At 73.9% G+C, this 113,792-nt stretch carries 100 protein-coding genes, 4 tRNA genes, 1 pseudogene and 1 riboswitch; of the genes and pseudogenes, 63 read left to right on the top strand and 42 right to left on the bottom strand.

From position 1 onward, the window contains the following. Positions 1-45: 45 nt before the first annotated feature. The 7 genes from C5N14_RS11680 (at position 46) to C5N14_RS11655 (ending at position 4,266) form a co-directional block, all read left to right on the top strand. A tRNA-Ile gene (locus tag C5N14_RS11680) sits at positions 46-119 on the top strand. A gap of 43 nt (positions 120-162) precedes the next feature. Next, positions 163-291 carry a DLW-39 family protein gene (locus C5N14_RS33030; protein WP_243639459.1) on the top strand — a complete coding sequence of 43 codons (129 nt, stop codon included), beginning with the start codon at positions 163-165 and terminating at the stop codon, positions 289-291. 43 nt (positions 292-334) lie between these two features. Further along, positions 335-410: transfer RNA gene (locus tag C5N14_RS11675), tRNA-Ala, on the top strand. A 199-nt stretch (positions 411-609) separates the two neighbouring features. Continuing rightward, positions 610-1,251: a DNA-binding response regulator gene (locus C5N14_RS11670; protein WP_117668123.1), complete on the top strand. Its 642-nt coding sequence runs from the start codon at positions 610-612 to the stop codon at positions 1,249-1,251. A gap of 98 nt (positions 1,252-1,349) precedes the next feature. Beyond that, positions 1,350-2,300, top strand: a complete 951-nt coding sequence (locus C5N14_RS11665) for an ABC transporter ATP-binding protein (RefSeq protein ID WP_165878080.1) — start codon at positions 1,350-1,352, stop codon at positions 2,298-2,300. Next, complete coding sequence (locus C5N14_RS11660; RefSeq protein ID WP_117668105.1) at positions 2,300-3,046, top strand: ABC transporter permease; 747 nt, start codon at positions 2,300-2,302, stop codon at positions 3,044-3,046. The genes C5N14_RS11665 and C5N14_RS11660 overlap by 1 nt, the downstream gene beginning before the upstream one ends. A 71-nt stretch (positions 3,047-3,117) precedes the next feature. Then, positions 3,118-4,266, top strand: a complete 1,149-nt coding sequence (locus tag C5N14_RS11655; RefSeq protein ID WP_117668104.1) for a sensor histidine kinase — start codon at positions 3,118-3,120, stop codon at positions 4,264-4,266. A 167-nt stretch (positions 4,267-4,433) separates the two neighbouring features. Here C5N14_RS11655 and C5N14_RS11650 read toward each other — a convergent pair whose 3' ends face one another. Further along, positions 4,434-5,192: a class I SAM-dependent methyltransferase gene (locus C5N14_RS11650; RefSeq protein WP_117668103.1), complete on the bottom strand. Its 759-nt coding sequence runs from the start codon at positions 5,190-5,192 to the stop codon at positions 4,434-4,436. 340 nt (positions 5,193-5,532) lie between these two features. Between C5N14_RS11650 and C5N14_RS11645 the strand changes: the two genes are divergently transcribed. After that, positions 5,533-6,498, top strand: coding sequence for an L-threonylcarbamoyladenylate synthase (locus tag C5N14_RS11645; RefSeq protein ID WP_117668121.1), 966 nt, complete (start codon positions 5,533-5,535; stop codon positions 6,496-6,498). Here C5N14_RS11645 and C5N14_RS11640 read toward each other — a convergent pair. Beyond that, positions 6,449-11,041, bottom strand: coding sequence for a cation-translocating P-type ATPase (locus tag C5N14_RS11640; RefSeq protein WP_117668102.1), 4,593 nt, complete (start codon positions 11,039-11,041; stop codon positions 6,449-6,451). The two genes, C5N14_RS11645 and C5N14_RS11640, sit on opposite strands and share 50 nt — an antisense overlap. A gap of 418 nt (positions 11,042-11,459) precedes the next feature. Between C5N14_RS11640 and C5N14_RS11635 the strand changes: the two genes are divergently transcribed. The 4 genes from C5N14_RS11635 to C5N14_RS11620 all read left to right on the top strand — a co-directional run bounded on the left by C5N14_RS11635 (position 11,460) and on the right by C5N14_RS11620 (position 14,711). Further along, complete coding sequence (locus tag C5N14_RS11635) at positions 11,460-12,884, top strand: MFS transporter (protein WP_117668101.1); 1,425 nt, start codon at positions 11,460-11,462, stop codon at positions 12,882-12,884. Between the two features lie 137 nt (positions 12,885-13,021). Next, positions 13,022-13,807, top strand: coding sequence for an SDR family oxidoreductase (locus C5N14_RS11630; protein WP_117668100.1), 786 nt, complete (start codon positions 13,022-13,024; stop codon positions 13,805-13,807). 37 nt (positions 13,808-13,844) lie between these two features. Continuing rightward, complete coding sequence (locus C5N14_RS11625) at positions 13,845-14,039, top strand: hypothetical protein (RefSeq protein WP_117668099.1); 195 nt, start codon at positions 13,845-13,847, stop codon at positions 14,037-14,039. Between the two features lie 123 nt (positions 14,040-14,162). Then, the gene (locus tag C5N14_RS11620) at positions 14,163-14,711 is read left to right on the top strand and encodes a YbaK/EbsC family protein (protein WP_117668098.1); all 549 of its coding nucleotides are present in this window, start codon (positions 14,163-14,165) and stop codon (positions 14,709-14,711) included. 51 nt (positions 14,712-14,762) lie between these two features. Here the strand turns inward: C5N14_RS11620 and C5N14_RS11615 are convergent, their stop codons facing one another. The 4 genes from C5N14_RS11615 to C5N14_RS11600 form a co-directional block, all read right to left on the bottom strand. Then, positions 14,763-15,398 (bottom strand): DsbA family protein, encoded by a 636-nt coding sequence (locus C5N14_RS11615; RefSeq protein WP_117668097.1) that lies wholly within the window; start codon positions 15,396-15,398, stop codon positions 14,763-14,765. Between the two features lie 164 nt (positions 15,399-15,562). Next, complete coding sequence (locus tag C5N14_RS11610; RefSeq protein WP_117668096.1) at positions 15,563-15,994, bottom strand: SufE family protein; 432 nt, start codon at positions 15,992-15,994, stop codon at positions 15,563-15,565. A 67-nt stretch (positions 15,995-16,061) separates the two neighbouring features. Continuing rightward, the gene (locus tag C5N14_RS11605) at positions 16,062-16,487 is read right to left on the bottom strand and encodes a CBS domain-containing protein (protein ID WP_117668095.1); all 426 of its coding nucleotides are present in this window, start codon (positions 16,485-16,487) and stop codon (positions 16,062-16,064) included. Between the two features lie 59 nt (positions 16,488-16,546). Next, complete coding sequence (locus C5N14_RS11600; protein ID WP_117668094.1) at positions 16,547-18,316, bottom strand: proline--tRNA ligase; 1,770 nt, start codon at positions 18,314-18,316, stop codon at positions 16,547-16,549. Positions 18,317-18,661: 345 nt separating this feature from the next. On the opposite strand from C5N14_RS11600, the gene C5N14_RS11595 reads away from it, so the two are divergent. From C5N14_RS11595 to C5N14_RS11585, 3 genes are read left to right on the top strand one after another with little or no spacing between them, the layout of a single operon-like run. Then, on the top strand, positions 18,662-19,429 hold the full coding sequence (locus C5N14_RS11595; protein WP_117668093.1) for an SGNH/GDSL hydrolase family protein: 768 nt from the start codon (positions 18,662-18,664) through the stop codon (positions 19,427-19,429). Position 19,430: 1 nt separating this feature from the next. Beyond that, positions 19,431-19,907 carry a hypothetical protein gene (locus tag C5N14_RS11590; protein WP_117668092.1) on the top strand — a complete coding sequence of 159 codons (477 nt, stop codon included), beginning with the start codon at positions 19,431-19,433 and terminating at the stop codon, positions 19,905-19,907. A gap of 10 nt (positions 19,908-19,917) precedes the next feature. Then, positions 19,918-20,820 carry a sulfurtransferase gene (locus tag C5N14_RS11585; protein WP_117668120.1) on the top strand — a complete coding sequence of 301 codons (903 nt, stop codon included), beginning with the start codon at positions 19,918-19,920 and terminating at the stop codon, positions 20,818-20,820. Between the two features lie 54 nt (positions 20,821-20,874). Here the strand turns inward: C5N14_RS11585 and C5N14_RS11580 are convergent, their stop codons facing one another. Together C5N14_RS11580 and C5N14_RS11575 are read right to left on the bottom strand one after the other, a co-directional pair. Further along, entirely contained in the window at positions 20,875-22,044 is a 1,170-nt protein-coding gene (locus C5N14_RS11580; protein WP_117668091.1) for a hypothetical protein, read from the bottom strand. Then, entirely contained in the window at positions 22,041-22,571 is a 531-nt protein-coding gene (locus C5N14_RS11575; RefSeq protein WP_117668090.1) for a SigE family RNA polymerase sigma factor, read from the bottom strand. The genes C5N14_RS11580 and C5N14_RS11575 overlap by 4 nt, the downstream gene beginning before the upstream one ends. A 267-nt stretch (positions 22,572-22,838) precedes the next feature. Between C5N14_RS11575 and C5N14_RS11570 the strand changes: the two genes are divergently transcribed. Beyond that, complete coding sequence (locus tag C5N14_RS11570; RefSeq protein WP_243639457.1) at positions 22,839-24,476, top strand: triacylglycerol lipase; 1,638 nt, start codon at positions 22,839-22,841, stop codon at positions 24,474-24,476. A gap of 29 nt (positions 24,477-24,505) precedes the next feature. Here the strand turns inward: C5N14_RS11570 and C5N14_RS11565 are convergent, their stop codons facing one another. After that, entirely contained in the window at positions 24,506-24,892 is a 387-nt protein-coding gene (locus tag C5N14_RS11565; RefSeq protein ID WP_117668089.1) for a hypothetical protein, read from the bottom strand. A gap of 255 nt (positions 24,893-25,147) precedes the next feature. On the opposite strand from C5N14_RS11565, the gene C5N14_RS11560 reads away from it, so the two are divergent. From C5N14_RS11560 to C5N14_RS11545, 5 genes and pseudogenes are all read left to right on the top strand, one after another. Next, positions 25,148-26,935: an HSP90 family protein gene (locus tag C5N14_RS11560; protein ID WP_117668088.1), complete on the top strand. Its 1,788-nt coding sequence runs from the start codon at positions 25,148-25,150 to the stop codon at positions 26,933-26,935. A 7-nt stretch (positions 26,936-26,942) separates the two neighbouring features. Continuing rightward, positions 26,943-29,792 carry a hypothetical protein gene (locus C5N14_RS33950; protein ID WP_117668087.1) on the top strand — a complete coding sequence of 950 codons (2,850 nt, stop codon included), beginning with the start codon at positions 26,943-26,945 and terminating at the stop codon, positions 29,790-29,792. Positions 29,793-29,884: 92 nt separating this feature from the next. Next, positions 29,885-30,508 carry a TetR/AcrR family transcriptional regulator gene (locus tag C5N14_RS11550; protein WP_117668086.1) on the top strand — a complete coding sequence of 208 codons (624 nt, stop codon included), beginning with the start codon at positions 29,885-29,887 and terminating at the stop codon, positions 30,506-30,508. Positions 30,509-30,612: 104 nt separating this feature from the next. After that, positions 30,613-30,927: pseudogene (locus C5N14_RS34145) on the top strand (biotin carboxylase N-terminal domain-containing protein); the annotation flags it as partial. Between the two features lie 66 nt (positions 30,928-30,993). Continuing rightward, positions 30,994-32,055 carry a biotin carboxylase gene (locus tag C5N14_RS11545; RefSeq protein ID WP_371685835.1) on the top strand — a complete coding sequence of 354 codons (1,062 nt, stop codon included), beginning with the start codon at positions 30,994-30,996 and terminating at the stop codon, positions 32,053-32,055. A 24-nt stretch (positions 32,056-32,079) separates the two neighbouring features. Here C5N14_RS11545 and C5N14_RS11540 read toward each other — a convergent pair whose 3' ends face one another. Further along, positions 32,080-32,994, bottom strand: coding sequence for a hypothetical protein (locus C5N14_RS11540; protein ID WP_117668084.1), 915 nt, complete (start codon positions 32,992-32,994; stop codon positions 32,080-32,082). A gap of 1,048 nt (positions 32,995-34,042) precedes the next feature. On the opposite strand from C5N14_RS11540, the gene C5N14_RS11535 reads away from it, so the two are divergent. The 4 genes from C5N14_RS11535 to C5N14_RS33020 all read left to right on the top strand — a co-directional run bounded on the left by C5N14_RS11535 (position 34,043) and on the right by C5N14_RS33020 (position 40,977). Beyond that, positions 34,043-34,954 carry a hydroxymethylglutaryl-CoA lyase gene (locus tag C5N14_RS11535; RefSeq protein WP_207892701.1) on the top strand — a complete coding sequence of 304 codons (912 nt, stop codon included), beginning with the start codon at positions 34,043-34,045 and terminating at the stop codon, positions 34,952-34,954. 215 nt (positions 34,955-35,169) lie between these two features. After that, positions 35,170-36,702, top strand: coding sequence for an acyl-CoA carboxylase subunit beta (locus tag C5N14_RS11530; RefSeq protein WP_117668082.1), 1,533 nt, complete (start codon positions 35,170-35,172; stop codon positions 36,700-36,702). A gap of 103 nt (positions 36,703-36,805) precedes the next feature. Next, positions 36,806-37,954, top strand: coding sequence for an acyl-CoA dehydrogenase family protein (locus C5N14_RS11525; protein WP_117668081.1), 1,149 nt, complete (start codon positions 36,806-36,808; stop codon positions 37,952-37,954). Positions 37,955-38,103: 149 nt separating this feature from the next. Beyond that, positions 38,104-40,977: a helix-turn-helix domain-containing protein gene (locus tag C5N14_RS33020; protein WP_243639456.1), complete on the top strand. Its 2,874-nt coding sequence runs from the start codon at positions 38,104-38,106 to the stop codon at positions 40,975-40,977. A 310-nt stretch (positions 40,978-41,287) separates the two neighbouring features. Here C5N14_RS33020 and C5N14_RS11510 read toward each other — a convergent pair whose 3' ends face one another. After that, positions 41,288-41,797 carry a MarR family winged helix-turn-helix transcriptional regulator gene (locus C5N14_RS11510; RefSeq protein ID WP_117668080.1) on the bottom strand — a complete coding sequence of 170 codons (510 nt, stop codon included), beginning with the start codon at positions 41,795-41,797 and terminating at the stop codon, positions 41,288-41,290. Positions 41,798-41,898: 101 nt separating this feature from the next. On the opposite strand from C5N14_RS11510, the gene C5N14_RS11505 reads away from it, so the two are divergent. Both C5N14_RS11505 and C5N14_RS11500 read left to right on the top strand, forming a co-directional pair. After that, complete coding sequence (locus C5N14_RS11505) at positions 41,899-42,480, top strand: YceI family protein (RefSeq protein WP_117668079.1); 582 nt, start codon at positions 41,899-41,901, stop codon at positions 42,478-42,480. Positions 42,481-42,846: 366 nt separating this feature from the next. Continuing rightward, positions 42,847-44,325, top strand: coding sequence for a glutamate--cysteine ligase (locus C5N14_RS11500; RefSeq protein ID WP_117668078.1), 1,479 nt, complete (start codon positions 42,847-42,849; stop codon positions 44,323-44,325). Positions 44,326-44,332: 7 nt separating this feature from the next. Here C5N14_RS11500 and C5N14_RS11495 read toward each other — a convergent pair whose 3' ends face one another. Then, complete coding sequence (locus C5N14_RS11495) at positions 44,333-45,787, bottom strand: hypothetical protein (RefSeq protein ID WP_243639454.1); 1,455 nt, start codon at positions 45,785-45,787, stop codon at positions 44,333-44,335. Between the two features lie 111 nt (positions 45,788-45,898). Between C5N14_RS11495 and C5N14_RS11490 the strand changes: the two genes are divergently transcribed. Then, entirely contained in the window at positions 45,899-46,582 is a 684-nt protein-coding gene (locus C5N14_RS11490) for a PASTA domain-containing protein (protein WP_117668118.1), read from the top strand. 93 nt (positions 46,583-46,675) lie between these two features. Further along, a complete protein-coding gene (locus C5N14_RS11485; protein WP_117668077.1) occupies positions 46,676-47,452 on the top strand; it encodes a PASTA domain-containing protein in 777 nt (258 codons plus the stop codon). A gap of 66 nt (positions 47,453-47,518) precedes the next feature. On the opposite strand, the gene C5N14_RS11480 is transcribed toward C5N14_RS11485, so the two are convergent. After that, entirely contained in the window at positions 47,519-47,968 is a 450-nt protein-coding gene (locus C5N14_RS11480; protein WP_117668076.1) for a hypothetical protein, read from the bottom strand. A gap of 100 nt (positions 47,969-48,068) precedes the next feature. Then, entirely contained in the window at positions 48,069-48,356 is a 288-nt protein-coding gene (locus C5N14_RS11475) for a hypothetical protein (RefSeq protein ID WP_117668075.1), read from the bottom strand. Positions 48,357-48,979: 623 nt separating this feature from the next. On the opposite strand from C5N14_RS11475, the gene C5N14_RS11470 reads away from it, so the two are divergent. The 3 genes from C5N14_RS11470 to C5N14_RS11460 all read left to right on the top strand — a co-directional run bounded on the left by C5N14_RS11470 (position 48,980) and on the right by C5N14_RS11460 (position 50,693). After that, positions 48,980-49,861 (top strand): helix-turn-helix transcriptional regulator, encoded by an 882-nt coding sequence (locus C5N14_RS11470; protein ID WP_117668074.1) that lies wholly within the window; start codon positions 48,980-48,982, stop codon positions 49,859-49,861. Next, the gene (locus C5N14_RS11465; protein WP_117668073.1) at positions 49,831-50,052 is read left to right on the top strand and encodes a DUF397 domain-containing protein; all 222 of its coding nucleotides are present in this window, start codon (positions 49,831-49,833) and stop codon (positions 50,050-50,052) included. The genes C5N14_RS11470 and C5N14_RS11465 overlap by 31 nt, the downstream gene beginning before the upstream one ends. 233 nt (positions 50,053-50,285) lie before the next feature. Continuing rightward, complete coding sequence (locus tag C5N14_RS11460) at positions 50,286-50,693, top strand: hypothetical protein (RefSeq protein WP_117668072.1); 408 nt, start codon at positions 50,286-50,288, stop codon at positions 50,691-50,693. Here the strand turns inward: C5N14_RS11460 and C5N14_RS11455 are convergent. From C5N14_RS11455 to C5N14_RS11440, 4 genes are all read right to left on the bottom strand, one after another. Further along, positions 50,661-51,263: a hypothetical protein gene (locus C5N14_RS11455; protein ID WP_117668071.1), complete on the bottom strand. Its 603-nt coding sequence runs from the start codon at positions 51,261-51,263 to the stop codon at positions 50,661-50,663. The genes C5N14_RS11460 and C5N14_RS11455 overlap by 33 nt on opposite strands. A gap of 121 nt (positions 51,264-51,384) precedes the next feature. Further along, the gene (locus tag C5N14_RS11450) at positions 51,385-52,191 is read right to left on the bottom strand and encodes a WecB/TagA/CpsF family glycosyltransferase (RefSeq protein WP_117668117.1); all 807 of its coding nucleotides are present in this window, start codon (positions 52,189-52,191) and stop codon (positions 51,385-51,387) included. Further along, the gene (locus C5N14_RS11445) at positions 52,188-53,261 is read right to left on the bottom strand and encodes an NAD-dependent epimerase/dehydratase family protein (protein WP_117668070.1); all 1,074 of its coding nucleotides are present in this window, start codon (positions 53,259-53,261) and stop codon (positions 52,188-52,190) included. The genes C5N14_RS11450 and C5N14_RS11445 overlap by 4 nt, the downstream gene beginning before the upstream one ends. Before the next feature lie 128 nt (positions 53,262-53,389). Then, positions 53,390-53,475 (bottom strand) — tRNA-Leu (locus C5N14_RS11440). A 232-nt stretch (positions 53,476-53,707) separates the two neighbouring features. Between C5N14_RS11440 and C5N14_RS11435 the strand changes: the two genes are divergently transcribed. Genes C5N14_RS11435 through pknB form a run of 7 tightly spaced genes read left to right on the top strand, consistent with a single transcriptional unit; the run spans position 53,708 to position 62,699 of the window. Further along, positions 53,708-54,484: a DUF3662 and FHA domain-containing protein gene (locus C5N14_RS11435; RefSeq protein ID WP_117668069.1), complete on the top strand. Its 777-nt coding sequence runs from the start codon at positions 53,708-53,710 to the stop codon at positions 54,482-54,484. 6 nt (positions 54,485-54,490) lie between these two features. Continuing rightward, complete coding sequence (locus tag C5N14_RS11430) at positions 54,491-54,979, top strand: FHA domain-containing protein (RefSeq protein WP_007073875.1); 489 nt, start codon at positions 54,491-54,493, stop codon at positions 54,977-54,979. Then, a complete protein-coding gene (locus C5N14_RS11425; protein WP_117668068.1) occupies positions 54,976-56,409 on the top strand; it encodes a PP2C family serine/threonine-protein phosphatase in 1,434 nt (477 codons plus the stop codon). The genes C5N14_RS11430 and C5N14_RS11425 overlap by 4 nt, the downstream gene beginning before the upstream one ends. Before the next feature lie 30 nt (positions 56,410-56,439). Next, positions 56,440-57,930 carry an FtsW/RodA/SpoVE family cell cycle protein gene (locus C5N14_RS11420; protein ID WP_117668067.1) on the top strand — a complete coding sequence of 497 codons (1,491 nt, stop codon included), beginning with the start codon at positions 56,440-56,442 and terminating at the stop codon, positions 57,928-57,930. Beyond that, the gene (locus C5N14_RS11415; protein ID WP_117668066.1) at positions 57,927-59,432 is read left to right on the top strand and encodes a penicillin-binding protein 2; all 1,506 of its coding nucleotides are present in this window, start codon (positions 57,927-57,929) and stop codon (positions 59,430-59,432) included. The genes C5N14_RS11420 and C5N14_RS11415 overlap by 4 nt, the downstream gene beginning before the upstream one ends. A 1-nt stretch (position 59,433) precedes the next feature. Continuing rightward, positions 59,434-60,891 carry a serine/threonine-protein kinase gene (locus C5N14_RS11410; RefSeq protein ID WP_117668065.1) on the top strand — a complete coding sequence of 486 codons (1,458 nt, stop codon included), beginning with the start codon at positions 59,434-59,436 and terminating at the stop codon, positions 60,889-60,891. After that, entirely contained in the window at positions 60,888-62,699 is a 1,812-nt protein-coding gene (gene pknB / locus C5N14_RS11405) for a Stk1 family PASTA domain-containing Ser/Thr kinase (protein WP_117668064.1), read from the top strand. Before C5N14_RS11410 ends, pknB begins: the two co-directional genes overlap by 4 nt. Before the next feature lie 161 nt (positions 62,700-62,860). Here the strand turns inward: pknB and C5N14_RS11400 are convergent, their stop codons facing one another. From C5N14_RS11400 to C5N14_RS11385, 4 genes are all read right to left on the bottom strand, one after another. Further along, on the bottom strand, positions 62,861-63,511 hold the full coding sequence (locus tag C5N14_RS11400; protein ID WP_117668063.1) for an aminodeoxychorismate/anthranilate synthase component II: 651 nt from the start codon (positions 63,509-63,511) through the stop codon (positions 62,861-62,863). A 4-nt stretch (positions 63,512-63,515) separates the two neighbouring features. Continuing rightward, positions 63,516-63,791 (bottom strand): hypothetical protein, encoded by a 276-nt coding sequence (locus tag C5N14_RS11395; RefSeq protein WP_117668062.1) that lies wholly within the window; start codon positions 63,789-63,791, stop codon positions 63,516-63,518. A gap of 2 nt (positions 63,792-63,793) precedes the next feature. After that, on the bottom strand, positions 63,794-64,939 hold the full coding sequence (locus tag C5N14_RS33015; RefSeq protein ID WP_243639452.1) for a class E sortase: 1,146 nt from the start codon (positions 64,937-64,939) through the stop codon (positions 63,794-63,796). An 884-nt stretch (positions 64,940-65,823) separates the two neighbouring features. Next, positions 65,824-66,630: a DUF881 domain-containing protein gene (locus C5N14_RS11385; RefSeq protein WP_117668060.1), complete on the bottom strand. Its 807-nt coding sequence runs from the start codon at positions 66,628-66,630 to the stop codon at positions 65,824-65,826. Positions 66,631-66,860: 230 nt separating this feature from the next. On the opposite strand from C5N14_RS11385, the gene C5N14_RS11380 reads away from it, so the two are divergent. From C5N14_RS11380 to C5N14_RS11355, 5 genes are all read left to right on the top strand, one after another. Continuing rightward, a complete protein-coding gene (locus C5N14_RS11380; protein ID WP_117668059.1) occupies positions 66,861-67,124 on the top strand; it encodes a cell division protein CrgA in 264 nt (87 codons plus the stop codon). A gap of 306 nt (positions 67,125-67,430) precedes the next feature. Beyond that, positions 67,431-69,626 carry a (Fe-S)-binding protein gene (locus C5N14_RS11370; RefSeq protein WP_117668058.1) on the top strand — a complete coding sequence of 732 codons (2,196 nt, stop codon included), beginning with the start codon at positions 67,431-67,433 and terminating at the stop codon, positions 69,624-69,626. A 335-nt stretch (positions 69,627-69,961) separates the two neighbouring features. Continuing rightward, complete coding sequence (locus C5N14_RS11365; protein ID WP_117668116.1) at positions 69,962-71,272, top strand: hemolysin family protein; 1,311 nt, start codon at positions 69,962-69,964, stop codon at positions 71,270-71,272. Next, complete coding sequence (locus tag C5N14_RS11360; protein WP_117668057.1) at positions 71,265-72,266, top strand: hemolysin family protein; 1,002 nt, start codon at positions 71,265-71,267, stop codon at positions 72,264-72,266. The genes C5N14_RS11365 and C5N14_RS11360 overlap by 8 nt, the downstream gene beginning before the upstream one ends. A 222-nt stretch (positions 72,267-72,488) precedes the next feature. Further along, positions 72,489-73,508, top strand: coding sequence for a C40 family peptidase (locus C5N14_RS11355; RefSeq protein ID WP_243639450.1), 1,020 nt, complete (start codon positions 72,489-72,491; stop codon positions 73,506-73,508). 162 nt (positions 73,509-73,670) lie between these two features. Here the strand turns inward: C5N14_RS11355 and C5N14_RS11350 are convergent, their stop codons facing one another. Then, on the bottom strand, positions 73,671-75,662 hold the full coding sequence (locus C5N14_RS11350; protein WP_117668055.1) for an N-acetylmuramoyl-L-alanine amidase: 1,992 nt from the start codon (positions 75,660-75,662) through the stop codon (positions 73,671-73,673). Between the two features lie 212 nt (positions 75,663-75,874). Continuing rightward, positions 75,875-76,015: riboswitch (cyclic di-AMP (ydaO/yuaA leader) on the top strand. Between the two features lie 66 nt (positions 76,016-76,081). On the opposite strand from C5N14_RS11350, the gene C5N14_RS11345 reads away from it, so the two are divergent. Further along, positions 76,082-77,068 carry an NlpC/P60 family protein gene (locus C5N14_RS11345; protein WP_243639448.1) on the top strand — a complete coding sequence of 329 codons (987 nt, stop codon included), beginning with the start codon at positions 76,082-76,084 and terminating at the stop codon, positions 77,066-77,068. 55 nt (positions 77,069-77,123) lie between these two features. Here C5N14_RS11345 and dcd read toward each other — a convergent pair whose 3' ends face one another. Next, positions 77,124-77,702, bottom strand: a complete 579-nt coding sequence (gene dcd, locus C5N14_RS11340; RefSeq protein WP_117668115.1) for a dCTP deaminase — start codon at positions 77,700-77,702, stop codon at positions 77,124-77,126. 99 nt (positions 77,703-77,801) lie between these two features. Here dcd and C5N14_RS11335 point away from each other — a divergent pair, with 99 nt between their 5' ends. Beyond that, positions 77,802-78,359, top strand: coding sequence for a pyridoxamine 5'-phosphate oxidase family protein (locus tag C5N14_RS11335; protein WP_117668053.1), 558 nt, complete (start codon positions 77,802-77,804; stop codon positions 78,357-78,359). Positions 78,360-78,429: 70 nt separating this feature from the next. On the opposite strand, the gene C5N14_RS11330 is transcribed toward C5N14_RS11335, so the two are convergent. Further along, positions 78,430-79,413, bottom strand: a complete 984-nt coding sequence (locus C5N14_RS11330) for a zinc metalloprotease (protein ID WP_117668052.1) — start codon at positions 79,411-79,413, stop codon at positions 78,430-78,432. A 287-nt stretch (positions 79,414-79,700) separates the two neighbouring features. On the opposite strand from C5N14_RS11330, the gene C5N14_RS11325 reads away from it, so the two are divergent. The 3 genes from C5N14_RS11325 to C5N14_RS11315 all read left to right on the top strand — a co-directional run bounded on the left by C5N14_RS11325 (position 79,701) and on the right by C5N14_RS11315 (position 81,185). Beyond that, a tRNA-Gly gene (locus C5N14_RS11325) sits at positions 79,701-79,774 on the top strand. 348 nt (positions 79,775-80,122) lie between these two features. After that, complete coding sequence (locus C5N14_RS11320; RefSeq protein ID WP_243639446.1) at positions 80,123-80,443, top strand: hypothetical protein; 321 nt, start codon at positions 80,123-80,125, stop codon at positions 80,441-80,443. Positions 80,444-80,930: 487 nt separating this feature from the next. Next, the gene (locus C5N14_RS11315) at positions 80,931-81,185 is read left to right on the top strand and encodes an e9imm peptide (protein ID WP_243639445.1); all 255 of its coding nucleotides are present in this window, start codon (positions 80,931-80,933) and stop codon (positions 81,183-81,185) included. Here C5N14_RS11315 and C5N14_RS11310 read toward each other — a convergent pair. Further along, positions 81,137-82,048, bottom strand: a complete 912-nt coding sequence (locus C5N14_RS11310) for an inositol monophosphatase family protein (protein ID WP_117668050.1) — start codon at positions 82,046-82,048, stop codon at positions 81,137-81,139. The two genes, C5N14_RS11315 and C5N14_RS11310, sit on opposite strands and share 49 nt — an antisense overlap. Positions 82,049-82,333: 285 nt before the next feature. Here C5N14_RS11310 and C5N14_RS11305 point away from each other — a divergent pair, with 285 nt between their 5' ends. Then, on the top strand, positions 82,334-83,200 hold the full coding sequence (locus C5N14_RS11305) for an SDR family oxidoreductase (RefSeq protein ID WP_117668049.1): 867 nt from the start codon (positions 82,334-82,336) through the stop codon (positions 83,198-83,200). 132 nt (positions 83,201-83,332) lie between these two features. On the opposite strand, the gene C5N14_RS11300 is transcribed toward C5N14_RS11305, so the two are convergent. Together C5N14_RS11300 and C5N14_RS11295 are read right to left on the bottom strand one after the other, a co-directional pair. Next, positions 83,333-83,890: a class I SAM-dependent methyltransferase family protein gene (locus tag C5N14_RS11300; RefSeq protein WP_243639442.1), complete on the bottom strand. Its 558-nt coding sequence runs from the start codon at positions 83,888-83,890 to the stop codon at positions 83,333-83,335. Positions 83,891-83,967: 77 nt separating this feature from the next. After that, complete coding sequence (locus C5N14_RS11295; RefSeq protein WP_117668047.1) at positions 83,968-84,444, bottom strand: GNAT family N-acetyltransferase; 477 nt, start codon at positions 84,442-84,444, stop codon at positions 83,968-83,970. Between the two features lie 247 nt (positions 84,445-84,691). Here C5N14_RS11295 and C5N14_RS11290 point away from each other — a divergent pair, with 247 nt between their 5' ends. Continuing rightward, positions 84,692-85,582, top strand: coding sequence for an LLM class flavin-dependent oxidoreductase (locus C5N14_RS11290; RefSeq protein WP_117668046.1), 891 nt, complete (start codon positions 84,692-84,694; stop codon positions 85,580-85,582). Between the two features lie 103 nt (positions 85,583-85,685). On the opposite strand, the gene C5N14_RS11285 is transcribed toward C5N14_RS11290, so the two are convergent. The 3 genes from C5N14_RS11285 to C5N14_RS11275 all read right to left on the bottom strand — a co-directional run bounded on the left by C5N14_RS11285 (position 85,686) and on the right by C5N14_RS11275 (position 87,175). After that, positions 85,686-86,099 carry an ASCH domain-containing protein gene (locus C5N14_RS11285; protein WP_117668045.1) on the bottom strand — a complete coding sequence of 138 codons (414 nt, stop codon included), beginning with the start codon at positions 86,097-86,099 and terminating at the stop codon, positions 85,686-85,688. A 66-nt stretch (positions 86,100-86,165) separates the two neighbouring features. Continuing rightward, positions 86,166-86,477, bottom strand: coding sequence for a hypothetical protein (locus C5N14_RS11280; protein WP_207892699.1), 312 nt, complete (start codon positions 86,475-86,477; stop codon positions 86,166-86,168). Positions 86,478-86,626: 149 nt separating this feature from the next. Further along, positions 86,627-87,175, bottom strand: coding sequence for a phosphoribosyltransferase family protein (locus C5N14_RS11275; protein WP_117668113.1), 549 nt, complete (start codon positions 87,173-87,175; stop codon positions 86,627-86,629). Positions 87,176-87,384: 209 nt separating this feature from the next. Here C5N14_RS11275 and C5N14_RS11270 point away from each other — a divergent pair, with 209 nt between their 5' ends. The 4 genes from C5N14_RS11270 to C5N14_RS11255 all read left to right on the top strand — a co-directional run bounded on the left by C5N14_RS11270 (position 87,385) and on the right by C5N14_RS11255 (position 91,861). Then, complete coding sequence (locus tag C5N14_RS11270) at positions 87,385-88,038, top strand: septal ring lytic transglycosylase RlpA family protein (RefSeq protein ID WP_117668044.1); 654 nt, start codon at positions 87,385-87,387, stop codon at positions 88,036-88,038. A 121-nt stretch (positions 88,039-88,159) separates the two neighbouring features. Then, entirely contained in the window at positions 88,160-89,287 is a 1,128-nt protein-coding gene (locus C5N14_RS11265) for a PP2C family protein-serine/threonine phosphatase (protein WP_117668043.1), read from the top strand. Between the two features lie 244 nt (positions 89,288-89,531). After that, the gene (locus tag C5N14_RS11260) at positions 89,532-91,388 is read left to right on the top strand and encodes an acyl-CoA dehydrogenase (RefSeq protein WP_117668042.1); all 1,857 of its coding nucleotides are present in this window, start codon (positions 89,532-89,534) and stop codon (positions 91,386-91,388) included. A gap of 203 nt (positions 91,389-91,591) precedes the next feature. Continuing rightward, positions 91,592-91,861 (top strand): DUF6458 family protein, encoded by a 270-nt coding sequence (locus C5N14_RS11255; RefSeq protein ID WP_043961115.1) that lies wholly within the window; start codon positions 91,592-91,594, stop codon positions 91,859-91,861. A gap of 80 nt (positions 91,862-91,941) precedes the next feature. On the opposite strand, the gene C5N14_RS11250 is transcribed toward C5N14_RS11255, so the two are convergent. Continuing rightward, positions 91,942-92,472, bottom strand: coding sequence for a histidine phosphatase family protein (locus C5N14_RS11250; RefSeq protein WP_117668041.1), 531 nt, complete (start codon positions 92,470-92,472; stop codon positions 91,942-91,944). Between the two features lie 115 nt (positions 92,473-92,587). Between C5N14_RS11250 and C5N14_RS11245 the strand changes: the two genes are divergently transcribed. After that, the gene (locus tag C5N14_RS11245; RefSeq protein WP_117668040.1) at positions 92,588-92,875 is read left to right on the top strand and encodes a DUF6458 family protein; all 288 of its coding nucleotides are present in this window, start codon (positions 92,588-92,590) and stop codon (positions 92,873-92,875) included. A gap of 94 nt (positions 92,876-92,969) precedes the next feature. On the opposite strand, the gene C5N14_RS11240 is transcribed toward C5N14_RS11245, so the two are convergent. Continuing rightward, positions 92,970-93,647 carry a hemolysin III family protein gene (locus C5N14_RS11240; RefSeq protein ID WP_117668039.1) on the bottom strand — a complete coding sequence of 226 codons (678 nt, stop codon included), beginning with the start codon at positions 93,645-93,647 and terminating at the stop codon, positions 92,970-92,972. 106 nt (positions 93,648-93,753) lie between these two features. Here C5N14_RS11240 and C5N14_RS11235 point away from each other — a divergent pair, with 106 nt between their 5' ends. The 3 genes from C5N14_RS11235 to C5N14_RS11225 are packed head-to-tail and all read left to right on the top strand — an operon-like array spanning position 93,754 to position 95,973. After that, positions 93,754-94,365, top strand: coding sequence for an allophanate hydrolase subunit 1 (locus C5N14_RS11235; protein WP_117668038.1), 612 nt, complete (start codon positions 93,754-93,756; stop codon positions 94,363-94,365). Further along, positions 94,362-95,240, top strand: a complete 879-nt coding sequence (locus C5N14_RS11230) for a biotin-dependent carboxyltransferase family protein (protein WP_117668037.1) — start codon at positions 94,362-94,364, stop codon at positions 95,238-95,240. The genes C5N14_RS11235 and C5N14_RS11230 overlap by 4 nt, the downstream gene beginning before the upstream one ends. Beyond that, positions 95,224-95,973 carry a LamB/YcsF family protein gene (locus C5N14_RS11225; RefSeq protein ID WP_117668036.1) on the top strand — a complete coding sequence of 250 codons (750 nt, stop codon included), beginning with the start codon at positions 95,224-95,226 and terminating at the stop codon, positions 95,971-95,973. Before C5N14_RS11230 ends, C5N14_RS11225 begins: the two co-directional genes overlap by 17 nt. 87 nt (positions 95,974-96,060) lie before the next feature. Here the strand turns inward: C5N14_RS11225 and C5N14_RS11220 are convergent, their stop codons facing one another. The 6 genes from C5N14_RS11220 to pdhA all read right to left on the bottom strand — a co-directional run bounded on the left by C5N14_RS11220 (position 96,061) and on the right by pdhA (position 105,740). Beyond that, positions 96,061-97,899, bottom strand: coding sequence for an NHL domain-containing thioredoxin family protein (locus C5N14_RS11220; protein WP_117668035.1), 1,839 nt, complete (start codon positions 97,897-97,899; stop codon positions 96,061-96,063). A 548-nt stretch (positions 97,900-98,447) separates the two neighbouring features. Continuing rightward, on the bottom strand, positions 98,448-101,411 hold the full coding sequence (locus C5N14_RS11215) for a hypothetical protein (RefSeq protein WP_117668034.1): 2,964 nt from the start codon (positions 101,409-101,411) through the stop codon (positions 98,448-98,450). 342 nt (positions 101,412-101,753) lie between these two features. After that, on the bottom strand, positions 101,754-101,891 hold the full coding sequence (locus C5N14_RS32080) for a hypothetical protein (protein WP_165878079.1): 138 nt from the start codon (positions 101,889-101,891) through the stop codon (positions 101,754-101,756). 221 nt (positions 101,892-102,112) lie between these two features. After that, positions 102,113-103,564 (bottom strand): dihydrolipoamide acetyltransferase family protein, encoded by a 1,452-nt coding sequence (locus C5N14_RS11210; protein ID WP_117668033.1) that lies wholly within the window; start codon positions 103,562-103,564, stop codon positions 102,113-102,115. 5 nt (positions 103,565-103,569) lie between these two features. Next, entirely contained in the window at positions 103,570-104,559 is a 990-nt protein-coding gene (locus C5N14_RS11205; protein WP_117668032.1) for an alpha-ketoacid dehydrogenase subunit beta, read from the bottom strand. Next, positions 104,559-105,740, bottom strand: coding sequence for a pyruvate dehydrogenase (acetyl-transferring) E1 component subunit alpha (gene pdhA, locus C5N14_RS11200; RefSeq protein ID WP_117668031.1), 1,182 nt, complete (start codon positions 105,738-105,740; stop codon positions 104,559-104,561). The genes C5N14_RS11205 and pdhA overlap by 1 nt, the downstream gene beginning before the upstream one ends. A 502-nt stretch (positions 105,741-106,242) precedes the next feature. Between pdhA and C5N14_RS31730 the strand changes: the two genes are divergently transcribed. Further along, on the top strand, positions 106,243-106,959 hold the full coding sequence (locus C5N14_RS31730; protein WP_128763558.1) for a hypothetical protein: 717 nt from the start codon (positions 106,243-106,245) through the stop codon (positions 106,957-106,959). 70 nt (positions 106,960-107,029) lie between these two features. After that, a complete protein-coding gene (locus C5N14_RS11190) occupies positions 107,030-107,662 on the top strand; it encodes a phosphatase PAP2 family protein (protein WP_117668112.1) in 633 nt (210 codons plus the stop codon). Between the two features lie 132 nt (positions 107,663-107,794). Here C5N14_RS11190 and C5N14_RS11185 read toward each other — a convergent pair whose 3' ends face one another. Further along, on the bottom strand, positions 107,795-108,478 hold the full coding sequence (locus C5N14_RS11185; RefSeq protein WP_117668029.1) for an NUDIX domain-containing protein: 684 nt from the start codon (positions 108,476-108,478) through the stop codon (positions 107,795-107,797). Between the two features lie 74 nt (positions 108,479-108,552). Between C5N14_RS11185 and C5N14_RS11180 the strand changes: the two genes are divergently transcribed. Together C5N14_RS11180 and C5N14_RS11175 are read left to right on the top strand one after the other, a co-directional pair. Then, positions 108,553-109,650 carry an SPFH domain-containing protein gene (locus tag C5N14_RS11180; RefSeq protein ID WP_117668028.1) on the top strand — a complete coding sequence of 366 codons (1,098 nt, stop codon included), beginning with the start codon at positions 108,553-108,555 and terminating at the stop codon, positions 109,648-109,650. Then, positions 109,647-110,558 carry a hypothetical protein gene (locus C5N14_RS11175; protein ID WP_117668027.1) on the top strand — a complete coding sequence of 304 codons (912 nt, stop codon included), beginning with the start codon at positions 109,647-109,649 and terminating at the stop codon, positions 110,556-110,558. The genes C5N14_RS11180 and C5N14_RS11175 overlap by 4 nt, the downstream gene beginning before the upstream one ends. A 211-nt stretch (positions 110,559-110,769) precedes the next feature. On the opposite strand, the gene C5N14_RS11170 is transcribed toward C5N14_RS11175, so the two are convergent. Then, complete coding sequence (locus C5N14_RS11170; RefSeq protein ID WP_117668026.1) at positions 110,770-111,987, bottom strand: hypothetical protein; 1,218 nt, start codon at positions 111,985-111,987, stop codon at positions 110,770-110,772. 52 nt (positions 111,988-112,039) lie between these two features. Further along, the gene (locus C5N14_RS11165; protein WP_117668025.1) at positions 112,040-113,731 is read right to left on the bottom strand and encodes a GTPase; all 1,692 of its coding nucleotides are present in this window, start codon (positions 113,729-113,731) and stop codon (positions 112,040-112,042) included. Positions 113,732-113,792 lie beyond the last annotated feature (61 nt).

The following is a 113,792-nucleotide window of genomic DNA, read 5'->3' as shown; positions in this document are numbered from 1 at the left end:
TTGGGGCGCGGCGGGCGGATGCGTTAACCTTGGCCGTCGCCACGCGGGGCTATAGCTCAGTCGGTTAGAGCGCAGAGCTGATAACTCTGAGGTCGCTGGTTCGATTCCAGCTAGCCCCACCGCACATCGTTCCGACGGCTGTCGAGCGCGAGGGGTCGCCCCATGTTCAAGAAGCTTCTGATTCTGGCCGGCGTCGTCGGCGTGGCCGCCGTGGTCGCTAGGAAGATCATGGCTTCGAACGACGAGCGCGCACTGTGGCACGAGGCGACCACCGCCCCCGACCTGCGCTGATCGTTCCTCCGATTGCCAGCGCCCGGCGGCTCCGCCCGCCTTCGGGGCCCTAGCTCAACTGGCAGAGCACTGCCTTTGCAAGGCAGGGGTTAGGGGTTCAAGTCCCCTGGGCTCCACCAGCACGGATACCCGAACGGAGGGGTGCGCGAGCCGCACAGCCGCAGTTCGGGTCCGAGATCCTGGGCAGTACCAGGGCGCCAGGGGTGGAGCAGTCGGGTCTGGACGTACCGCAGCCGGCTCGTTTGTGGACCATCGCCCCGCTGCGCCGAGAGTGCTCGGCATGTAGCTCCTGACGGCCGCCCCCGTACTGTGGTCGCCATGACAGCTGCCCTGGTCGGAGCCGGTTCTGCGGCACCCATCAAGATCCTTCTGGCCGAGGACCAGGGGATGATGCGCGGGGCGCTCGCTCTACTGCTGGGCCTCGAAGAGGACATGGAGGTCGTGGCCCAGGTGGCCGAGGGCGACAAGATCGTGCCGGTCGCACTGAAGATCCGGCCCGACGTCGCGGTGCTGGATATCGAGCTGCCCCGGCATAGTGGGCTGGACGCCGCCGCCGAGCTGCGGGCCCAACTGCCCGACTGCAAGGTGCTCATCGTCACCACGTTCAGCCGTCCGGGCTATCTGCGCCGGGCGATGGAGGCCGGGGCGATGGGGTTCCTGTCCAAGGACGGCCCGGTCGACCAGTTGGCCGCGTCGATCCGGCGGGTGCTCAACGGCGAGTCGGTGATCGACCCCTCGCTGGCGGCTGCCGCGCTCAGTGCGGGGCCGAGCCCCCTGACGGCCCGGGAGCGGGAGGTGCTGGCGGCAGGGCTGGGCGGCGCGACGGTGGCGGACATCGCGGCGAAGCTGTGGCTGTCGGAGAGCACCGTCCGCAACTACCTGTCGTCGGCCATCGGCAAGACCGGCGCCCGCAACCGTACGGAAGCCGCTCGGATCGCCGACGAACGGGGCTGGCTCTGACCGGCTGACGGCGGGCCGTCGGCAGTGACATTTGTCCTGCCGGAGTCCGGATATCTTCTTCTACAAGGGGTCCGACCTGCATTCGTAGTGTTCTCGGCATGACGAAGACACACGAGGCGGCCCCGGTGGTGGCCTTTGCCGGCGCGGTCCGGACATTCGGGGAAGTGCGAGCTGTCGCCGGTCTCGACCTCACGATCGGGCGGGGCGAGCGGGTCGCGCTGCTCGGCCGCAACGGCGCGGGCAAGTCGACCTCGATCAGCCTGCTACTGGGCCTGGACGAGCCGACTGCCGGCGAGGTACGGCTGTTCGGGGAGCCCCCGCAGCACGCGGTACGTGCCGGTCGGGTTGGTGCGATGCTCCAGGGCACCAAGCCTGTACCCCGCGTCACGGTGCGGGAGCTGGTGAACTTCGTGGCCAGCAGCTATCCGAATCCCATGCCGGTCGACGAGGCCCTGGAACTGGCCGGGCTCGGTGAACTCGCCGGCCGGCGGGCGGACCGCCTCTCCGGCGGCCAGGCGCAGCGGGTCAACTTCGCCGTCGCCCTCGTCGGTGACCCGGGCCTGCTGGTCCTCGACGAGCCGACCGCCGCGCTCGACGTGGCGGCCCGTCGCTCGTTCTGGCAGTCGATGCACGCGTTCACTCAGCGGGGCAAGACCGTGCTCTTCTCCACGCACTACCTGGAGGAGGCGGACCAGAACGCCGACCGGGTCGTCGTCATCGACCGGGGACGGGTCATCGCCGACGGCAGCAACACCGATATCAAGCAGGCGGTCGGAGCCAGCCTCGTCGCCTTCGACCTCCAGGGCCGTTCGGCGCCTGCCGGCCTGGCGTCGCTGCCCGGCGTGCTCTCCGTGGCAACGCGCGACGGCCGGGTGCAGCTACGGACCGCCGACTCCGACGCGACCGTCTACGCCCTCGCCCAGCTCGGTCCGGTACGGGGACTCGAAGTGACCTCCGCCGGACTGGAGGACGCCTTCCTGGCCCTCACCTCGCCCGCCACCACCTCCGCGTCCGTCTTCTCCGCGCCGACCCAGAAGGCAGGTTCGTGATGTTCGGCCAGATCGCCCCGGTCAACCAGTACGTCAAGCTGGAGCTTCGTCGGACATTCAGGGACACCGGGTTCGTCATCTTCGGCATTGGCACCCCCGTGCTCATGTATCTGATGTTCACCAACGTCGGTGGGAAGGCCGATGGCTCCTCCGGCTGGGCGGTCACCGCGATGGTGGGACTGGCCGCGTACGGTGCGCTGAGCGCCGGCCTGACCGTCGGGACGGCGGTCGCCGAGGACAAGGCCGCGGGCTGGCTCCGGCAGTTGCGGATCACCCCGCTGACCCCGGCCCAGGCGGTCGTCGGGCGGGCCGTGACCGGTTCGCTGATGGTCCTACCGGCGATCATGGTGGTGCTGCTCACCGGCGCGATCGTCAACGGCGTACGGCTCGGGCTCGGGCAGTGGGTCGCGCTGATCCTCCTGCTGTGGATCGGTTCCCTGCCCTTCACCATGCTTGGTCTCGCCAACGGCTACGCCCTCTCCGCCCAGACCACCAACGTGACCAACGTGGTGACCAACCTGTTCCTCGCGTTCCTCGGTGGTCTGTGGTTCCCGGTGTCGGAGTTCCCCGGCTGGCTGGCCGCCGTTGCCCGGTGGACTCCGGCGCACCGCCTCGGGCAGCTGGGCTGGGACACCGTGCAGGGTGCCGCGCCGGGTCTGGACACGGTCCTGGTGCTGGTCAGCTGGCTGGTGGTGTTCGGCGCGTACGCCGGCTACGCGTACCGTCGGGCCGGCCGCCGCGCCTAGCGGTGACCAGGGCTGGTGACCACTTCTGCCGCCGGGGTGGGGCATGCAAACCTGAGTCAGGAGAGACAGGCATGAAGAGGCGCTGGTGGTCGACCTCGAACGTAGACGTCGGCAAACTGCCGGAACTGACCAGCGGGACCGCCTTCCTTCCAGGGCTGATGCTGACCGCCGGTGCCGTCGCCGACCTTGTCCGGGGTGAGATGTCCCTTCCCTGGCTGGGCGGTGCCGGCCTGCTGGCCTTCGTCGCCCTCTACGTCACGGTGGCGTATCGGGCGTTCGATCCCAGTCGCCGCGCGAACCGGATCAAGCTGGGGCTGCTCGCCGCCCATGCCGCTGTCACCTACCCGCTCGCCCTGGGGTACGGCGGAAACTGGATCCAGTTGTTCATACCGTTGGCGCTGGTCTGCGGTGCCGTACTCCGTGGTCAGCACCTCGTCGTGGCGCTGACCGTCCTGGGCGGGTCGGCCGGCTTGATCTCCGGGGAGCGGGACCACGACCCGTTGGCCGCGATGATCAACGGCTATGGCACCTTCATCTCCGGCCTGGTGACGGCCGCCATCCTCGGTCTGGCCGCGACGGCGGCGGAACTCCGCCGGACCCGGGAGGAGCTGGCCCGGTCTGCGGTGGATCGGGAACGTCTGCGCTTCGCCCGCGACCTGCATGACCTGCTCGGACACAGCATGTCGGTCATTGTGGTGAAGGCCGAGGCGGTGCGACGGCTGATGGAGCGTAACCCGGCGCAGGCAGCCGTCCAGGCGTCCGACATCGAGACCGTCGGCCGACAGGCCCTGACCGAGATCCGGGAAGCCGTCTCGGGCTATCGAGAGAGCAACCTGGCCACCGAACTGGACCGGGCCCGGTCGGCCTTGAGCACGGCGGGGGTAACGCAGGACGTCCAGCTCTCCGGTCCACCACTCGATCCGGAGACCGAGGCGGTGCTCGGTTGGGTGCTACGGGAAGCGGCCACGAACATCATTCGGCACAGCAACGCCACCCATGTCGAGATCGTCATGGTGCACAGCCAGCAACAGGTCCGACTGGAGATCACGGACAACGGCACCAACCAGCCCTCGTCCCGTCCGGCGGGCACGCCCGATGCGCCCGGCAACGGGTTGAAAGGCTTGGCGGAACGCCTCGCCGAGGCGGGCGGATCGTTGGTGGCCCAGGTCGGACCACAGGGCGGTTTCCAGGTGATCGCCGAGCTGCCGAAACCGATGTGACCGGTGCTGGTCACGCCGGCCGCGACCGGGCCGGGACTTCCGCAACGCGTGAAACCCGCCGTGCTTCTTGGGCCAACCGGCAGCATGAGTGCATGCAGCTCCCCAACGCCGACCGCGACAGCTACCGCGCGGGTGGCCGATCGGACAAGCCCTCGGCCACCCCGGCGCTAGCGCCGTTCGAGCGTGAGTAGCGGCTCGGACAGCGCGGGCGATGGCGCGCCGGGATCGCCGGATACGGCCTCCTCGATGCTGCGGAGGCCGGCCTCCACCTCGTCGGGGCTGAGCCGGGCGAAGAACGAGAGAGTGCGCAAGTGCAGCCGTTCGAGCATGTCGGCGCGAGTGCCGTCGGACGGAGGGGTGACCATGCCGAATCCGGCAACGCGCCAACCGGCCGCCGTGAACATCGCGATGACCTCGTGCAGCGGCTGGAACAGCGCGGTGTCCACCTCAAGGCCGCGAGGGAAGTGGTCCAGCCACCACGGCTCGGGATGATGGTCGCTGAAGTTTCCGCGCAGTAGCAGTCGCCCGGCCGGCCTGAGTACCCTGGCCAGCTCCCGGGCCGCTCGGGGCTTGTCCTGGACGTGGTGCCAGGACAAGAACATGAGCGCGTAGTCGGCGCTGCCGGACGGCACTGGCATGTCCTCGGCGGAGCCTGCCAGGTACCGCACGCCGGGACGCTGGGACTGCGCCTGCGCCACCTCGCGCATGCGGACCGACGGCTCGACTCCGGTCACCGGCCCGAACGCTCGCGCCAGCGCAGGGGTGAACCTGCCGGTCCCTGACCCGACGTCCAGCCCCACCAGCGGGCGCCGCTCGGGTAGCGCGGCTGCGAAGGCGGTTATCCATGCCCCCAACTGCTGCTCGGTGAGCGCGCGGCCGCGCGGGTAGTTCTGGTACTGCTCCGTGTCGTAATCGACCCGCCTCATTCGCCGCTCCCTCGTCAGTCGGGTCTGAGACTGCGATGTATCGAACCGATACATCGGGACGATACGCGGCTTCGCGCTGGAAAGCTAAGGCGGCGAGTGCCCGTGACACGCTCGCCCAGTAATTTGGCGTCACCTGTGGCGAACCGTTCGCGGGCCTGCGGCGCTGTCAGAAACGGACCGCCGCCGGAGCCTGGCTCCGAGAAAGGACGCGCAGGGGGGAGCCGGCCGGCCCGTCACCTGGCGTCGCCCCGGTGCTGGTTGCCTGGCCACGCCCCCACCGGCCGCGCCCTCGGAACGGGCAGGTTAGCGTCGGGGCGTGAGCACCGGAACCCCGCGACTCCTGTCCGCCGAGGGTGGCATCGCCGAAGCCGCCTCCGTCCTGCGCGCCGGGGGGCTGGTGGCGTTCCCCACCGAGACCGTCTACGGGCTGGGTGCCAACGCCCTCGACGCCCGCGCGGCGGCCCGGATATTCGAAGCGAAGCAGCGGCCGAGCTTCGACCCGCTGATCACCCACCTGGCCGACGCGGCCGACCTGACCGGGCTGGTGCGGCGGGTGCCGGCGGCGGTGGCGGCGCTGGCCGAGCGGTTCTGGCCGGGTCCGCTGACGTTGATCGTGGACCGGCCCGCCGCGATCCCGCCGATCGTCACGTCAGGGCTGGAGACGATGGCCGTCCGGGTGCCGGACGAGCCGTCCGCCCGGGCGTTGATCGCCGCGGCCGGGGTGCCGGTGGCCGCGCCCAGCGCCAACCGGTTCGGCCAGCTCAGCCCCACCCGGGCCGAGCACGTGGTGGCCGGGCTGGGCGCGGCGGTGGACGTGGTGCTCGACGGCGGGCCGACCCGGTGCGGCATCGAGTCCACCATCGTGGACGCCCGGGGCGAACGCCCGGTGGTGCTCCGGCTCGGCGCGCTGCCGGTGGAGGCCCTGGTCGAGGCGGTCGGTCCGGTGACCGTACGGCCGGGCAGTTCCGGTCAGCCGGTGGCGCCCGGTACGTTGGCCGCGCACTACGCCCCGCGTACCCCGTTGCGGGTGGTCGGGGCGGCGGAGTCGGCGGCCGGCGACGGCGGCCGGCGAGGGCTGCTCGCCTTCCGGGAGTTCCCGGCGGGCGGCGACTGGGCGGCGGTAGAGGTGCTGTCCCCGGCGGGGGACCTGACGGTGGCGGCGGCCCGGCTCTTCGACGCGTTGCACCGGCTCGACGCGACCGGGGTGACCGAGATCGTCGCCGAGCGGGTCCCGGACACCGGCGTGGGCCGGGCGATCAACGACCGGCTGGGTCGGGCGGCTGCGACCTGGCACCAGGGCGGCTGACGCGCGCAGCATCCTCCCCGGTGTCTTCCGGGGCATCCTCCCCGGTGCCGGCCGGGGCGTCGTTCCCGGCCTCGGCCGGGGTGTCCGCCCCGGGGTTGGCCGGGGTGTCCGCCCCGGCGTTGAGCAGGCGGGTGAGGGCGCCGTTGGCGAGGGTGGCACCGAGCGCCGAGCCGGTGGCGATGCCCCAGCCGACCGGCCCGAGCGGGGTACAGCCGAAGAACTGGCTGACCCCGGGGGTCTGTACCACGAGGACCAGCACCCCGATCGACGCGGCGGTCGAGGCGAGCACCGCTGGGCTGGTCCCGCCGGCGAGCACGGTCTGCCCGAGCTGGGTGCCGATCAGCGAGGCCAGCGCGACCGTACCGGCCCGGCGCTGCCGTCCGGTGTACCGGGCGAGCGTCCAGCCCACCGTTGCGCCCAGCGTCGTGGACGCCGCGCGTAGCGCGATCTCCCGGTTGAGGGTCTCGCCGAGCGAGCTGTCCGGGCCCTCCCGCAGCAGGTGGTCGGCGTGGTCGGAGGCGGGCGGCCGAACCGCGATGGCCATCGCGGGCGCGAGGTCGGTGAGCAGGTTGACCAGGAGCAGTTGCCGCCCGGTGAGCGCCGAACGGCCGGTGCTGGCCGCGCTCAGCACGCTGAACGCGATCTCGCCGAGGTTGCCGCCGACCAGGATGCTCAGCGCGTGCCGGACCGACGACCACATGGCCCGCCCCTCGACCAGGGTGGCGATGATCGTCTCCAGCCGGTCGTCGGTCACCACCAGGTCGGCGGCGGCCCGGGCGGCGGGGGTGCCGCGCTGGCCGAGGGCGATGCCGACGTCGGCCAGCCGGATCGCCGGGGCGTCGTTGGCCCCGTCCCCGGTCATCGCCACGGTCCGGCCGCACTTCTGCAACGCCTGGATGATTCGGACCTTGTGGGCGGGAGTGCAGCGGGCCACCACGTCGGTGCGGGTGAGCCGCTCGGCGAGCGCGTCGTCGTCGAGCCGGTCCAGCTCCGTGCCGGTGGCCACCCGCTGCTCGCCGTGGTCGGGGCTGATGGTCGACGCGATCGCCGAGGCCGTCGCCGGATGGTCCCCGGTGATCATGATGGTGTGCACCCCGGCCTGCCGGATCCGGCGGACGGCGGGCGCGGCCGACTTGCGTACCCCGTCGGCGAGCGCCAGGAAGCCGACGAAGACCAGGTCGTCGACCTCCTCGTCGGTGATCGACTCCCCGGCTACCCGCCGCTCGGCGACGGCCAGGATGCGGTGCCCGGCGCCGGCCCGGTCGGCGAGCATCCGGTGCAGCTCGTCCCGGCCGGCGTCGTCCAGCGGTCGGTCGCCACCGTCGGCGGTGCGCCGGTCGGCGCACCGCGGCACCACGGTCTCCGGCGCGCCCTTGACGCTGAGCAGCAGGCCGTCACCGGTTCTGCCGACCGTGGCGTGGTAGCCGCGGGACGGCTCGAACGGCAGGCCCCCGGCCGCCTGCCAGCCGTCCGCGCCGGCGCGCTCGTCGACCCCTGCCGCCCCGGCCCCCCGGCGGACCGCCCGGTCGGTCTGCTGCGGCAGCTCGTCCGGATCGCCGGCCGGGGTGGCCCGCAGCGCGGCGGCCAGGGTCAGCCGCAGCGGATCGTCCAGCCGCTCCGGCGGGGCGTACCGGGTGCCGCTGCCGTCGCCCACCCCGGCGAGCAGCAACTGGCCCTCGGTGAGGGTGCCGGTCTTGTCGAAGCAGAGCACGTCGACGCGGCCCAGCGCCTCGATCGTGCGCGGATTGCGGACCAGCGCGCCGTGCTCGGCCAGCCGTCTGGCCGCGGCGAGCTGGGCAGCGCTGACCAGGAACGGCAGCCCCTCCGGCACCGACGCCACGGCCAGGTTCGCGGCGGTCGCCGCCGTCTCCGCCAGGGGTACGCCGCGCAGCAGTCCCGCCCCGGCCACCGCCACCGCCGATCCGGCGGCCAGCGGGATCGCCGTGCTCGTCAGCCGGCCGAGGCGGGCCTCCACCCCGCTGGCCGGCGGCGACTGCTGGGCCAGCGCCAGGCTCCGCCCGGCCTCGGTGCCCACGCCGGTGGCCACCACCACGGCGGTCCCGTGCCCGGTGGCGATCGTGGTGCCCTCGTACAGCATGGAGCGCCGGTCGGCGACGGCGGCGGCGACCACCGGGTCGGCGGTCTTCCCCACCGGCAGCGACTCGCCGGTCAGCGACGACTCGTCGGCTTCCAGGCCGTCCGTCGCCAGCACCCGGCAGTCCGCCGGTACGGCGTCGCCGGGCCCGAGCACGATCACGTCGCCCGGGACCAGTACGTCGGCGGGCACCAGCCGTTCCTCGCCGTCCCGGCGGATCCGGGCGGTGACCGCCGAGCGGGACAGCAGCTCCGCCAGCGACCGTTCGGTGTTGCGCTGGTGCACCGCCCCGACCAGGGCCGATCCGCCCACCACCCCACCGACCAGGGCCGCGTCGACCAGTGAGCCGAAGCTCGCGGAGAGGACCGCGCCGGCGGCCAGCACCGGCGTGAGCGGGTTGGCCAGCTCGTCGACGAAGGTGCGGAGCAGCCCGGACGGGCCGGGCCCCTCTCCGGTCTCGCCGCCGGAGCGGCGCTCCGCCTCGGCGGAGTCCAGGCCGTCGCCGTCGGTGTCGAGCTGGCGGAGCACGGCGTCGGCCGGCATGAGGTGCCAGGCGGTCACGGCCGGGACCGGGGAATCGGCGCGGTCGGACAGCCGGCCCGCCCGCCACACCCCGTGCAGGAAGGCCAGGGCGGCGGCCCCGTTGACGGCATCCAGCGACCGTCTCGGCAGCCGTCGGGGGTCGGCTGTGAACGCCCCCAGCGCGCCCAGGCCGGTGCCGGCCAGCGACAGCCGGATGTTCTGTTCGGTCATCCGGCGGGCCACCCCGGCAGCCTCGATGATCAGCGCGGCGATCCGCAGGTCGGCGCCGACCAGCAGGTGCGCGCCCCAGGGCGGCAGGTCATCCGGGCCGGCCAGCCCCAGCCCGCAGTCGGACGCGCCCAGCGCCGCCCGGTCGGCGGAGAGCAGCATCACCACCGCGCCGTCGCGCTGCAACCGGCGGACGGTCTCGGCGATCCGGGCACCGCCGGGCAGCACGGCGTCGGCGAAGGTGTACCGGCCGTCGTCGTCGCCGGCCACCACCAGGCGCAGGCCGGCGAGCCGGGCGGCGGTCGGCAACGCGTCCACGGCCGGGGCGGGTTCGGGCTCCACCTGGAGCAGGGCGGCCAGGCGATCCCCCTCCGCGAGGCCGAGCAGGGTGCCTCCGTCCGCCCGCATCCGCCGGCTGTCGTCGGTGTCGCCCGGGTCGGTGGCGTCGAGCTCGTCCAGCGGGCCGAGCCGCCACCCGTCCGCCTCCCGCACCCGGTCGGGCGCGGCCGGGTCGAAGAGGGCGAAGGCGCGGGCCGCCACCTGTCCGGTGTCCGCCCCGGACAGCGGGGCCAGGTCGGCCAGCACCCCCCGGTCCGAGCCGAGCACCGCCGCGTCCAGCACCACCGTGTCGATCCGGTCCAGCTCGCGCAGCACACTGCCGTCCATGGCGATCACTCCGCGCCGGGCGAGCATCCGGCCGAGCTGGGCCGCGTACCCCTCGCGCCCGCTGCCCGGGGCCTTGGGCAGGCTGGACAGCGCCACCGCGGCGGCTCGCTTGCGGCCGACCACCGGCACCGCCGCCGCGCCGGCCGCCGCGCCCGCAGCCAGCATCCGGTTGATGAACCGCTCGACGGGGCCGTCCGGCTTCGGGTTCGGCCGCCCGGCCGTGGGCACCCGGGCGACGGCCCGGTCCGGGTCGCCGGTGAGCCGGGGTTCGGCCTTCGTCCAGGCCGCGAGCTGGGCGTGCGCCTCGCCCCACTGCACGATCCGCTGGGCGCCGTCCAGCACGATCCCGGCCCAGCCGCCGGTCAGTCCCTGCACGACCGCCTCGGCGAGCGGGAAGAGCACGTCGGCGCGGGGGTCGGCGCGTAGCCCCCGACCGGCCAGGGCGTGCAGCTTCGGGTGCAGGTCGACGGCGGTGAGCACCCCGGCCACCTCGCCGGGGACCGGGGCGAACGGCAGGATCCGGGTGGCCGCCGAAAGGGTCAGGCCGAGCGCGTCCGAGGCGAGCGCGCCGAGGGTGCGTGGGGTGCGTGGCCCCTCCTCCGGCGGGTGCGGTGGGGGGATCTCCGGGTCCGGCTCGTGCTCGCAGGTGCGTTCGCACCGGGCGACCGTGGCGATCAGGTCGCGTAGTCTCGGCTCCGGCTCCCGGACCGCAACCACCACCCGGCCGGAGGGGGCGTTGACCCTGGCCCAGCACACGCCGGGTTGCCGCTCCAGCTCCCGCTCCACCTGGCGGGCGAGCCGGTCGCCGCCGTCCTGGCAGACGCCGTGCACCTCGATGTGGTGCCGCCCGGGCCGGGACCAGACCCGGCGCCGGGTCAGGCCCGTCAGCCGGGCCAGTCGGGCCGCGGCGGTGCTGGCGGTACGCGATGCGTCGCCGACCAGGTGCGGGACGGCCCGGGACGCGTCGCCGAGGAGGTGGGGCACGGCCACCGACGGCAGGAGGCGGCCGGCGACCCGGCCCAGCGACATCATCGAGCGGTACGGCCGGATAGTGGCCGGCCCGGTCTTCCGGTGCCGCCGTTGTCCCCGCCGTGCCCCATTTCGCCTCCCACGCTCGGTCCCGGCGCGCTGCCTTCCCGCCCGTACGCCGGTCATGCCCTGGCCGTCCGGGAAGTTTCCGCCGGCGCGGGGCATGGACCGGAGCGCGGATGAACCCGGTCGAGGTCGCCGCGTGGCGCGGCCGAGACAGCGCGGCCGAGAACCGGGTCGACCCGCCGGGGCCGGCACCTCCGCCTTGACCTCAATCCGGGTTCAAGTCGGAGGCTGGGCGCATGTCGTGGGAACTGTTCAGGTCGGCGGCGGGCCGGGACCGGCCAGCCGGTGGCCGTCGCCGCACTCGGGACGCCTCGGCGCGGGGCCCGGTCCGGGTGCCCGGATCGGCCGGTCGCCGATGACCGCCGCGGTCGCGGGCCCGGTCGCGCCGGACCGCCTGTTCGCCCCGCGCCTGCGGGCCATGACGGTGGGCGTGGTGGCCCTGGTCTCGCTGATCGCGTTCGAGGCGCTCGCCGTCGGCACCGCGATGCCCACAGTGGCCCGCAGCCTCGACGGGCTGTCCTGGTACGGGCTGGCGTTCGGCGGTCCCTTCGCCTCCGGCGTGGTGGCCATGGTGGTCTCCGGCATCTGGTGCGACGCGCGGGGTCCCCGGGCACCGGTGTGGCACGGGGTGGCGTGGTTCGTCGTCGGGCTCCTGCTCGCCGGCACCGCGTCGGCGATGGGCGTGCTGGTGGTGGGCCGGCTGGTGCAGGGTTTCGGCTCCGGCCTGCTCTCGGTGGCGCTGTACGTGGTGGTCGGGCGGGCGTACCCGGAGGTGCTGCACCGGCGGATCTTCGCCGCGTTCGCGGCGGCCTGGGTCGTACCGTCGTTGGTCGGGCCGGCGCTGGCCGGTCTGGTGGTCGAGCACCTCGGCTGGCGCTGGGTCTTCCTGGCGGTGCCGGCGGTGGCGGTGCCGGCGGTGCTGCTGGTCCAGCCGGGCCTGCGGACCGTCGTCTCGCCCGCCGTCCGGCTGGCCTCCGGCGCGGCGGCCCGGGTCGGCTGGGCCTGCGGGGCGGGGGTGAGCGCCGCGTTGCTGCACTACGGGGGGCAGCAGCGCGGCGCCGCGGCGGTCGGACTGGTGGCAGCGGCGCTCGCCGGACTGCTGTGTTGCGCCCCGCGTCTGCTGCCGGCCGGTTTCCTGCGCGCCGGCCGGGGCCTGCCGACGGTGATCGGGCTGCGCGGGCTGGCCTCCGCCGCGTTCGCCAGCGCGGAGGTGGTGATCCCGCTGATGCTCTCCCGGGAGCGCGGGCTGTCGCCGACCGAGGCGGGCCTGATGCTCACCGTCGGGGCGCTCTCCTGGTCGGCCGGGTCCTGGTTGCAGGGCCGGCTGCCCGCGCCGGGCAGCGCCCCGGTGAGCGGGGGCCGGGTGCGGCTGCCCGTGCCCCGTTCGCCGGCCACCCTCGTGCGGGCCGGACTGGTCTGCATCGCCGTCGGGACGGCCACGGTGGCGCTCGCGGTGTGGCCGGCGGTGCCGCTGCCGGTCGGCGTGCTCGGCTGGGCCGTCGCCGGGCTCGGGATGGGGCTGCTGTACCCGTCGCTGTCGGTGCTCACCCTGGAGCTGTCGGCCCCCGGCGAGCAGGGGCGCAACAGCTCCTCCCTGCAACTTGGCGACTCGCTGTTCGCGGCGGCGGTGCTGGCGCTGACCGGCGCGGTGCTCGCGGTCGGGGCGGTGCCGGGCCCGGGCAGCTACACCGCCGTCCTCGTGGTCGCCGCCGCCCTGGCCGCGGTGGGCGTCCTGCTCGCCGGCCGGGTGGTTCCGGCCCCGGCCCGGCCGGCCGGCTGACGGAACCGCTCCCGCCGCCGCTCCCCGACCACCCGCGCGGTCCTCGGGCCGCCGGCGCGGACCGACATCGTCACGATTCGGCCGGCCGGCTCGTCGGGAGGGTGGACGCCCCGCGAGGGCTCCGCGAGGGAGGTGCCATGAAGGTGCTGGTGACCGGGGCGTCGGGTGCGCTCGGGCGGGCGGTGCTACCGCGGCTGCGAGAAGACGGTTTCGTCGTGCGGGCGATGAGCCGCCGGCCGCACGGCGACCAGGCCGCGGAGTGGGTGACGGGGGACCTGGCCACCGGCGAGGGGCTGCCCGACGCGGTGGCCGGGGTGGCAGCCGTCCTGCACCTGGCCTCCACGCCGGGCGGCGGGCGACGCACCCACCAGGTCGACGTGCTCGGCACCCGTCGGCTGGCTGTCGCGGCCGGCCGGGCCGGGGTCGGCCACCTGCTCTACGTCTCGATCGTCGGGGTGGACCGGGTGCCGTTCCCGTACTACCGGCACAAGCTGGCCGCCGAGCGGGTGGTCGCCGCCGGGCCGGTGCCCTGGTCGGTGCTGCGGGCCACCCAGTTCCACCCCTTCCTCGACGACCTGCTGGCCCTGGCGGGCCGGCTCGGCCCGGTGATCGGCGACCGGGCGGTGCTCGCCCAGCCGGTCGACGCGGGCGAGGTGGCCGCCCGGCTCTCCGGGCGGCTCGCCGCCGGTCCGCTGGAGGGCATCGAGGAGTACGGCGGCCCGCAGGCGCTGCGCTTCGACGCGGCGGTGGAGGCGTGGCGTACCGCTCGGGGATCGCGCCGCCCGCTGTTGCCCGTGCGCGTTCCGGGGCGGCTCGGGCGGGCCCTGCGCTCCGGTGCGCTCACCACCCGGGCGGCCCCGACGGGCACCCGGAGCTGGGCCGACCACCTGGCCGACACGTACGGGGGAACCGGCCGGAGGTGAGCGGTCCACTCGTTCGCCGGCTGCCTACGGTGACCTCATGCTGGTTCTCGTCACCACCGTGATTCTCTACGTCTGCGGATTCGTGTTCCTCTACGGGGTGATCCGGATCGCCGTCCGGCACGCCTTCGAGGATCTGGAGGCCCGCCGGCCCGGCCTGCTCCGTGCCGAGGAGGTCGCCGCCGCCGGGGACCGGACGTTCGTCCGAGACAACCCGTTCGTCGCCAACGGCTGACGGGTCGCCCGTTCCGATCGGGGCGGAGCGGGTCCCGTGGGTCGGCCCGGGCACGGGGCCGGGCCGACCCACGACGGGCCGCCGCGAGCGCGTGGGATGGCGGGGTGCGAGGATCCACCCGTGATGGGGACGCTGAAGACCGAGCCCGCCCGTACCCGCCTGGACCTGCTGGCGCCTCCGGTGGCCGCCGCGATCGGGCGGTGGTCCGCTGACGCGCCGGTGGACGTCGACGACGTGCTGGTCGCGCCGATCGACGCCGACCTCGCCGACACCGCCGCGTTCTGCGCCGCGTACGAGGTGGGGCTGGACGTGTCGGCGAACTGCGTGGTGGTCGCGGGCCGGCGCGAGGGCGAGGTGCGGTACGCCGCCTGCGTCGTGCTCGCCACGACGCGTGTCGACGTGAACGGGGTGGCCCGCCGGACGCTCGACGTGCGTAAGGCGAGCTTCGCCCCGATGGCCGACGCGGTCGCGGCGACCGGGATGCAGTACGGCGGGATCACCCCGATCGGGCTGCCCGAGGACTGGCCGATCCTGGTGGACGCGCGGGTGATCGCCGCCCCGCACGTCATCATCGGCTCGGGCGTGCGGCACAGCAAGATCGCCCTGCCGGGGCCGGCCCTCGGCGCGCTGCCCGGCGCGCGGGTGGTGGAGGGCCTGGCCAGACCGGCGTGAGCTTCAACTATGTCGATGTTGTTGCACGTGAAACATCGTGATCTTCGATGGTCAGCGGGCGCTCGCCTCGCGCTGCTCCACCTCGGCCAGGGCGGCCAGCAGGGTCTGCGGCTCCTGCGCCCCGGTGACCGCGTACTTCCCGGCCAGCACGAACGTCGGGACACTGGTGACGCCCAACTCCCGGGCGGCGGCCAGCTCGGCGGCGACCTCCGCCGACCCCTCCCCGGAGTCGAGGTGGGCCCGCACCTCGGCCTCGTCGAGCCCGACTCCGGCGGCGAGCCGGGCCAGCTCCGCCCGCGACCCGACGTCCACGCCGTCGGTGAAGTGGGCCCGGTACAGGGCGTCCACGGTCTCGGCGGCGAGGCCCTGTCCGGTGGCGTACCGGACGAGCCGGTGGGCGTCGAACGTGTTGGCGGTGACCGCCCGGTCGAAGTCCAGCCGCAGCCCCGCGTCCGCCGCGACGCCGGTCACGTGGCTGAACATCTGCTCGACCCGTTCCCGGCTGCCGAACTTCGCGGCCAGCCCCGTCACGAGCGGCTGCGGGGCCGGCACCGGCGACGGGTCGAGCTGGAACGGCCGGTACCGGATCGTCACCGCACCGTCGTACGACTCCAGGGCCTGCTCCAGCCGGCGCTTGCCGATGTAGCACCAGGGGCAGGCCACGTCGGCGTAGATCTCGATCTCCATGACCGGGGACAACCCGCCGACCGGCGCGGCTGTTCCCGGATGTGACGGGAAACGGGCCGGCCGGGTCGCCCCGGCGCCACCACCGACTTGGCCGACCAGGCCCGTCGACGACCCGCGCCGGGTCGGTCGAGCCCGCGCCGGGCTCGGGGTCGGGTTTCGCGGCGTCAGGCGGCGACCTGCTCCCGGACCTGGCGCTTGAGTCGGGCCAGGATCGCCGTGCCGCCCCGGACCCGCAGTGGGCTGATCGCCTGGGCCAGCCCCATCCGCTGGTAGAGGTCGTCCGGCACGGCGAGCACCTCCGCGGCGCTCGCCCCGGCCAACCCCTCGCCGAGGATGCCCGCGAAGGCGCGGGTGGTCGGCGCCTCCGGCGGGCAGTCGAACCAGGTGGTCACCGTGCCGTCCGGCGCGACCTCGGCGCGCAGGAAGAACGCCGTCTGGCACTCGGGGACCTGTTCCATGCCCTCCCGGCCGGCCAGCTCCTCGGGCAGCGGCGGGATGACGTCGGCGTACTCCAGCAGCATCTCCAGCACCACGTCGCGGGGCGCGGCGGCGAACTCGTCGACGATCTCGGCCAGCTTGGTCGGCATCTCGGGCATCCCGTCAGGTTACCGGCGTGGTCAGGTGGCCCCTCCGCTCGCGGAGGCGTCGGGAGGGGCGCGCCCGTCAACTGGCCGGGGCCTGCTCGCTGATGTCGCTGAGGGCGGAGCTGGGGTCGAGCTGCATGGCGAGGTCGCCGAGGGAGACGATGCCGACGAGCTTGCGCTCGTTGTCGCAGACGAGGATGCGGCGGACGCCGCGCTCGCGCATCAGCGAGGCCGCCTCCCCGGCGGTCGAGTGCTGCTCGATCATCACCACCTCCCGGGTGATGATCGAGCCGATGGTGGTGCTGGCCGGGTCGCTGCGCTCGGCCACCGCCCGGACCACGATGTCGCGGTCGGTCAGCATGCCGGCGAGGCTGGCGCCGTCGGTGACCACCACGTCGCCGATGTCCGACTCCTTCATCACCCTGGCCGCCTCGTCCAGGGTGGTCTCCGCGGACAGGTAGACCACCTGCTTGGTCATCACGTCGCTGACCCGGTAACCGGTCATGAAAGCCTCCGAATGCGCACCTGTGCCGATTCGGAAACCGGTACCCAGTTCGGCCGTCGTCACACCTTGTCGCCCCGAATGCGTGGCACCTCGTCCCGCAGCCGGTCGACGAGTCCGTCCACCGGCAGCTCGGTCCGCGCGCCGGTGGCCCGGTCGCGCAGCTCGACGTACCCGTCGGCGAGGCGGCGGCCGACCACGACGGCGCGCGGGATGCCGATCAGCTCGGCGTCGGTGAACTTCACCCCGGCCGAGACGTGGGTGCGGTCGTCGACCAGCACCCGCAGGCCCGCGGCGGCCAGCCGCTCGCCGAGGTCGAGCGCCGCGTCGAGCTGCGGCCCCTTCCCCGCCGCCACCAGGTGTACGTCGCACGGTGCGACCGCCGCCGGCCAGACCAGCCCCCGCTCGTCGTGGTGCTGTTCGGCGATCGCGGCGACCGCCCGGGACACCCCGATCCCGTAGCAGCCCATGGTGGGGCGGACCGGCTTGCCGGCCGGGCCGAGCACGTCGACGGCGAACGCGTCGGTGTACCGCCGGCCGAGCTGGAAGATGTGCCCGACCTCGATCCCGCGCCGCATCGTCAGGGTGCCGGCGTCGCAGGCCGGGCACGGGTCGCCCGGGAGCACCTCGGCCGCCTCGATCGTGCCGTCCGGGATGAAGTCCCGCCCGCACACCACGTCGGTGGCGTGCCGGTTCGGCTCGTTCGCGCCGGTCAGCCAGGCGGTGCCGGCGACCACCCGGGGGTCGACCAGGTACCGGATCCCCAGCTTGCCGAGCAGTTGCGGGCCGATGTACCCGCGCACCAGCTCCGGGTGGTCGGCCCAGCCGTCGAAGACCGCCACGGTGGCCGGGGCGAGCGCCGCCCCGACCCGCCTCAGGTCCACCTCGCGGTCGCCGGGCAGCCCGACCACCAGCAGCTCGGCCTCGTCCGCGCCCGGCCGGTGGACGGTCAGCACGACGTTCTTCAGGGTGTCTGCGGCCGTCCAGTCGGTGCGACCGGCGAGGCGGCGGGCGTTGGCCAGCTCGACCAGCGCGGCGATCGTCGGGGTCTCCGGGGTGTCGTGCACGGCCGCCGCCGGCTGCGCGTCGGGGTCGCCGCCGGCCGGGGCCCGGGTGACGACCGCCTCGGTGTTGGCGGCGTGGTCGCAGGCGGTGCAGCCGACGAAGGTGTCCTCGCCCACCGGCGTGGCGGCCAGGAACTCCTCCGACGCCGACCCGCCCATCGCCCCCGACGTCGCGTGCACCACCGTGTGGTCGAGCCCCAGCCGGTCGAAGATCCGCCGGTACGCCGCGCGGTGCCGCTCGTACGCCGCCCGGAGACCCACGTCGTCCAGGTCGAACGAGTACGCGTCCTTCATCAGGAACTCGCGCCCGCGCAACAGCCCGGCCCGGGGGCGCGCCTCGTCGCGGAACTTCGTCTGAATCTGGAACAGCGTCACCGGGAAGTCCCGGTACGAGGTGAACAGGTCCTTCACCAGCAGCGCGGCCAGTTCCTCGTGGGTCGGGGCGAGCAGGTGCTCGGCGCCTCTCCGGTCGGCCAGGGTGAAGATGTCGTCGCCGTACTCCGTCCACCGTCCGCTGGTGCGGTAGGGCTCGGCCGGCAGCAGCGCCGGGAAGTGCACCTCCTGGTCGCCGATCGCGGTCATCTCCCGCCGGACCACCTCGGTCACCCGGTCGAGCACCAGCTTGCCCAGCGGCAGCCAGGTGTAGCCGCCCGGGGCGGCGCGGCGGACGTAGCCGGCGCGCAGCAGGAGCCGGTGGCTCGGCACCTCCGCGTCCGCCGGATCCTCGCGCAGGGTCCGGAGCAGCAGGGTCGACGTGCGCAGCAGCATCAGCGCAGCGTACGACCGGCGCGGGAGAGAAGGCGATCCAATTCAGGCGGTGGGCGATTCATCGGTCACGCCGGCCACGCTCGCTCGGAAGAGACACGCGACCGTCAACCTGGTGGTGCCTGTTCCGGTTGAACCCGCACGACGGCCCGACGCCACGGGAGCTGTTCGAGCGCTTCGTCGCTTGGGGGCCGTACCGGAGAGGGGCGGTCGACCCTCCGACGAGCCATCGGTGATCCAGCCCTGGGAGATGGGACACGTCGGCCCCGGGTCCGGTGTGTCGGGCCCCGCCGGCGGTGCCAGACTGATCGGCGCAGGGCGATCCGAGGACACACGTGGGAGGGTGCGGTGCGCTGGCGCAGCTTCGTGGCGGTGGGGGACAGCTTCACCGAGGGCATGGACGACGCGTACCCGGACGGCACCTACCGCGGCTGGGCGGACCTGGTGGCCACCCGGCTCGCCGCCGGGGCCGGCCCCGACTTCCGGTACGCGAACCTGGCGATCCGGGGTCGGCTCTTCCCCAACGTCGTGGCCGAGCAGGTGCCCGCCGCGCTGGCGATGAAGCCCGACCTGATCAGCTTCGCCGCTGGCGGCAACGACGTGTTGCGCCGTACCTTCGACCCGAACGCCCTGGTGGAGCGCTTCGACGACGTGGTGGGGCGGCTGCGCTCCGGCGGCGCGGACGTGGTGCTGTTCCGGTTCGCCGACGTGATGGCCCGGCTGCCCGGGCAGCGGCTGGTCGCCCCCCGGGTCGATCTGCTCAACCGTGCCGTCGGCGAGACCGCGCAGCGGCACGGCGCGATCCTGGTCGACCTGTACGCCGACGACACCTTCCTCAATCCGATGCTGTGGAGCACCGACCGGCTGCACCTGTCCCCGGCCGGGCACCGGCGGGTCGCCGGGCAGGTGCTCACCGCGCTCGGTGTCGGCTGCGACGAGGACTGGCTGCTGGTCCCGCCGCACCCGGCGCCGACGCCCTGGCTGGCCGCCCGCGCCGCCGACCTGCGCTGGGCCGGGCAGCACCTGGCCCCGTGGATCAAGCGTCGGCTGACCGGCCGGTCGTCCGGCGACACGGTCACCGCGAAGCGCCCCCAACTCGGGCCCGTCACCGACTGACATGTCCACCCTGCACGCCGCGCCGCTGCTGCGCCGTACCCTCGACGACCGACCGCTGCCCGGCCACGCCGTGCTGGTGACCGGGCACCGGATCGGGGCGGTCGCACCGCTGGCCGAGCTGCTGGCGGCGTACCCGGGGGTGCGGGTGCGGCGGTGGGCCGGGACCCTCGGGCCGGCGCTGGTGCACGACGCGCCGCTGCCGGCCGCCCCCACCCCGCGCGAGCGGGTGCACGCCCTGTTCCGGGCCGGGGCGGCGGCGGTGCCGGCCGCACACCTCACGGACCCGGAGCTGCGGACGGCGGCGATCCGTGGCGACGTCGCGGTCCTCGACCGGGTACGGACGCCGGCGCTGGACGTCGGCGAACGCGCCGACCTGGCCGTCTTCGCCGACGACGGGAGCTGCCTCGCCACGGTGGTGGCCGGCCGGCTGGTGTACCGCCGCGCCGATGCCGGGCGGACGGACGGGAACCCGGCGTAACTTGGGGCTCATGCCTGTGTCGAGTGATCCGAACCCCCGCCTCCAGTCGTACGCCGACCCGCAGCGGCTGGTCACCACCGAGTGGTTGGCCGAGCACCTGGGCGACGAGGGGCTGGTGGTGGTCGAGTCCGACGAGGACGTGCTGCTCTACGACACCGGGCACATCCCGGGTGCCGTGAAGGTCGACTGGCACACCGAGCTGAACGACCAGGTGACCCGGGACTACCTGGACGCCAGGAGCTTCGCCGAGCTGTGTGCCGCCAAGGGCATCGGCCGCGACGACACCGTCGTCTTCTACGGCGACAACTTCAACTGGTGGGCCGCGTACGCGCTCTGGGTCTTCTCCCTCTTCGGGCACGCCGACGTGCGGCTGCTCGACGGCGGCCGGCAGAAGTGGGCCGCCGAGGGGCGCGAGCTGACCCGGGACAGGGTGACCCGGCCCCGCGCCGAGTATCCGGTGCCGCTGCGCGACGACGCGCCGATCCGGGCGTACCGGGAGCAGGTGATGGCGCACGTGGCCGCCGGCCGGCCGCTGGTCGACGTCCGCTCGCCGGGCGAGTACACCGGCGAGATGCTGCACATGCCGGACTACCCGCAGGAGGGCGCGCTGCGCGGCGGGCACATCCCGGGCGCGGTGAACAAGCCCTGGAAGTCCGCCGCGAACGACGACGGGACCTTCCGGTCCGCCGACGAACTGCGCGCCATCTATCGCGACCAGCTCGGGTTGAGCCCGGCCGACGACGTGGTGGCGTACTGCCGGATCGGGGAACGGTCCAGCCACACCTGGTTCGTGCTGCGCCACCTGCTCGGGTACCCGCAGGTGCGCAACTACGACGGCTCGTGGACCGAGTGGGGCAACCTGGTCCGGGCCCCCGTCGTGAGGGGCGACCAGCCGGGCGGCCTCGCCGGCTGACCTCCCGTCGCCGCCCCGCGCGCCCGCTGCCGTGGCGCGCGGGACGGGCGGTTCTCAGCCGGCCAGCGAGACGACCCCGGCCAACTCCCGGACCACCCCGGTCACCTCGCCGGTGCGGGGCCGCCAGCGGACCAGCCCGCCGGGCTGCATCCGGAGCACCACGTCCCCGTCAGGTTCCCAGCCCTGCACCTCACAGCAGCCCTTCCACCGGTCCCGGCCCAGGCTGAGCAGGTGGGTCACCATGCCCGTCCGGCTGTCCAGCACGGCCACCCCCTCGGCTCCCTCCTCGCGACCGTCGGTGATCCATCCGGACCGGGCCACCAGTTCGCCCTGCTGCCAGCCACGGCCGTAGAACTCGATGACCTGGTACGGGCGCACGGCCTCCGCGCTGCGGACCGGGTGCCGCGTTCGTACCGTGCCGTCCGGCATCGACCTGCTGCGCAGGGAGAGCTGGTCCCGGACGCCGCCGACCTCGATGAGCGTCCCCGTCGCGACGGCGGGATCCGGGGTCACCAGGTCCCAGGGCGAGACGGCGATCCTGTCGGCCTTGCCGGAACCGGGATCGACCAGGTAGGTGTTCCTCTCGTCGCCGACCAGCAGCCGGCCGTCCGACCAGGCCACGTGCTCCAGGTAGCCGGCGAGCGGCAGTTGCCGGACGGCGGCGGTGGTCAGGTCGACCACCAGCACCGCGCCGGTCTGCGCGAACGCCGCGAACCGGCCGTCCGGGGAGAGGCTCCCGGTCTTGAGCGGCACCGCCTCGTTGCCAGCGGCGTCCCGGGTCCGGGCCGGGGTGACCACGTCGAGGGTGCGTACCAGGCCGTCGTCGCCGAGCACCCGGATCCGCCCCTCGGCGCCGGTGTCCGCGTTGACCGGCTGGTAGAGCGCCAGCGCCCGGCGTACCGGGCTGCTGGAGAGCAACAGGGTGGCAGGGTCACCGATCCGGCCGAGCGGGTCGCCCGGGTAGGTCAGGTCGGCCGGCATCCGTCGGACCGGTGCGGTGTCCGGACCCGGAGACACGGAAGCCGCCGGTGCCGGCTGGACGGAGGGCCGCAGGGCCAGCAGCGTCCCGCTGGTGACCAGGACGACGGCCAGGGCGACGGCGCCGACGGCGCGCCGGGTGCGCCGGGTCCGGCCGGCCCGTTGCCATGCGTGCACCGCCGGGCGGGTCGGCCGCACGTCCTCGGCGGCGACGGTCAACAGGCGGCGCAACTCCTGTTCGTTCACGGGTTCACCGCCAATCCGTTGTCCAGGTCGTCGTCCCGGCCGAGTTCCGGAGCCACCTCGCGCAACCGGCGCAGGCCCGCATGGCACTGGCTCTTGACGGTGCCGACGGTGACGCCGAGCACCTCGGCGGTGCTCGTCTCGGTCAGGTCCTCGAAGTAGCGCAGCACGAGGACGGCCCGCTGGCGTGGCGGCAATCGTCCCAGCGCGTCGTGCAGCGCGAGCCGCAGCGCCCCGTCGCGGTCGCGGGTCAGCTGCTCGGGCGGGTACTCGCTGAGCCGTTCCCGGCGGCGGCGCCGCCACCACGACACGGCGTCGCGGTAGAGGATGGCCCGGACGTACGCGGCCGGATCGCCCTCCCGCACCGATGGCCAGCGCAGGGCGAGCTTGAGCAGCGCATCCTGGAGGAGGTCCTCGGCCTGGTGCTGATTCCCGCAGATCAGGTACGCCGAGCGGAGCAGCCGGAGCTGGTGGGACTCGACGAAGGCCACGTAGCTGGCCCGGTTGTCATCAGCCGTCGTCGGTCCCATGCGTCCCTCCTCCCCGGCCGGGGCGCCCGCGCCCGTCACCAGGCAGACGCTCGGCGACCCGGAAATGGTTGGGCAGTCCGGTGCCGGATCCGGCCGGCACGGGTGTCGTGCCGACATCCGGTGTCGTGCTGACGCCTCGTCTGCGACGGCCGGGTCGTGGCCGCGTCCGGCCCTGTGGGCGGCCAATGTGCCGGATGCCCCGACATCGGGCCCGCATCCGGTGGAGTCTGCGAGGGGAGAGCAGACGGGCGGCGGCGAGGAGGCGGAGTGCTGACCCTGGACCGGAGGTCCGTCGGGCTGCTGGTGATGGCCGCCCTGCCCCCGACGATCGAGGCCATCGTCCTCGTCTCGATGAACTTCGTGGCCGCCGAAGGGCTCGCGCCCCAGAACACCTCCGTCTGGCCGTACGACACGTACCACGACCTGAGGTGGCTGTTCGTCTACCACGACTCCTGGCCCGAGTTCCTGTTCTGGCTGTGCCTCGTGGTGCTGAGCCGGGGGGTGTACACCACCGGGCTGGTGGTGCTGGCCTGGCCGGTTGGGGTGCGGCGCCCGCCGGTGCGCTGGTTGCTGCGGCGCAACGTCGGTCTCGCCATGGTGATCACGGTCCTCGTCGCGCCGTGGGCGGTGGTCTCGGTGGCCGCGTCCGTGGTGGCGCTGTCCTGGGTGCTGCTCGCGTCCCTGCTGCCGATGTTCCTGCTCGCGCCGTTCCTGCAACGGACCGCCGTGGTCGGTCCGTGGTGGCGAGGGCTGCCCTCGACCGCCCTGGTGGGCTGGTCGCTGCTGAACTTCGTGGTGCTCACGGTGGCCGGCGCGCTGGCGTGGAGCGTGCCGCGTTGGTGGACGGTGCCGGTGGCGACCGCGGCGGGCGTGGCGAACGGGCTGCTGTGGAACCGGACGGTGCGGGCGGCTCTCCTCGCGCCCCGGGTGCGGTGGGCCCGGGTGCCGGTGACGCCGCTCGTGGCCCTGCTGGCGCTCGCCGTGCCGCTGCTGATCCCGTGGTTGGTGGAGGTGGTGCCCGGCGGCCAGCAGCGGATCGAGAGCGTGGTGCTCGGCCGGCCCCTGCCGCCCGAGGTGCCCCAGGCAGTGATCATCCTTGCCGGCTACGCCTCCGACTACGGGGGCGAGCAGCCGTCCGACCCGAGGGTGGAGATGTTCTCCTACCGGGGGCTGGGCCCCGACGGGAAGCCCCTGCCGTACGGCGCACAGGACACGACCATCTCGGTGACGGAGAGCGTCGGGCTGCTCGAGGAGCAGGTGGACCGCCTGCACCGCCGTACCGGCCGGCGGATCGCGCTGATCGGCGAGAGCGAGGGCGCGCTCGTGGCCCGCACCTACCTCGCCCGGCGGCCCCATCCGGTGGTCGACACGCTGGTGATGTTCAGCCCGCTGATCAACGCCGGCCGGGCGTACTACCCGCCTGCCGGCGAGCGCCACGGGTACGGCGTTGTCACCGGATTCCAGCTTCGAGCCATCTTCGGGCTGGTCAGCCTCGCCACCGGGCCGGGCGACGGCCCAGATCAGCCCTTCATCCGGTCGCTGCTCGACGACGCGCCGTTCTACCGCAACCACCTCATGTGCCCGGTGCCCGGCGTCCGGATCGTCGCGTTCCTGCCCACCACCACGGCCGCCGAGGCCCCGCCCGGGGAGTACACCCGGATTCCGGTGTTCCAGCTACCCGGCGTGCACGGGGGTCTGCTGAACCGGTCGCTGGTCCAGGACCGCCTGGTCAACTTCCTCGTCGGGGAGCCGATCCACCGAACCCGGCGCGAGTACCCGCTGGTCCAGCAGCTCGGTGCCGGCTGGCAGGCGCCGCCACTGGCGATCTCGGCCAACCCCGCCTGGTGGGGGAACCGGGAGCCGGACCCGGCCTTCACCGGCAAGGTCTGCCTGCCGGGCCGGTGATCCGCCGGTTGCGGCCGAGGGCCAAATGGTCAGCTTGCGGACCGGCGCGGGTGCCGCAGCACCAGCCGGGCCGCGGCCAGGGCCAGCCCGATCACGATCACCGTCTGGATCGGGTGGTATGTCAGGACCAGCAAATGCGATGCGACGAGGGCGGCGACGGCGACCAGGGCGAGGCGGGCGGACCAGCGCCGGTCCAGCGGGACGAGCACGCCGGCCCCCGCCGCCAGTGCCCCGGCCGCGAGGTGCAGCCACGCCCAGCCGGTGATGTCGTAGTGGTACATCCCGCCGCCCTCGATCGAGACGTACAGGTCGCCGGTCAGCTCGCCGACGCCGCCCAGCACGTCGAAGATGCCGGCCCCGCCGAGCAGGACCGCTGCCAGCAGCAGCGGACGCCCACCCGCTCCGTCGTCGACCACGTGGCCCTCCGTCCGCCAGCCTGCCGGCCCCGCTCCCCGGCCGCCTCCGGGCCTGCCTCTCGCCCCCGGCCTCCAGGCTAGGGGTCGTCCGGTCGGCTGTCCGGGGTTCGGCGCTGGGTGGGGTGGGTGGTAGGTCATCCGGCCGGCTCTGCGGGCTCCACCTGGTCGAGGGTCGAGCCACGGCGGACGGGGGCAGCCGGCCGTTGGTGGTCACCGGTACGGTGAGCGCCGGCACCGGACCGGGGAGCAGCAGGCGTGGACCGCACCTTCCAGGTCGACCTCCGAGGCGTGGTCGACCTGCTCAGTCATCATCTCTACGGCAGCCCACGGGTCTACGTCCGTGAGCTTCTGCAGAACGCGGTGGACGCGATCACCGCGCGCCGGGCCACGGAGCCCGACGCCCCGGCGCTGGTCCGGATCGAGCCGCCCGAGCTGACCGGCGACGGCACGCTGCGGGTGCACGACACCGGCATCGGGCTCACCGAGGCGCAGGTGCACGAGCTGCTGGCCACCATCGGCCGCAGCTCGAAGCGGGACGAGCTGGGCTTCTCCCGGCACGAGTTCCTCGGCCAGTTCGGCATCGGGCTGCTCTCCTGCTTCCTGGTCGCCGACGAGATCCGGGTGGTCACCCGGCACGCCGACCAGCCGACCGTGCTCTGGACCGGGTACGCCGACGGCCGGTACGCCGTGGCGACCGCCCCGGCCGGGCAGCGGCGGGCCGAGCCGGGGACGACCGTGACCCTGGTGCCGCGCCGCGACGCCGACCAGTGGTTCGGCACCGCGACGGTCACCGACCTGGCCCGGCTCTACGGGTCGCTGCTGCCGGTCACCGTCCGGGTCGGCAACGTGGTCACCACCGCCGGGGACCCGCCCTGGCCGACCGCACCCGGCGCGCCCGTCGACCGCCCGGCCCTGCTCCGGTACGCCCGGCAGCTCCTCGGCGTCGACCCGTTCGACGTGGTGCCGCTGTCGGTGCCGGAGGCCGGGCTGACCGGTGTCGCGTTCGTCCTGCCCACCCCGGTGAACCCGGCCGCCCGCGCCGGCCACCGGGTGTACCTGAAGCGGATGCTGCTCACCGAGCACGCCGACGGGCTGCTGCCCGACTGGGCGTTCTTCGCCCACTGCGTGGTGGACGCCAGCGAGCTGCGCCCCACCGCCAGCCGCGAGGCCCTCTACGAGGACACCCTGCTGACCGCGACCCGGGAGGCGCTCGGCGAGCAGGTGCGCGGCTGGCTGGTCCGGCTGGCCCGGCACGATCCGCGCCGGCTCGCCGAGTTCCTCCAGGTGCACCACCTCGGGGTCAAGGCGCTCGCCCTGCACGACGACGAGATGCTCCGCCTGGTCGACCAGTGGTGGCCGATGGACACCAACGTCGGCACGCTCACCCTGGCGGAGTTCCGCCAGCGGCACGGCCTGATCCGGTACGCCGCCAGCCTGGACGAGTTCCGCCAGCTCGCCGCGGTCGCCGCCGCGCAGGACCTGGCCGTGGTCAACGCCGGCTACACGTACGACACCGAGCTGATCGAGCGGCTGCCGGCGGTGGACCGGTCGGTGCTCATCGAGCGGCTGGAGCCCAGCGACCTGACCACCCGCTTCGACGCCCTCGACCCGCAGGTGGAGCTGGCCCTGCGGCCGTTCCTCGCCGGGGCGCAGCGGGCCCTGGAGCGGCTCGGCTGCGAGGTGGTGGTGCGGGCGTACGACCCGGTGTCGCTGCCGGCGCTCTACCTGGTCAGCCGGTCGGCGGCGTTCAACGACCAGCTCGCCGCGACCCGGGACCGGGCCGACGAGCTGTGGGGCGGGGTGCTCGACGCGCTCGCCGCGTCCGCCCCGCCGGACCGCCCGCAGCTCGTGCTCAACCACCGCAACCCGCTGGTCCGCCGGGTCACCACCCTCGACGACCCGGAGCTGGTCGGGCTCGCCGTCGAGGCGCTGTACGGACAGGCCCTGCTGCTCGGGCACCATCCCATCCGCGCGGCCGACGCCGCGTTGCTGAACAGTTCCTTCCTCGGCCTGCTCGGCCGGGCCGTACCGGGACGGGAGTGAGGCCGCGATGAGCGAGGACGACCTGTGGCGGATGCTGCACGAGACCACCGGTATGCCGTACGGGGCCGGGCGGACGGCCGCCCTGGAACAGTTGCTGCGCCGGGCCGACACCGGCGACGACCGGCACCTGGCGTTCGCCGCCCGGATGCAGGCCACCACCGGGTACGTCTACGGCGGTGAACCGGCCAAGTCCTTCGTCACCTTCTCCTGGTGCCTGGCCGAGTTCGACCGGGACCCGCAGCCGTACCACCAGGGCTACGCCCACCAGCTCCTCTGGCACTTCAAGTACATGGTCAACGCCATGCTGAAGTTCCCCGAGCTGCCGCTGGACCGCACGTACGCGGTGCTCGACGACATGGAGCGCCGGTACCGGGACGCCGGGCACAGCCTCCAGGCCGTGCACAAGCACCGCTACCTGGTCGCCGACCACGTGGGCGACGCCGGGGCCGCCGAGCGGTGGTACCGGGAGTGGCTGACCGCCCCGCGCGACGAGCTGTCCGACTGCGCCGGCTGCGACCCCACCACCCAGGTCGCCCACCTCGCCCACGTCGGCCGGCACGACGAGGCGGTGGCGCTGGCCGAGCCGGTCCTCGCCGGTCGGCTGACCTGTACGGAGCAGCCGCAGGCGATCCTCACCGCGCTGCTCGTGCCGTACCTGCGCACGGGGCGGGGCGACGCGGCCCGGAACGCGCACCGGGAGGCGTACCGGCGGCTGCGGGGCAACCTGTCGGACCTGTGGGACATCGGGGACCACGTCGAGTTCTGCACGCTGACCGGCAACGAGGCCCGGGCCGTCGAGATCGTCGAGCGGCACCTGGACTGGCTGGACCGGGCACCCACCCCGGCCGCCGCGATGCACTTCGCGGCCACCGCCGCCGCCGCGCTGCGTCGGGCCGCCGGGGCCGGGGACGTCACGCTGCACCGGCGGGCGGCCGGGGACCGGCCGGCGGGCGAGGTGTCGGCCGCCGCCCTGGCCGTCGAGCTGACCGACACGGCGACGGCGCTGGCCGCCCGGTTCGATGCCCGCAACGGCACCTCGTACCAGTCGGAGTGGATCGCCCGCCGGCTGGCCACCGGGCCCGCCGGGGAGCACCTGCCGCTCTCGGCCAGCCTGCGCCGCAGCCCGGCCGACCCGGCCCGCCCCCCGCAGCCGGCGGCACCCCCGGCCGAGGAGCCGACCGTCCCGGCCGACGCCACCGCCGACGAGCTGCTCGACCTTGCCGACGAGTGCCTGCGCACCCACCGTCGGTCGGGGCTCACCGCCGTCCTGGCGGCGTACGACGAGCGATGCGGCGCGGCCGAGGCGTCGCCCCGGAGATCGGCGCGCCGGCTGGAGCTGCGGGCGGGCGAGCTGACCCACACCGCCGGCCCGGAGGCGGCGCGGGACGCGAACCGGGCGGCGCTGGCCGCGTACCGGGAGCTGGGCGACCCGGTCCGGGCGCAGGTGGTGGCCGGCCGGCTCGGGGTGCTGCTCTGCATGACCGGGGAGGCCGAGGAGGGACTGGCGCTGGTCCGGGAGGCCGCCACCTTCCTCGCCGCGCACGGCGACGCCCGGGAGCGGGCCGCCGCGCACGACCGGCTCGCCCTGGCGCTGGCGCACCTCGGACGCTGGGCGGAGGCGCTGGCCGCCGCCGACCGGGCCGCCGCCGAGGAGTACGACGATCCGTGGCTGGCCGCCCGGGCTGCGCTGCACCGCGCGCACGTGCTGGAGGAGCTGGAGCGGCCGGAGGAGTTCCGGGCGGCGGCCGGGCAGGCCCGCCGGCTCGCCCGGGAGGTGGGCGTCGACGAGCTGGTCACGGCCGCCGCGCTCGCGTACGCCCGGGCGGCGGACGACCCCGCCGAGACGGTGGCGGCCTGCGACGAGGCGCTGCGTACCGCACCGCCCGGCGCCCGGCTCCCGGTCCGGGTGTTCCGGGCCCGGGCGCTGCTGGCGGCGGAGCGGGCGGCCGAGGCGGTGGAGGACTTCGCCGAGGCGGTCACCCTCTGCGTGGAGCAGGGCGCCGACGGGGACGCCTTCCTGCGCTGGGAGCTGGCGAACGCGTACCGGGTCGCCGGGCGGCCCGCGGAGGCGGCCGAGGTGGCCGAGGAGGCGGTGCTCGGGCTGGACCGGCTCGGGGCGCAGGCCGAGGCGGACCGCTGCCGACACCTGCTGGTCGGGATCTACGTCGACCTGGGCGAGCTGGAACCGGCGCTGGCCCTGCTGGACCTGCTGGCCCGCAACCTCGACGGGCCGGACAACCTGCCGCGCCGGGCGCAGGTGCTGGAGGAGGCCGGTGGCCTGCTCTACGACGCCGACCGGGACGCGCTGGCCGGGCAGCGGTTCGCCGAGGCGGCGACGGCGTACCGGCTGGCCGGCGCGCCGGTCGACGAGCTACGCGCCCGCCGTCGGGAGGCGGACGCGCTCTCCTGGGCGGGCGACGTGCCGGCGGCCGTCAGCGCGGTGGAGGTCTGCGACGGGCTCGCGAGCGCACTGTCCGGTCAGCCGGAGCCGCCGCCGGTGGTGACGTACGAGGTGGCGCTGGCCGCCGAGGTGGCGGCCCGGGTGCTGGCCGGCGCGGGCCGACCGGACGAGGCGCTGGACCGGCTGGCCGGGATCCCGGCCCGGTTGCGGTCGATCGAGGCATTCGGCGAGGCGGCCCGGGTGGAACTGCTCACCGGCGAGACGCTGATGCGCGCCGGCCGCCCCGGCGAGGCCGAGCCGCTGCTGCGCGAGGTGCTGGGTGGGCTGCCCCCGGGCTCCCGGCCGGCCATCCGGGCTGCCTGGTTGTTGGCCGGGTCGCTCGACGAGCTGGGCCGCCCGGACGACGCGGCGGCGGTCCGCGCGGAGCACGGGCTGACCGCCGACGAGGAGGACTGACCGGGCCGGGAGCCGCCCGGCCGGCTCCCGGCTGATGTGACCGACGGATAACCGAGACCCACTTCGTCCTGGGGCGGGTCTAGGCTTGCCCGGTGAGTGTGGAGCAGCGGGCACGGGGGGCGGCGGGCGGCGTGACGGGTACGGGTCGGCGGCGGTCCCGGCGGGACGAGATCCTGGAGATCGCGGTCGGGCTCTTCGCCTCGCGGGGTTACCACGGCGTGTCGATGGACGACATCGGCGCCGCCGCCGGCGTCACCGGCCCCGCCCTCTACCACCACTTCGCCGGCAAGGAGGCGATGCTGGTCGCCGCGCTGGTCCCGGTCAGCGAGGGGCTGCTCGACGGCGGGCGGGAGCGGGCCGCCGGCCACCCGGACGACCCGCGCGGAACGCTGGAGTCGCTGATCGACTTCCACGTCGAGTTCGCGCTGGCCAATCCGGCCGTGATCGCGCTGCACCTGCACGAGCTGGACCGGCTGCCGGACGAGCCGCGTCGCCGCATCCGCCGGCTCCAGCGGATGTACGTCGAGGAGTGGGTGACCGTGCTGACCGCGCTGCACCCGGGGTTGCCGGCCAGCGAGGCGCGGGTCCTGGCGCACGCCGCGTTCGGCCTGATGAACTCGACGCCGTTCCTCGGCGGTGAGGTGGACCGGCGGCGCCGGGCCGCCCTGCTGCGCGCCGCCACCCTGGCCGCCCTGCTGGCCGAGACGGCCGCCTGAGCCCGCCCGGGTCACGCCGGCCACCTGTCGTCGCCGGTCCGTCCTGGGCCGGCCTGCTCCGGACCCGGACCTGCGGCGCTTGACTCGTGCGTACCGGCCCACCCATGGTTCCCTTGCACCGTCCCACCCTTTGGACGCTGGAGGAGAACATGATCGAGTCGCTGCTGGTCGCCAACCGGGGCGAGATCGCCCGCCGGATCATCCGTACCGCGAAGCGGCTCGGGATCCGCGCGATCGCGGTGTACTCGGAGGCGGACGCCGGCCTGCCGTTCGTCACCGAGGCCGACGAGGCGGTCTGTGTCGGCCCGGCCAATCCGGCCCAGAGCTACCGCAACGTCGAGGCGATCCTCGCCGCCGCCAAGTCGACCGGCGCGCAGGCGATCCACCCCGGCTACGGCTTCCTGTCCGAGAACGCCGAGTTCGCCCGTACCGTCGAGGCCAGCGGGCTGGTCTGGGTCGGGCCCGGCGCGGACGCGATCACCGCGATGGGCGACAAGATCAACGCCCGGAACCTGATGGCGGCGGCCGGGGTCCCGGTCGCGCCGGGCACCACCGACCCGGCGGCCGACCTGGACGCGGCGGTCGCCGCCGCCACCGAGATCGGTTACCCGGTGATGGTCAAGGCGGCGGCCGGCGGCGGCGGCATGGGCATGGGCGTGGCCACCGACGAGGCCGCGCTGCGCATCGAGTACGACAAGGTGCGCGCGTTCGCCGAGCGGATGTTCGGTGACGGCTCGGTGCTGATCGAGCGGTACTTCCCCCGGGTGCGCCACGTCGAGGTGCAGATCCTCGGCCTGGCCGACGGCCGGGTGGTGGCGCTCGGCGAGCGGGAGTGCTCGGTGCAGCGGCGCAACCAGAAGCTGGTCGAGGAGTCCCCGTCCCCGGCGGTCTCGCCGGAGCTGCGCGAGCGCTTCCTCGCCGCCGCGGTGCGCGCGGGCGAGGCGGTCGGCTACCGCAACGCGGGCACCGTCGAGTGCCTGCTGGTCCCCCGTCAGCGGAACCTGGCGGACGACAGCTCCGGCTCCGGCTCTGGCTCTGGCTCTGGCTCTGGCTCCGAAGAATTCTTCTTCCTGGAGATGAACACCCGGCTCCAGGTGGAGCACCCGGTCACCGAATACGTCTACGGCGTCGACCTGGTCGAGGAGCAGCTCCGGGTGGCATCCGGCCTGGCTCCGACGTTCGACCCGGACGCGCTCGCCCCGCGCGGGCACGCCATCGAGCTGCGGATCAACGCCGAGGACCCGAAGCGGTTCCTGCCCGGCCCGGGCGCGATCAAGACCTGGAACGAGCCGACGGGCGAGGGTGTCCGGGTCGATTCCGGCTACGTCGCCGGCAACACGGTGACCCCGTTCTACGACAGCCTGATGGCCAAGCTCATCGTCAGCGGCAGCGACCGGGCAGAGGCTGTAGAGCGGGCCCGGGCGGCGGTGGCGGCCTTCGAGATCGCCGGCCCGAAATGCAACCTCCCGTTCCACGCGGAGCTACTGGAGAACGAGGAATTCCTCTCCGGCGACTACGACACCGGCATCGTCCCCCGCATGCGCTAACCCGCCACCCCCCACCCGCGTTGATCAAGAGGTTTGCGTCGGGGTTTCGTCCTGCGCCGACGCAAACCTCTTGATCACCTCCGTCCGGACGTCCCCGACGGCGTACGGGAGCGGGGTTGGGGCGGGGCCGACGGTGAGCCAGACCGGGTCGACCCGGGGTGACCGGTGCCGCCCGGCGGGCGCGTCGTTGGTCGGGGCCGGCCCGGCGGGGAAGCGCCCGGGGTTCCAGCCTCCGCGCGGCGTCCCGCCCGGGGCCGAGGACTCCCGCTGTCGCGGCACGTCCTCCGGGCGGGGCTCGCCGCCGAGCGGCCGGTGTCGCGAGTGTCCCCGCACCGCCGGCCGGGCCGGCGCGCGAAGGGCCGCGCGCAGCAGGTCGTTCTCGGCCTGGCTGGCGGCCAGCCTCCGGCGCAGCGAGGCGTTCTCCCGCCGCAGCCCGTCCTCGCCGCCGCCGCCACCGTTGCCGCCACTGCCGTCGCCGTCGTTCGGGTGGGCGTCGGCGTGGGGGTGGACCGGTCCGGCCGGCTCGCGGCCCCGCGACGGCGGCCTCTCCTCCCGGGCCGCCTCGTAGAGCAGCCCGAGGCGGTCCAGCGTCGCGTCGCGGTCGGCCCTCGGCACCGTGTACTCCACGACCAGGACCACCGTCGGCCACGGCGGGCCCTTGGTCTCCGTGGTGAAGTGCCGGGAGAGCCGCTTGCGCAGAGCGTCCCGGTTCCGTCCGGGCCGGTCCCGGCAGATCCGTTCGGACAGTTTGCTCCACGTGTCGATCGGTCCGATCTCCGGGCAGCCCTCGACGACGTCGCGGACCGCCAGCCCGTACGCGGAGACCGCCGCCGAGCCGTACCGGGACTCGTAGCCTGCGGCCAGTCGTGCGCGGGCGACGAGTCGGTGCCGCTGATGCTGCCCTCCCGCCGGGGACGGCGTGGTGTTGTGCGGGGTCATGTCGGTCCTTCCAAGAGCTACATGACTCGGAACCGTATTTGTACCCCCTCTGATCAACGGCGGGCCCGCTTTTCCTGCGCCCACGGTCAGTTTTTGGCCGGGTGCCTGTCCGGGTAGGACGGTCTGATTCCACGCGGCCGACCGCTTTCCGATTCCGTACGGCTACTGGGCTACGGTCATTCGGCGCCGATCATCCACTTTGGCCGCCCTGTCCCGCGGCTACCCGGCCAGAACCGCGCGTACCCCGTCCGGACCGCGTCGTTGTTCCCGTCGCGTGACCGGTGCGGCGGCGATCCGCCGGTTCGGCAGTTATCGGAACGTGCGTATTCGACCGGTGGAAATTCCATCGGTGCATCTTGCGTCTCTGGATGGATGAAATGACAAGAGGAAGACCGATTGGCGGCGCCGGGTGGCCCGTCGACCGTCGGCGGGTGGTCCGGTGGCTGCGATCCATGTCGCTGGGCGCGGAGGGCGGGGTCGCCATGGCCGTGCTTCTGGGCCGAGAGGACGCCGTCGCGTGCGCCGGCGCCCTCTCGGCCATGCTCCGGGGTGCTGCGGAGCTCTTGGAAGGACCGTCGCAGCCCTGATCCCGGAGGGGGTGGCGAGGGGCGGGCCGACGGCCGGCCGCCTCGCCGCCCCAACCCACCGTCGCGAGTCGGGGCGTGCCCAACGTAACGATCCGGGGCGCGGCCGATCGATGCGCCGGGGGGATTCTGGCCGTCCGGTCCCCCGTTCCGGCGAACGTGGCCCCCGGGGTCGGCCGGACGGGCCACCCGGGCGGGGCGGGCGCCGCACAGCGCGTCCGGCCATCGACTGGGAATGCTGCTAGGCGGCTCGGCTCGCCCCGGCGTGCGTCTCCCGTCCGCCGCGGTTCGCCGCGCTTCCGCGTTCACCCGGCCGGGGGCCGGTCTGGCGTCCGCTCCCGACGTTCTGGTTCCCTGGAGGGACCACCGGTCGTCCGGCGTCGCCCGTCTGCCGCCCCTACGAGGGGCGTCCGGGCGACGGCGTCCGGGCGACCCGACGTCACAGCGAGGTGACCATGAGTCAGATGCCCGCAGCCGTGTCGATCCGCGAGGTCGGGCCGCGCGACGGGCTCCAGAACGAGGAGCCGGTCCCGACCGGGGCCAAGGTGCGGCTGATCGACGCGCTCTCCCGTACCGGCGTCCGCCGGATCGAGGCGGTGTCGTTCGTGCACCCGAAGGCCATCCCGCAGATGGCCGACGCGGACGAGGTGTGGCAGCGGGCCGCGAAGGTCGACGGGGTGCGCTACTCGGCGCTGGTGCCGAACACCCGGGGCGCGCAGCGCGCCCTCGCGGCCGGGTTCACCGAGATCGAGGTGGTGGTCTCGGCCAGCGACACGCACAACCGGCGCAACGTCAACCGGTCCACCGACGAGTCGCTCGACGACATCGCGGAGCTGATCGACCTGCTGCACGGGGCCGGGGCGACCGCCGAGGTGATCGTGGCGACCAGCTTCGGCTGCCCGTACGAGGGGGACGTGGCCCCCCGACGGGTCGCCGGCATCGTCGACCGGGTGGTCCGCGACGGCGCGGACCGGGTCGCGTTCGGCGACACCACGGGCATGGGCACGCCGCGCCGGGTCCGCGAGCTGCTGACCGCGGTACGCGACCGCAACGCCCACGTCCCGGTGCTGCTGCACTTCCACAACACCCGGGGCACGGCGCTGGCGAACCTGCTGACCGCGCTGGAGCTCGGGATCACCGAGTTCGACGCCAGCGTCGGCGGCCTCGGCGGCTGCCCGTACGCCCCGGGGGCCAGCGGCAACCTGGCCACCGAGGAGGCGGTGCACATGCTGCACGACATGGGCATCGACACGGGCATCGACCTGGACGCCCTGATCGAGGCCGCCGAACTTGCCGAACACCTGCTCGGCAAGAAGCTCCCCTCCGGCGTCCTCCGCGCCGGCCCCCGCACCCGCCTAACCCCCCTCCCCACCTAACCCCACCCACCCCGAATGGACCTCGTTGATCAAGAGGTTTGCGTCAGGACTTTCGACCAGCCCGACGTAAACCTCTTGATCAACACCTCGACAGGGCGGGGGTGGGGCGGGGTGTTGGAGGGGGAAGGGGGGATGCGTTAGCCTAACGATCGTTCAGGTCACTTGCTGCGCATTCTCACGGGTCGCGCGGCCGGTCAGGCGGCGAGGGAGTCGGCGTGACGCTCGACGGTGAGGCACTGGAGCAACTGCGCAAGCGCGCCCGGGCCGGCGGTGCGGACAAGTACCACGCGGCGAACGCCGCCAAGGGAAAGCTCTTCGCCCGCGAGCGGGTGGCGCTCCTGGTCGACGAGGGCTCCTTCGTCGAGGACGGGCTGTACGCCAACGCGCTGGCCGAGGGCCTGCCCGCCGACGGCGTGGTCACCGGCACCGCCACCATCGACGGCCGGCAGGTCTGCCTGATGGCCAACGACTCCACGGTCAAGGCCGGGAGCTGGGGCGCGCGTACCGTCGAGAAGATCATCCGGATCATCGAGCGGGCGTACTCGACCGGGGTGCCGATGGTCTACCTGGTCGACTCGGCCGGTGCCCGGATCACCGACCAGGTGGACCTGTTCCCGGGCCGGCGCGGTGCCGGGAAGATCTTCTGGAACCAGGTCCGCGCCTCCGGCTCGATTCCGCAGGTGTGCGCCCTGTTCGGGCCGAGCGCGGCCGGCGGGGCGTACATCCCGGCGTTCTGCGACGTGGTGGCGATGGTGGACGGCAACGCCAGCATGTACCTCGGCTCCGATCGGATGGTCGAGATGGTCACCGGGGAGAAGACCACCCTGGAGGCGATGGGCGGCGCCAAGGTGCACTGCGCCGAGTCGGGCGTCGGGCACTTCCTCTGCAAGACGGAGGCGGACGCGCTCGACGTGGTCCGGCGCTATCTGTCGTACCTGCCGGCGAACTGGACGCAGCAGCCGCCGGCCGCCGAGGCGGTGCCCGCGCCGGAGCGGGCCGACCTGGCCGCGCTCGTCCCGGCCAGCGAGCGGCAGGCGTTCGACATGCGCCGGTACGTCCGGGGGCTGCTCGACGACGGTTCCTTCTTCGAGATCCAGGCGCTCTGGGCCAAGGAGCTGACCATCGGCTTCGGCCGGCTGGACGGCCAGGTCGTCGGCGTGGTCGGTAACAACTCGATGTTCAAGGGCGGGGTGCTCTTCGTCGACTCGGCCGACAAGGCGACCCGGTTCGTGCAGCTCTGCGACGCGTTCAACGTGCCGCTGCTGTTCCTGTCCGACGTGCCCGGGTTCATGGTCGGCAGCGCGGTGGAGAAGCAGGGCATCATCCGGCACGGGGCGAAGATGATCACCGCGATCTCCGAGGCGACCGTACCCAAGATCTGCGTGGTGGTGCGCAAGGCGTACGGCGCGGGCCTGTACGCGATGGCCGGCCCCGGCTTCGAGCCGGACGCCACGATCGCCCTGCCCACCGCGAAGATCGCGGTGATGGGCGCGGAGGCCGCCGTCAACGCCGTCTACGCCAACAAGATCGCGGCCATCGCCGACGAGGCCGAGCGGGCCGCCTTCGTCGCCGCGAAGCGCGAGGAGTACGAGCGGGACATCGACGTCGTCCGGCTCGCCAGCGAGCTGGTGGTCGACGCGATCGTCGAGCCGCACGAGCTGCGTGCCGAGCTGGTCCGGCGGTTCGTCGCCGCCCGCACCAAGGACCGGCACTTCTCCCGCCGCCGGCACGGCGTTACCCCGGTCTGACCGCCCCGCACCCCAGGGGCCCGCACCGCCACCGTCACCCGGAACCACCCCCACCCGTCGGCGTCACGAGCGCCCGGCGGAGGAACCCGTACAGGAGGAACCGATGGACTTCCGGCTCACCGAGGAGCAAGAGGCGCTGCGGGAGAGCGTCCGGGACTTCGCCCGGGAGGTGGTCGCGCCGGTGATCGCCGAGCACTACGAGAAGCACACCTTCCCGTACGAGGTGGTCCGGCAGATGGGCAAGATGGGCCTGTTCGGCCTGCCCTTCCCCGAGGAGCACGGCGGCATGGGCGGCGACTACTTCGCCCTCTGCCTCGTCCTGGAGGAACTGGCCCGGGTCGACTCCAGCGTGGCGATCACCCTGGAGGCGGCGGTCTCCCTCGGCGCGATGCCGATCTTCCGCTTCGGCACCGCCGAGCAGAAGGCACGGTGGCTGCCGAAGCTGGTCAGCGGCGAGGCCCTCGCGGGCTTCGGCCTCACCGAGCCCGGCACCGGCTCGGACGCCGGTGGCACCCAGACGAGGGCGGTGCTGGACGGCGACGAGTGGGTGATCAACGGCTCGAAGGCGTTCATCACCAACTCGGGCACCGACATCACCGCCCTGGTGACGGTCACCGCCGTCACCGGAACCCGGCCGGACGGCAGCAAGGAGCTGTCCACCATCATCGTGCCGTCCGGCACCCCCGGCTTCACGGTCGCCCCGGGCTACTCCAAGGTCGGCTGGAACGCCTCGGACACCCATGAGCTGACCTTCGACGACTGCCGGGTCCCGGCCGCCAACCTGCTCGGCGAGCGAGGCCGGGGCTTCGCCCAGTTCCTGCGCATCCTCGACGAGGGCCGGATCGCCATCGCCGCCCTCGCCGTCGGTCTCGCCCAGGGCTGCGTCGACGAGTCGCTGAAGTACGCGAAGGAGCGCCAGGCGTTCGGCCAGCCGATCGGCAACTACCAGGCCATCCAGTTCAAGATCGCCGACATGGAGCTGAAGGCGCACACCGCCCGTCTGGCGTACTACGACGCCGCCGCCCGGATGCTGGCCGGCGAGCCGTTCAAGCGGCAGGCGGCGATCGCCAAGCTGCACGCCAGCACGATCGCCGTGGACAACGCCCGCGAGGCCACCCAGGTCCACGGCGGCTACGGCTTCATGAACGAGTACCCGGTGGCCCGGTTCTGGCGCGACTCGAAGATCCTGGAGATCGGCGAGGGCACCAGCGAGGTCCAGCGCATGATCATCGCCCGCGACCTCGGCCTGTGAACGGCGGGGGCCCGCGCTGACGCCTGCGGCCCGGCGACGGCCCCGCCGACCGCAACCACTGCGGCACTGTCGGATATCCGTGTCCGGAGGCGTCGGCAGGGCGACGGTTGCCTGCCGGCCGTCACACCCGATCCGTACCCTTCCTGCCCATGGCTCCCGATCATGATCGTTCGCCGGGTGCGGACGGTCGTACCGGCCTGTCGGACCTGTTGCGCGCGTACCGGCGCGCGGCCGGTCTCACTCAGGCCGAGCTGGCGTCCCGGGCGGGCATCGGCGTGCGCACGGTCCGCGACCTGGAGCGCGGTCGGTCCGCGCGACCGCAACGGACCACCGTCGAGCTGCTCGCCGGCGCGTTGGCCCTGGCCGGTCCGGCGCTCGCGGAGTTCACCGCCGCCGCCCGGGGCGCGGCCCCGGCCCGGTCCGCCCCCGCCGCCAGGCCGTCGTGGCGACCGCCCCCGGCCGTCGGCGCCGGGCCGCCGCCGGGCACCCAGTCCGCCGGTACGCCGATCGCGCTTCCGCCACCGGTCGAGCTGATCGGTCGGGAGCAGGACGTGGCCGAGCTCGTCGAACTGCTGACCGCCGGCCACGGCCCACCGGTGGTCAGCCTCGTCGGACTGGCCGGGGTGGGCAAGACGGCGCTGGCCCTGGCGGTGGCCCACGCCGTCGCCGGCCGGGCGCCGGGGGGCGCGGCCGGGGTGCTCGTCGGGGAGGGCTCGGACACCGCCGACGTGCTCTCGGCGGTGGCGGCCGTGTTCGGCGGCGCCCGCCCCCCGGACCTCGCCGTCCGGCTCGCCGGCCGCCCGGCGCTGCTGCTGATCGACGCGGTGGAACGTGCGCCGGACCCAGTGGCCGAGGCGTTGCACCGGCTCGCCCGGGCGGTGCCCATGCTGCGGATCCTGGTGACCGGCCGGCATCCGGTCGGTGTGCCGGGCGAACGGGTCTGGCCGGTGCCGCCGCTGGACGTTCCCCCGCCCGAGCTCGACCCGGCGGAACCCGACGTCCTCGCCGGCTACCCGGCGGTGGCGCTGTTCACCGCGCGCCTGGCCCGGGTACGGCGGGAGCCACCGGACCCGGCCGAGCTGCCGGCCCTCGCCGCGCTCGCCCGCCGGCTGGGCGGGCTGCCGCTGGCCATCGAGCTGATGGCCGCCCGGGGACGCATCCTCGATCTCAACGAGCTGCTCGACCGGTACGGCGATCGCGTCCTCGACCTCGCCACCTCCCCGGTGCCGGCGCCCGGGCCGGGGTGGGCGGCGTCCGAGCCCGGCGGGGCGCACGCCCCTCGGCCGCCGGACCCGGCGGCCATCCGGCGGCCCGCCGGTTCGGCCGGGCCCGGCGGCCCTGCGATGGACGGCGGCCCTGCGATGGACGGCGGCCCTGCGTCGGGCGGCGGCCCTGCGGTGGGCGGCAGGCCGGCGGAACCGGGCGGTGCGGTACCCGGGCCGGCGGCGTCGGGCGGGGCGGGGGGCGGCGCGCCGGTCACCCTGCGGGACGCGGTGGCGGCCAGCTACCGCCTGCTCGCGCCGGAGGAGCGGGCGGCGCTGCGCCGGCTCTCCGCGTTCCGCAACCGCTGGTCGGTGGAGCTGGCGGAGGAGATGCTCGCCGACGACGCCGACCCGGAGGGCACCGTGTCGGTCGACCCGGTGCCGCTGCTGGACCGGCTGCTCCAGCTCGGCCTGCTCAGCGTGCGCGGTGCCGGGCCGTTCCGGTTCCGGCTGCTCGACGCGGTGCGGGAGTTCGCCGCCGAGCAGGCCATCGGCGCCGGCGAGCTGAGCGTCGTCCGGCGGCGGCATGCCGAGGTCTTCTCACGGCTGGTGGGCCGTACCGTTGCCGACCTGGCAGGTTCCCAGCTCACCTCGGCGGTACGCCGGCTCGACGAGGCGACCGGCGACATCACCGCCGCACTGGCCCACGCGGCGGTCGACGACCCGGTCACCGCGCTGCGGCTGGCCGCCGGACTGGCCCGCTGGTGGCGGTTCCGGGGGCGCAACGTCCTCGGGCGGCAGTGGCTGTGCCGGCTGTTGGCCGACCCGCGTACCGCTGACGCCGACCCGATGCTGCGCGCGTGGGCCGCGCTCGGGGCGGCCCGGCTGGCCGCCGAGCACGGGGCCGCAGAGCAGGAACTGCCGGCGGCGCGGGGGGCCTGGGCGGTGTTCCACCGGGTCGGCGACGTGACCGGCGAACTGGAGGCGCGTACGGTGCTCGGCGCGCTGCTGGTCGCCACCGACGCGCACGACGAGGCGCGGGAACAGGCGCTCGCCGTCCTCGCCCTGGCCACCCGGCACGGCCGGGTACGCGACATGGCCGTGGCGCAGAACAATCTGGCCTGGCACGAGACCCGGCTGGGCGACCTGGCCGGGGCCCGCCGCCGGTTGGCCGCGGTGGACCGACTGGCCGCGCAGTGCGGCGAGCGGCGACTGAGGGTGTTGGCCCGGGCGAATCTGGCGGAGGTGACCCGCTTGGAGGGCCGATACGCCGATGCCGTGGCGCAGGGCCGACGGGTGCTGGCCGGGGTGGCGGAGCTCGGTGATCCGGGACACCGCCGCCGGGCCCTCGGCACCGTCGGACTGGCGCTGGCCCAGGACGGGCGCCCGGACGAGGCGACCGAGGTGCTGTCCGGCCTCCGCTCGTGCGCGGCGGGCGACGCGGCCCTCGGGGCGGGTCTGGCCGGTGGCCGGCCGGCCTTCGGGTGGGACGCCCGTGGCCGGGTCGCGGACGCCCGGTTCGAGGACGCGGTCTGCGCGTTGATCGAGGCGAACATCGCCCTGCACCGGGGGGACCGGGACCTGGCGGCGGAGTGGTTCGCCGCCGCGGTCGAGGCGGGCGCCGCCGGACGGGACCGCCGGGACGTGGTGGAGGCGCTGGTCGGGCTGGCGGCGAGCACCGTCGACACGGACGTGCTCGACCGGCTGGACCGGCTCTGCCGGGAGACCGGCATCACCCTGCTGCCTCGGGAGGTCGCCCAGCTCGCGCCGCTGCGGGCCGCCGGACACGATCTCGGACACGTCGGCGTGGTGAATGGGTGACCCGGCGGCGCGGCGGAGCGACTTCACGCCGGGCGCAGTGGTGACGCGCAGTGGTGGCGCGGAGGGGTGGCGCGGAGGGGTGGCGCGAGCGAAGGAGCCCCCTGGTGTTACCCCTCGCTCATCGCTCGCGCCAGCACCCCCCGGTGCGCCCCCGCTGAGAGCACAGTAGCCACCGCGGGTAATGGACTTCGTCCGTTTCACCCGGATAGCTACCGCTGGCTGAGCCGATTCTGCCGGTCTTTCTGCCGGTATCACCACCCGGAGACCGCCCGGCCTCCGCACCCGCGTCCGGCGAGGGCCGCCGGGGGAGTCAGCCGCCGGGCGGGGCGGTCGGTTCCGCCGGATTCGGTTCGGTGCTGCCCGCCGTGGCCCCCGGATGCACAGCGTCGCGCACCTGCCGGAGGCCGTCGAGGAGGACGCGCAGCGTGTCGGGCGCCAACTGGCCGGTGAACCACTGCTCAATGATGCGCAGGTGCCCCGGGAGGGTCTGGTCCAACCGTTCCAGGCCGGCAGCGGTGACCACGGCGTACGAGCTACGCCGGTCGGACGGGCAGGCCCGACGGCGGAGGAGCCCGTCGCGCTCCATCCGGTCCACCACCCGGGTCACCCCGCTCGTGGAGAGCGAGGTCTGCGCGGCCAGGTCCGTCATCCGGAGCTGGTTGCCGGGCGAGCGGGCGAGGCGGGTCAGCATCTCGAACTCGACCGGGGAGAGCCCGTGCTCCTCGAACTGGGCGGCGAACCGGGCCGACAGCCCGGCGTGCGCCTCGACGAGCAGGCCGACGGCGGTGATCCGGGGGTCGTCGAACACGTTCTGGTCCACCCGCCCATCGTAGCAGTACTTGACACGGGGAATATTGTTGCGGCTATAGTTGCTCAGTCAGCCGTTGGACTACTAAACAATCTCCCCTGGAGGACAGCACCATGACCAGCAGCACCGAATCGGTTACCCGCGAGTGGGACGGCCTCACCATCCCGGCCGCCGGCACCTATCTGCTGGACGCGGCTCACAAGCGGGTCGGCTTCGTCGCCCGGCACATGATGGTCAGCAAGGTCCGTGGTGAGTTCGCCGACGCGACCGCCACGATCACGATCGCCGAGGACCCGCTGCAGTCCACGGTCTCCGCGACCATCCAGGCCGCGAGCATCAGCACCGCCCAGGCCGACCGGGACGCACACCTGCGCAGCCCCGAGTTCCTGGACACCGAGACCTTCCCGACCCTGGAGTACCGCAGCACCGGCGTGAAGTCCCGGGACGGCAACGAGCTCGTGCTCTCCGGCGAGCTGACCATCAAGGGCGTCACCCGCCCGGTGGAGCTGGAGGTCGAGTTCGAGGGCGTCGGGCGCAGCCCGTTCGGCCAGGACATCTTCGGGTTCTCCGCGAGCACCGAGATCGACCGCGAGGACTTCGGCCTGACCTGGAACGTCGCCCTGGAGACCGGCGGTGTGCTGGTCGGCAAGAAGATCAAGATCGAGATCGAGGGCGAGGCCGTCCGCCAGGCCTGATCCCCGCAACTTCGAGGACTGCACACCCTGAGTCCTGAGCACCGGAAGACCCCGTGGGCCCGCGCCGCACCAGTCGGCGCGGGCCCACGGTCCGTGTCGGGCCCGCGAGCCCCGGGGCGGCGTGGAGCTGGCGTCCCCGACGGGACGGTGCGAATTGTCACGAACCGTCGGTCGCCGTGCCCGATGGCGGGCACGCCCACCTGGGTAGAGATCCATCGGGAGCGACCCTCGGCCCGGTCGTGGCCGTCGTCGCGGTGATCGCCCGGCGTCGGCCGCTGGCCCGGGGCGTTGGGCACATTTACCGTAGATGGTTCACAATGCGCTGCGGAACGGCACGTTCCGCAGCGCCTCGCGCCGGGAGGACACATGGGCAGGGACGTCGAGCAGGGCGCCTTCTCCCGGGAGGACAGAGTCCGCTACCGGCAGAAGGTCCGGCGGTGTCTGGACGTCTTCGCGTTGATGCTGGACGACTTCGGTTTCGACGCCGACCGGCCGATGACCGGGCTGGAGATCGAACTCAACCTGATGGACCCGGCGGCCGAGCCGGCGATGCGCAACGAGCAGATCCTCGCGGACATCGCCGACCCGCTCTTCCAGACCGAGCTGGGGCAGTTCAACCTGGAGCTGAATGCCAAACCCCGGCTGATCGAGGGCAGCGGCTTCGCCGACTACGAGCACGACCTGCGCGGCAGCCTGACCCGGGCCGACGAGCGGGCGGCGAAGTCCGACGCCCGGATCGTGCTGGTCGGCATCCTGCCCACCCTCACCGAGCGCCACCTGGTCGCCGACAACCTCTCCACCGCCGCCCGGTACCGGGTGCTCAACGACCAGATCGTGGGCGCCCGCGGCGAGGACATCGAGCTGGACATCCGCGGCGTCGAGCGGTTGCAGACGCACACCGACTCCATCGCGCCGGAGGCCGCCTGCACCAGCCTCCAGTTCCACCTCCAGGTCGCCCCGGACAGCTTCGCGGACTACTGGAACGCCTCCCAGGCCATCGCGGGCGTCCAGGTGGCGGTGGGGGCGAACTCGCCGTTCCTGTACGGCCGACAGCTCTGGGCGGAGACCCGGATCGCACTGTTCCAGCAGGCCACCGACACTCGCCCCGACGAGCTGAAGGCCCAGGGCGTACGCCCCCGGGTCTGGTTCGGGGAGCGCTGGATCACCTCGATCTTCGACCTGTTCGAGGAGAACGTCCGCTACTTCCCGCCGCTGCTGCCGATCTGCGAGGACGAGGACCCGGTCGAGGTGCTGCACGCCGGCGGCGTCCCCGAACTGGCGGAGCTGCGGCTGCACAACGGCACGGTCTACCGCTGGAACCGGCCGGTCTACGACATCATGAACGGCCGCCCGCACCTGCGGGTGGAGAACCGGGTGCTGCCGGCCGGTCCCACGGTGGTCGACATGCTGGCGAACGCCGCCTTCTACTTCGGACTGGCCCGGGGCCTGGCCGAGGCGGACCGGCCGATCTGGAGCCAGTTGACGTTCAGCTCGGCGGAGGAGAACTTCCACACCGCCGCCCGGCGCGGCATGGACGCAGTCCTGCACTGGCCCCGCCTCGGGGACGTGCCGGTGACCAAGCTGGTGCTCGACACCCTGTTGCCGACGGCGGCCGTCGGGCTGGACCGCTTCGGCGTCGCGCCGGCCGAGCGGGACCACCTGCTCGGCGTCATCGAGCAGCGGTGCCGCACCGGCCGCAACGGCGCGGTGTGGCAGACCGAGGCGGTCTGGGCCGCCGAGCGGCGCCGGGGGATGGACCGCGACGCGGCCCTGCACGACATGGTGCAGCGTTACGCGGCGCTTCAGCGCGGCAACGAGCCGGTGCACACCTGGCCGGTTGACTGACCAGGCATCAGCGGGCGCGCCGCCCGCCGCGGGGCTTCGGCGCCGTCGGCGGCCGGCGCTCCGCGGCCACCTCCACACCCCCGGCGGGTACGCCGTCTCCGGCGCCCGGCTCCACCGCGCGCCCGGCCCCCGTCCCGGCTGCCGGGGCGGTCCCGGCGGTCCCGGTCTCCCCGGCGGTGCTGGCTTCCTCGGCGGTGCTGGCTTCCCCGGCCCCGGACCCGGTGGCCGTCCCGGCGTCGGGAGTGACCGGGCCGGCCTGGCCGGCGGCGGGCGGTCCCGGCTCGGCGTCGGTGCCGCCGGAGCGCGGCCGGGGCACCGGAACCGCAGCGCCGGACGCGGGCAGGGCTGCCAGCGGCATCGGTACGCCGGCGCGGCGGGCCGCCGTCCGCTGGGCCAGCGCGGCGGTCAACATCGACCCGGCGAGGCCGGCCAGCACCGCGTACGGTGCGACGAGGTGGGCCGACACCTGTTCCCGGCCGATCGTGGCGAGGCCGGGCACGGCCAGCAGGTAGGCCAGCGCGACGAGCAGCGGACCTGCCGCGCCCGAGGCCGCCGCCCCGAGTCGGCGCTCCGGCGACCGGGCGGTACGCCGCGCGGCCAGCGCGCCGATCAGCAGTGCCGAGCCGAGCGCCAGAAGCGCGCCGGGCCAGTAGAACCAGTCCCGGATCCAGAAGGCTGGCCAGTCCGCGCTGACCTGCCAGATGCCGAGTTGGGCGGTGGTCAGCCCCCGCCCGGAGAACACCCCGTCCGCCACGGCGACCACCGCGAGCAGCCAGAGCCAGCCGACGGTGGCGACCACGTCGGCAGCCGCAGCCGGTGAGCGCAGCGCCCACCTGGCCACCAGCATCCCGATCAGCACCCCGGCCCCGGCGTACGCGGCGGCCACGGCCTGTGGTGCGGAGACGTCCGGGACGCTCACCACCCGGGCCGGTACGGCCACCAGCAGCACGGTGACCAGCGCCCCGATCCCCCCGGCGAGCGCCAGGGCCGTCGATCCGAGCCCGCCGGCCCCGCCCTGCCCGGAACCGCCCCGGCCCGGGGTGGGAGCGGCCACGCCGGAGGAGCCGCCCGGGCCCACCCCGGGCGTGCCGACCGGCTCGGGCGGGGACGGCGTGCCCACCCGGTCCGGCCCGTCCGGGGAGCCGCCAGCCGCCGGGGCGTCGGGGGCGGCGACCGCCTCCGGTCGCTGCTCGGCGGTGGCGGGAGCATGCGGGGCGGGGACGCCCGGTGCCGGGGCGCGCTGCCGCAGCCGCTGGGCGCAGACCGCGCCGGCGATCGTCGAGGTGCTCGCGATCCAGGTCGACCAGGCCAGGCTGGCCACCCAGGACGCCTCGCCGCCGACGTCCGCCCCCGCCCAGCTGATGATGCCCAGCCCGTAGCCGAAGCCCAGTTGGGCGGCGCCCGCGCCGGCAGCGACGCCGACCGCCGTGGCGATCGATGCTCCCCAGCCCCGTCTGGCCATGCCGGGGAGCGTAACGTCCCGAGGTCGGCCCGGCGAGCCGTGGCGGAGAACCGGGCTCCCGGGTGCTTGGCGCGGCCCGGTACGGTCGCCGGTGATGAGGTGGTGGGCGCGATGACGGACGGGAACACCGCTCGGGAGACGTACCCCGGCGAGCCGGGCGGGTCCGGGTCGGGCCGGATGGCCAGGGTGCTCGGCGGTGGGCTCGCCGTCGCGCTCCTCGCGGCCGTCGGCGCGGCCGGCGGCTGGCTGCTGGCCGACGAGGACGCCGCCCCGTCCGGCCCGAGTGCGGACGCCGGCGCGACGGCCCCGGCCACCGAGAGCCCGTCGCCGACCGTCCGGACGACCTCGCCCGCGCCCCGGACCAGCGCACCCGCCCCGTCCGGCGGGCTGACCGTCCCGCCGGTGGTGGGCACGGACTTCGAGGACGCCCGGGACGAACTGCGGGACCGCAGGCTCGGCTGGCGGCTGGTCTTCGGCACCGGGTCGGGGCGCAACGTGCGCGACGCCGACCCCCCGGTCGGCTCGGCCGTGCGCCGGGGCACCACCGTCGTGCTGCACGTCGCGGGGCCGGCGCCCGAGGTCAGCGTCCCGGACCTGCTCGACGACGACTGCTCCGACGCGGCCGACGACCTGGTCGAGGAGGGCCTCTACCCGCGCTACCGCACCGGCCGGACCGGCACCGTCACCGCACAGGACCCGGAGCCTGACAGCACGGCGTCCTGGAACGACGTGGTGGCCCTGACCTGTGGCAAGGAGCCGGCGGAGCCGAGCGGGGAGCCGGCACCGACCCCGTGACCGCGGCTCGCCGCGCTGATCCGAGCCGGCGTGCGCGGCAGCGGTTAGCGTGGATGCCGAGGGCCAGGCCGCCCGGTGGGGAGAGGACGTGCGATGAGCGACGACCGCCAGGGCCCGCCGTCGGCCGACGACGCCGACGACCGCACCCGCCCGCTGCCCCGCTCCGGGGACGGAACCCGGCCGCCGCCGGGTTCCCCGCGTGGGCTGCCAGCCGAGGAACCCGCCGACGAGACCCGGCCGCTGCCCCGGTCCGGGGACACCGGTCGGCAGCCGCCGGCCGGCCCCGCGGTCTGGTCCGGGCGGGCCGGGGTCCCGCCACCGCGCCCGGCGGACTACCGCGACCCGGCCGGCGAGGACTGGTACGCCGAGGACCAGCCCGGTCGGCGCTGGTGGACGCCGATCCTGCTCGGCGTGCTGGCGCTGCTGCTGGCCGGCCTGCTCGGGGCCGGCCTCTGGCTGCTCGCGTCCACCGACGACTCCCCCGGTCCCGGGGACACTTCCTCGGCGCGGCCGACCACCGCCCCGGCGACGACCGGTGCGCCGACGACCGAGGCGACGACCGCCGGGCCGTCCACCACCCCGCCGTCCACCACCCCGCCGTCGACCACCCGACCCGCGGTGCCGATGCCGCCGCTGGTCGGGCTGTCCCGGGCGACGGCCGAGCTGGTCCTGGACCAGCTCGGCATCGAGCACCGGGTCGAGGCCCGGGAGTCCGACCAGCCGGCCGGCACGGTGCTTGAGACCGATCCCGGTGCCGGCGAGCTGGTACCCGCCGGGGAGGAGGTCACGCTGGTGGTCGCGGCGGCCCCGACACCCGCCAGCAGCGCGGCCGAGCCGTCGGCGACCAGGGCTTCCAGCCCGACGCCCTGACGCCGCCGGGCCGGCCCTCGGCGGCACCGGGTCCCCGCCGTGCCGGGTGCTCACCACATCCGGTGCTCACCACATCCGGCGTCTGGTCCCGACCAGTCCAAGCCCGGCCAGCGCGATGGCCAGGCCGAGGACCCCGGACCAGAACAGTGAGCGGCTCACGTCGTTCCGGCGCTCCGCCGCCCCGTCCGGGGCCCGGCGGGCCTCGACGATCGAGTCCGTTCCGGCGCCGGCTCCCACGCCGGCGGGGCCCGGTACGCCGACCGCCCCCGCCGGAGCGGCTTGCGCCCCCGCCGGCTGATCCGCCCGGTCGGCCCAGCCCGGCTCGGGACCGGGCTCGTCCACCACGGTGATCTCGGGGGCCGGGACCGGAGCGCTCAGCTCGGTGGCGGACAGGGCCGGGTAGCGGACCACCATCACGAGGATGGTGACGGCGCCGAGCAGCGCCAGCAGGCCGAAGGCGTAGAGGGCACGGGAGCGGTGGTGTCGCCGCGCGGCGGGCAGAATGACCATGACCATCCCAGGTTCAGGGTCCGGGATGCGCGGGGTGGAGACTTCGCCGGGGTGGCGTACCGATCCTATGCCGGCGGCACGCATCCCGACCTGCGATTCCGGCGGGTCAGCCCACCCGGACCGCCGTACGGGCCACCGGGCGGCGCGGCCGGACGGTGTGCTGCCGGGGCGGCTGCGGCGCGGTCCGGAGCTGGCGCAGCCCGGCCGCCTGCACGAAGATCGACCGCCGGTTGACCGCTTCCCCCGTCGCGTTCAACTCGTAGCCGTCGAGCCACACCCAACCCTGGTACGTGGGCCAGTCGTGCACCCGGATCACGCGGAACATGATCGGTCTGAGGAACTGGACACTCGCCGCGCGAGTCACGTGCACTACGTCACCTGAGCGGGGAAGCACAGAGGGCTCCTGGAGAGGATCGGCCGGCGTGCGCCGGCGGTGGTTCGGGGGATGTCGCGGGTCCGGTGACGGGGTCGTGCCTCGTGAACCGGTCAGCGGGGCGGTGGTGGTCGGGTCGTGCCCGCTGGTGGCGTGCCGTCACCCGACCACCACCCGACTGCACCCGGTCGTCGCGCCCGCCGTCGCAGCCAGTGGCGTGCGGCGACGGGGCCTGGAACCGGGGCAGGTCCGTCGTGTGGTGCCTGGGCCCGGCCCTCGACCGAGCGCTCCGTCGCGGCGGAGCACCCCCCTCTCCGGTGGCCGACCGGAACGGTGAGTGACCTTGGCCCTACGGACAGACTGCATCAGTGACGTGCTTCATGCAAGTTGCATGTCGACTTTTGCCGATACGTGAGCGGCGCGCGTAAATAGACGCTTGATGCCGCCGTCCCCGGGGCGGCACACTGAACGTCGGTTTCGCCCGCCGCGGCCGGCCGACGACCGGCACCACGCCTCCGCCGCGAAACGCTCGCCGCCCGACGGTCGCGCCCCGGCGGGCGTCGACCCCCGGCGCGATCGACCGGAGGTAACCGGGTGAGCGCGAGCAGCGATCGGTCCGGCCAGGCGGCCCACGGGGGGACGCCGTGAGCGAGCGACGCAGCCCCACCATCCGCCGTCGCAGGCTCGGCGCCGAGTTGCGTCGCCACCGCGACGCGGCCGGCATCACGATCGAGGTGGTCGCCGAGCAACTGGAGTGCTCCGCGTCGAAGATCTCCCGGATCGAGACCGGCCACACCACCGCCACCCCCCGCGACGTCCGGGACATGTTGCTGATCTACGGGGTGTCCGGCGCCGAGAGCGACGAACTGGTGCAGATCGCCCGGGAGGCCCGGCAGAAGGGCTGGTGGCACCCGTACAGCACGGTGCTGGTCGGGGCGTACGTCGGCCTGGAGTCGGCAGCGAGCTCCATCCGGGCTTACGAGCAGCAGGTGGTGCCGGGCCTGCTGGAGACCGAGGAGTACGCCTCGGCGATGATCCGGGCCGCCCGTCCCGACTTCACCGTGGATCAGGTCCGGCAGAGAGTGCGTGTCCGACTCGACCGTCAGTCGTTGTTGACCCAGGACGATCCGGTCGATCTGTGGGTGGTGCTCGATGAGGCGGTGCTGAGCCGGCCGGTGGGCGGCGACGTGGTGATGCGTGGTCAGCTCAAGCGGCTGGTGGAGGTGGCGGAGCTGCCGAACGTGACGCTCCAGATCCTGCCGTTCTCGGTAGGGGCGCACGCCGGCATGGACGGCACCTTCACCATCCTCAGCTTCCCCGAAGCGGGTGATCCCGATGTCGTGTACGCGGAGAACGCCACGGGTGGGCTCTTCCTCGAGAAGAGCGACGAACTGCAGAAGTACAGCTTCATCTTCGATCACATTCGAGCAGCGGCCACACGCCCGGAGGAATCCATCGCACAAATCGCAAAACTGGCAGAGGAGCCGTTGTGGAAGTGGCGACCAAGAGGTTCCGTGGGGACCTGACGCGGGCGACGTGGTTCAAGAGCTCGAAGAGCGGGCCGAACTGTGACAACTGCGTCGAGGTGGCGTACGTGACCGGAGCAATCGGGGTACGGGACTCGAAGGACAAGAGTGGGCCCAACCTGATCTTCGCTCCGGGTGACTGGCACGCCTTCGTCGCCGGTACCAGGGAAGGCACCTTCGCCCGGGACTGATGGACCGGACCCCGACACGACGGGCGCGGCCCGTTCGGCAGCGTAGCCGGACGGTCCGCGCCCGTCGCGCGTCCGAAGGGAAGCCGGCGACTCTGCGGTACGGATCGGCGGTTGGCGGTACGGATCCGCCCCGACCCGTCGCCAGCCCCGCCCCGGGTCGTTGTACCCCTCGGTACGGCGCTGGTCGACAAACCCGCCGCACGGATCGGCAACCAAGCGAGGCAGGCGAGACGATGACGACGATCGGGTCAGAGAACCTCACCAACGGTCCGGGCAAGCCGGAGCGGTTCGGCGGCAAGTACCGCGGGGCCCGCCGAGACACCGTGCTGACCGAGGTGGTCTCCACCGACACCGAGTTCGCTGGTCGGGACGGCGGGTCGGCCACCCCCGAGCAGGCCGGGCCGCCGCTGTCGCTGCCCTCGCTGGACCCGAACCCGCTCACCGAGCCGTCGTTCCCGCCGGCCGGTTGGCCGACCGGGTCGGCCGAGCCCCTGGCCGACCACCCGCTGCTGCGCGGCCTGCTGCTGGAGTTGCCGCCGAAGGGGAGCGTGCCCCCGCCCGGCTGGATGGACCGCTGGTTCGAGGCGACCCGGGCGATCCTGGAGCTGCTATACGTGCAGGGGGCTGGCCGACCGCGGTGACGCCGGCTGCCGCTGGGGCAATGCCCGCTCGGCCAGCCGGCTGTGGCGCAGCGCGTGTCGTACCCCGATGGCGACGACACCCAGCGCGCCGATGGTGACCCCGGCCCCGGTCGTGCCGGGCCCCGCGAAGACGTCCAGGCCGCTGGCCGAGAGCACACCCGGGATGGTGGCCAGGCCGGTGACCTGGAGCGGCAGGCCGACGAGCGGGTGGGCGGCGGCGGCCCGCAGGCCGTGCGGGGCCGGGGCGTGCGGGGCCGTGGCGAGGGCACCGGCCCCGGTCCACAACCGGCGGACCCGCCGGGCGGTGCTGGCCCCGACCAGCAGCGCGGGCGTGGCCGCCAGTGCGAGCCCGGCGGCGGCCCGGTCCACCGTGCCGGTGCCGGCGCTCTGCAATCCGGCGGCGAGCACCGCCGCCGTCAGGCCGAGGCCGGTCAGGGTCAGGGCGAGCAACCATCCGGTACGCCGACGCAGCGCGCGGGCGCGGTCCAGCCGGGGCAGCCGGTCGGCGAGGATCCCCGCGGCCAGCCACACGCCGGCAACCAGCAACAGAACGATGAGATGCCCATCCATGGCATCAGCCTTGCCCAGCCCGCCGCCCACCGAATCCGGGCCGACCCCGGGTTCGCCCCGTAACCCGTCCCCGTAGGGGACGCCGACGTCGGGTTGACCGGCGCTGCGAGGTGGACGCGCGTCAGACGGCGAAGGGGGCGGGGCGCTCGGTGGCCGGGGCGGGTGGCTTCGCCTTCCACAGACCGGTCTTCTGCGCCGCCAGCCGACCCAGGTACGCCGGGTTGAGGATGACGTACCGGCGCCAGAGCCGCTTCGGCTCCAGGCCGAGCCGCCAGAACCACTCCAGGCCGGCCCGCTGCATCCACGGCGGCGGGTTGCGCAACAGCCCCGCGTGGTAGTCGAAGGCGGCCCCGACGGCCATCAGCGGCATGTCCAGCAGGGGCCGCATCGCGTACGTGAAGACCTCTTGGCGCGGGCAGCCGAGCCCGACCAGGACGAGCCGGGCACCGCTGGCCCTGATCCGGTCGGCGATCTCGACGTCCTCGCCCGGCTGCACGGCGCGGAACTTCGACGGCTCCACCCCGGCGATCTTCAGCGCCGGGAACATCCGCTCCAGCGCCGGGATCAGCCGGGCCAGGGTCTCCTCGGTCGAGCCGTACAGGTAGACCGGCAGGCCCTCCTCGGCGAACCGGCGCAGCACGTGCAGGGTCAGCAACGGGCCGTAGACCCGGTCGGTGAGGCCGGCGTGGTGCAGCAGGTTCAGTGCCCAGCGCACCGGCTGCCCGTCGGGGGTCACCACGTCGAACGAGTTGAGCCGGGCGTTGTGCGCCGGGTCGAGCACCCCGGTCATCACGCCGTGCACGGCGAGCGCGGTGAGCGCCAGCGGCCGGCGCTCGTGCGCCGCGGCCACCACCCGCTCGGTCGCGGTGGCGTAGTCGGTGGCGTCGACCAGCACGCCGAGAACGTTGCGCTTGCCGTCGACAGTCATGCGCCCGGAACCCACTTGTCCACGTTGGCCTCGTAGATCTCCCGCATGATCATCGGTACGTCGTACACCTGCTTCCACTCCGGGTAGTCGGCCTGGAACGCCTCGTTCGAGCCGATCCACCACTTGTGGTCGCCGATCCGGTTCGCCTCGACGTACTCGGTGACCATCTCCTGGCCGGTGATCTGCTCGGCCAGGGCGAACGCCTCGCGGTTGGAGGTGTTGGAGTGCCGTCCGCCGCCGAGGTTGTAGATGGCCGCCGAGCGCGGGTCGCGGAAGAAGACCTCGAACGCCGACACCACGTCGGAGCTGTGGATCGCGTCCCGGACCTGCTTGCCCTGGTAACCGAAGATCTTGTACGTCCGGCGCTCCATGTTGGCGCGCATCACGTACCCGAGGAAGCCGTGCAGCTCGGTGGCGGAGTGCGCCGGGCCGGTCAGCGTGCCGCCCCGGAAGCAGGCGGTCCGCATCCCGAAGTAGCGGCCGTACTCCTGCACCATCACGTCGGCGGCCACCTTCGACGCGCCGAAGACCGAGTGCAGGCAGGCGTCGATCGACATGTCCTCGCGGATGCCCTGCTCGTACGGGTGCCCCGGCTCGATCTCCCACCGGGTCTCCAGCTCGACCAGGGGCAGGCTGTTGGGGCGGTCGCCGTACACCTTGTTGGTGGAGCAGTGGATCACCGGCGCCTCGACGCAGTGCTCGCGGACGTTCTGCAACACGTTCAGCGTGCCGCCGGCGTTGACGTCGAAGTCGGTGAACGGGTCCCGCACCGCCCAGTCGTGCGACGGCTGCGCGGCCGTGTGGATCACCACGGCGATGTCGCGGCCGTACCGGCCGAAGAGCTTCGCCAGCGAGTCGCGGTCCCGGATGTCGATGCTGTGGTGCGAGTACGCCCCGCCCAACTCCTCGGCCAGTCGCCGGACGTTCCACGCGGTCGACGCCTCGGCGCCGAAGAACTCCTGCCGCATGTCGTTGTCGATGCCGACGACGTCGAGACCGAGGCCGGCGAAGTGCCGGACCGCCTCGGAACCGATCAGGCCGCCCGACCCGGTCACCAACGCGACACTCACACGCCACTCCTGGTCTATAGGAGGCAGGGAACGATCGGAGCATAGCGTGACGTCCGGCACCGACCGGACGCGACGCAGGGCACCCCGAAACGACTCAAGGGCCCCGCATCGCTGCGAAGCCCTCGATCTGGTGGGGAAGGGGGGAGTTGAACCCCCACGCCCTTTCGGGCACACGGACCTGAACCGTGCGCGTCTGCCATTCCGCCACTTCCCCGTGGCTGACCGGGAACACTGTAGCCCGCCCCGGTTCCGCTGTCGCCAGCGGCCCGGCACATCCTACGGTCTTTCCGACCCTCGCCGCGACCGGTTACCGTTCGTGGCGGACGAAACTGTAGCACGAGGGCACCGGCCCTTCCGAACGGGCCGGCAGAAGCCGGCCGAGCGGCGTGTGAGCTGCGCGCGCGCCGGCCGGATACCATCATGTCCTCGGGACCGAGGAGGAGCCGGTGAGCGTGCTGCAACGCTTCGAGAAGCGTCTGGAAGGCCTGGTCGAAGGAGCCTTCGCCAAGGTCTTCAAAGGGGTGGTTCACCCCGTGGAGATCCTCAACGCCATGCAGCGGGAGGCCGAGGCGCACAAGGCGATCCTGGCCGGTGGGCGCACGTTGGTGCCCAACCGCTACGTGATCGATCTCTCGCCCTACGACCACAGCCGGCTGGCGCCGTACGCCGCCGCCCTGGCTCAGGAACTGGCCCAGTCGCAGGCGGAGTTCATCGGCGAGCAGGCCTGGACGGTCTACGGCGACGTGATCGTCGAGATCGAGCGCGGCGAGGGTCTCGACACCGGGATGTTCCGGGTCACCGCCGAGGTCTACACCGGCGGCGACGTCGCCCCGGTCTCCGCGCCCGGCTACGACCAGGGCGGCTACGACGCGGGCCCGCCCGCGTACCCGGCGTACGACCAGGGCGGCGGCTACGGCCCGCCGCCGGGGCACGGCGGCGGGCGCAACGTCCGGTTGGTCTCCGGCGACGGCCGCACCTACCCTCTCCAGATGGGCTCGACCGTGATCGGCCGCGGCGACCAGGCCAACCTGCGCCTGCCGGACGTCGGCATCTCCCGGCGACACGCCCGGCTGGACTTCGACGGTGGCCAGGTCGTGCTGACCGATCTCGGCTCGACCAACGGCACCATGGTCAACGGCCAGCGGGTCTCCGCCGTCGCCCTCAACCCCGGCGACATGATCCAGCTCGGCACCACCACCCTGACCTTCCGCGTGGACGGCTGATCCGCCTTGCCGGAACTCGTCATCACCGTCGCCCGGTTCGGGTTCCTGATTCTGCTGTGGATCTTCGTGTTCACGGTGGTCGGCGTCATCCGCCGGGACCTGTTCGCGGGTGCCCGTTCGGGTCGGCTGGTGGCCGCGCCACGGGCGGTGGGGGCCTCGACCGGGCAGCCGCAGGCCAAGCCGGCGAAGGTGAAGCGGGGCCGGGCCGCGCACCAGCTGGTGGTGACCGCCGGCCAGCTCGCCGGCACCCGGATCACCCTGGGCGAAGCGCAGATCACCATCGGTCGGGCCGAGGATTCGACCCTGGTCATCACCGACGACTACGCCTCCGCGCGACACGCCCGACTCGTGCCGCGTGACGGGCAGTGGTTCGTCGAGGACCTCGGATCGACTAACGGCACCTACCTGGATCGCGCTAAGGTCACCGGACCAACCCCCGTCCCCCTCGGCGTGCCGATCCGTATCGGCCGCACCTCTCTCGAATTACGGCCATGACTCTGACCCTGCGCTATGCGGCCCACAGCGACCGCGGTCTGATCCGAGACGGTAACCAGGATTCCGTCTACGCCGGGCCGCGGCTTCTCGCCGTCGCCGACGGCATGGGCGGCATGGCCGCCGGTGACGTCGCCAGCAACATCGTCATCGGTGCCATGGAGCCGCTCGACCAGGACGTCCCCGGTGACGCCCTGGTCGACGCGTTGCGCTCGGCCGTGGGCACCGCCAACCAGCAGCTCCGCGACACCGTGGACGCCAACCCGCAGCTGGAGGGGATGGGCACCACGCTGACCGCGACCCTCTTCTCCGGCACCAAGCTGGGGATGGTCCACATCGGTGACTCGCGGGCCTATCTCCTGCGCAACGGCGAGTTCGCGCAGATCACCAAGGACGACACGTACGTCCAGATGCTCGTCGACGAGGGCCGGATCAGCGCCGAGGAGGCGAGCAGCCACCCCCAGCGTTCGCTGCTCACCCGGGCGCTCGACGGCCGCGACATCGACCCGGAGTACAGCGTCCGGCAGGTGCTGCCCGGCGACCGCTACCTGATCTGTAGCGACGGCCTGTCCGGCGTCGTCAGCGCGGAGACCATCGCCGACACCCTGCGCGAGTACGCCGACCCGCAGCAGTGCGTCGAGCGGCTGGTGCAGCTCGCGCTGCGCGGCGGCGGCCCGGACAACATCACGGTGATCATCGCCGACGCCACCGACCAGGACATCGTCGAGGCGAGCCCGATCGTCGGCGGCGCCGCCGCCCGTGACCGGGGCATGGCCACCTCCGCCGACGTCTCCACCCCCGCCGCGCGCGCCTCGGCGCTGTCCGCGCCCCGGCCGCCCGCCCCCGAGGAACCGGCCGAGGACGACGACGACCGCCCGAAGCGCCGCCCGCTGCGGACCACCGCGATGCTGCTCGGCCTCGTGGTCATCCTCGGCGGCGTGTTCTTCGCCGGCTGGAGCTACACCCAGCGGCAGTACTACGTCGGCGCCACCGAGCAGGGCCAGGTGGCCGTGTTCCGGGGCGTCCAGGGGCAGATCGCCGGCCTGGACCTCTCGGCCGTGCACTCCACCAGCCCCGCCCGCCTGGACGATCTCACCCTGGCGGCGCAGGAGCAGGTCAAGCAGGGCATCCCGGCCAAGAGCGAGCCGGACGCCGAGCGCCGGCTGGCCGAGCTGACCAGCGACGACCCGGCCAACCCGAACCTGAAGCCGATCTGCCCGGCCGGGCCGACGGCGACGCCGGACCCGGCCACCCCGGATCCGGCGACCCCGACGCCCACCACCCCCGCGGCCACCCCCGGGACGAGCCGTACCGCGGTCGCCAGCGGCGAACCCGCCGCCACGTCGACCCCCGCGCCCACCACCACACCCGACGCGCCGCCCTCCGACACGGTCCCGCCGGCCGACCCCGCCGGCTGCCGGTCGCCCGAGTGAGCGTCGGCTGAGAAAGCCCGAGGACCATCCGTGACCGCAGCGGCCGCACCGGCAGCCTCGCCCGCCACGACGGGCGAGCAGCCCGGCGTACGCCTGGCCAGGTCGCGGCGCAACGCCGAACTGTCCCTGCTGCTGCTGGCCCTGGTGATCGTGGCCGCGTACGGCGCGACGGTGGAGGCGACCGTGCTCGACACGGTCACCCCGGACTTCTGGGTCCCGACCGCCGTCCTGGCGGCCGTCTTCCTCGCCCTGCACGTGGTCATCCGGTTCCTCGCGCCGTTCGCGGACCCGGCCCTCCTACCGGCGGTCGCCCTGCTCAACGGGATCGGCGTGGGCTTCCTGCGCCGGCTCGACCTGGCCCGGGCCGCTCCGGAGGAGCGGGAGACCCTGGCGATCTTCGCCGGCAACGGAGGGCGGCAGTTCGCCTGGACGCTCGCCTCGGTGGTCCTCGCCGCCGCGCTGCTGGCGCTGATGCGCGACCACCGCTCGGTCTCCCGGTACGCGTACACCCTGGGCCTCGCCGGCATCGTGCTGGTGATGATCCCGGCGGTGCTGCCGGCGAAGTACTCCGAGATCTACGGCGCGAAGCTGTGGATCCGCATCGGCGGCTTCAGCATCCAGCCGGGTGAGTTCGCGAAGCTGGCGCTGCTCGTCTTCTTCGCCTACTACCTGGTGCGCAAGCGCGAGGTGCTGTCGCTGGCCAGCCACCGGGTGCTCGGGATCGACTTCCCGCGCGGGCGGGACCTGGGCCCGGTGCTCGCGGTGTGGGTGCTGAGCGTGCTGGTCCTCGTGTTCGAGAAGGACCTGGGCACCTCGCTGCTCTACTTCGGCATGTTCGTGGTGACCCTCTACATCGCCACCGAACGGGTGAGCTGGCTGCTCATCGGCCTGATCCTGTTCTTCGGCGGGGCGTACCTGGCGTACGTGCTGGGCGGCGTGATCGGCGGGCCGTTCGCGAACTTCCACCTGCGCGCCGAGATCTGGCTGGACCCGTTCGCCGATCCGTACGAGGACGGCTACCAGTTGGTGCAGGGCCTGCTGGCGCTCGGCAGCGGCGGCCTGTTCGGCGCCGGGCCGGGCGGCGGGCAGCCGCTGGAGATTCCAGAAGTGCAGAACGACTTCATCTTCGCCGGCATCGGCGAGGAGATCGGCCTGTTCGGGCTCTCCGCGCTGCTGGTGGTCTACCTGCTGATCGTGGAGCGGGGGCTGCGGGCCGCGCTGGCCGTGCGGGACTCGTTCGGCAAGCTGCTCGCCGGTGGCCTCGCCTTCACCCTCGGCCTCCAGGTGTTCGTGATCGTGGGCGGGATCAGCAAGCTGATCCCGCTGACGGGTCAGACCACCCCGTTCCTGTCCGCCGGTGGCTCGTCGCTGATGGCGAACTGGCTGCTCATCGCGGTGCTGCTGCGGGTCTCCGACGGCGCGCGCCGTCCGGTGACCGGGGTCGGCGGCTCCGCGGCCCGACCCGGGGGCGGCCCGCCCGAGCAGCTGCACGGTGCCCCCACGGAGGTGATCCGGCCGTGAACGCACCCCTGCGCCGTGTCGGCGTCGTCGCGATGGTCCTGTTCGGTCTGCTCTTCGCGAACCTGAACTGGATCCAGGCATACAAGGCCGACGAGTACCGCAACAGCGACTACAACGGCCGGGTCCAGGTGGCCGAGTACGAGCGCAAGCGCGGCAACATCGAGGCCGGCGGCACCGCCCTGGCCACCAGCAAGCAGACCAGCGGCAAGCTGCGCTTCCTGCGCACCTACCCCGGTGGGGAGAAGTACGCGCACGTCCTCGGCTACAAGCCGGTCAACCTCGGCGACACCGGCATCGAGCGGGTGGAGAACGACTTCCTCGCCGGCACCAGCGACGCGCTGATCGCCAACCGGATCAAGGACATGTTCACCGGCGACGAGACCGGTGGCGGCAACGTGCTGCTCACCCTCTCCAAGCGGGCCCAGGACGCGGCGTACAACGGGCTGGCCAAAAACGACGTCGGGGCGAAGAAGGGCGCGGCGATCGCGTTCGACCCGCGTACCGGTGCGGTGCAGGCGCTGGTCTCCATGCCCAGCTTCAATCCGAACCCGTTGGCCAGCCACGACAGCAACGAGGCGACGGCGGCGTACAACAAGCTGGACAAGGCCCCGGACGGCCCGCTGAAGAACCGGGCGCTGTCGGAGGTGCTGCCTCCCGGGTCCACCTTCAAGATCGTGGTGGCCGCCGCAGCCCTGGAGAACGGCGTCGGCAAGAACACCCCGATCCCGGCCGGCTCCAGCTGGACCCCGCCGACCTCGGGCACCCCGATCCGCAACGCCGTGCCGTCGATCTGCCCCGAGGACCAGGTCACCCTCCTCGACGCGGTCACCGAGTCCTGCAACACCGGATTCGCCCAGCTCGGCGTCAGGCTCGGCGCCGACAAGGTGAAGGAGAAGGCCCGCCAGTTCGGCTTCGAGCAGGAGGGCCTCACGGTCGGCCAGCTCGGCGAGGACGGGCTGCCGACGGCGGCCAGCCGCACCGGGGCGATGCAGGGCCCCGACGGCGCCACGGACCCGGCCGCCCTGGCCCAGTCCTCCATCGGCCAGCGCGACGTCAAGATGACCCCGCTGGAGGGGGCGATGATCGCCGGGGCGGTGGCCAACGGCGGCAGCCAGATGCGCCCGTACCTGGTCCGGCAGTTGCTCGCCCCGGACCGCACCACCAGCTACTACACCGCCAAGCCACGGGAGCTGCGCAAGCCGGTCAGCGGCCAGGTCGCGTCGGACCTGCGCGACATGATGGTCAGCGTGGTGGAGAACGGCACCGGCCGCAACGCGAAGATCAACGGCTACACGGTCGGCGGCAAGACCGGCACCGCCCAGTCCGGCCCGCAGACCCCCGACCACGGCTGGTTCATCGGCTTCGCCCTCGACAAGAACGGCACGCCGGTCTCCGCGGTCTGCGTCGTGCTGGAGGAGGCGGGCAGCGGCGGCAGCGCCGAGGCGGCCCGGATCGCCGGCAAGGTCATGCAGGCGGCGATCGCCGACTCCGGGGGCCGCTGACATGCTCGGCCCCGGCGTCCAGCTCGGCAACCGCTACCGCCTCGACGAGCGGATCGCCAGCGGCGGCATGGGCGACGTGTGGCGCGGCACGGACCAGGTGCTGGGCCGGACGGTCGCGGTGAAGAGCCTGCTCCCGGCGCTGCTGGACGAGCCGGGCTTCGCCGAGCGGTTCCGCGGCGAGGCGCGCACCATGGCCACCATCAACCATCCCGGCGTGGTCGACGTCTACGACTTCGGCAGCGACCAGCACATCGCCTTCCTGGTGATGGAGTACATCGAGGGCGACGCGCTATCCGCCACGCTCAGCCGGGTCGGCCGGCTCACCCCGGCCCGCACCATGGCGCTGCTCGCCCAGGCCGCCGACGCGCTGCACGCGGCGCACTGCAAGGGCATCGTGCACCGCGACGTGAAGCCGGGCAACCTGCTCGTCCGGCCGAACGGGACGCTGGTGCTGACCGACTTCGGCATCGCCCGCTCCGAGCTGGTCGGCCAGCTCACCGCGGCCGGCTCGGTGCTCGGCACCGCCTCGTACATCTCCCCCGAGCAGGCCACCGGCGCGGTGGCCACGCCCGCCTCCGACGTGTACGCCCTCGGCGTGGTCGCGTACCAGTGCCTCGCCGGACGGCGGCCGTTCGAGGGGGACAACCCGCTTGAGATCGCCATGAGGCACGTCCGGGATGCCCCCCGGCCGCTGCCCGGCGACATCCCGCCGCCGGTCCGGGCGATCGTCGAACGGGCGATGGCCAAGGACCCGACAGCCCGCTGGCCCAGCGCCGCCGCCCTGGCCGGGGTGGCCCGGCAGGCGAAGCTCGCGCTCGGCCAGCAGCCCCGCACCGCCGGGCAGCTCGGCCAGATCTCCGCCGCGCCGGCGTCCCCGGCGGCCCCGCAGGCCCGCGCCCAGGTGCCCCCCGGCCCGCGCCAGCCGCCCCGCCCGCCCGTGGTGGCGCAGCGGCCGGTCCCGACGTCCGCGCCGCCGCAGTCCCGGCCACCGGTCGCCGCACCCCGGCCGCCGGTCGTCCACCAGCCGCGCCCGCCGGTCGTGCACCAGCAGGCGCAGCCCCCGGCGGTCGTCTCCCGCCCGCCGGTCGCCAGCCCGCCGGCCTACCCGCGCGGCGCCGCGACCGTGCCACCGGCCCCGGTCCGGCAGGCCGGCCCGGTCGGGTACGTCCAGCAGGCCGGCCCGCCGCCGGCTCCGCCACAACAGTCCCGGTCAGGGGCGATCCTGCTGGTCGTCGTGCTGGCCGTGCTGGTCCTGCTCTGCTCCGGCGTGATTTCCTACAACTTCCGGAAGAACGCGGCGGCCGGAGATCCCGGCGTCCTCGGCACTCGGGCCGTGACCTCCGGCGCGCTGGCGGTCGGCGAGGGCGACGAATCCTCCCGGACGCCGTACCGTCGGGTGCAACGGCTCCTGCCGAGTGGCGGCGGGCCGACGACGAGCGAAGGACGACAGACGCGATGACAGCGCAGGCCCGCCTGCTCGGTGGCAGGTACCAGGTCGGCGAGCTGCTCGGCTACGGCGGCATGGCCGAGGTGCACCGCGGCCGCGACCTCCGGCTCGGTCGGGATGTCGCGATCAAGATGCTCCGGGCCGACCTGGCCCGGGATGCGACGTTCCAGATGCGGTTCCGTCGGGAGGCGCAGAACGCCGCCTCGCTCAACCACCCCGCGATCGTCGCCGTGTACGACACCGGCGAGGAGACCGGGCCGACCGGCGAGACGCTGCCGTTCATCGTGATGGAGTTCGTCAACGGGCGGACCCTCAAGGAGGTGCTGGGCGTCGAGGGGCGCCTCCAGCCGCGCCGGGCGCTGGAAATCTGCGCCGACATGTGCGCCGCGCTGGAGTTCAGCCACCGGCACGGGATCATCCACCGGGACATCAAGCCCGGCAACGTGATGCTCACCCAGACCGGCCAGGTCAAGGTGATGGACTTCGGCATCGCCCGGGCCCTGGCCTCCGGCGCCACGACGATGACCCAGACCAGCGCGGTCATCGGCACGGCGCAGTACCTCTCGCCCGAGCAGGCGCGCGGCGAGGCCGTCGACGCCCGCTCCGACGTGTACGCGGCCGGCTGTGTGCTCTTCGAGCTGGTCTGCGGCCACCCGCCGTTCGTCGGGGACAGCCCGGTCAGCGTGGCGTACCAGCACGTCCGGGAGGCCCCGCCGACCCCGAGCGACATCAACCCGGACGTCAACCCCGCAGTCGACGCGATCGTGCTGAAGGCGCTGTCGAAGAACCCGCTCAACCGGTACCAGAGCGCCGGCGAGATGCGGGCCGACCTGCTCCGGGCGGCGGCCGGCCGGCCGGTACTGGCCACCCCCGTGATGCAGGAGGCCGAGACCACCCCGATGGCGGCCGCCGGTTCGGGATACCCGACCCAGGTCGTCGGCGGCGCGGCCACCCGGCAGCAGCCGCCGGCCCGGGTCGGCGACCCCCGGCGGCGCAAGGCGTCCTCCTGGGTGATCGCCACCTTCGCGGCGCTCGGCGTGCTCGCCGTGATCGCCCTGGTCGCCGCCATCCTGCTGAACCAGGGCGGCCCCGAGAAGGTCGGCACCCCCGACGTGGCGGGGCAGACCAAGGACGCCGCAGTGGCCGCGATCGAGGGAGCGGGCCTGGTTCCCGCCGTCGGCGACCCGGTCTTCGACAGCACCTGCAAGAAGGACACGGTCGTCAAGCAGGAGCCGCCGGCGCGCACCGAGCTGGAGAAGGGCCAGGGGGTCACCATCCAGCTCTGCGGCGGCAAGCCGGAGGTGCCGATCCCGACCGCCCTGGTCGGCTCCCCGTTCAAGAACGTCGAAAAGCAGCTTGACGGGCTGAAACTCGTGGTGATCAAGAAGGAGGTCGACAACGCCGCGCCCGAGGGGGAGGTGACGAAGGTCGACCCGCCGTCCGGAACCATGGTCGCCGAGGGGGCCGAGGTGACGGTGACGGTCTCCAAGGGCAACATCCGCCAGGTGCCGAACGTCGTCGGCTCGTCGGTGGAGGACGCGAAGCGGGAGCTGGAGCGGGCTGGCTACAAGTACAAGGTCGTCGACGGCGACGAGGTGCCGGCCGACCAGGCCGGCAAGGTGTCCGGCCAGAACCCCGCACCGGGCAGGCAGTTGGAGAAGGGTAGGACGGTGACGATCGAGGTCGACATCGTCGAGCCCAGCCCGGATCCCACGGAGCCGACCGGGACGCCGTCGCCCAGCAACAGCCCGACCCCGCCGGGGGGCAGCGGCGGTGGGCTGCCGTTCCCGACCCCACCGGTCCGCCTCCCCGAGCGGTGACCTCCGAACCCGGCCCTGATCAGGGGCCGGGTTCGCCGCCGCGAGCCTGATCAACTCGACGTCGATGACATGGGGCGTTCCGGTATCGAGGATGACCCCAGGTCATTGACCTGGAGTTGATGTTGACGTCGGGCGGCGTGACGTCGGGCCAACGGGTGGGGTCAGGCGGCGGCGAAGGCCGAGCGGCGCCGGGCGTCGACCTCGGCGGCCAGCTCCGGCGCGCGCTCCAGCGCCTCCGGGTGCCCGCAGCCCGCCAGCCAGTTGGCCAGCATGAGATGGCCGCCCTCGGTGAGCACCGACTCCGGGTGGAACTGGACGCCCTCGATCGGCAGCGTCCGGTGCCGCATCGCCATCACCACGCCGGAGCCCGTCCAGCCGGTGACCTCCAGCTCGTCGGGCAGCGTCTCGGGCAGCACGGCGAGCGAGTGGTACCGGGTGGCGGTGAACGGGTCCGGCAGCCCGGCCAGCACCCCCACCGAGCGGTGCCGCACCTCGGACGTCTTGCCGTGCAGCAGCTCGGGGGCGCGGGCCACGGTCGCCCCGAACGCCTCGCCGATCGCCTGGTGGCCCAGGCAGACGCCGAAGATCGGCAGCTCGCCCGCGTACCGGCGGATGACGTCGAGGCAGATGCCGGCCCGGTCCGGGCTGCCCGGCCCCGGGGAGAGCAGGACGCCGGCCGCGCCGACCCGGCCCACCTCCTCGACGTCTATCTCGTCGTTGCGTCGCACGTCGCAGTCCACCCCGAGCTGGCCGAGGTACTGCACCAGGTTGAAGACGAACGAGTCGTAGTTGTCGATCACCAGGACGCGCATCGACTCACCTGTTCGGGGTGGGGGGCGGGGTGTTGTTCTGGTCGGTGTCGTACGGCAGGTCGTGGTCGTCGCCGGCCGGGGCGTTGCCGTCCCCGCCCGAGTCGCCGCCCGGCACGCCCGAGTCCTGGGTGACCTGCACGTCGTCGAAGGGGAGCAGCGGCTCCGCCCACGGGAAGACCACGTACCAGAGCAGGGCGACCGTGGCGGTGGCGAGCAGCAGCGAGCCGACCAGCTTGCCGGGCAGCCCCAGCGGCAGCCTGCGCCAGATCCAGCCGTACATCGTCAGCCCCCCAGCTCCGCCGGCCGGCCCGCCGACTTGGCCGCGGTGTGGTCCAGCTCGGCGTGGATGATCAGGCGCTGGTAGTTGTCGAACTTCGGGTTGCAGGTGGTGAGGGTGAGCAGCTTCTTCGTCGGCTTCGCGTCGGGCGCCATCGGCACCGGGGCGACGACCTCGACCTGGTTCGGCCTGACGATCCGGGTCTTGTAGACCTTGTAGACGTACCAGTCGGTCTTGCCCTCGACCACGATGGCGTCGCCGCTGTTCAGCTCGTCCAGCCGCCAGAAGGTGGCCCGGTTGCGGTGGCCGGCGACGGAGAAGTTTCCCAACTCACCCGGCATCGCGCTGTCCGGGTAGTGGCCGGGGGCGTACCGGATGTCCTCCTGGGTGACGCCCTGGACCACCACCCAGTTCTTGTCCAGCTTCGGAATGTAGAGCCCGGCGAGGGGCTTGCCGTGCACCGGCGGCTTCTGTTTCGCGGTGGCGGTGGCGGTGGCGGTGGGGGCCACGGTGGGGTCGCCGCTGGGACCCCAGGCCTGGGCGAGCTGGCGGTTGAGGTCGTTCTGGTGGGCGTCGACGATGGCCGACTTGCCCCACACCTCGTACCCGGCGAAGAGGAGCACCACCAGGCCGAAGGTGATCAGCACCTCGCCGGACACCCGTAGCCCGGTGCGCAGCCGGGTCCAGACGGACGGCCGGGTCAGCTCGGAGTAGACGCTCCTGTAGCCCTCCCTGGTCTGCTCGGCCCGGAGCTGGACCACCCGCTCGCCGCGGCGGGGCCGGGGCGGCTCGGCCGGCTCGGCGTCGGCCGGGTCGTCGCCCTCCGGCATGCGGGGCACGGCACCCATCAGCGCGGTCGAGTCCAGGGCCGGGCCGGGGGCCGGCGGCCGGCCGGGCACCGCCGGGATGAGCGCGGTGGCGGCCGGGTCGGCGAGGTGGTCCCCGCCATCCGGCGGGACCGCCCGCTGGTCGGAACCGAACAACGCGGACCCGGAGCGGAGGCCGGGACCGGACGGGTGCGGCCCGGTGCGGTCGGCGGGGCCGGACGCGGCCGGCCCGGAGCGGGGGCCGGGCCCGGCCGACGACGGCCCGGAGCCGTCGGCGGCCTCCGGGGGCCGGGGACCCGGGCGGTCGCCGGTGCCTGGCTGCATCGGCCCGGGGTAGCCGCCTCGGGGCGCTGCCGCCCCGGCGCTGCCGGCCGAGCGTCCGTCGATCAATGGGAGGAAGGCGGTGGGGGACTCGGCGGACCCCGGGCGGCTCGCGGAACCGAACTCGGAACGCTCCCCGGCCGGCCACCCGTACGGCTCCGGCGCGGCCTGGTCGGCGGGCCTTCCAGGTGGCGGGGGACCGGACCGGTCGGCGGGCGGGCGGGCGGGGCCCCCGGCGGCCGGCTCGGTGGCCGGGCGCAGCGGGGGGCGGGTACCGGCCCGCGGGGCGGGCTCCCGTGGTGGCGTGGTGGCTCGCGGGCCGGTCTCGCGTCCCGGCGCGACGACTCGCGGATCGGGCTCGCGTCCCGGCCCGGCGGTGGACCGGTCCGGCGGGAGGCCCGGTCCGTCGGCGGCCCGGGAACCGGGTCCGCGCCCGAGGCCGGCCGCGGACGGGCCGGGCTGTCGCACCGGGCCGGCGGCGGGTGGGGCGTGCGGGTCGCGGGTCGGCCCGGGGAACGGGCCGGCACCGGGCGTCGGCCGGGGGCCCGGCCCGTTCGCCGCGGGTGGCCGGGCGGGACCGGGTCGCTCAGGCGTGCCGGTCGCGGGCCTGCCGGGGAACTCGGGGGCGTGGGCCGGGGGGCGGTTCGCGGCGGGGCCGGGCCAGGCGGGCGGCGCGGCCGGTGGCTTCGGCCGGGTGCCGGGCGTCGCCGGGTCACCGGCCCGGGGGGCCGTCGAGCGGGGCGGCAGCACCGGGTCGGGCCAGGGGCCGGACTGGCCCCGGCGCTCCGCCGGGTTCGGGCCGGAGCGGTCGACCGGGGGGAGGACGTCGGTCGGGTCCTCGTCCCGGCCGCGGTGCTGGCCGTCCCAGCGGTCGTCGGGCGTCCGGTTCATCTGGGCACCTTGGCCGCGCGCAGGGCGGTCGAGTCCTCGAAAGCGGGCACGGTGACCGTCGAGACCGTCTCCCGGTACCCGAGGTGGAAGTCGTTCACCACGCCCTTGAACACCCGGACTCCCTCGGAGGCGGCGAGGGCCTGCTGGAGGGCAGCGGGATCGCCGATTGCTACGATCTTGAAAGGTGGGGAGTACACCCGGCCGTGCAGCAGCAGGGTGTTACCAACGCAGCGTACCGCGCTGGTGGCGAGCACGCGGACGTTCATGATTGACATGGCCTCCGCGCCGCCGGCCCACAGCGCGTTCACCACCGCTTGGACGTCCTGCTGGTGGACGACCAGGTCGTCGTTGCTGGCACCTTCGGGCAGCCCCTGCTCCGGCCGTCGCGGCGCGTCGTCCAGCTCGACGACGACGCCGGTCCCGCGCAGCGCGGTGAACCCGGCGGCCTGGCGGCTGGCGGCGGCGCGGTCCCGCTGCTCCCTGATCGGGCTGTCGGAGCCGGCGAGGGCGGCGGTGTCGCCCTCGACCTCGTCGCGCAGCCGGGCGGCCCGCCGCTCGCTCGCCGCGACCTGCTCCCTGCGGTCCTCGATGAGCTGGGTGAGCTGGGGGCGACGGTCCTCGCGCAGGGCGGTGCCCCCGGCGGTCGTCGCGGTGGTGGTGAAGAGCAGCCCGGCCGCGGCGGCGATCAGCGGCACCCCGATCGACCAGCCCGGTCGGCGCTGGCGTGGGCGCCGGGGCAGGAGAGCGACGACCGCTCGCCGGAGGACCTTCCGCCAGGAGGCGGCGCCGGATGTGTACTCCACCGAGCGTTCCTTCCGCGTCGTCTGGTGTCAGCCCGCGACGACGCGGACCGGTGTGGAGACCCGAACAGTCCCGCCCTTTTCGGTCACTCCGCGCATCGGCCTGACCCCATTCGTGGCCTGGACGGGCCTTCGGGACTACGCTAGCTGTCGAAACATTATTGGCCATGGACCGTCGCCCCCGCGCCCGGTTGTCAGGCCGGACGAGGTCGTCACCCCCTCTGGAGAGCGTCGTGCCCAAGTCTCAGGTCCGCAAGAAGAAGGTGTACACCCCGCCGACGGACGTGCGTCCGACGGCGACGGCGGCGACGCGCAAGCCTAGCCCGGTCTGGCTGCCGATCACGGCGGTTGCGCTGATCGTCGCCGGAATCGGCTGGCTGGTGGTCTACTACCTGTCCGAGCAGGCGTACCCGGTCATGTCGTGGGGTTACTGGAACCTCGCGGTGGGCTTCGGCGCGATGGTCGGCTCCCTGGTCCTGCTCTCCCGCTGGCGCTGATCCGGCCGGGCCACCGGCGCGGCGTGTCGTCCCCGGTGGCGGACCCGATCCACGTCACCGCGCGAGCCCCTGCCCGGCGCCTCGGCGCCGGGCCCCTTATGGTGTCCGCAGGGCGACGCGGCCCCGGGTGCGAGAAGTCTCACGTTACTGCTGGGTAACCTTGCGCGTAGGCTGCACTGCATGACTGAGTGAGCGAGGTCATCGACCGGTCCGGTCGGGGCGCGGGGGCGGCGGAACGCCGGTCAGCCCCTGACCGTCCCCGGTCGCCCAGCCGCTCGACAGGCAGCAGACCGGGAGGCCAACTCGATGGGCAGCGTCCAGATCGTCACCACGATCCTCGCGGCCGCCATCACCGCCGTGGCGGTGTGGCTTGCGGCGCGCGCGGTCATGAAGATGGTGGCAGTGATCAGGTTGGGTCAGCCCGACCCGGAGCGGTTCACCGACCGGGGCGCCCGCACGAAGACGATGCTGGCGGAGACCGCCGGCCACACGCGGATGCTCAGGTGGAGCGTGGTGGGCGCCGCGCACTGGTTCGTGATGGTCGGCTTCATCGTGCTGTCGCTGCTGGTGCTGGAGGCGTACTTCGAGGTCGTCTCCCCGACCGGGGGCCTGCCGCTGATCGGTGGCCTGGCGGTCTACGGCCTGGTCACCGAGCTGATCGCGGTGCTCGGCGTGGTCGGCATCCTGGTGCTGATCACGATCCGGGTCCGCAACCGGCCGACCCGGCCAGGCGGGCGGTCCCGGTTCACCGGCTCGACCATGTGGCAGGGCTACTTCGTCGAGGCCGTGGTCCTCGCGGTGCTGATCATGGGCTTCGTCGTCCAGGGCTTCAAGGTCGCCACCGACCACTTCGAGTACCCGGTCTGGGCCACCCCGGTCAGCCACGCCGTCGGCTCGTTGCTGCCCGACTGGGAGGCCGGCGTCAGCATCGCCGCCCTCATCAAGATCGCCATCTCGATGACCTGGCTGATCGTCATCGCGCTCAACGTGACCATGGGCGTCGCCTGGCACCGCTTCCTGGCGTTCTTCAACATCTTCTTCAAGCGCAACCCGGGGGCGGCCGGCTCCGGTCTCGGCGCGCTGCGGCCGATGATGAGCGAGGGCAAGCCGCTCGACTTCGAGGAGGCCGACCCCGAGTCCGACCAGTTCGGCGTCGCCCAGGTCGAGCAGTTCACCTGGAAGGGCCTGCTCGACTTCAGCACCTGCACCGAGTGCGGCCGGTGCCAGTCGCAGTGCCCGGCCTGGAACACCGGTAAGCCGCTGTCGCCGAAGCTGCTCGTGCTGAGCCTGCGCGACCACGCGTACGCCAAGGCGCCGTACCTGCTGGCCGGCGGCGGCAAGGACCTGACCGGCGAGGAGAAGGCCACCGCCGCCCAGCTCGCCCACATGGACGTGCTGGCGCTCGCCGAAGCCGAGAAGCCGCTGATCGGCGGGGCCGAGGAGGGCGGGGTCATCGACCCGGACGTCCTCTGGTCCTGCACCACCTGCGGGGCGTGCGTCGAGCAGTGCCCGGTCGACATCGAGCACGTCGACCACATCGTCGACATGCGCCGCTACCAGGTGCTGATCGAGTCGAGCTTCCCGTCCGAGGCCGGCGTGATGCTGCGCAACCTGGAGAACAAGGGCAACCCGTGGGGCGCGCCGCAGAACACCCGGGAGGACTGGACCAAGGGCCTCGACTTCGAGGTGCCCCGGGTCGGCGAGGTCGAGGACTTCGAGTACCTGTTCTGGGTCGGCTGCGCCGGCGCGTTCGAGGACCGGGCCAAGAAGACCACCCGGGCGGTCGCCACGCTGCTCAACGAGGCCGGCGTGAAGTTCGCCATCCTCGGCGAGGGCGAGACCTGCACCGGTGACCCGGCCCGCCGGATCGGCAACGAGTTCGTCTTCCAGATGCTCGCGCAGCAGAACGTGGAGACCCTCAACGAGGCGTTCGAGGGCCGGGAGCAGGGCAAGCGCAAGATCGTCGCCACCTGCCCGCACTGCTTCAACACCCTGGGCAACGAGTACGGGCAGCTCGGCGGCGAGTTCGAGGTGGTGCACCACACCCAACTCCTGGCCCACCTGGTCAGCAGCGGCAAGCTCACCCCGGTCCAGCCCGTCGACGGCGGCGTCACCTACCACGACCCCTGCTACCTGGGCCGGCACAACCGGGTCTTCACCCCGCCGCGCGAGGTCCTCGACAGCTCCATCGCCGGCGAACTCACCGAGATGCCGCGCAACAGCGAGCGCTCCTTCTGCTGCGGGGCCGGCGGCGCCCGGATGTGGATGGAGGAGAAGATCGGCAAGCGGATCAACGTGGACCGGGTCGAGGAGGCCATGTCCACCGGGGCGAAGACCATCGCGGTCGGCTGCCCGTTCTGCTCGACGATGCTGAACGACGGGGTGAACGGCAAGGGCGCCGGCGAGCAGGTCGAGGTGGTCGACGTCGCCAGCGTGTTGCTCCGCTCGGTCAGGCCGGCGGACGCCGCCGGCGCGAAGGAGACCGCGGCGGCCGGTAGCTGACGGCCATCCAGCCACCCGGGCGCGGCGGCACCCGGACGGGTGCCGCCGCGTCGCTTTCGGGGTGGTCGGCGACCCGGTCCCGCACCACGTCCATGGCGGGCGGCGACGCCGGCGGCCCCTCGGGCCGCGTCGCGTCGCGGTTCCCGGCTGGAGAACCGCGGCCGGCCCGGGTCAGGTGACGGTGGCGGTCGCCACGACGGGCGCGGCGGTGGCGACGATCAGGGGGCCGGCGACGGGCCGGCGGCGACTGCGCGTGGTCGTGTGCGACGCGGCCGGTCGTGGAACAATCGCGCCGAGGTGAACCGATCATCGACAGTCCTCTTGTTACCACGGTGTTGCCCCTGGTCGGCTTCGTGCTGCTGACGGCGGGTAACGCGTTCTTCGTCGCGGCCGAGTTCGCCCTGGTCACCGTGGACCGGCCGGAGATCGACCGGCGCGCCGCGGCCGGGGACGGCGGGGCGGCCACGGTCCGCCACGCGCTGCACGAACTCTCCTTCCAGCTCTCCGGGGCGCAGCTCGGCATCACCATCACCGCCCTGCTTACCGGGTACCTGGCCGAGCCGGCGCTGGCCCGCCTGTTCACCCCGCTGCTGCACCCGCTGGGGGCGTCCGCCGACCGGTTCACCCCGTTCCTGGCCCTCGCCCTGGCGACCCTGCTCTCCATGCTCTTCGGCGAGCTGGTGCCGAAGAACCTGGCGCTGGCCCGGCCGATGCCCGCCGCGCTGGCCACCGCCCCGGGGATGCGCGGCTTCTCCCGCGCGTTCGGGTGGCTGATCAGAGGGCTGAACAACTCGGCGAACACGCTGGTCCGACGCCTCGGGGTGGAGCCGCAGGAGGAACTGGCCAGTGCCCGGTCCCCGGAGGAGCTGGGCCTGCTCGCGGTGATCTCGGCCCAGGCCGGCGCGCTCCCCCCGGACACCGCGATGCTGCTACGGCGCACCATCCGCTTCGGCGACAAGCGGGCCGCCGAGGCGATGACCCCCCGGGTGGACGTGATCGCGCTACGCGCCACGGCCAGCGTGGCCGAGCTGCTCACCCTCGCCCAGCAGACCGGCCGGACCCGGTTCCCGGTCTTCGAGGAGACCCTCGACCTGGTCACCGGCGTCGCGGCGGTGCCGGACGCGCTGGGCGTCCCGCTCGCCCGCCGGGCCGGCACCAGCGTCGCGTCGGTCGCCCGGGAGCCGGTGTACGTGCCGGAGAGCCTCGACCTCGACGGCGTCCTCTCGGCGCTCAAGGCGGCCGGCTCGGACCTGGCGATCGTGGTGGACGAGTACGGCGGGACCGACGGCGTGGTGACCATGGAGGACCTGGTGGAGGAGCTGGTCGGAGAGATCGCCGACGAGTTCGACCCGGCTGCGGTCGACGACGTCGGGCCGGTCGAGCTGACCGTGCCGGGCGGCGAGCGGACCGCCCTGGTCGACGGGGTGCTGCGCGAGGACGAACTGGCCGAGCAGACCGGCTTCCGGCTGCCCGAGGGCCCGTACGAGACCCTCGCCGGCTTCCTGATGGCCCGGCTCGGGCACATCCCGGTGGCCGGGGAGACGGTCGAGGAGAGCGGGTACGAGTTCACCGTGGTCGAGGTGGAGCGGCACCGCATCGAGCAGGTGCGGGTGGTCCGCCCGGAGGAGCCCGGCGACGATGCTTGAGCTGTCGGTGACCGTGCTGCTGCTGCTCGGCAACGCCTTCTTCGTCGGCAGCGAGTTCGCGCTCATCGCGTCCCGGCGGACCGTGATCGAGCCGCTCGCGGCGTCCTCGAAGCGGGCCCGGTGGGCGCTGTCGGCGATGAACCAGATCCCGCTGATGATCGCCGGGGCGCAGCTCGGCATCACGGTCTGCTCGCTGGGCCTCGGCGCGATCGCCGAACCGGCGCTGGCACACCTGCTGGAGACGCCATTCCACGCGCTGGCGCTGCCGGCCGGGGCGGTGCACCCGGTGGCCTTCCTGATCGCCCTCGGCGTGGTGGTCTTCCTGCACACCGTCGTCGGCGAGATGGTGCCGAAGAACATCACCCTCGCCGGGCCGGAGCCGGCGGCGCTCTGGCTGGGCCCGGCGATGCTCGCGTTCTGCACGGCGACCAAACCGCTGCTGCTGGCGATGAAGTGGGCGGCGCGGCAGGTGCTGGGGCTGTGGCGGGTCGAGGCGACGGACGCGGTCAAGACGGTCTTCACCGCCGAGGAACTGGCCGGGCTGGTGGCCCAGGCCCGCACGGAGGGGCTGCTCGACGCGGAGGAGCACGCCCGGATCACCGGCGCGCTCGCGCTGCACAGCCGCACCGCCGCGGACGCCCTGCAACCGTGGTCGACGGTGACCACGGTGGCCGAGGACGTCTCGCCGGCCTCGCTGGAGGTGCTGGCCACCCGCACCGGCCGGTCCCGGTTCCCGGTGGTGCAGCGGGCCACCCGCCGGGTGCTCGGCTTCGTGCACGTCAAGGACGTCCTCGGGTACGCCGGGGCGGACCGCCGTGCGCCGGTGCCCGCCGAGGTGTACCACCCGCTGGCCGTGGTCCCGCCGGACCGTACGCTGGCCGACCTGCTGCTGGCGATGCGCCGCGAGCGGCGGCACATGGTCCTGGTCAGCGACGGGCGCCTGCCGCTGGGCGTGGTGACCCTCGACGACGTGTTGACGGCCATCGTCGGCTGAGCGCCCCGGCCGGTCGGCCGGCCGCTCGGCACGGCCCGGGCCCGCCGGTCGCGCCGCGACCCACACCCGTTGTGTGCGAACGGTTGTCGGGGCGTGACGGTGGGCCGCCCCGCCTTGATTCCCCGCGCGGGCCTCCCTTAATGTGGGGCGCTGACCGCTGTGGGTCGTCTGCCTCGATCTTCCCTCTCGCGAGGCGCCCGGCGGTCGGTTGCGAAGGAGTCGGTGCCGGTGGCAACCATGCCCCCCCATCGTCATGTCCTGGGCCGGTCACCTGCTCGTCCGGGTGGCGCCCGCCGATTCGTACGCCGTTTACTCACCCTGGTCGCGGCGGTCGCCATGGGGGTCGGAACGCTGACCGCGCCCGCGTACGCCGAGCCCTCGGTCGACGAGATCGAGGCGCAGATCGACAAGCAGTGGGAGCAGCTCGAACCCACCATCGAGCAGTACAACAAGGTGCGCTCCCAGCTCAAGGTGAACAAGCAGAAGTCGGCGGAGCTGGAGAAGAAGATCGAGCCGCTCGCGCTCGAGACCGAGCTGGCGATGAACCGGGTCGGCGACCTCGCCGCCCGCTACTACATCTCCGGCCCGTCGCAGGACCTCGGCGCGCTGCTGGTCAGCACCAAGCCGGGGACGCTCGCCGAGCAGCTCACCATGCTGGACCGGCTGGCCTCGGAGGAGCGCCGTCAGTTGCAGGGCGTGCTCGCCGTCCGGGCCAAGTACGACGGGCAGAAGCTGAAGCTGGACACGCTGATCGTCGCCCAGGAGAAGCAGACCAAGGAGTTGGCGGCCAAGAAGACGCAGATCAACACCGAGATCAAGCGGTTGCAGTCGTCGATGCCGAAGACCGTGGTGCCCGCCGCCAACGGCTGCCCGACGATCAAGGGCGTGGTCAGCTCGGCCGCCCGTACCGCGATCAAGACCGCCTGCGCCCAGGTCGGCGACCCGTACGTCTGGGGGGCGACCGGCCCGAACTCGTTCGACTGCTCCGGCCTGACCCAGTACGCGTACCGGGCGGCCGGGATCTCGCTGACCCACTTCACCGGCGCGCAGTGGAACGAGGGCCGAGCCATCCCGCGCTCGGAGGCCCGCCCCGGTGACCTGGTGTTCTTCTTCAGCGACCTGCACCACGTCGGCCTGTACCTGGGCAACGACCTGATGGTGCACGCGCCCCGGGCCGGCAAGCCGGTCAACGTGAGCAGCATCAACACCATGCCGGTCGCCGGCTTCCGCCGACCCGGCTGACGCCGCGCGCGGCCCCGGTCCGGGCCGCGCAGCCGGTATCCCGGCGCGGTCCCCGCGAAGGCCGCCCGGACCCGGTGCCGCGCGAGCCGCGGTACCTGAGCACCGTCCACGCGAAGGCCCCCGGTCACCCGACCGGGGGCCTTCGTCGTGCCGTGGGGACCGTCAGCGGGGCGCGCCCAGCGGGGACGGCACCAGGTCCACGTCGGCGCGGTCGACGTACATGATCCGGTGGCCGAACTGGATCTGCACGTACTGCTTCTCACCCCGGATCACCGTCCAGTCACCGGGGGCCGAGCCGTCGAACGTGGCGGCCCGGTAGTACTCGCCGGGCAGCACGTTGCCGACGGCGTACCGCTGGCCGGCGGAGAGGGTGTACTGCAACGGCGAGATCGGCTGGTACGGCACGCCTGCCGGGTACGCCGCCTCCTCCGGGTACGCCCGGCCGTACACCGGGATCGTTGCCTTCCCGGCCTTCGGGGTGGCCACCAGGCCGACGGTCCACGCCGCGGTGGGCGCCGACGCCGGGTTGTGGAACCACGCCTTCTGCCCGAGGTACCAGATCGCCGTCCAGTCGCCCTCACGGCCGGCCAGGGCGTACGTCTGCCCGGACGAGGCGCGGGCGCCGTGGTCGGAGACGGCCATCGTGGCCGGCGAGCCGTCCGGACGCAGGGCGATGTCGTTGACCAGCGGCGCGTCGGCGCGCGGCGCGGCACGCAGCACCACCGCCGAGGAGCCGCGCGAGGGGCACGGCACGCCCGCCGTCACACAGCCGGTGAACGCCGGCCGGTTGGTGGCGAAGTCCGGGTCGATCCGCACCATGCCGGTCAGCGGGGTGCCGGTGTTGAGCTCCGGCGCGCGCAGCAGGTCGAAGTAGTGCGACCAGTCCCAGTACGGGCCCGGGTCCCAGTGCATGCCCCGCACGTTCGCCGCGACGGTGCCGGGGACGTTGTCGTGGCCGATGATGTGCTGCCGGTCCAGTGGGACGCCGTACCGCAGCGCGAGGTACCGGACCAGCTTCGACGAGGTGCGGTACATCGCCTCGGTGTACCAGGTGCCCTGGGCGGCGAAGCCCTCGTGCTCCAGCCCGATCGACTTGGCGTTGACGTACCAGTTGCCGGCGTGCCAGGCCACGTCCTTGGTCTTCACGTGCTGGGCGATGTGCCCGTCCACCGAGCGCAGCGTGTAGTGCCAGCTCACGTAGGTCGGGTCCTGGACCATGTTGACCGTGCCCGCGTAGCTGCCCTCGGTGTCGTGGATGAGGATGTACTCGACCTTCTGCCGCTTCGGCCGGTCGGACAGGTCGTGGTTGCCGTAGTCGCCGGGGTCGGCACCGAGCGACTGGTACGGCGCGGGGATCCACTCGCAGGAGATGGTCGACGGGCACTCCAGGCCGTCGGGGCGCTCCGGCAGGCGCAGGCCGAGCCGGTCCAGCCAGGACTTCTCCGGGGTCACCGCGCGGGCGGCGAGGGTCACCCGCTGCCCGTCGTCGGTCACCCGGCTCTCGCCCTCGGCGATGGTGCCGAAGACCTCGTCGGCGAAGGCCGCCGCCGCGTCGGCGCCGTCCGCGCCGGCGTACCGGGCCACCGCGCCGTACCAGGCCGCCGGGTCGGTGCCGGCCCCGACCGGGGCCCCGATCTGCCGCTGGTACGACGCGAGCAGCGCCGCCCCGCCCCGGATGTTCGCCGACGCGTCGGTGCGCAGGGTCGCCTCGTCGGCCCCGGTGAGGGTGGCGGCGGCGTCCAGGGTCTGCAACGACGCCGCGGTCGGGGCCTCGTCGACCGGGGGCCGGGCGGCGGCGGGGGCCGGGCGGGAGTCGTCCCCGCGCGGGTCCTCGTCGCCGGAGTCGTGGTGGGTGCCGGCGGGCAGGCCGGTCACGTACTCGGCGTCGGTGAGGTGCATCGGCCCGTAGCCCCCGCTGGTGCTGGGGGTGCCGGCGTTGGTGTCCCACCGGGACTGTAGGTAGGAGACGCCGAGCAGGACGCTCTCCGGCACGCCGTACTCGGCGGCGGCGTCGGCGTACTGCTGCTGGCGGTCGGGGGTCTGGCCGGCCGCGGCCGGGGAGGCCGCGGTACCGAGGGGCACGAGGGCCGTGGTGGCGGCCACGGCGGCACCGAGCAGGATCCGTCTGCTCGACGACACGACGGAACGGGGCATCGAACCTCCTGAGTGGATGTTGATGAGGTCACCCTCCCGCCGTCGTCCCCCCGCGTCAATACCTTTCCACGAAGCGCCTTGATGTGAAGGAAACTTCCGTATCGTGGCACGGTACGTCGTGTCACGGCCCGGCGGGTTGCGGATCGATAACGGCGATCTCTACTCTGGTCAATCGTCGACCGGAAGCTGCACCGCCCAGCCGGGGCGGTGACGGTCCGACACCGCCGAGTCGCCTCCGGGCGAGCCGGGGACCCAGGTACGCCGGGGTGAATCCGCAGCGCCGCTGCGGTAGGGCGCTCTCCCTTCCCGCCCGAACCCGTCAGCTAACCCGGTAGGCGGTCAGGGAAGAAGGAGAACGGAGCCCGGTGGCACACCATGCCCCGCGGCACCCGTCACGCCGGTCGGCACAGGCCGACCGCATGCCGGCTGCGCCGCGCCCACGCTGGTCACGCTTCACCACCGCCCTCGCCGCTCTGGCCGGCATCGCCGTCGTCCTGACCGGCACCGCGACCGCGGCCCACGCCGATCCCTCGGTCGCCGAGATCGAGCGGCAGATCGACCAGGACTGGAACAAGCTCGAACCGCTCATCGAGCGGCACAACGCCACCCGCCAGGACCTCGCCCGCAAGCGCCGGCAGGCCGACGCGCTCGCCAAGCAGATCGGGCCGCTGCAACGCCGGGTCGACGAGGCGATGGACAAGGTCAGCGGCCTCGCCGTCGAGGCGTACAAGAGTGAGAACCTCTCGGCGGTGAACGCGCTGCTCGGCAGCCGCTCGCCCGATCAGATGATGGCGCAGTTGGAACTGCTCGACCAGTTCGCCGAGCGCCAGCAGCGCGACGTCCGGGCGGTGATCGACCTCCGCGACGAACTGGACGCGAAGAAGAAGCCGCTGGACGAGATGGTCACCCAGCTCGCCCGCGTCGAGGCGCAGCTCGCCGCCAAGCGCAAGCAGATCAACACCGAGATCGACCGGCTCCAGAAGCTGCGGCTCAAGGTGTACGGCAACGGTGGCGGCGGCCCGCTGCGGCCCGCCCCCTGCCCGGCTGCCTACCCGGGCGGCGGCGCGGGGGTCGCGGTGAAGTTCGCCTGCGCCCAGATCGGCAAGCCCTACGTCTGGGGTGCCGAGGGCCCCAACTCGTACGACTGCTCAGGCCTGATGCTCGCTGCCTGGGCGAAGGCCGGCGTGTCGCTGCCGCACAACGCGGCCCAGCAGCGGTCGGTGACCGCCCGGGTGAGCCGCGCCGACCTGCGCCCCGGCGACCTCGTCTTCTACTACGCCGACCTGCACCACGTCGGCATGTACGTCGGCGGCGGGTGGGTGGTGCACGCCTCCCGGGCCGGCGAGCCGGTCAAGATGAAGCGGGTCGACGACGGTCAGATCAACAGTTACGGACGCCCCGGCTGAGCGGAAGGGGCCCGTTCCGACGACGGGACGGGCCCCGTCCGCCGCGCCTGCGGCGTCAGCGGGTGGGCCAGGTGCGCCAGTTCCGCCAGGAGCGGCTCGGGGTCGGGCCGCGCTGGCCCTGGTACCGCGAGCCGTACACCGCCGACCCGTACGGGTGCTCGGCCGGCGAGGAGAGCCGGAAGATGCAGAGCTGACCGATCTTCATGCCCGGCCAGAGCGTGATCGGCAGGTTCGCCACGTTGGACAGCTCCAGCGTGACGTGGCCGGAGAAGCCCGGGTCGATGAACCCGGCCGTGGAGTGGGTGAGCAGCCCGAGCCGGCCCAGGCTCGACTTGCCCTCCAGCCGGCCCGCGAGCTGGTCGCCGAGCGAGATCACCTCCAGCGTCGAGGCGAGCACGAACTCGCCCGGGTGCAGCACGAACGGCTCGCCGTCGGGCACCTCGATCATGGAGGTCAGGTCGTCCTGCTGCACCGACGGGTCGATGTGCGTGTAGAGATGGTTGTTGAAGACCCGGAAGAGCTTGTCCAGGCGTACGTCGATGCTCGACGGCTGCACCAGGGTGGGCTCGAACGGCTCCAGCGCGAGCGTGCCAGCCTTCAGCTCGCTGACGAGATCGCGGTCGGAGAGCAGCATCGCCACACCATAGCGACCCTGCTCGGCGGGCCTGTCATCGCCTGCGGCGTCCGGCGTGCCGCGCTCGCCTGTCGTACACGTGTTCGATAGAATGTCCACATGGCTTCCTGGTCCGAATTCGCCGCTGACGAGCCACGACTCGCCGGCGGGATCCGCCTCCTCATGCAGCAGTACGGGCCGGGCTTCGGCTACCTGGCCACCGTCCGCGCCGACGGCGGGCCCCGGGTGCACCCGGTCTCCCCGGTGATCACCGACGACGGCCTCTTCTGCTTCATCGTCGACTCGCCGAAGCGGCGCGACCTCGAACGCGACGGCCGCTACGCGCTGCACTCCTTCCCGCCGGAGGACAGCGACGACGAGGCGTACGTGGCGGGGCACGCGTGGCCGGTGACCGACCAGGCCCGAATGGCCCGGCTCGCCGAGTTGGGGCGGGCCGCCCCGCAGGTGGACTGGCGGCTGTTCGAGTTCACCGTCGACGTGGCGATGCTCGCCCGGCACGGCCAGGGCGGCGTCGTCTTCCCCGGCGAGGGCCCGGGGCGGCCGGCCGTGCAGGTGTGGCTCGACCCCCGGGCCGGCGGCGCTGGCGGCACCCCGGCGGGCGTACCGGATCAGGGGCCGGCCCGGCACGCCCACGGCGCCCACCGCGCGGCGGCCTGACCCCCCGACGACCGGTGCCGGCCCCGTCGGAGGACGGAGCCGGCACCGGAGGGCCAGGAACAGGGGTACGTCAGGCCGCGCGGTACGCGTTCCACGCGGTCAGCATCCGGCTCGCCTGCCCGGTGGTGAACTGGTGCATGCACGAGTCGTAGGTGTAGTCCATGAAGTTGGTGATCGGGTCCAGGCCGGTGGCGGTGCAGGTGTCCCGCCCGGTCGGGCACTGGTACGCCGGCGAGGCCTCCGCCGGGGTGTCGCTCACGCCGTCGCCCGAGCCGGAGCAGCCACCCTGGAAGGTGTGGTAAAGGTTCAGCCAGTGGCCGATCTCGTGGGTGCCGGTGTCGCCCTGGTTGTAGTTGGTGGCGGTGCCGCCCGGCAGCGACTCGCTCAGCACGACGACGCCGTCCATCTTGTCCAGCGCCTTCTTCGGGAAGGTCGCCCAGCCGAGCAGGCCGTCGCTCAGCTCGCCGAGGTACATGTTCAGGGTGTTCTTGCCGCCCTCACGCAGCGAGGTCTTCATCGAGCGCTCGGCCGACGAGCCCGACACGATCGGGTACCACGCCGGGTTGGTGACCCGGTTGATCTTCTGGAGCTGGAAGCTGAAGGCGGTCGCCGCGCCGCCGGTGGCACCGCTGTAGGCCTGGTTCAGCACGGTGATCTGCGAGGTGATCAGCGAGTCCGGGATGTTGCCGCCGGCCCGGGTGCTGTTCTCCTGGATGACGTGCACGACGACCGGGACGGTGACGGTGGCGAGCGTGCCGGCACCGGCGCCGGCCCGGTAGTTGGCCCGCTCGCGCAGGGCGCTCGACAGGTCGGCCTCGCGCTCGCGGACCTGCGCGACGGTCAGCTCGTTGGGTTCGTGCTTGGCGTGCGCGCCGGCCTTGACCCGGGCGTCGGAGTGCACGTCGGCCGGCTCGGCGCAGCTCTCCGCAGGGGCGGCGGAGAAGGCCGATGCCGCCGGAACGACGCCCACGGCGGCGGTGCTGAGCAGGAGCGCGAGGGTCGTCGACGCGACGCCGGCGGTACGCCGGGTCAGCAGGTTGGGACGGAGTCCCATGGGCCCACCTCTTTCTGGCGGCGCGACAGGGGGTGTGTCGCGCCATGGCTGGAACGTGCGCCAGACGTTACAACTGATCGAGGGATTTGAGAATGGCTATATATTGCCTACGTGGAACTTCTACGGTCCATCGGTGGGCCGGGGATCGCGGGGCGACGGTGAGGGCGGCCACGGACCGGATGGCGGTGAGGGCGGCGGCGCCGGCCCGGCGCGGCTGCCGGTCGGTGGCGCGCGATGGGGGTACCTGGATGCACCCGGTGACGCCGTCGGGTACAGTGGTGCCGCCTGCGGGTGTAGTTCAATGGCAGAACATCAGCTTCCCAAGCTGACAGTGCGGGTTCGATTCCCGTCACCCGCTCCACCACGAAGGCCCTGGTCAGGACGCGAGTCCTAGCCGGGGCCTTCGATGTTTCCGGGGTGCGCGCGCGGCGAAGTGTTCCCACTGCCGCAGGTCGTGACTGCCGCAGGTCGTGGAAGTGCAACCCCGAGACGCCGAGCTTCTTGACCGCCGCCGGCCAGCCGATGACCTTGTTCAGGTTGCCGCGCCCCATGGGTGTCTTCGTCGGGAGGCGCGGGCGATGGCCCTGGGTGCTCCTGGCGATTGCCCTGACCCCGCGCGCCCTCTGAACGGGTGCGCGGGGCGATTGCGGCCGTCAGTTGTGTGAGACCTCTATGTCGTCGGCCTCCACGCGCCGCCTACGCTGTCGCGGTGGACGCGGGCAGGGTGTGGCGGCTGTACCACCGGGGCGAGTTGATCGGCGAGATCGACGAGCAGAGCCGTGACTTCCCGTGGACGTACGGACGGTTCCGTCCGCAGCCGGGGTTCGAGCCGCTACGTCCGCTCTTCGCCGCGTGGAACGCCGCCGTCGACGCGGAGGACGACGAGGCCATGGAACGGGCCTACGACGCCGTACGGGCCGCCGTCACGATGACCCACCCGGACGGCCGCCAGGTGGCCGAGTTCCTGCTGAGCATCGAGGACGACGAGGCCGGATTCCGGTGGCATGACGAGCCCTTCGAGGACGGGTAGCGCCGGGCCTTCCATTCTCGTCACCCGCCCCGCACACGAAGGCCCTGGTCAGGACGTGAGTCCCGAGCCAGGGCCTTCAGCTTTCGTTGACCAGGAACCGCCCCGTGCCTCCCGTGTGCAGTCAGCGGGGGTGGTGGGCGAACAGGCGACAGGGCCCAGTGATGGCCCGTCAGGCCAGCGGCATCCACGTGGAGGACCGTCGAGATCGGCCCGCAGGCGGGGCAGTTCGCCGACGAACGGCTTTGCCTCGACCTGGTAGTTGCCGGAGCGGACCAGCCGGACGGGGTTCTTGGCCAGCGGGATGCGCTGCGAGTGCAGGGCGGTCACCGAGGGGTCGATGGTCTCCCTCAACGGGCTCCCGGTCGCCCCGGCCGATCAGGGCGGGCCCGGCTGCCGCAGCGGCCACGACGGCCCCGGTATGGGGGCTTAAGCGTCCGTGCGTAGGCAGGATCCGCATCCCCGAGGACGCTCGCCTACGCTGCGCGGCATGGATCAGAGCCTGCCGCCGAAGCTCACCCGGGATGAGGCCATCGTCCTCGTTGAGCGGATCATGAGTCTCGGCTACGCGGACGACGACGAGCTCAACGGCCTACTGGATCAGCTCGAACGTGACCTCGTCTGCCCGGACGTCGCTGAAATGATCTTCTCGGTCCCCGAACTGACGGCTGCTGAGGTCGTTGACCGGGCCATCGCCTACGAGCCGATCGAGATGAGGTCCGGGCCGTGGACGGAGCTGTCGTAGGTGACGTCGCCGCCAGCTGAGCCGGTAGTTCCGTCGAGAGCCAGCCGAACCTGGGTGGCTCCTGCTTCCGGCGGGAACTGGTTGTCGACCAGCGTCAGCAGGGCCGCGTGGGTCTGACGATCCGCCGCCACGACGAGCCCGCCGACGCCGGTGTGCAACGGTTGCCCCTCGATGCCGGTCACCACACATCCTGCGGCCTGGCACAGGGCGATCCCGCTGGCGAAGTGCACGCTGTCCCGCAGGTCACCGTCGGTGACATAGGCGGCCCGCCGGCCGGCGGCGACCCAGGCGACCGCCAGGGTGGTGGAGACCACGCGCGGACGGAAGCGCTCGACGAACCCGGGGTCGGCGAGCAGCCGCGCCGCCTGGAACCGGGGAGCGTTCGGAAACGGCGGATCGAGGTTGACATCCACCAACCGTGACTCGGCGGAGGGCTTGAGCGGCTCGTCCACACCGTCGCGGCGTACGTAGGCGTGAGTGCCGTCGGTCCAGAACACCTCGTCCGTGAACGGGTCGGCCGAGGCCGCCACGGTGATCTTCGCATCGGCCCGCAGCGCGACGTTCACCGCGACCAGCATGTTGCGTACGGCGTAGTTGAGCGTGCCGCACAGGGGGTCGACCAGCCACTCGCGCGCGGCGCTGTCGGCACCTGTGCGTCCACTCTCCTCACCCGTCACGGCATCCCCCGGCCGCGCGGAGCGGAGGACATCGAGGATCGCGTTCTCCGCCTCGATGTCGGCCGAGGTGGCGAAGTCACCCCCGGACTTCTCCAGGCGGGTCAGGGCGGCTCCGTACCTGGCCCGGACGACAACGGCTCCCGCTTGCGTGGCCGCGATCGCCACGTCCTCGTCTCTGCCCGGCATTAGCGCAGGGTACCGGCCCGCGACGGGTCGAGTCCCGCCCGACCAGATGGGGGCGGGGACTCCCGCTGCCAACTGCGTCACGCAGAGCGGAAATCAATGCCGAAACAATTCTTCCGCATTCGTACGTGCAGATCTGAGAGTGAACATGAACAATGTGTTCGCGTTTGCCTGATCGCCACTTCCTGGATAAAGATGAGTGGACCTCAGGCGCCCCCCGTACCGGCCGGCGCGCGGCGGCCGTTCGACGCACGCTGATGGTTTCGGCATCGAGGAGAGGGGAATTCCGTGACGATCTTGGTGACCGGTGCAACCGGGAACGTGGGGCGGCTCGTGGTGGAGCGACTGGTCGAGGCGGGAGAGCGGGTGCGGGCACTGACCCGTGCCCCGCAGTCGGCCAGCTTTCCCGCCGGTGTGGAGGTGCTGGCCGGCGACCTCCACGATCCGTCGACCTTGGACGCCGCCTTCAGGGGCGTCGACCGCACGTACCTCTTCCCGGTCGCCCGAACCGCGCGCGAGGTGGTCGCTCGCGCGGCCCGAGCGGGGGTGCGGCGCATCGTGGTGCTCTCCGCCGGTGCGGTCACCAGCGGTGCCGACACCGACTTCCATCTCCCCGTGGAACGGGCGGTCGAGGAGTCGGGCCTGGAATGGACGCACGTGCGCCCGGGCGAGTTCATGCTGAACAAGGTCTGGCTGTGGGGGCCGTCCATCCGTGCCGAGAGCGTGGTCCGGGAACCCTTTCCCGACGCGGTGTGGTGCCCGGTGCACGAGCGCGACATCGCCGAGGTCGCGGCCGAGGCGCTGGTCAGGGACGGGCACCAGGGCCGGGCGTACGACCTGAACGGGCCGGAGCCGATCACCCGGCGAAACCAGGTGCGGGCCATCGCCTCCGCGATCGGTCGTGACATCCGGATGGATGTGGTGACCCCCGAGCAGGCGCGGGTGGCCTACCGGGAGCAGGGCGGCTTCGCCGCCGACAATGCCGACTTCCTGCTCGGCTTCGAGGACTACTCGGGCAACGAATCGGACCCGGAGCTACTCAAGAGGCTGGACCTCGGCGCGTTGGGACCGCTGCCCACCTCGGAGGCGGTCACCGGCCGCCCGGCGCGGACGTTCGACCAGTGGGCACGCGAACACGCGGCGGACTTCCGTTGATACCGCCCCCGTCGTGCGGTTGGGAAGTGTGGGTGGACGTCAACTCCATGTCAGTGACATGGCGGTGTTGAGTGGCAGGTATACCGCTTTGTCACAGACCTGGAGTTGACCAGGCTGGCTGGCGGACCCCGGTCAGCGGACGAACGTGAACAGCACCCCGGAGGCGTCGAGCGGGCGGGGCGTGCCGGCGAACCGGTGCACGCCGACAGCGAAGAGCACCCCGTCCGGGGCGTGGAACGCCCGCTCCACGAAGCCGGCGGCCCGTAACCAGCCGCGTAGCGCCGGGGTCAGGTCGGGGGATTTCCGGGTGCGCGTCCAGATGACCGTGGCACCCGTCGCGCAGAGCTGCGGCAGGGTGGCCACGGTCCGGCGTACGTCATCCTCGGTGACGTTGCCGAAAATGCCGGCCATCAGTACCAGGTCGGCCGGCACCGCCCCCGCGTACGACGAGAGCCGCCCCGCGTCCGCCCGCTCGACCAGGATGTTCGCGAGGCCAGCCTGTGCGGCGGCGGCGCGGGCGGCGGTCACGTTGCCCGCGTCGTACTCCAGCAGCGTCGCGCGGACCCGGTGCGCGTCGGCCCGCCCGGCGAGCACGCCGACGAGGTCGTGCCCCTGTCCCGCGCAGGCGCTGACCACCGTCAGCCGCTCGTCGGGGCGCTCGTCCAGCCACGTGGCGATCTCCCGTCGCACGAGGCGCAACCGGCGCGACAGGGGTGATCCTTCGTCAGCATAGGGCTCATGCCACGCCTGCCAGTCGGTCCGGGACATCATCCCGTTACGTCGTTCGGAGCCCAGCGGAGGGTCATGTCGGGCAGGTGCTCCATGTTCTGGCTGCCGTCGCTGGTGTCCAGGACCGTGAAGCCGTGACGCTCGTAGAAGGCACGGGCGTCGGTGTTCTGCTGGAAGACGTGCAGCAACACCTCGTCGGGGCTGTGCCGTCTGACTTCGTCGAGCAGTAGCGTGCCGACGCCCTGACGGCGGGCGTCCGGCCGCAGGTAGAGGTGTTCGAGCACGTTGCCCCCGAGAGCGGCGTAGCCGAGGACCACCGCGTCGCGCACCGCCACCCAGATGCGGCACTCCTTGAGCAGAACATCCTCGACCCAACGGGTCACCTGCGCGGGACTGCGTTTCTGCGGAGGGAGATACGGCATGGTCGCCGCCCGGGAGGCCAGATGGATACGCGCGATCACCGTCGCGTCCGCCGCGTCGGCGAGCCGGATCTCCGCCCTGGTGTCGTCACCCACCCGGTGAACCTAGGGGCCGGCGAGCTTCCGATCCACCGGATAACCGTCGCCCGGCTCGCGGTCCGCGGCCGGTCGCTGGTCCCGGTGTTCGCCGGCGACAGGTACCGCCACACCCGCAACGCGGAGGAACCGAGGCCCGGGCGGGCGGGTCAGCCGGTCACCGAACCGGACACCCTGGACGACGGGACGGTCCCGCGATTGGCGACCAGACGCCGGACGGAGCCCGGTAGCCCGTACGCTGGCGATCATGCGGATTGGCGTCGTGATTCTTCCCGACCAGCGCTGGTCGGACTCGCAGCGCCGGTGGCGGCAGGCGGAGGAGTGGGGCTTCGACCACGCCTGGACGTACGACCACCTGGGCTGGCGGGACCTGGTCGACGGGCCGTGGTTCGACTCGATGACGACGCTGACCGCCGCCGCGACCGTGACCTCCCGGATCCGGCTCGGCACCCTGGTCGCCTCGCCCAACTTCCGGCACCCGGCGGCGTTCGCCCGGCAGATCACCGCCCTCGACGACGTCTCCGCCGGCCGGTTCCTGCTCGGCCTCGGCGTGGGCGGCATCGGATTCGACTCGGCCGTGCTGGGCGGCGAGACGCTGCCGCCGCGCCAGCGCGTCGACCGGCTCGCCGAGTTCGCCGAGCTGCTCGATTTGATCCTGCGGGAGGACGGGACGACGTGGCGCGGCGAGTGGTTCGCCGCCGTGGACGCCCGGAACAACCCCGGCTGCGTGCAGCGCCCCCGGGTGCCGTTCGTGATGGCCGCCAACGGCCCCCGCTCGATGCGGCTGGTGGCCCGGTTCGGGGAGGGCTGGGTGACCACCGGCGCGGGCGGTGACGACCTGGACGCCTGGTGGGGGACCGTGGCCGACCTCGCCGCCCGGATGGACCGGACGCTGGCCGAGGCCGGCCGCGACCCGGCCACCCTGGACCGCTACCTCTCCCTCGACTCCGCCCCGGTCTTCTCGCTGAGCAGCGCGGACTTCCTCGCCCAGCAGGTCGGGCGGGCCGCCGCCCTGGGCTTCACCGACGTGGTCACGCACTGGCCGAGGGCCAGTAGCTGGTACGTGGGCGACGAGGCCGTCCTGGCGGACGCGGCCACCCGCCTGCTGCCCGAGCTGCGCCGCCTCGCCCCCGCCTGACCGCCCCACCGCTCCCGCCTGGCCGCTGCGCCGCCCTGACGGTGCGGCTCCGGCGGTGGTGCGCAGGAGACCTCCCGAGCGTCAGCAGGGGCCTTCGTGTGCCTCAGGTGGCGGTGCCGCCCTCGGTCGAGACGAGCCGGAACCGGATGCAGACGACCTGGGTGTCGTCGGTGACGGGGGTGCCGACCCGGGCCCAGTAGGCGGCATGTCCGGCCCGCCACTCCTCGACGGACCGGTCGCCCTCGCCCTCCGAGCGGGCGAAGTCCCAGGAGACGTCGGCGAAGCGAACCACCTCGACGCCGGTCACCTCGACGACCCCGACCAGCGCGTCGTGGTCGTCCACGAGAGCCAGCCGTTCGCCGGCCCGCTCCAGCTCCTCGCCCTCCTCGGCGTACTCGTCGGTCAGGCCGGCGGTCGCCGTCTTGACCCCGGGGAGCACCAGGGCGTTGAGTCGCGCCCGCAGCTCGCCGGGAGTGCCGAGGGCGAGGGAGCGCAGTCCACCGATGCGAGGCCACATCCTGCCGAGGATACGCAGGCCCGCCGCCCGCCGCCGCCCGGTTCCGCCGCCGTCGGACCTCGGCGGTCAGAGGAGTTGCCCGGCGTACCCGGCCGAGGTCAGCACCCGTTCGTCGCCGGTCGCCGCGTGCGCGTCGAGCACCGCGTCGGCGAGTTTCACCACGTGCTCGTCGCCGTGCCGGGCCGCCCGGGCGAAGACCTCCGCCGGGGTGGCGGGGGCCACGGCCGGGGGCACCACGCCGGCCGTGGAGGCGTACCCGGCGGTCACCGCCGCCGTCGCGGACCAGGCCGCGGCGAGACTCGGCGTCCAGAGCCCGGCGTCCAGCGCCGGCAGGGTACGCAGCACCGCCGTCGGCGCGGTCACCGCGTGCACCAGCATGACGGGCTCCGCGTGCCCGTACCGGAGGTAGTCCAGGCAGGCCCGGCGTACCAGTTCGGCGAGCGCTCGCTCGGCCTCGGCCGGGGTCCGCGCGGGGCGCAGCGCCGCGAGCGAGGCCTCCCAGCCCGGTACAGGTCAACAGTCGCCGCTCAGCCCAGCTTGGCGGCGTCGAGCAGGCCGCGTACCCGCAGCTCGGCGGCGAGGACGGGCGGGCAGTCGACGACCACGGCGGACGTGCCGAGGACCTCGGCTCCCCGGGTCGCGCAGATCGCGTACAGGGCGTGGAGCTGGGCGCCGGTGGCCACCCAGTCGTCGACCACCAGCACCCGGTCCCCGGGGCCCAGGTGCCGGTCCCGGACGCCCAGCTCGACCCGGCGGCCCCGGAAGTCCGGCGGGCTGTGTGCCCAGGTGGTCGCCCCGGCGGGCAGTCGCCCGTCGGTCGCCTTGTGCGCCGGCACGAAGCCCACCCCGAGCGCGGTGGCGGCGAGCGGGCCGAGCAGCAGACCGGTGACGGCCGGGGCGAGCACCACGGTCGGCCGGGCGGCCCGGAACGGCGCGACCAGGGCCGGCCCCAGCTCCGCCAGCACGGCCGGGTCCCGCCACCAGCCGGAGACGTCGCTGACCAGGTGGCTGCTCTCCGGACCGGGATCGATCCACCGGAACAGCTCGACGAGACGTTCGCTCAGCTCAGCGGGCATGCCGACCATCCTGCGGCATCCCGGCGACCCGCCGGGGACCGGTCGTGGGGCGGGTCGCGGCGGGGCCGAGCGGGCCACCTCGCCTCGGATGATCGGCTACACGTATGCGAGCAAATGCCAACATAGCACCATGATCACGTTGACTTCGGAAGTGCTTCTCTCGCTACGGTCCGGGCCGGTTTGTTCAGCGACGACGAAAGGACGGGCCGGTGGCTGGTAGGCACTCCCGTACCCGCATGTTCTCCACGCCGGCCGGCATCGCGGCCACCGCGGCCGTCGGCGTCGCGCTCGCCGTCGGTGGGACCGTCGGCGCCGTCCAACTCGCCTCCGGTGAGCCGGCGGACTCCACGCCGGCCCTCGTCGACGCCCCGGCGAGCAGCCTCGCCGACATCCCCACCGTGTCGGCCTCGCCGTCGGCGTCGCCGAGCGCGAGCCTGTCGCCCAGCGCCAGCCCCTCGCCCACGGTCACCGCCAGCCCGAAGGCGACCCGGAGCCAGGCCGCGTCGCGGAGCAAGGCCCGCACCGCCGCGCCGAAGCCGGCCGCCACGACGAAGAAGCCCGCCCCGACCAGCACCGTCGTCGACAGCGGCTCCTGTGGCGCGTCCTTCTACGACGAAGGCCAGCTCACGGCCAACGGGGAGACCTTCGATCCCGAGGCGCTGACCGCCGCGCACAAGACCCTGCCGTTCGACACCAGGGTCCGGGTGACCAATCCGGCGAACGGCAAGTCGGTCACCGTGCGGATCAACGACCGTGGCCCGTTCATCGCGGGCCGCTGCATCGACCTGTCCCGGGCCGCGTTCGCCACCATCGCCTCCGTCGACGTCGGCGCGCTCACGGTGAAGTACGAGGTCCTGGGCTGACGCGACGGCCCCGGCGGTGGGCGAGGCGGCCGTTACCCGTCGGTCCGGCGCCACGGACCGGCCGGCCAGAACATCCTCGGACGACGGGCCAGGTTCATTCACCGGTCCACGTCGATCAGGCATGCTGTCCCTCGTACGCACGCATGCCTTCCAGTCGGGCCGCGGCCCGCTGAGCCCCGGATCCCGCGCCGGCCTCGGCGCGGCCCTTGCCCTGCTCGCGATCATCTCCGGGGTGGAGCTGGCGGACGGGCGCCCGGCCCACTACGTCGCCCTGATGGTCGCCGCGCCCTTCCTCGCCGCCGTGTTCGCCTCCTGGCGGGTGGTGCTCGGGGTGGGCGCCGCCGCCACCGCGATCGGGTCCACCTTCGCCCTGATGGAGCCGACGACGTCGCTGGTGACCGCGGTCAACGTGGCCGGCATCGCGCTGGCCACCACAATCGCAGGGGCGGTGGCAGCCGTCCGGGAGCGGCAGGCCGAGCAGATCGCCGAGCTGTCCAAACTGGCGGCGGTGGCCCAGCAGGCGGTGCTGCGTCCACTCGGCCCGCAGGTGGGCACCCTGGCGGTGGCCGGGCGCTACATCTCCTCCACGGCGACCGCCGAGATCGGCGGCGACCTGTACGAGGCGATCGACACCCCGTACGGCGTCCGCATGATCATCGGTGACGTCCGGGGCAAGGGGCTGGACGCCGTCCGGTTGGCCAGCATCGTGCTCGGCTCGTACCGGCACGTGGCGTACGAGCGGGCCGACCTGCGGGCCGTGGTGACCGACCTGGACCGGGCGGTGGCCCGCAACGTCGGCGACGAGGACTTCGTCACCGCCGCGCTGGTCGAGGAGCGGGGCGGGACGCTCACCATCGTCAACTGCGGCCACCCGGCACCGTTGCTGCTGCGCCGGGGCGCGGTGATCCCCCTCGAACCGCCGGCCCCCGCCCCGCCGCTGGGCTTCATGCCGGTCGTCCGCCCCCGGGTCGAGCGCCTGGAGCCGGGCGACCGCCTGCTGCTGTTCACCGACGGTCTCGGCGAGGCCCGCCGGGACGGCGAGTTCTTCCCGACCGCCGACCGGGCCTGGCGGCTGCTCGGCCACGGCACGGTCGGCGACGGCCTGGCCTCGCTGGAGACCGCACTGGTCGAGTGGGTGCACGGCCGGCTCGACGACGACATCGCCCTGGTCCTGATGGAGTACGCGGGCCCGAGCAGCGTGGCGACCGCCCCGGTGCCGAGCTGGGAGGTCGGCGCCGCCGACGGCTGACGGCGACGGCCCCGCCCCGCCACCCACGCGCCCCCGTGCCAGGAAAGGGCACGATTTCGTCACTCGGCACCCGGCTGCGGTGCCCCGACGGCCGCTGACCTGCCGCTTCGTTGGCCCGGCGACCGTCGAAACGCGGGTGTGTAATGGCTGTCACTTCCGCGATCGGCTTGTCGCTTCCTACCGGCGGGTAATACAGTCTCAGTTACTGATCGGTAACACCTGTCCGGAAGCGGGGCCAGCGAGCATGACCCACTACAAGAGCAACCTTCGGGACCTCGAGTTCAACCTGTTCGAGGTCTTCGGGGCGGACCGGGCGTTCGGCCAGGAGCCGTACTCGGATCTCGACGTCGACACCGCGCGTAGCTTCCTCGCCGAGGTGGACCGCCTGGCCCGCGATGACCTGGCCGCCAGCTACACGGACAGTGACCGGAACCCGCCGGTCTTCGACCCGGCCACGCACACCGCCCCGCTGCCGGAGTCGTTCAAGAAGTCGTACCAGGCCTTCATGGACTCGGAGTTCTGGCGGCTGGACCTCCCGCCGGCGCTGGGCGGCACCAACGCCCCGCGCGCCCTCTGGTGGTCGCTCGCCGAGCTGGTGCTCGGCGCGAACGCCCCGGTCTGGATGTACGCCTCCGGCCCGTCGTTCGCGCACGTGCTGCACGTCGAGGGCACCGAGCGGCAGCAGGGGTGGGCCAAGCTCTTCATCGAGAAGCAGTGGGGCTCCACGATGGTGCTCACCGAGCCGGACGCGGGCTCGGACGTGGGCGCCGGCCGCACCCGCGCCGTCCCGCAGCCGGACGGCTCGTGGCACATCGAGGGCGTGAAGCGCTTCATCACCTCCGGCGAGCACGACCTGAGCGACAACATCGTGCACTACGTGCTGGCCCGCCCGGTCGGCGTCGAGGGCGTCGGCGGCCCGGGCACCAAGGGGCTGTCGCTGTTCGTCGTGCCGAAGTACCACTTCGACGAGCACACCGGCGAGCTGGGCGAGCGTAACGGCGTCTACGCCACCAACGTCGAGCACAAGATGGGCATTCAGGTCTCCAACACCTGCGAGATGACCTTCGGCGAGCACGGTGTGCCGGCGAAGGGCTGGCTGTTGGGCGACCGGCACGACGGCATCCGGCAGATGTTCATGATCATCGAGTACGCCCGGATGATGGTCGGCACCAAGGCGATCGCCACCCTCTCCACCGGCTACCTCAACGCCCTCGAGTACGCGAAGAACCGCGTGCAGGGCGCCGACCTGATCCAGCAGGCCGACAAGACCGCGCCCCGGGTCACCATCACCCAGCACCCAGACGTGCGCCGCTCGCTGATGCTGCAGAAGTCGTACGCCGAGGGCCTGCGCGCCCTGGTCTGCTACACCGCCACCTGGCAGGACCAGGTCGCCATCGCCGAGGCGGCCGGCGACGAGAAGGCGACGAAGATCGCCAAGCGGGTCAACGACCTGCTGCTGCCGCTGGTCAAGGGCGTCGGCTCGGAGCGGGCGTACGAGATGCTCGGCCACGAGGCGCTCCAGACTTTCGGCGGGTCCGGCTTCCTCCGGGACTACCCGCTGGAGCAGTACGTCCGGGATGCCAAGATCGACACCCTGTACGAGGGCACCACGGCGATCCAGAGCCTCGACCTGATCTTCCGGAAGATCGTCCGGGACAACGGCAAGGCCCTGACGACTGTGGCCGCCGAGATCCAGGAGTTCATCACCTCCGAGGGCGGCAACGGCCAGCTCAAGCAGGAGCGGCAGGCGCTCGGCAAGGCGCTCGCCGAGATCCAGACCATCCTCGGCGTGCTCACCGGCTGGCTGGGCGAGGCGCAGGCCGGCGACCCCCGGGCGCTCTACAAGGTCGGCCTGAGCAGCCGGCGGTTCCTGCTGGCGATCGGCGACCTGGTCGTCGGCTGGCTGCTCCAGCGGCAGGCCGACGTGGCCCTGCGTGCCCTGAACGGCGAGCTGTCCGCCAAGGACAAGGCGTTCTACACCGGCAAGGTGGCCGCCGCGAAGTTCTTCGCCCGCGAGGTGCTGCCCCGCCTCGGCGCGGACCGGCGGATCATCGAGAACACCGACCTGGACGTGATGGACCTCCCGGAGGAGGCCTTCTGAGTCAGGGCGGTACCCAGGCACCGACCGGCGGCCGGCGAGCGGACAGCTCACCGGCCGCCGCCGTGTCGCCGCCGTGCCGGTCCGGGCGACCCGTACCGCTATCGCCGGCCCTGTCCCGGGTAGTTGCCGGCACGGGCGGGTAACCCTGGCCCGGACGTAGTCAGTGAACGCCCAGAGCCACCGCACGTGGGGGTGCAGCGCACATGGGCATTGGTAGCGGAATCTTCCTGATCGCCATCGGCGCGATCCTGACCTTCGCCATCCGGGCGAACGTCTGGTGGGTGGACCTGCGCGCGGTCGGCTGGGTGTTCATCCTGGCCGGGTTGGCCGTGCTGCTCACCACGCTCTGGTTCTGGCAGGACCGGCGCAAGCGGGCGCGCACCCTGATCGTGGAGGAGAACCGGCTGTCGCATCCGACCGCGATGATGCCGCCTCCGCCCGATCCGCCGCCGCCCACGGCTCCGCCGTCCTGAGTGAGCCCGTGAGCAGGGGCCCCGGTCGCACCGGGGCCCCTGCCACGCGTCCCGCCCCGTTGCCACCGCCCGCCGCGCGTTCAGCCCCGCGCGGTGTGGCGGGCGGTGATGGCGGCGTGGCGCAGGTCGGCCCAGGGCAGCCGGGTGCGGTGCACCACGAGGTCGGTGGTGCGCAGGCCCTGCTGGTCCGCCCGCTCCGGGTCGAGGAGCGCCGAGAGCAGCGAGACGCCCGGGTTGTGGGCGACCAGCAGCACCGTCGTCGCCTCCGCCGGCACCGACCGGACCAGGGCCAGCAGCTCCGCCGGGTGCGCCTCGTACGCGCCCGGCTCGTAGCGCACCGCCGGGGCGGAGCCGGCCGGCCCGGCCTCGTCCGACGAGCCGGACAGGCCCTGCACCACCCCGTGCCAGGTCTGCCGGTTGCGCCTGGCGGTCGAACAGAGCACCACGTCGGGCAGCAGTCCGTGCCGGGCCAGCCAGGCGCCGGCGGCGGCAGCGTCGGCGTGCCCCCGCGCGGTCAACCGCCGGTCGGAGTCCGCGCCGTCGCCCGGCGGTTCCGCCTTGGCGTGCCGTAGCAGCACCAGCGTCCGTTCCGTACCCGCGGCGTCCGTCATGGACCCAGCTTGCCCGATTGGCGGGTGGAGTGCCGGGGTATGTCGATGGATGCCGCAACCTCATCCATGGCCGCGGCGGGTAGCAGCGCCAGCTGATAGCCAAGGAGGCGACGAAATGGGCATTGGGGCCAGCATCTTCCTCATCGCACTGGGTGCGATCTTCGCGTTCGCCGTGCAGGCCGACCTGGGGTGGCTCAACCTCGGGGTAGTCGGCTGGGTGCTGATGCTCGCCGGGGTCGTCGGCCTGCTAACCACCCTCTACTTCTGGAACCGGGGCCGGCGGACCGTGGTGGCCACCCCGGTCCGGGAGAACCGGATCGTGGCCGACCGGGGCGTGCCGGTGCAGGGCGAGCCGGTGGTGCAGGAGTACCGCGAGGTGCGCCGCCCGGGCCGGACAGTCTGACGTACGACCCGGCCGCCCCCGGCCGGCGACCCGCCTGCGGACCGGCGGTGGGCGCCGGTCGTGCGGGCCTCGGTCGGGCGGGCGGCGCGGCGGCTCAGGCGAACAGGGCGAAGTAGATCGCGATGTGGTGGCAGATCGCGGCCACCAGCGTGCAGGCGTGGAAGAACTCGTGGTGGCCGAAGACGGTGGGCCACGGGTTGGGGCGGCGCAGCGCGTAGAAGACCGCGCCGACGCTGTAGATCGCCCCGCCGACGGCGAGCAGCACCAGCGCCGTCATCCCGCCGGAGCGCAGGATCTGCGGCAGCATCGCCACCGCGACCCAACCGAGCGCCAGGTAGAGCGGGGCGGAGACCCAGCGCGGCGCGTGCGGCCAGATCAGTTTCACCGCCACCCCGCCCAGCGCGCCGCCCCAGACCAGGGCGAGCATGGTGGTCGCGTGCCGGACGTCCAGCAGCAGGACGCAGAACGGCGTGTACGTGCCGGCGATGAACACGAAGATCATCGAATGGTCCATCCGGCGCATGATCTGGTACCCGCGCTCCGACCACACCCGGCGGTGGTAGAGCGCGCTGGTGCCGAACAGCCCGCAGACGGTCAGGCTGTAGACCAGGCAGCTCACCAGCGGGGCCCAGCCGGGCCGGCTGGCCGCGATGGAGCAGAGCACGATGCCGCAGACGAGCGCGACGAAGAACGCGTAGGTGTGCAGCCAGCCCCGCATCCGGGGCTTTCCGATGTCGACCGGCTTGAGTCGAAGCGGGGCGGAGGTCGTCACACACCTAGGTTACGGCACCGTAGGTTACCTGCAAGTAGTGCCGCCGGTCACGGAATCGGCGGGTCCGATGCCCCTGGCCCTCCGCCGGATCGGGAATCATGACGGGATGCGGATCCGACCCGTCGGCGCGAACGCCCTGCTGCTCGACTGCGACGACCCCGACCAGGTCGAGTCGTGGCGCGCCGAGTTGTGGCGTCGCCGGGCAGCCGGCGAGCTGACCGCCGTCGAGATCGTCCCGGCGGCCCGTACCGTGCTGCTCGACGGGGTGCCCGACCCGGCCCGGGCCGCCGCGCTCGTCGCCGGCTGGACGCCCCGGCCCGCCGACGCCGCCGCGCCCAGCGACGAGGTCGATGTCCCCGTCGGGTACGACGGCGCGGACCTGCCCGCCGTCGCCGGCCACTGGGGGGTGGACGTGACCGAGGTGGTCGCCCGGCTCACCGGCACCGAGTTCCGGGTCGCCTTCTGCGGGTTCGCGCCCGGGTTCGCGTACCTGACCGGGCTGCCGGCGCAGTGGGCCGTACCCCGGCTGTCGACCCCCCGGCCCCGGGTGCCGGCCGGCTCGGTCGCCCTGGCCGGCCCGTACGCCGGGATCTACCCCGGCGCGTCGCCCGGCGGCTGGCTGCTGGTCGGCCGGACCGACCTGACCCTGTTCGACGTGCGCGCCGACCCGCCGGCCCGGCTCAGCCCGGGCACCCGGGTCCGCCTGGTGGCCAGGTGAGCGCCCGACCCGCCGGTCCGGCGGGCCGGATCGAGGTGCTCCGGGCCGGCGCGCTCACCACCGTGCAGGACCAGGGGCGGCCCGGCTGGGCGCACCTCGGCGTGCCCCGGTCCGGGGCGCTCGACCCGATGGCGCTGCGGCTGGCCAACCGCCTGGTCGGCAACCCGGAGGCCGCCGCCGGCCTGGAGATCACCCTGACCGGCTGCGCGCTGCGGCTGACCCGGGCCGGCACGGTCGCGATCACCGGCGCGGACGTCGACGTCCGGGTCGGCGACCGGCCCGGCGACGTGGGCCGGCCCCTCGCGGTCCCGGCCGGGACGGTCGTGCGGGTCGGCCCGGCCCGCGCCGGGCTGCGGAGCTGGCTCGCGGTGGCCGGCGGGATCGCCGTCGCACCGGTGCTCGGCAGCCGGTCCACCGACACGCTCTCCGGCCTCGGGCCGCCCGCGCTACGCGACGGCGACACCCTGCCGCTCGGCGCCCCGGCCGGCGACCCCGCGCCGGTGGACGGCACCGTCGGCCGCCCGGCCCCGGTCGAGCTGCTTCTCGGGCTGCGCCCCGGCCCCCGGGACGACTGGTTCACCCCGGCCGCGCTCGACCTGCTGCTCGGCACGGCGTACACGGTGAGCGCGGTGAGCAACCGGGTCGGCGCGCGACTGGTCGGCGCGCCGCTGCCCCGCGCGGTGGCCGGGGAACTGCCCAGCGAGGGCATCGTGCTGGGTGCGGTGCAGGTGCCCGCCGACGGCCAGCCGCTGATCTTCCTCGCCGACCATCCGACCACCGGCGGCTATCCGGTCGTCGGGGTGGTGGACGACGTGACCGGACTCGCGCAGGCCCGCCCAGGTACTACGGTGAGGTTCCATGGACCTCAACGCTGACCTCGGCGAGGGTTTCGGCATCTGGCGGCTCGGCGACGACGAGGCGCTGCTGGACCTGATCACCTCGGCCAACGTCGCCTGCGGCTTCCACGGCGGCGACCCGTCCACCATGCGCCGGGTCTGCGCCGCCGCCGCCGAGCGCGGGGTCACCGTCGGCGCCCAGGTCGGCTACCGCGACCTCGCCGGCTTCGGCCGGCGGCACATCGCGTACGCCTTCGCCGACCTGCGCGACGAGGTGATCTACCAGCTCGGCGCGCTCGACGCGTTCTGCCGGGCGTTCCGCATCCAGGTCCGGTACCTCAAGCCGCACGGCGCGCTCTACCACGCGGCGGCGGTCGACGAGTCGCAGGCCGCCGCGCTGGTCGCCGCGATCAACGACTACGACCACGAGCTGCCGGTGCTCTGCGCGCCCGGCTCGGTGCTCGCCCAGCTCGCCACCGGGGCGGGCATCCGGGTGGTCGCCGAGGGATTCGCCGACCGGGGTTACCTGCCCAACGGCACGCTGGTGCCCCGCACGGCCCTCGGCGCGCTGGTCACCGACCCCGAGCGGGTGGCCGAGCGGGCCGTCCGGATGGCCACCGAGCGGACCGTGATCGCGGTCGACGGCAGCGTCGTTCCCTGCCCGGTCGAGTCGATCTGCCTGCACGGGGACACCCCGGGCGCGGTGGCGTCCGCCGCCCTGGTGCGGGCCGCGCTCATCGACGCGGGAGTCACCCCCACCCCGTTCAGGTGAACGGGCCGGGCCCGCCGGACCCCGGTCCGGCGCGGGACGAGCCGGCGGAACCGCGCCGGTGCAGCGGGGCCGGTGGGTGGGCGGCGGTCAGGCGTCCAGGCCGCGCAGGACCAGCGGGAGCCGGGCCGCGGCACCCTCGACCACCCGGACGGGCACGCCCCAGTCCTGCCGGGTCAGGTGACAGGCCGCGTGCTCCACGTCGGCGTCGCAGGTCGCCGCCTGGGCGGTCACCTGGAGCACCCCGCCGGCCACGGCGTCGTTGACCACCAGCCGGCGGGACAGCTCGGTGCCGGTGCCCGCCCCGTCCAGCAGCAGCTCCGGCGGGGACGCCGAGACCACCAGCCGGGTCGACGGACCGTACGTCTCGTCCAGTTTCTGCCCCGGAGCCGGGGTGAAGACGATGTCGAGGGTGACCTCGCCGGGCGCCACGTCCGTCGGCCTCCGTTCGGTGCGGTGCCGGGGGCCGTCGACCGTGCTCGCCCCGGCCGCCGACAGCGCGCCCGGTGCCAGCCGGGTCAGCCGGTGCGCCGCCGACTCGACCACCAGCACCCCGCCGTCGGCGGTCAGCACCACGTCGCTCGGCTCGGCCAGCCCGTCGGCGACCGTGGACACCTGGCCGGACCCCGGGTCGAACCGCCGGACCGCACCGTTGTAGGTGTCGGCGACCAGCACCGAGCCGTCCGGCAGCGCGCAGACGCCCAGCGGGTGCTGGAACAGCGCCCGGTCGGCCGGCCCGTCCACGTGGCCGAAGTCGAACAGCCCCTGCCCGACGGCGGTGCCCAGGACGCCGTTCTCGACGTACCGGACCGCGCTGGTCTCGCTGTCGGCGATCCACAGCCGCGCGCCGTCGGTCGACACCGACAGGCCGGACGGCTGGGCCAGCCACGCCTCGGCCAGCGGGCCGTCGCGCAGCGCCTCGACCGTCGTGCCGGCATACATCCCCGCCGTGCGCCGGATCGGGTCGAACCACCAGAGCTGGTGGATGCCGGCCATCGCGACGATCACCTTGTCGTCGTACCAGGCCAGGTCCCAGGGGGAGGAGAGGTCGACCGAGAGCGCGTCGTGGGCGTGGTCGTCCACCGTGGAGCGCCACTGCCGGCCGGTGCCGGCGACGGTGACCACCTCGCCGGTGCCCAGCTTCACGCCGCGCAGCAGGTGATTGACGGTGTCCGCGACGACCAGGTCGTACCCGGCCACCTCGGCCACGTGCTCCGGCAGCCGGCACAGCCCCTGCGGCTCCGAGAACGCGGCGGCGCCGGCCGGGCCGTCGGCCCGCCCCCGGTCGCCCGAGCCGATCCGGCGGACCAGCGTCTCGCCGTCGGGGGCCAGCTCGACCAGGGAGTGCCGGGCCGAGTCGGAGACCAGCAGGTTCCCGCCGTCGAGCGGGACGGCCTTGCCGGGGAAGCGCAGGGTGGTCTCCGGCTCGACGGGCGGCACGTACGGGCCGTCGCCCCGGTGCAGGGTGCCCTTCGCCTCGTGGGTGGCGACCAGCTCGTCCACCAGTCGGGCCAGCCCTTCGGCGTGGCCCTCGCCGGCCATGGTGGCCACCACGTAACCCTCGGGGTCGATCACCGCGAGGGTCGGCCAGGCCCGGGCCGCGTACTGCTGCCACATGTCCAGCTCGGGATCGTCGAGGACGGGATGGTGCACGCCGTACCGCTCGACGGCGGCGGCGAGGGCGGCCGGGTCCTTCTCGTGCTCGAACTTCGGCGAGTGGACGCCGACGACCACCAGCACGTCGGCGTACTTCTCCTCCAGCGGGCGCAGCTCGTCGAGCACGTGCAGGCAGTTGATGCAGCAGAAGGTCCAGAAGTCCAACAAGACGCAGCGCCCTCGAAAGTCCTGCAACGTCAGGTTCTGTCCACCCGTGTTGAGCCATTGCCGGCCCCGCAGCTCGGGGGCACGTACGCGCGGTGTCGTTCCCATATCTGTCAGCCTGCCATGTCACGTTGGAGCTGGCCGGACGCCGTCCGCTTCGACCACACCGCCTTCGTCGACCCCGAGGCGTAGCGGTTGGCCGAGACCGCGGCCGAGGAAGCGTCGCAGATGTGTAACGCAACAAGGGCACTCACCCGGCGCGGGATCGGGCCGGCGGCCAGCCGGTACTATCGGCGCTTCGCGGTAGGCATGGTCTCCTCGGGGGCCTTCGGACAGCCGGCGGTACCGGTACGGTGCGCGGCATGGGTGCAATCAAGCCGTGGCACATCGCCACGCTGTGCTGTCTTGTCACGTCCGTCGCGCTCGTGGGCGGCCTGGTCTGGTTCCTGGTTACGCGGGCAAACCGCCGCTAGCCGGGGCTTCAGGTCCAGCCCACCGCAACCCCGTCCGCTCCGGGCCCGTACTCGTGCGCTCATCCCCAGCCTGTCCGACGGGACCGCCCGCTCGGCCAACACCCCGCGCGGCCCGGGTCACACCCGGCGGCGTACGACGGGGGCGGGGCCACGGTGGTCCGTGGCCCCGCCCCCGGGAATCCGCTACTTGGTGGACGGCTTCAGGCAGAGCACCTTGTTCGGCACGTCGCCCTGGAGCATGACGTACGGCTGGGCCGGGTCGGCGCACTTCTCCTTGGCGTCGACCTTCGACACCACCGTGAAGACGCCGGCGTCGCCGCAGGTCGCCGATGTCGCGTTGCCGCCAACCTGCTTCACGCAGGAGCCGACCGCCGGGTCGAAGGCCGGCGTCTTGCCACCGCCGACCTTGCCGAGCAGCATGAGCAGGCCGAGCGGGACCGCGAGGATCAGCACGGCGGCCACCAGTACGACGGCCAGCACCCGGCCGTTGCGCACCTTCGGCACCGGCGCCTCGGTCTTCTGCTCGGCTGCGTCCGGCTTGAACGCGTCGAACCGGCCCTGCTCGGACTCCGCGTCCCAGGACGAGCCGGACTGCTGGCCCTGCGGCGGGAAGCCGCCCTGGGCCGGCTCGCCGAACGGGGCGGGGCCGTGCCCCTGCACGGCGGTGCCGCCGCTGACCTGGGTGGCCGGGCCGCCGAACTGGTCACCCGGCCGGTCGCCGTCGTGCGGCCGGACGCCGTTCACGGGCCGGTTACTGGCCGACGGGTCCACGAAGGACGGCACGCCGGGCGGGAACGTGGGCGGAACTGCCGCCGCCGCGGCGGCCGGCCTGTCGCCGTACCCGTGCTGCCCGTCGGGCTCGTCGAAGCGCTGCGGCCCCCGATCGTCGAACCGCTGCGGCGGGCCCGGCTCGTCGAACCGGCTTTGCGGGCCGGGCTCGTCGAAGCGTCCCTGCTGCCCCGGCTCGTCGAACCGTCCCTGCGGGCCTGGCTCTTCGAAGCGGTGCGGCGGGTTGGGGTCGGGGTGGAAACCGTGCTGCTCTGCCTGCTCCGGCTCCTCGGCCGGCTCGGGGCGGGTGGGCCGGCCGTACACCCGGGGCTGCGGCGCGGGCGCTCCGCCGGGCAGCAGGGCCTGGTCGGGCGGGGGCATGACTCGGCTGGCCAGCGGCACGGACGCGCTCGCCGAGATGCTGCCCGCCGCCGGCTCCCCCGTCTCGGGCAGGGATACGGCCGCCCGGGCGGACGCCTGGCCCTCCGGCGACAGCCGGGGAGCGGGCACGACCGGGCCGGCCGGAGACTGCGGCTCCTCGACGCGGCCCCAGCCGTTGTCGGCTCCCGCCGGCTCCGGCTCGTAGGCCGGCGGCCCGCCCTCGCGGCCGGCCGGCTCGACGGCCGGCTGGACCTGGGGAGGGAACTGGGTCGGCGGGGCGGCGGCCAGGCTGGCACCGGGCACCCGCTGCTCCTGCGGCGGTAGCGGGACGGCGTTGGCCGGCGAGATCCCCGGAGCCGGGGCCGGCTGGTACAGCGGCCGGTCCTCCGACCGCTCGGACTCCCAGCCGTTGCCGGCCGGCTGCGGCGCGGCGGGCTCCGCCTCGGCGGAGCGTCCCCACGCCTCGCCCGGTGCCCACGGCTCGACGTCCGGCACAGCGGGCCGCTCGGTCCGGTCCGGTGCGGGCCACTGCTGCTGGTTCTCCGCCGGCGTGCCCCACGAGGGCGGTCCGTCCACGCCGACGGTGGCGGTGGCCCGGGCCGGCGGGACCGACGTCGGCTCGGCCGCTGCCCAGTCCGGGACGGCCGGCCGGTCCTCCTCCTGCTGCTGCGGCACGGACGCCGCGCCCCACGCGCCGGGCTGGGCCGGCCCGTCCGCACCGGCCCAGGCGGGCGGCTGGGACTGGTCGTCGGGCTTACCCTCCGTCGCGGCCCAGCCGTCGGAGCGGGCCGGGTCGTCCTGCCGCCCGCCGACGTTCAAGCCGCCGGAGCGAGCGGGGTCGTCCTGCTGGGCGGAGGGGGAGCCGGTGTTCCAGCCGCCGGAGCGGGCCGGGTCGTCCGGCTGTCCGCCGGCGTTCCAGCCGGAACGGCCAGCTTCGTCGTCCTGTTGGCCGGTGGGGTTCCAGCCGTTGGCGTCGTCCTGGGCGGGCCAGGCGTCCGGGGGTGGGGTGGCCTGGCCGGGGACGCGGGCGGCGCCTCGGGCGGCCGACTCGGCCTGGCCCCACGCGGCGGGCGGCTGCTCGGCCTTGCCGGCGTATGCGACCTGCTCGGCCGGGGCCCAGCCGTCCGGGTGGGCGGGCTCGTCGTCCTGCTGCCGGGTGTTCCAGCCGCCGGAGCGGGCGGGGTCGTCCTGCTGGGCGGAGGGGGAGCCGGTGTTCCAGCCGCCGGAGCGGGCCGGGTCGTCCGGCTGTCCGCCGGCGTTCCAGCCGCCCGGTTGGGCGGGCTGGTCGTCCGGTTGGCCGGTGGGGTTCCAGCCGTTGGCGTCGTCCTGGGCGGGCCAGGCGTCCGGGGGTGGGGTGGCCTGGCCGGGGACGCGGGCGGCGCCTCGGGCGGCCGACTCGGACTGGCCCCACGCGGCGGGCGGCTGCTCGGCCTGGTCGGCCCAGGCCGGCGCCGGCTGTTCGGGCTGGGGTCCCCAGGCCGGCTGGGGCGGACCACCGGCGGAGCCGGGCGGAGTGGGCGGCGCGGTGGCGGCCCAGGCGGGGCCGGGCTGCTCCTCCTGCCTCCAGCCCGGCGTCGGCTGGTCGGCCTGGCCCCAGGCGGGCTGCGGCGTGGCGGCCGGCGGGCCCCACGCGTCCGGCCGGGCCGGCTCCGGCTGCTGGGCCGGCACCTGGGCGGCGCCCCACGCGGCGGTGGGTGGCTGATCGTTCTGCGGTGCGGCGCCCCAGGCCGCCGTCGGCGGCTGGTCACCCTGCGGGGCGGCGCCCCACGCGGCGGTCGGCGGCTGGGCGTTCGGCGGGGCGGCGGCGCCCCAGGCCGCCGTGGCCGGCTGGTCGTTCTGCGCCGTCCAGCCGGGAGCTGGCGGACTCGGCCGGGCCGTGGGGGGCGGGGGCGCCCAGCCCAGGTCCGGGTTGGCGACGCCGTACGGCGCCGGTGCGCCGGTGCCCGGCGACACCTCGTCCGGCTCCTGGCCGGGGTGGTGCGGGCCCTCGGACGTCATCGGTGCGCCTCCTCCATCACATGTCGGCCGCCGATGCCGACGGTGCGTCGGCGTGGGTGCCGGCGCCGCCGGCGGTACCGGCCGTGGGGACTCCCCGCACCGTATCCGGTGACCGCCCGCGGCATCCGGGGAGCACCGGCCGTCACTCCGCGTTGCTGGACCGTGTCGAGCAGCTTCTATCGGCGCGACGGGTTCCGGACGTGCGGATGACGACCGAGCCCCACCGTACCGGGCGGTGCCGCGAGGCGGAATCCCGGTGTCAATCGGTCCGAAACGCCGACGACCCGCCCGGGTTGACCGGGCGGGTCGTCGAACTGGAGGAGGTGAGAAACGTGCGGGGCGTCAGCTCATGTGACGCTGGGCGATGGCGAGAAGCTCGTCACGGACCGCGGGCGAGTTGGCGGAACGCAGCGCGTGCTCGATGGCGCGGGCACGGCGGTTGGCGTCGCGGCGGTTGCGGATTCGCTCGATCATGCTCATCTGGATCTCTCCTCCTGGCTATTCGGTTGTCAGCCCCTGATGCATCCATTGAAGCGCAACGCGGGCGGATAATCCATCGATTCTTAGGTGAGCTGAGACACGGGCTTAAGGATCGAAGGTCAATGGAGCCGTGGACGAGGGTTTTCTTCTACCAACGGCAACGGCCGGTGTGCCGGGCGTTCACCCGTGGCACACCGGCCGTGGCTGGTGTCGGCTAACCGTCAGGTCCAGGCGAGCAGCGCCGCCTCCGGGTCGGCCAGGAAGTCCCCGATGTCGCGGAGGAACTTCGACCCGAGCTCACCGTCGATGATCCGATGGTCGAAGGACAGGCCCAGCGTGGTCACCTGACGCGGCCGGACCTTGCCCTTGTGCACCCAGGGCAGCTCACGGACCGCGCCGAAGGCCAGGATCGCCGACTCGCCCGGGGGCAGGATCGGCGTGCCGGTGTCCACCCCGAACACCCCGACGTTGGTGATCGTCAGGGTGCCGCCGGACATGGCGGCGGGCGAGGTCCGGCCGGCCTTGGCCGTCTGCACCAGGTCGGTCATCGCGTCCGCCAGCTCGCGCAGCGACAGCCGGCCGGCGTCCTTGATGTTCGGCACGATCAGCCCACGCTCGGTGGCCGCGGCGATGCCCAGGTTGACGTAGTCCTTGACGACGATCTCGTCGCCGGCCCACGTCGAGTTGACCATGGGATGCCGCCGCACCGCGAGCAGCACCGCCTTGGCCACCAGCAGCAGCGGCGAGACCCGGACGTCGCGCCACTCCCGCCGGCCGCGCAGCCGGTCCAGGGCCTTCATCGCCCGGGTGACGTCGACGGTCAGGAACTCCGTCACGTGCGGGGCCGTGAACGCCGAGCGGGACATGTTCTCGGCGGTGAGCTTGCGTACCCCCTTGACGGGGATGCGCTGCTCGCGGTCCGCGCCGAAGCTCGCGGCCACCGTGGTCGGTGCTGCCACCGTCAGCGGCTCGGCCGCCGTCGCGCTGCCGCTCGCCGCCCGCTGTACGTCCTCCCGGGTGATCGAGCCCAGCGGCCCCGACCCGGTCACCACGCCGAGGTCGACGCCGAGGTCCCGGGCGAGCTTGCGCACCGGCGGCTTGGCCAGCACCAGCCCGGCCCCGTTGCGTCGATCATGGACCTGGGGTGCCGGGATTGTTGCGATCGAGGCGGGCTTGTCGCCCACCGCAACTCCATGATCGGCGGAGCTGGCGGGGGGCGTGGGGGACGGGACGTCGGCCCTGCGAGGGCGGCGCTTGGCGGCCGTGGTGCGGGGGCCGTAGCCCACCAGGACCGCCGTGCGGCCACCCGGGGCGGGGCCGCCGATCAGGCCCGGCTCGATCGCGCCCTCGCTCGGGGCCACCTCGACCGCCGCCAGCGAGGCCGCCGACGGGGTGTCGGTGGTCGACTCCTCGATCGGGCCGGCGCCCGGGTCGGTGTCGATCGCGATGATCGGCGTGCCGACCTCGACCGTGCTGCCCTCCGGGTGGAAGATCGACCGCACCTGGCCGGCCCACTTCGCCGGGATCTCGACGGCCGCCTTGGCCGTCTCCACCTCGACGATCGGCTGGTTCAGCTCGATGACGTCGCCCACCTTGACCAGCCAGGCGAGGATCTCGCCCTCGGTCAGGCCCTCGCCCAGGTCGGGCAGGTTGAACTCCTTGATCCGCGACATGACGCTCACCAGCCGAAGGTGCGGTCGACGGCGTCGAGCACCCGGTCGAGGTCGGGCAGGTACTCCTCCTCCACCCGGGAGGCCGGGTAGGGGGTGTCGAAGCCGGTCACCCGCAGCACCGGGGACTCCAGGGAGTAGAAGCACTCCTCGGTGATCCGGGCGGCGATCTCCGATCCCAGGCCCAGGTTGCCCGGGGCCTCGTGCACGACCACGCACCGGCCGGTGCGCCGCACCGACTCGTACGCGCCGGTCAGGTCCAGCGGGGAGAGCGTGCGCAGATCGATGACCTCCAGCTCCCGGCCGTCCTCCGCCGCGGCGGTCGCCGCGTCCAGGCAGGTGCGGACCATCGGGCCGTACGCCAGCACGGTCGCGTCCGTGCCGGGCCGCGCCACCCGGGCCGAGTGCAGCGGGTACGCCTGCGACAGCGGCGCGTCCACGTCGACCGGGCCCTTCTCCCAGTAGCGCCGCTTCGGTTCCAGGAAGACGATCGGGTCGTCCGAGGCGATCGCCTGCTGGATCATCGAGTACGCGTCCTGCGGGTTGGCGCAGGTGACGACCTTCAGGCCGGCGGTGTGCGCGAAGTACGCCTCCGGCGACTCCGAGTGGTGCTCGACCGCGCCGATGCCGCCCCCGAACGGGATCCGGATGACCATCGGGATGCGGACCTTGCCCTGCGAGCGGTAGTGCATCTTCGCCACCTGCGACACGATCTGGTCGTACGCCGGGTAGACGAAGCCGTCGAACTGGATCTCGCAGACCGGGCGGAAGCCGCGGATGGCCAGGCCGACCGCGGTGCCGATGATCCCGGACTCGGCCAGCGGGGTGTCGATCACCCGCTGGTCGCCGAAGTCCTTCTGGAGCCCGTCGGTGATCCGGAAGACGCCGCCGAGCTTGCCGACGTCCTCGCCCATGATGACGACCTTCGGGTCGTCCTCAAGGGCCCGGCGCAGGCCGGTGTTGAGCGCCTTGCCGAGGGTGAGTGTCTCAGTGGCCATCAGTGGGCACTCCCCTCGAACGACTCCAGGTAGCGGCTGAACTGCGCCCGTTGCTCGTCGAGCTCGGGGGAACCGTTGGGGTAGACGTGGTCGAACATCGTCGCCGGCTCCGGGTCGGGCATGGCGAGCACCCGCTCGCGCAGGTGCACCGACTCGGTGCGGGCCTGCTCGTCGACGGCGGCGAAGAAGTCCGCGTCGGCGATCTGCTGCCTGGTCAGGAACGCCTTCATCCGGGCGATTGGGTCCTTGGCCTGCCAGGCCTCGACCTCGCTGGCGATCCGGTACCGGGTCGGGTCGTCGGAGGTGGTGTGCGCCCCCATCCGGTAGGTGTACGCCTCGATCAGGCTCGGGCCCTGGCCGTGCCGCGCGTTGTCCAGCGCGTGCCGGGTCACCGCGTACGAGGCGAGCACGTCGTTGCCGTCCACCCGGACGCCGGGGAAGCCGAAGCCGCCGGCCCGCCGGTAGAGCGGAACCCGGGTCTGCCGCTCCAGGGGCTCGGAGATGGCGTACTGGTTGTTCTGGCAGAAGAACACCAGCGGGGCGTTGAAGACGCTGGCCCAGACGAAGGACTCGTTCACGTCGCCCTGGCTGGTGGCGCCGTCGCCGAAGTAGGCGATCACCGCCTCGCCGTCGTCGCCGCCGGTCTTGCCGTCCATGGCGACGCCCATCGCGTACCCGGTCGCGTGCAGGGTCTGCGCCCCGATCACGATCGTGTACATGTTGAACTTGAACTCGTTCGGGTCCCAGCCGCCCTGGTCGACGCCGCGGAACAGGCCGAGCGGCATGATCGGGTCGATGCCCCGGCAGTAGAGCACGCCGTGCTCCCGGTACGTCGGGAAGGCCATGTCCTGGCTGCGCAGCGCCCGGCCGGAGCCGACCTGCGCGGCCTCCTGGCCCAGCAGGCTCGCCCACAGGCCCAACTCGCCCTGCCGCTGCAACGCGGTGGCCTCGGCGTCGAGCTTGCGCACCAGCACGAGGTCGCGGTAGAGCCCGCGGTACTCCTCGTCGGTGAAGTCGACGCGGTACTCCGTCCCGTCCGGGCCCACCGAGGTCTCGACGCGCTCGCCCTCGGGCGTCAGCAGCTGTACGAGTTCCGGGTCGCCGGCAGCCGCCGCGGCTCGCTTGGAACGGGGTGCCGCCCGCCGGCCGCGGGTGGTGACCCCGGGGTCGCCCTTTGCCATCCGTCTCTCCCTGTCGTGTCTGCGTCGGCGCCGGGGGGTGACCCGTCCGCGCAAATCGTGCGCCGGCCCGGCCGGTGCCGGGCTGGTCCTGGCGGCCGCGCCTAGCCCCGGTGAGGGTTGCCGCGCGGCGTGAGCCGGATCCGTGGGACGAACCCGGTTCGGGAGCGCCGGCGCCCAACCGCGCCTGCCGCGGGGTGCGCGGAGGTCGCGGCTGCGTTGCCGTCGTGGTCCATATTCGCAGAGGAGGTGAGGGGCCCCACAGTACGCCCGCCCCAGGTTTCCGGCCGCTGTCGGCTTTGTGGCTCATCAAGGGATTTGTCGTAGGCGGATTCGCAGCCCGGGTAGCGCGGCGGACAAATTGTGTGTCGACACGCTGTGGTGCCTGGTGAACTGGCCGTCACTGGGCCAAGCTGATGATGCCGGGGCGCGCCTTTCGTGGGCTTATGTCCGTTTGTCTCGACGCCCTGCCGCCCGTGACCATGCCCGACGACGAGGAGTGTCCGTGTCCCAGCCAGGTGAGGGTCCGGCCGTTCCGCTGCTCGGTCGGCACCGCGCGGCGGGCGGCTACCGCCGGGTGGTCGGCGCGCACCGCGCCCCCGGCTCCGGCGGCCCCGGTCGGGGCTACCTCTTCACCGTCGCCCTACTCGCCGGCACCGCCTCGATGCCGATCCTCGCCGCCGTCAGCGCGGGCTCGGCCACGATGGGCAGCACGGCGCTGCCGGCCAGCGGCACCCCGTTCATCCCCACCCCGTCCGTCGGCCCGGTGGTCGTCCCGCTGCCCGTGACCGGCCGGCCCACGGCGATCCCGTCCGCCCGGCCGAGTGTGGTCGTGGTGCCGTCGACCGGGCCGGCCGGCCCGGGCCTCGCGCCGCCGGCCCCGGCGGCCGACCCCGACCGGTCCGACCCGGATCCGGTACGCCATCCGCCGCCTGCGGCGCCCATCCCCCCGCCCGCCCCCCGGCCGCCCACGGCACCCCCCTCGCCGACCCCGGCGCCACGCCCGACGCCGGTGCCGTCGCCGACCGACCCGCCGACGCCGGAGCCAACGCCCACGGCCGAGCCCACGGTGACGCTCTCCGGCTCGACGCACCCCTCCCCGCCGGGCGACAGCGAGCCCTCGACCAGCTCGGAGCCGACCACGAGCAGCCCCGGCGCGACCGCCGACCCGGCCGTCCGGCCCGCCCGGCCGGGTGGCACGCTCCCGGGTCGTGGAGCGTGAACCGGATCGGCGGGCAGGCGCGCGGCACCGGCCGGAGCGGGGACCGGCCCGCGCGACCGGGGACGGGGCGCTGAGCGGGCCGGGCCAACCCGCCGAGTCGCCGGTCCCGGCCGCGCCGGCCGGTCCCGGCCGGCGGATTGCCCGGCTGGTCACCGAGCTGACCGCGCCCGCCGTCCTGGTGACTTTGCTGACCGTGGTGGTCGCCTGGCACGGCGCCCGGGGCGGGGCGCACGGGTTGGCGTGGGGGCTGCTCGCCACCGTCTTCGCCAGCGGCATCCCGTTCGCGTACATCCTCGGTGGGGTGCGGCGCGGGCGGCTCACCGACCACCACGTCGGCGTACGCGAACAGCGCCGGCTGCCGCTGCTGTTCGGGCTGGCCTCGGTGGCGGTCGGGTGGGCCCTGCTCGCGGCGTTCGGTGCGCCCCGCCCGCTGCTGGCCCTGGTGGCCGCCGGCGTGGTGGGGCTGGTCGTGGCGGTGACGGTGAGCCACTGGTGGAAGATGTCGATCCACACGGCGGTGGCCGCCGGGGCGGTGGTCGTCCTGGTACTCACCTTCGGCGCCCCGCTGCTGGCCGCCGCGCCGCTGCCCGTCCTGGCGGGCTGGTCCAGGGTGCGGTTGCGCGCCCACACGCGGTCGCAGGTGGTGGTCGGCGGCGCCGTCGGCGGACTGGTCGCCGGGGTCGTGTACGCCGCGCTCGGCTAGCCGCCCGCCCCCGGGGTGGTCCCGGCCCCGCCGCTCGCCCCGGGCCGCCGGGCCGGGGCGCTCCCGGCCCCGCCGCCCGTCGGTCCCTCGACCGGGCCGTCGGGCCGGGCCGGCCACCCGTCGGGCGGGTGCTCAGTGCGGGCGGAGCATCGGCGGGTGCAGGAGGGTGGCCGGGCCGCGCCGGAAGAGCTGTGCGGGCCGTCCCCGCTCGCCCTCCGTGGAGCGGCCGACCGGCTCGACGAAGCCGGGGGTGCCGGTCACCTTCCGGTGGAAGTTACGCGGGTCGAGGTGGGTGCCCCAGACCGTCTCGTAGACCCCGCGCAACTGCGCCACCGTGAACTCGGGCGGGCAGAAGGCACTGGCCAGCGGGGTGTACTCCAGCTTGGCCCGGGCGCGTTCCAGCCCGTCGGCCAGGATCCGGTCGTGGTCGAAGGCGAGCTGACCGGGAGGCAACCGGGCGACCGGCACCCAGTCGGCCGACGCCGCGTCCGAGCCGGCGACCGGGGCGGGCAGGTCGGGCAGGAGCGCCAGCCAGGCCACGGTGACCACCCGGCCGCGCGGATCGCGCTCCGGCCGGCCGTACGAGCCGAGCTGCTCCAGGTGCCCGGCCGGCTCGGGCAGGCCGGTCTCCTCGGCCAGCTCCCGGACGGCCGCGTCGGGCAGGTCCTCGTCGATGCCGACGAAGCCGCCCGGCAGCGCCCAGCGTCCCTCGTACGGGGGGATGCCCCGGCGGACCAGCAGCACGGCCAACTCGCCGGCGCGGACGGTCAACACCACCAGGTCGGCCGTCACGGCGAAGGGGGGGTACTCGCCCATCTCTTTATCACCACCTTGACGATAAGGTACCAGAATGTTTATCGTCTGGGAGACGAAAAAAAGGGGAGGACACCATGGCCGATGTGACGAGGCGACTCTTCCTGCGCCACCTGCGCGGCGCTCCGACCAGTTGGGTGCGGCTGCACGTCGGTGGCCGGGTCCGCCGCGAGGGGGTGGGCCAGTCCTTCTGGTACCGGCCGCTCAACGCGGTGCTCAGCGAGGTGCCGGTCGACGACCGTGAGCTGCCGCTGCTGTTCCACGCCCGGACCGGTGACTTCGCGGACATCACCGTGCAGGCCACCGTGACCTACCGGGTGGCCGACCCGGCACTGGCCGCCGCCCGGCTCGACTTCTCGGTCGACCCGCGCACCGGCAGGCCCCGGGCCCGCCCGCTCGACCAGGTGGCCACCCTGCTCGCCGAGCTGGCCCAGCAACCCGCCCTCGACCTGCTGGCCCGGGTGCCGCTGGCCGAGGCGCTCACCACCATCGCCGGCGTCCGCGAGACGGTCTCCGCCGCGCTGCGCGAGGAGTCCCGGCTGGCCGACGTCGGCGTCGCCGTAGTCAGCGCCCGGGTGGTCGCGATCCGGCCCGAGCCGGAGCTGGAGCGGGCGTTGCAGACGCCGACCCGGGAGGCGGTCCAGGTCGAGGCCGACTGGGCCACCTACGCCCGGCGGGCGCAGGCCGTCGAACAGGAACGCTCGATCGCCGAGAACGAGTTGCAGAACAAGATCGAGCTGGCCCGGCGGGAGCAGCAGCTCGTGGAGCAGCACGGGTCGAACTCCCGGCGCAAGGCCGAGCTGGACGCCGCCGCCGACCTCGCCGCCGCCCAGGGCAAGGCCGAGCGCGAGAAGGTCGCGAACGCCGCCGCCGCCGAGCGGGCCCGGGTGCTCTCCGCCGCCGAGGCCGACAAGGAACGCGTCCTCGCTGCCGCCAAGGCCGACACCGTGCGCGCGGTGGGCCACGCCGAGGCCGAGGCGGAGGCGGCCAAGCTCTCCGCGTACGCGGAACTCCCGCCCGGGGTGCTGCGGGCCCTGACCGTCCGTGACCTGGCCGGGCAGCTTCCCCGGATCGGGCAGCTCACCGTCACCCCCGACCTGCTCACCGACCTGCTCGGGCGGCTGACCGGGCCGGCGGCGACGGCAGCGGTCACGACGCCGGCGGCCGACCGGTGAGCGGCACGCTGACCCCCCGGGTGGTCGTGGTCAGCCGGCGCAGCGAGCTGGACGAGCTGCTGGCCCTGCACGGCACCCGGGCGGCGGCGCAGTGGTACCTGCGGGCGCGTGGGCGGGACCTCGCCGAGGTGGTCGACCGGCACGAGGCCCTCCAGGCGGCGCTGACTGCGGTCGCCGCCGCCGTACCGGCCGACTGGCGGCGCGGGTCGGTCGACCGGAACGACCTCCCCCGGTTCCTCTTCGGCCCCGAGGACGTGCTGGTCGCCGTCGGGCCGGACGGGCTGGTCGCCAACGTCGCGAAGTACCTCGACCGGCAGCCGGTGATCGGGGTCGACCCGGAGCCCGGACGCAACGCCGGTGTGCTGGTCCGCCACCGCGCCGGGCAGGTCGCCGACCTGCTGCCGGCGGTGGCGGCCGGCGCGGCGCGGACCCGGCACCGGGCCATGGTCCGGGCCACCCTCGACGACGGCCAGGAGCTGGTGGGCCTCAACGAGGTGTACGTCGGCCACTCCTCCCACCAGTCCGCCCGCTACCTGCTCACCGTCGCCGACGGCGAGCGGGCCCGGCACGAGCGGCAGTCCTCCTCCGGGCTGGTGGTCGGCACCGGGACGGGGGCGACCGGCTGGTGCGCCTCGATCGCCCGCGCCCGGGCGGGCGCGCCCCGCCCGCCCGTTCCCGAGGAGGCGGCGCTGTGCTGGTTCGTCCGGGAGGCGTGGGCGTCCCCGGTCACCGGCGTCGACCTGACCGCCGGCCGGTTGACCGGGGACGATCGGCTGGAGTTGGTCGCCGAGTCCGACGGCCTGGTGGTGTTCGCGGACGGCCTGGAGAACGACCGGCTCGCCCTGCGCTGGGGTCAGCGGCTGCGGGTCGACGTCGCGCCCCGCCGCCTGGCGCTGGTCGAGCCGTGACCCCGCCGGATCGCCCGGTAGCGACCGCCCGGCAGCGACCGCCCGGTAGCGACCGCCCGGTAGCGACCGCCCGGCAGCGACCGCCCGGCAGCGACCGCCCGGCAGCGACCGCCCGGTAGCGACCGCCCGGTAGCGACCGCCCGGCAGCGACCGCCCGGCAGCGACCGCCCGGCAGCGACCGCCCGGCCGCGACCGCCCGGCCGGGCTCCGCTCAGGCCCCGTCGTCGGCGAGCCGGTGCCGGTTCGCCTCGATCCAGGCGTCCAGGGCGACCGGGTCGTCCGGGTCCACCCCGTCGGCCATGAGCTGGGCCACGGCTGCGGTGGCCGGGCTGCGCCGCTCCCCCGTCGAGTAGAGCCGGGCGAACTCCGGAACCATCTCCTCGATCGCCGTGTCGGTCCGGGTCGCCGCCGCCCCGGGCAGCCCCTTCCGCCGGGCCGCGTACGCCGCCCAGCCGCGCAGTACCCGGGGGAGCATCGCGGCGTCGTCCATGTCGAGCACGGCCCGCCGGTGCACCCAGTCGAGCAGGAACAACTCGGCCACCGTGGGGCTCCACCGCAGCGAATCCGCGTCCGGGAAGCTCGCGGCGTGGTCGAGCAGCAGGCTGAGGCAGAAGTGCAGCGAGGCCAGCCCCGCGTCGTCGGACGGGTCCAGGTCGAACCGGACCGCCTCGGGCGAGGCGAGGAACGCCCGGACCAGGTCGGTCCGCTCGTCGCCGGAGAGCGGCTCGGCGCCCCGGGCGGGACGCGCCGGCGGGGGCAGCAGCGCCAGCCGCGCGCCGGCCAGCGCGCGGTCGGTGGCGAGCGACCCCTCGGCGGGCAGTTCGCCAAGCTCGTCGGTGACCGCCAGGTGCCGGCCGACCTCGCCGTGCATCCGGGCCGGGTCCTCCTCCCGGAACCAGGTCAGCTCGTCGCCGTCGACCATCTCCCGGACCTGGTCGACGATCCGGCCGGCGGGACCGCCGACGAAGATGTCCTTGGTGATCCCGATGTTGTGGTCGACCAGGGCCACCAGCGCGTGCTCCGGGCCACCGGCGGCATCGTCGTAGGCGAAGGTGGCCAGGTAGGAGGTCTGGTCGCCGTACACGTCGCCGTAGCACCAGGTGCCGGTGAGGTGCACCCGGCCGAGCTGCTCGGACCAGGCGGGGGCCTGGGTGCCGGGGTTGACCTTCGCGGTGCCCTCCGCGTCGGGCACCAGGGCGGCGAAGACGGCGCGGATGGTCCTGGCGGCGGCCGTGCGGCGGCGTGCGGTGGCGGCGAGGAATCCGGAGACGAACTCCCGGACGGCCCTCTCCCGGTCGGTCTCCGCGACCGCGTAGACGCTGCCCAGCAGCGCCGCGCCGAGCATCTCCGCATCGAGGGCGGTGTCGAGCCTGGTCACGTCGCGTGCGGCGTGCAGCACCGCGTCGTAGGGGGTCTGAGGCGTGGCCATGCGTCGACCCTACGCCGGGAGGGGAGCCCCGGACAGTGAAGGCTGACCGGGGTCAGCGGCGCCCGGCGTCCTGCAACGCCTGCCTTGCCTGCCCGTACCGGTCGAGCACCGCCCGGACCGGCGTCACCACGTACTCGATGCCGACCGCATCGACGGCGGCGGTGAGTCGCTTCTCGGCCCGGCGGCGGGCCCGGCGGGCCGACCAGCGCACCACCGGGCGGGTCAGCGCGGCCAGCAACAGCCCGGCGAGCAGGCCGCCGAGCAGCAGCACGGTGGGCAGCGGGGCCTCGCCGACCCGCGGGTAGTCCAGTGCCGGCAGGCCGAGGGCGCGCAGCGCGTAGCCGAGGGCCAGCCAGCCGAGGCCGGCCACGGCCGCGACCGTGACCAACCACTGCGCCGCGCCGACGAACCGCCACCACACCGGCCGGCGGTCGATCCCCAGGTCGGCGCCGGCCACCGCGCGGTCCAGCGCGTCCGGCAGGTCGCCCAGCCGGGACCGGGCGGCGGTGGTCACCGCGGTTGCCCAGGGGGCCGGCAGGCCCGCGCCGGACCGGTCGGCCACCGCGCGCACGGCCAGCCCCAGCGCCGAGCGCTGGGCGGCGGTCGGATCCGGTACGGAGGTCGCGGCGACCAGGCTCTCCGCCGGGTCCCCGGCGTCCGCGCCGGCGACCGGGCCGGGCAGGTGCAGCCGGCGCAGCGGGTCGGGGCGCAGCCGCCGCCAACCCCGCACCAGTGGCCAGCCGGTGCTCGCCACGGCCCGGTGCCGGTACGCCCCCTCGACCGCCTCCGCCACCGCCGGCACGCCGGCCGCCCCGGCCAGCGCCCGGCTCAACGGGCCGCCGGCCCCCTCGTCCGGCCCGGCGGCCGGTGCCTCGGCGGCGACCAGCTCGTCCAGCCCGGCGACGACCGCGTCGACGTCCCCGGCGAGGCGCCGCAGCGCGGCCTGCCGCCCGGCGACCGTGCGCTCCAGCGTCCCGCGAAGCTCGACGATCCCAGCCGGGTCGACGGCGGTCGTGGCCAGCAGCGGCACCCCGCCCAGCCCGTCGGCGTCGAGCAGCCGGCGCAGGTCGTCCAGCACCCGGGGCAGCTCCGCCGGGGGCAGCCGGTCGGCCTGGTTGAGCACCACCAGCGTCACGTCCCGGTGCCGGTGGAACTCGCGCAGGTAGCTGGTGTGGATCACCCGGTCGGCGTACTTCTGCGGGTCGACGACCCAGATCACCAGGTCGACCAGGCCGAGCAGCCGGTCCACCTCCAGCCGGTGCGACCGCTGCACCGAGTCGAAGTCCGGCAGGTCGAGCAGCACCAGCCCGTGCAGGGCGGACTCGTCGTCGGCGTCCAGCGCGCTCTCCCGGACGAACCGGTGGCGGGGCAGCACGCCGATCCAGTCGAGCAGCCGGTTCGCCCCGTCCAGCGGGCCCCAGACGCAGGCGTGCGCCACGCCGGTGGTGGGGCGGCGCACCCCGACCGGGGACAGCCCCAGCCGGGCGAGCGCGTTGAACAGGCTCGACTTGCCGCTGCCGGTGGCCCCGGCGAGCGCGACGACGGTGTGGTCGCGGGAGAGCGCCAGCCGGGTGCCGGCCCGCTCGACCAGGGTGTGCGCGGGCACGAGTTGGGCGTCGGGGAGCTGGCCGTCCACCGCGTCGAGGAACCGGCGGACCGCGTCCAGTCGGGCGATCAGTGCGTCCGGATCGACCCGCTGATCACCCCGGAGCGCCTCGCGCAGCCGGCCGGCGATGTTGGTCATCGGGCCCCCTTTTCGTTCGCGACTGCGGGGCTCGCAAGCTCACTCCTCGCGCTCACGGGTG

The sequence above is a fragment of the Micromonospora sp. MW-13 genome, assembly GCF_003434305.1.
In the GTDB taxonomy this organism is placed as follows: Bacteria; Actinomycetota; Actinomycetes; order Mycobacteriales; family Micromonosporaceae; genus Micromonospora.
This window is presented reverse-complemented; position numbering and strand designations above follow the sequence as displayed.

Coding starts and splice junctions, on each gene's coding strand:
- C5N14_RS33030 (WP_243639459.1), top strand. CDS start 163: ATGTTCAAGAAGCTTCTGATTCTGGCCGGCGTCGTCGGCGTGGCCGCC.
- C5N14_RS11670 (WP_117668123.1), top strand. CDS start 610: ATGACAGCTGCCCTGGTCGGAGCCGGTTCTGCGGCACCCATCAAGATC.
- C5N14_RS11665 (WP_165878080.1), top strand. CDS start 1,350: ATGACGAAGACACACGAGGCGGCCCCGGTGGTGGCCTTTGCCGGCGCG.
- C5N14_RS11660 (WP_117668105.1), top strand. CDS start 2,300: ATGTTCGGCCAGATCGCCCCGGTCAACCAGTACGTCAAGCTGGAGCTT.
- C5N14_RS11655 (WP_117668104.1), top strand. CDS start 3,118: ATGAAGAGGCGCTGGTGGTCGACCTCGAACGTAGACGTCGGCAAACTG.
- C5N14_RS11650 (WP_117668103.1), bottom strand. CDS start 5,192: ATGAGGCGGGTCGATTACGACACGGAGCAGTACCAGAACTACCCGCGC.
- C5N14_RS11640 (WP_117668102.1), bottom strand. CDS start 11,041: ATGATGTCGCTGGGCCGGGTCGCCGGCCGCCTCCTGCCGTCGGTGGCC.
- C5N14_RS11635 (WP_117668101.1), top strand. CDS start 11,460: ATGACCGCCGCGGTCGCGGGCCCGGTCGCGCCGGACCGCCTGTTCGCC.
- C5N14_RS11630 (WP_117668100.1), top strand. CDS start 13,022: ATGAAGGTGCTGGTGACCGGGGCGTCGGGTGCGCTCGGGCGGGCGGTG.
- C5N14_RS11625 (WP_117668099.1), top strand. CDS start 13,845: ATGCTGGTTCTCGTCACCACCGTGATTCTCTACGTCTGCGGATTCGTG.
- C5N14_RS11620 (WP_117668098.1), top strand. CDS start 14,163: ATGGGGACGCTGAAGACCGAGCCCGCCCGTACCCGCCTGGACCTGCTG.
- C5N14_RS11615 (WP_117668097.1), bottom strand. CDS start 15,398: ATGGAGATCGAGATCTACGCCGACGTGGCCTGCCCCTGGTGCTACATC.
- C5N14_RS11610 (WP_117668096.1), bottom strand. CDS start 15,994: ATGCCCGAGATGCCGACCAAGCTGGCCGAGATCGTCGACGAGTTCGCC.
- C5N14_RS11605 (WP_117668095.1), bottom strand. CDS start 16,487: ATGACCGGTTACCGGGTCAGCGACGTGATGACCAAGCAGGTGGTCTAC.
- C5N14_RS11600 (WP_117668094.1), bottom strand. CDS start 18,316: ATGCTGCTGCGCACGTCGACCCTGCTGCTCCGGACCCTGCGCGAGGAT.
- C5N14_RS11590 (WP_117668092.1), top strand. CDS start 19,431: ATGTCCACCCTGCACGCCGCGCCGCTGCTGCGCCGTACCCTCGACGAC.
- C5N14_RS11585 (WP_117668120.1), top strand. CDS start 19,918: ATGCCTGTGTCGAGTGATCCGAACCCCCGCCTCCAGTCGTACGCCGAC.
- C5N14_RS11575 (WP_117668090.1), bottom strand. CDS start 22,571: ATGGGACCGACGACGGCTGATGACAACCGGGCCAGCTACGTGGCCTTC.
- C5N14_RS33950 (WP_117668087.1), top strand. CDS start 26,943: ATGAGCGAGGACGACCTGTGGCGGATGCTGCACGAGACCACCGGTATG.
- C5N14_RS11545 (WP_371685835.1), top strand. CDS start 30,994: ATGGGCGACAAGATCAACGCCCGGAACCTGATGGCGGCGGCCGGGGTC.
- C5N14_RS11540 (WP_117668084.1), bottom strand. CDS start 32,994: ATGACCCCGCACAACACCACGCCGTCCCCGGCGGGAGGGCAGCATCAG.
- C5N14_RS11535 (WP_207892701.1), top strand. CDS start 34,043: ATGCCCGCAGCCGTGTCGATCCGCGAGGTCGGGCCGCGCGACGGGCTC.
- C5N14_RS11525 (WP_117668081.1), top strand. CDS start 36,806: ATGGACTTCCGGCTCACCGAGGAGCAAGAGGCGCTGCGGGAGAGCGTC.
- C5N14_RS33020 (WP_243639456.1), top strand. CDS start 38,104: ATGGCTCCCGATCATGATCGTTCGCCGGGTGCGGACGGTCGTACCGGC.
- C5N14_RS11505 (WP_117668079.1), top strand. CDS start 41,899: ATGACCAGCAGCACCGAATCGGTTACCCGCGAGTGGGACGGCCTCACC.
- C5N14_RS11500 (WP_117668078.1), top strand. CDS start 42,847: ATGGGCAGGGACGTCGAGCAGGGCGCCTTCTCCCGGGAGGACAGAGTC.
- C5N14_RS11495 (WP_243639454.1), bottom strand. CDS start 45,787: ATGGCCAGACGGGGCTGGGGAGCATCGATCGCCACGGCGGTCGGCGTC.
- C5N14_RS11490 (WP_117668118.1), top strand. CDS start 45,899: ATGACGGACGGGAACACCGCTCGGGAGACGTACCCCGGCGAGCCGGGC.
- C5N14_RS11485 (WP_117668077.1), top strand. CDS start 46,676: ATGAGCGACGACCGCCAGGGCCCGCCGTCGGCCGACGACGCCGACGAC.
- C5N14_RS11480 (WP_117668076.1), bottom strand. CDS start 47,968: ATGGTCATGGTCATTCTGCCCGCCGCGCGGCGACACCACCGCTCCCGT.
- C5N14_RS11460 (WP_117668072.1), top strand. CDS start 50,286: ATGACGACGATCGGGTCAGAGAACCTCACCAACGGTCCGGGCAAGCCG.
- C5N14_RS11455 (WP_117668071.1), bottom strand. CDS start 51,263: ATGGATGGGCATCTCATCGTTCTGTTGCTGGTTGCCGGCGTGTGGCTG.
- C5N14_RS11450 (WP_117668117.1), bottom strand. CDS start 52,191: ATGACTGTCGACGGCAAGCGCAACGTTCTCGGCGTGCTGGTCGACGCC.
- C5N14_RS11425 (WP_117668068.1), top strand. CDS start 54,976: ATGACTCTGACCCTGCGCTATGCGGCCCACAGCGACCGCGGTCTGATC.
- C5N14_RS11410 (WP_117668065.1), top strand. CDS start 59,434: ATGCTCGGCCCCGGCGTCCAGCTCGGCAACCGCTACCGCCTCGACGAG.
- pknB (WP_117668064.1), top strand. CDS start 60,888: ATGACAGCGCAGGCCCGCCTGCTCGGTGGCAGGTACCAGGTCGGCGAG.
- C5N14_RS11400 (WP_117668063.1), bottom strand. CDS start 63,511: ATGCGCGTCCTGGTGATCGACAACTACGACTCGTTCGTCTTCAACCTG.
- C5N14_RS11395 (WP_117668062.1), bottom strand. CDS start 63,791: ATGTACGGCTGGATCTGGCGCAGGCTGCCGCTGGGGCTGCCCGGCAAG.
- C5N14_RS33015 (WP_243639452.1), bottom strand. CDS start 64,939: ATGCAGCCAGGCACCGGCGACCGCCCGGGTCCCCGGCCCCCGGAGGCC.
- C5N14_RS11370 (WP_117668058.1), top strand. CDS start 67,431: ATGGGCAGCGTCCAGATCGTCACCACGATCCTCGCGGCCGCCATCACC.
- C5N14_RS11360 (WP_117668057.1), top strand. CDS start 71,265: ATGCTTGAGCTGTCGGTGACCGTGCTGCTGCTGCTCGGCAACGCCTTC.
- C5N14_RS11350 (WP_117668055.1), bottom strand. CDS start 75,662: ATGCCCCGTTCCGTCGTGTCGTCGAGCAGACGGATCCTGCTCGGTGCC.
- C5N14_RS11345 (WP_243639448.1), top strand. CDS start 76,082: ATGCCGGCTGCGCCGCGCCCACGCTGGTCACGCTTCACCACCGCCCTC.
- dcd (WP_117668115.1), bottom strand. CDS start 77,702: ATGCTGCTCTCCGACCGCGATCTCGTCAGCGAGCTGAAGGCTGGCACG.
- C5N14_RS11335 (WP_117668053.1), top strand. CDS start 77,802: ATGGCTTCCTGGTCCGAATTCGCCGCTGACGAGCCACGACTCGCCGGC.
- C5N14_RS11330 (WP_117668052.1), bottom strand. CDS start 79,413: ATGGGACTCCGTCCCAACCTGCTGACCCGGCGTACCGCCGGCGTCGCG.
- C5N14_RS11315 (WP_243639445.1), top strand. CDS start 80,931: ATGGATCAGAGCCTGCCGCCGAAGCTCACCCGGGATGAGGCCATCGTC.
- C5N14_RS11310 (WP_117668050.1), bottom strand. CDS start 82,048: ATGCCGGGCAGAGACGAGGACGTGGCGATCGCGGCCACGCAAGCGGGA.
- C5N14_RS11290 (WP_117668046.1), top strand. CDS start 84,692: ATGCGGATTGGCGTCGTGATTCTTCCCGACCAGCGCTGGTCGGACTCG.
- C5N14_RS11285 (WP_117668045.1), bottom strand. CDS start 86,099: ATGTGGCCTCGCATCGGTGGACTGCGCTCCCTCGCCCTCGGCACTCCC.
- C5N14_RS11280 (WP_207892699.1), bottom strand. CDS start 86,477: ATGCTGGTGCACGCGGTGACCGCGCCGACGGCGGTGCTGCGTACCCTG.
- C5N14_RS11275 (WP_117668113.1), bottom strand. CDS start 87,175: ATGCCCGCTGAGCTGAGCGAACGTCTCGTCGAGCTGTTCCGGTGGATC.
- C5N14_RS11265 (WP_117668043.1), top strand. CDS start 88,160: ATGCTGTCCCTCGTACGCACGCATGCCTTCCAGTCGGGCCGCGGCCCG.
- C5N14_RS11260 (WP_117668042.1), top strand. CDS start 89,532: ATGACCCACTACAAGAGCAACCTTCGGGACCTCGAGTTCAACCTGTTC.
- C5N14_RS11255 (WP_043961115.1), top strand. CDS start 91,592: ATGGGCATTGGTAGCGGAATCTTCCTGATCGCCATCGGCGCGATCCTG.
- C5N14_RS11250 (WP_117668041.1), bottom strand. CDS start 92,472: ATGACGGACGCCGCGGGTACGGAACGGACGCTGGTGCTGCTACGGCAC.
- C5N14_RS11245 (WP_117668040.1), top strand. CDS start 92,588: ATGGGCATTGGGGCCAGCATCTTCCTCATCGCACTGGGTGCGATCTTC.
- C5N14_RS11235 (WP_117668038.1), top strand. CDS start 93,754: ATGCGGATCCGACCCGTCGGCGCGAACGCCCTGCTGCTCGACTGCGAC.
- C5N14_RS11225 (WP_117668036.1), top strand. CDS start 95,224: ATGGACCTCAACGCTGACCTCGGCGAGGGTTTCGGCATCTGGCGGCTC.
- C5N14_RS11220 (WP_117668035.1), bottom strand. CDS start 97,899: ATGGGAACGACACCGCGCGTACGTGCCCCCGAGCTGCGGGGCCGGCAA.
- C5N14_RS11215 (WP_117668034.1), bottom strand. CDS start 101,411: ATGACGTCCGAGGGCCCGCACCACCCCGGCCAGGAGCCGGACGAGGTG.
- C5N14_RS32080 (WP_165878079.1), bottom strand. CDS start 101,891: ATGAGCATGATCGAGCGAATCCGCAACCGCCGCGACGCCAACCGCCGT.
- C5N14_RS11210 (WP_117668033.1), bottom strand. CDS start 103,564: ATGTCGCGGATCAAGGAGTTCAACCTGCCCGACCTGGGCGAGGGCCTG.
- C5N14_RS11205 (WP_117668032.1), bottom strand. CDS start 104,559: ATGGCCACTGAGACACTCACCCTCGGCAAGGCGCTCAACACCGGCCTG.
- pdhA (WP_117668031.1), bottom strand. CDS start 105,740: ATGGCAAAGGGCGACCCCGGGGTCACCACCCGCGGCCGGCGGGCGGCA.
- C5N14_RS11185 (WP_117668029.1), bottom strand. CDS start 108,478: ATGGGCGAGTACCCCCCCTTCGCCGTGACGGCCGACCTGGTGGTGTTG.
- C5N14_RS11180 (WP_117668028.1), top strand. CDS start 108,553: ATGGCCGATGTGACGAGGCGACTCTTCCTGCGCCACCTGCGCGGCGCT.
- C5N14_RS11170 (WP_117668026.1), bottom strand. CDS start 111,987: ATGGCCACGCCTCAGACCCCCTACGACGCGGTGCTGCACGCCGCACGC.
- C5N14_RS11165 (WP_117668025.1), bottom strand. CDS start 113,731: ATGACCAACATCGCCGGCCGGCTGCGCGAGGCGCTCCGGGGTGATCAG.